The sequence below is a fragment of the Knoellia sinensis KCTC 19936 genome, from assembly GCF_000768705.1.
GTDB lineage: Bacteria > Actinomycetota > Actinomycetes > Actinomycetales > Dermatophilaceae > Knoellia > Knoellia sinensis.
Genome location: NZ_AVPJ01000004.1, coordinates 114,890 through 230,232 on the forward strand (window position 1 = coordinate 114,890; position 115,343 = coordinate 230,232).

Here is a 115,343-nt window from a genome sequence, read left to right on the forward strand (position 1 = left end):
ATCTCATGCCCAAGACCTGGTACGGCATGCCCGCCTACGCCGATGCGAACGGGAAGGTCATCTGCTTCTTCAAGGCCGCCTCCAAGTTCGGTGTCCGCTACGGCGAGCTCGGGTTCAACGAGGACGCTGCTCTCGACGACGGCACGATGTGGCCGACCGCCTACGCCATCACCGAACTCACCCCTGCGCACGAGAATCTCATCGCGACACTCGTGGCGAAGGCGGTCGGCTGAGGCCACTGTCGTGCATGCCAACTAGGCTGGCTGGGCGCCGCGGAACTGTCCGTCGCGGCGTCCTGACCGCACACGACACGGCCTCACCGACAGACGGCCTCATTGAACAGAAGGTGGTGGACTCGTGACCGAGGACGCGACGATTGCCCGACGCACCGGGGTCTCATCTTCTCCGCGCACAGCAGCCATGTGGGCTGCCGTCGACGAGGTCGTCCGAGCGCGCAGCGCCGAGCTCGCGCGGCCGCTGCGCGTCATCGACCTGGGCGGTGGCACAGGTGGCCTCGCCGTCCCCCTCGCCGTCGCGGGACACGACGTCACCGTGGTCGACCCCAGCCCGGACGCACTGGCCTCCTTGCGCCGCCGGGCGGCCGAGGCACAGGCGTCGTCGCGCGTCAGCGCTGTCCAGGGTGACGCCGAGACGCTCGCGTCACTCATCGGCCGCGACCGCCCCGACCTCGTCCTCTGCCACGGCACGCTCGAATACGTCGATGACGCCGAGGCGACCCTGGCGCACATCGCGGGAGTCCTCTCGTCCGGCGGCATTCTCAGCCTCGTCGTCCCGCAGCGGTCGGGGGCAGTGCTCGCACGCGCCCTCGCTGGCCAGTTCGGTCAGGCGCGTGCGGCCCTCGACCGCCCGGACGGGCGTTGGGGTGACGGCGATCCGGTGCCGCGCCGGTTCGACCGTGCCGGCGTCATCGGCCTCGTCGAGACCGCTGGGCTCGAGCTGACGGCGGCGCACGGCATCCGCATCTTCAGTGACCTCGTCCCATCGGCACTCGTCGACTCCGACGCCGATCGCGCCGCCCTCCTCGACCTCGAGAAGGCGGTCACCGAGCATCCGGAGTTCGCTGTGCTCGCCGACCTCGGCACCTCGTTGCACGTCATCGCCACCCGACCCTGAGAGCGGCCATGAGCCGTCGCCAGTTCAGCCTTCCCCACCGCTCGTCGACCGAACCTCCAGACGACACCGGCTGCACGATCCTGCACGTCGACATGGATGCGTTCTATGCCTCGGCGACCCTGCTGTCGCACCCCGAACTTGTCGGCACCCCCGTGATCATCGGTGGCGGCAACCGTGGTGTCGTCCTGTCGGCGACCTATGAGGCGCGTCGGTTCGGCGTGGCCTCGGCCATGCCGATGACTCGTGCCAGACGGTTGTGCCCCCAGGCCACGGTCCTGCCGCCGGACCATCGCCTGTATGCCGCGATCTCGTCCGCGGTGATGGCCACCTTCAGGGCCATCACGCCCGAGATCGAGCCACTGTCGCTGGACGAGGCCTTCCTCGACGTCTCTGGCGCCGTGCGCCGGCTCGGGTCTCCGGCCACCATCGGTGCACAGATCCGAGACACGGTCCACGACGAGCAGGGCATCACCTGCTCGGTGGGAGTCTCGTCGACCAAGTTCGTCGCCAAGATCGCCTCCGGCCTCGCCAAGCCCGACGGCATGGTCGTGGTGCCCCGCGATGAAGTGATCCCCTTCGTGCAACAACTGCCGGTCGGGGCGTTGTGGGGCGTGGGAGACAAGACCGAGGAGCAGTTGTTGCGTCTGGGCCTGCGCACCGTGGCCGACATCGCGCACACTCCGCTGCCGACGCTCATCCGTGGGATGGGGGAGGCAGCCGGGAACCATCTCCATGAACTTGCCTGGGGGAGGGACCCTCGGCCCGTCCACCGCGAGCATCGTGAGAAGAGCATCGGCGCCGACGAGACGTTCGAGTACGACATCGACGACCCGCGCGAGATTCACCGCCACCTGCTCAAGCTCAGTGACCGCACGGCGGCCCGTCTGCGTGCCGCCCGGCTGACCGGCCGGACCGTCTCGATCAAGGTGCGCTTCTCGGACTTCACGACCATCACGCGCGCCCGCACGCTTCGCGAGCCGACGGACACGAGCCGTGACATCTACGAGACCGCGACATCACTCTTCGATGCCCTCGGACTCCAGCGTGCGCGCATCCGGCTCGTCGGGGTGCGGCTCGAGAAGCTCGTTGCCGTCGAGGCCGCCCCGATCCAGGGAAAGCTCGGCGAGCCCGATCACGGCTGGCGGGACGCAGACCGGGCCGTCGACCGCGCCAGCGCCCGCTTTGGGGCAGGTTCGGTGCGCCCGGCGAGCCTCATCGACAGGGGCCGACCTTCCCCCCGTGGCGATCGCGACCTATCCTGAGGTGACCAGCACCGAGGCTGGTGTAGCAACGAAACCGCAGCGCCAGACGTTGTCCTTGGTGGAAGATCATCAGGAGAACCCCATGCGCCGCACACCGGGAGGACGCCGTGCCGCTGTCTGAGCACGAGCAGAGAATGCTCGAGCAGTTGGAGCAGGCTCTCGCCGCCGAAGACCCCAAGTTCGCCTCGAGCATGGAGGGTTCGCGACGTGGGGGTCCCACGCGCCTCCGGTGGATCGTCGGTGTCGTCGGCGTGCTGGTCGGCCTCGGTCTCGTCCTCGTGGGCATCCAGACGACCCTCTGGGTCGGTGTCGGGGGCTTTGCGGTCATGGTCGCTGCGGTCGCCTACGCGCTCACTCCGCCCCGGCGTGGTGGAGGCGGCAAGCTGGCGGTCGTGCGCGATGACGGCACCAAGGGCCCCACGGCATCGGGCCGCAAGCAAAAGAGCGGGCCGGGCTTCATGGGCAAACTCGACGACCGCTGGGACAAGCGCGGGCGCGACGGCTGGAACTGACCCGCTGCCCGGATCGCCCCTCGCGTCGTGCCTGACGCGCTAGCCGCCCCTACGGCTGCGCGCGCGTCCGTCCTGAGTTCTTGTCACTACGCGCTCCCTGCGCGCGGAGTCCTACGCGTCGGACGCGCGTCCCGCACGACGCCACGGGTCGACCCGTGCCGGAGTCCTGCGGCTGTGTCACTTCATCGGCGGGCGCGAGACGTCGGGCTCTCCTAGGTGGCAATGACGCCGATGACCCAGGTCGCCGCGATGAGCAGGCCCGCGCAGAGTTCGATGCCCATGCTCATGGCGATCGCCTTGAGGGCGTGCTTCGTCCGTGCCCAGGCCTGAGCGCGATCGCGGCTGCGGCTCTGCTCGACGAGGAAGATCCCGAGCACGAATCCCACGAAGAAGCCGACGATCGGGATGACGAACATGCCCACGATGCCCAGTAGCACCGCCAGCAGCAGAGTCGAGGTCTTCACGCCCTGTTGGCGCAGACGCTTGCCCGGCACGAGGAACTGGGTGGCGACGCCCACGATGTAGATCGCGAGACAGATCCCGAAAACGGTCCACGCAGTGCTGCCGCCAGTTTCGTAGGCCCAGAGAAGGACGCCCAGAACGGCCACGAGAAGACCCGGGATGACCGGAACGACGATGCCGACGATTCCCACAATGATGAGAATCGCCGGCACCCAGGTCGTGGTGCTCTCCGGCAGGAGGTTCACCTGTGCAGTGTCAGACGTCGATGTCCGCGACGGTGGGCGGCTCCGTCAGACGGTCGCTCTCGTCCACGATCTCCGCGTGGTCGCGGAGCTTCGGAAGGTGCTCGCGCCCGTGGTGAGCGCAGAAGAGCAACTCACCGCCGACGTGGAGCGTGGCGCGGACATAGGCCTGGGCACCGCAACGGTCGCAGCGGTCCGCGGCGGTCAGGGTGGGTGCCAGTGCGGTGGTCACATCGGCCTCCTCGGCTGATCTCGTCAGTTGGCCCACGCGGATGCGTGGGCGTCAAGCGTTGCAACAGTCAAACACGCCAACCTCTTCCCCGGTGGGAGGTGACCGTCGTTGTGACCGATCCGATGCCGACTGTGACAATCATTGCCCACGGCACCGACAGCGCGCCTCGGCGGGGTCGTCGGTGGGCAGGGCTAGCCTGTGGCCGAACGCGCGAGGTGAGTGGACGGCATACGAGTTCCGCCCCGGAACCCCATGGCACAGTCCGCACCGGCGCACCGCCGCACGACCGAAGGAACGCATGAGCCCCACGTCCCCGGCCAAGAAGGCCGCGACGAGCAAGTCCTCGTCCGACTACAGCGCGCATCACCTCCAGGTCCTCGAGGGCCTCGAGGCCGTGCGCAAGCGGCCGGGCATGTACATCGGGTCGACCGACAGTCGCGGTCTCATGCACTGCCTCTGGGAGATCATCGACAACGCCGTCGACGAGGCTCTTGGTGGACACGGTGACCGGATCGACGTGATCCTCCACCAGGACGGATCGGTCGAGGTGCGTGACCAGGCGCGCGGCATCCCGGTGGACATCGAGCCGCGGACCGGGCTCACGGGCGTCGAGGTGGTGTTCACCAAGCTGCACGCCGGAGGCAAGTTCGGAGGTGGCTCCTACACGGCGTCCGGTGGTCTGCACGGCGTCGGTGCGTCCGTCGTCAACGCCCTCTCGGCGCGTCTCGACGTCGAGGTCGACCGGGGAGGCAAGACCTACGCGATGAGCTTCCGGCGCGGGGAGCCCGGATACTTCCCGGATGTCGCGACCCACGACAAGAGCCCCGACCACGAGTTCACGCCCTACGAGCGCAGCAGTGAGCTCGCTGTCGTCGGCAAGGCGAAGCGCGGCGCCACGGGCACCCGGATCCGCTACTGGGCGGACCCGCAGATCTTCCTCAAGGACGCCGCGTTCGACTACGAGCAACTGGTCGCCCGTGCGCGCCAGACCTCGTTCCTCGTCCCCGGGCTCACCCTGGTCATCCGGGACGAGCGGCGGCTCCCCGGCACCGCAGGCGAGGGCGGCCCACATGAAGAGGTTTTCGTCCACGACGGCGGGATCAGCGAGTTCGCCGAGTTCCTCGCGCCCGACCCCTCTGTCACTGACGTGTGGAGGCTTCAGGGCAGCGGCCACTTCACCGAGACCGTCCCGGTGCTCGACTCCAAGGGTCACATGACACCGCAGGATGTCGAGCGTGAGTGTGAGGTCGACATCGCTGTCCGCTGGGGCACGGGCTACGACGCCAAGGTCAGTTCCTTCGTCAACATCATCGCGACGCCGAAGGGCGGCACCCACCTCGCGGGATTCGAGCAGGCGTTGCTCAAGGTCTTCCGCAAGCAGCTCGAGGTGAACTCCCGCCGGCTCAAGGTCGGCAACGACAAGGTGGACAAGGACGACATCCTCGCCGGGCTCACGGCTGTCGTCACCGTCCGCCTGGCCGAGCCGCAGTTCGAGGGGCAGACGAAGGAGGTGCTCGGCACCAATGCCGTGCGCGCCATCGTGGGGCGGGTCGTCGAGAAGGAGCTCACGACCCGGCTGACCTCGACCAAGCGTGGCGAGAAGCAGCAAGCCGCGAGTCTGCTCGAGAAGGTCACCGCCGAGATGAAGTCGCGCATCAGCGCGCGACTGCACAAGGAGACCCAGCGCAAGAAGAACGCGCTCGAGACGTCGTCCCTGCCGGCCAAGCTCGCCGACTGCCGAAGCAATGACATCGAGCGCACCGAACTGTTCATCGTCGAGGGGGACAGCGCGCTCGGCACTGCCAAGTTGGCGCGCGACTCCGACGTGCAGGCGTTGCTCCCGATCCGGGGCAAGATCCTCAACGTTCAGAAGGCGTCGCTGACGGACATGCTCGGCAACGCCGAATGCGCCGCGATCATCCAGGTCATCGGGGCGGGCTCGGGCCGCACCTTCGACGTGGACGCCGCACGCTACGGCAAGGTCATCATCATGACCGACGCCGATGTCGACGGCGCCCACATCCGCACGCTGTTGCTCACGCTCTTCTTCCGCTACATGCGTCCACTCGTCGAGGCGGGCAAGGTCTATGCCGCAGTGCCGCCGCTGCACCGGATCGAGGTCGCTGGGGCCGGGGCTCGCAAGGGCGAGCTCCTCTACACGTACTCCGAGGGCGAGATGCGCAAGACGGTGGCATCGCTCACCAAGCGGGGCCGCACCATCAAGCAGCCGATGCAGCGCTACAAAGGCCTGGGAGAGATGGACGCGGACCAGCTCGCAGAGACGACCATGGATCCCCGCCACCGGACGTTGCGCAAGGTGACGATGGCGGACGCCGAGCAGGCCGAGCGCATCTTCGAGCTGCTCATGGGCAACGAAGTGGCCCCCCGCCGCGACTTCATCGTGCGCGGGTCCGCCCAGCTCGACCGCGAGCGCATCGACGCCTGACCCTCATCGGGTTCGGGTGCGGACCAGCGTCAGCGCGAGCTGAACCCGTGCACTTCGGCGACTGCACGGCATACGGGTGCGTTTGTCGTTGCCCTGACGCGTGATCTGGGCCACAGTGGGCCGGAGAGGCGTCGGCACTCCGGCGCGCCGACCAGGAGGGTTTCCAGATGAGTGGTCACACCGACGATCGCAGCGGGACAGGGGTCATTGACGCACCGGAGGGTGGTCAGCACGAGCTCAAGCGGGTCATGGGCCCGCGGCTGCTGCTCCTGTTCATCGTCGGGGACATCCTCGGCACAGGCGTCTATGCGCTGACGGGAGCCGTCGCCGGCGAAGTGGGCGGGGCGGCCTGGGCGCCGTTCCTCGTGGCCTTCATCGTTGCGACGATCACCGCCTTCTCGTACCTCGAACTCGTCACGAAGTACCCGCAGGCCGCGGGCGCTGCGCTGTATGCCCACAAGGCCTTCGGCATCCACTTCGTCACCTTCCTCGTGGCCTTCGCGGTCATGTGCTCGGGCATCACCTCCGCGTCGACGGCGTCAGTGGCGTTCGCTCGCTTCCTGAGCGACGGGTTGTCGTTGGAATGGGGAGCCGGGAGCGCATCGCTGCTCCTCGTCGCACTCGGCTTCATGACCTTGGTGGCGGCGATCAACTTCCGCGGCGTCGGCGAGAGCGTGAAGGCCAATGTGGTGCTCACCCTGGTCGAACTCTCCGGTCTGCTCATGATCATCTTCATCGGCCTGTATGCCGTGACGCAGGGTCGCGCGGACTTCTCCCGGGTCGTCGTCTTCGACAGTCCGAGTGACAAGAGCACGTTCTTTGCGATCACCGCGGCCACGTCTCTCGCCTTCTTCGCGATGGTCGGCTTCGAGGACTCGGTCAACATGGCCGAGGAGACCAAGGACCCGATCCGCGACTTCCCTCGCGTGATGCTCACCGGCCTCGGGATCACGGGCACCATCTACATCCTCGTCGCGATCACGGCGGTCGCCCTCGTGCCGGTGGGCCAACTCGCCGATCCGGATGCTGAAGCCGCCCTGACCCAGGTGGTCAAGGCGGGCGCGCCGGACTTCCCGTTCGACAAGGTCTTCCCGTTCATCGGCATGTTCGCGGTCGCCAACTCGGCCCTGATCAACATGCTCATGGCAAGCCGACTGCTCTATGGCATGGCCAAGCAGGAGGTCCTTCCGCCCTTCCTCGGCAAGGTGCACCCCACGCGTCGCACGCCGTGGGCGGCCATCATCTTCACGACCGTGATCTCGTTCGGCCTCATCTACTTCGTCGCGACGCAGGCCGAATCCAACATCATCTCGGCCCTCGGCGGAACGACCGCGCTGCTCCTTCTCGGCGTGTTCACGATCGTCAACATCAGCGTGCTCGTGCTGCGCAAGGTCAAGCTGGACCACAAGCACTTCGTCGCTCCCACCGTGCTGCCGATCCTGGGTGCGATCACGTGTGCGTTCTTCGTCGGGCCGTGGACCGGCCGCGACACCATCCAGTACACGATTGCCGGCTGGCTGTTGGGCATCGGAGTCGTCCTCTGGGCGCTCACCTGGCTCGCCAACAGGTTCTTCTTCGCCAAGAAGACCTACATGCGCGACCCCGAGGAGCTCGAGGACCCCGACCACCAGCATCACTGAGCGAGTGGGGTTCGCGCCGTCCGACCTCCCTCAGGAGGCGGGCGGCGCGGTGCTGCTCCGCACGATGAGTTCGGTGGGCACGACGACCTCCGTCGGTCCACCCCCCGAGGGGCCGTAGCCAAGCGCACGCAGCAGGATCTCGGCGGCCTCGCGTCCCTGCGCTGCGACATCCTGCCGCACGGTCGTGAGGCCCAGGACGTTGCTCAGTGCGTGATCGTCGATGCCGATGACGGAGAGATCCTCCGGGATGCGCACGCCCTGGGCGCGAGCCGCCGCCATCGCGCCGATCGCCATCTCGTCGGAGGCGGCAGCGACAGCGGTGGGCCGGTCGGCGCTCGCGAGCAGGGTGCGCATGTCCTCGGCGGCGCTGTCGGCAGTCCATGCCGAGCCCAGGATCCATTGCTTGTGCTCCTCGAGGCCGTGTGAACGCATCACCTCGCGGAAGGCCTCCAGTCGAGCCTGGGGGGTTTGGATGTGCGCGACGTTCGAGGGGATGGCCCCGATGTAGGCGATGCGTTCGTGGCCCAGCGACACGAGGTGCTCCGTGGCCAGGCGCATGGCCAGGGCGTCGTCGATGCGGACATTGGGCCGATCGGCCACGGCGGTGCCGATCGCGACGAGCGGCAGCCCAAGCCGGTCGACGAGCTCGAGCTCCTGGTCGGTCATGGGGAGGTTGAGGGTGATGACCCCGTCGACGCGCTTCCACAGCATGTTCTGGGACAACGGCAGCCGTTGGTTGTCGCTGTCGTCCTCGAGATCGAACAGGAGCACGTGGTGCCCGTGCTGGCGCAGGGTCTTCTCGATGGCACTCACGAGCGTGGCGAAGAACCAGCGCATGAGGAAGGGTGCGACGACCCCCACGACCTGGGTGCGCCCGGAGGCGAGTGAGGTGGCCGTCGGGCTCGCGACGTAGTCCAGGTCCTCTGCGACCTTGAGCACGCGCTCACGGGTGCGTGGGCTGACCCTGTCCAGCCCACGGAGTGCGCGGGAGACCGTGGCCACTGAGACCCCGGCCTCCCGCGCAACATCCGTGATCGTGCTCATCCGCCGACGGCGGTCCGGAGCAGTCATGTCAGCCCTTCAGGCCACCCGCGAGGAGGCCCCGAACGAAGAACCGCTGGAGTGCGAGGAACACTGCGACCGGCACGATCATCGAGATGAACGCACCCGCGGACAGGAGGTACCACGCTGTGCCTCGAGATCCCGACAGCTCGGCAACCCGCACCGTGATGGGTGCGACGTCCGGGGTGCCGCCGAGGAACACGAGGGACACGAGCAGGTCGTTCCACACCCACAGGAACTGGAAGATGCCGAACGCCGCCAGAGCGGGGGTGAGCAGGGGCAGCAGGATCTTGAAGAAGATCGTCACGTGCCCGGCCCCGTCGACCCGCGCCGCCTCCATGAGTTCGCCCGGGAGCTCCCTCATGAAGTTGTGGATGAGGAAGGTCGCCAGCGGGAGCGCGAAGATCGTGTGTGACAGCCACACGCTCCAATAGGACGCGCCGAACCCCAGCTTGTTGACGTAGATGTCGAGAAGCGGGATGAGCGCGATCTGGAGAGGGACGATCTGCAGCGCGAAAACGGCCACGAAGAGTGCATCGCGACCCGGGAAGGGCATCCAGGCGAACGCGTAGGCGGCCAGGGAGGCGAGGAAGAGCGGCAGGAGCACCGCGGGAAGGGTGATGACGATCGTGTTGATGAAGTACTGACCCAGGCTCGCCGACGTGCCCGGCTCGAGGGCCTGCCGGTAGTTGTCGAGCGTGAAGGCGCCAGGGTTGGCGAAGGCGTTCCACCACCCGTCACGGTTGATGTCGCGCTGCGACCGGAAGGAGGTCACGAGCAGGCCGACTGTGGGCGTGGTCCACAGGACGGCGATGATCACGGCGATCAGGGATGCCCAGCGCGACGTCACGGCGCTGGCGGCGTCACCGGTGGCGGACTTCTTGGCCTTCTTGGTGGGGACGGGCGCCTCGTCGGGGTCGATCGACTCGGGCGTGGGTGCCGGTTGGAGGGTGCTCACGGCTCAGGCCTCCTTGCGCATCTGGACGATGTTGTAGGCGACGATCGGGATGACGAGGACGAACAGGAGGACCGCGAGGGCGGCGCCCAGTCCGGCTGCGTCGAAGCGGAAACTCTGGCTGTAGAACTCGTTGGCGACGACCGAGGTGTCGAACTGCCCCGCCGTCATGGTCCGAACGATGTCGAAGACCTTGAGCGTGCCTATGCCGATTGTCGTGAGGACGACGACGAGGGCGGCCCGGATGCTCGGCAAAGTGATGTGCCGGAACATCTTGAAGCCATAGACACCGTCGAGGTGGGCCGCCTCGATGATGTCGTCCGGGATGGCCTTGATCGCCGCGGACAGGATGGTCATCGCGAAGCCGGCTTGGATCCAGACCATGACGATGATGAGCATGAACGTGTTGAGCGGGGCGTCGAGGAGCCATTGCCGAGTCTCGAGACCGAGCATCTTGAAGATCTGGTTGAGCAGCCCGATCTGGTCCCGTTCGGTCTGCTTGTACTGGTAGACGAACTTCCAGATGATGCCGGCGCCGACCATGGAGATGGCCATCGGCAGGAAGATCAGGGCCTTGGCGAAGGCCTCTCCGCGCGCCCGGTCGATGAGGATGGCGTAGAGCAGCCCGATGGCTGTCGCGAGGAACGGCACGAGGATGACCCACAGCGCCGTGTTGCGCAGCACGATGAGGAGTTCGGGCTCGGTGAACATGGCCGTGTAGTTCTCGAACGTGAAGTCACCGTTGCCCTGCCGCCCGCGGAAGGACTGGATGATCGTCAGGATCGCGGGATACATGAGGCCGACTGCGAGGAGCAGGACGGCCGGCGCGGCGAAGAGCATGCCCTGGGCCTTCTCGCCCCCGCGTCCCTTGAACAGGGAAGCCAGGAAGAGGACGAGGCCGAAGACCGCGGCGAAGAAGGCCACCGCGAAGAACATGAGAAGGAATTTGCCCAACGTGCTCTCGGCACGGAGGAAGGGCTCGGGGATTGCGGACGGCGCGATGCTCAGCATGCTCGCGACCATGACTCCACCTCCAGAAATGACGGGTGCTGCAGCAGGGAAAGCCGGGGTGAGGTGGAACCCACCCCACCCCGGCGTGTGACCTGGGAGCTCAGGTCAGGACTTGGGCCAGGAGTTCTCGATGAAGTCGAGAGTGGCCTTGTCGTCCTGCCCGGTGATCCAGTCGGTCATACCCTTCCAGAACGTGCCCGATCCGACGGCACCCGGCATGAGGTCCGAGCCATCGACGCGGGACGTGGACGCCTCGTCGGTCAGCATCTCGACCGACAGCTTGTCGACGGCGTTCTTGACCAGTGCCGGGTCCGCGTTCTTGTTGGCGGTGACACACCCACCCAGACCACAGGTCTTGGCGCGCTCGTCGGCCCATTCGACCGAGGAGAGGTAGGTCTGGAAGGCCTTGACCTCGGGACGGTCGGCGAAGGCGGCAACCCACTCACCACCGGTGAGGACCGGCTTGGTCGTCGCGTCCTTGGCGGGGAGGTAGAAGGCCCAGACGTCGCCGTCCTCGGCGACGTTGGTGCCCTCCGGGAAGTTCGCGGCGTAGAAGGACGCCTGACGGTGCATGTAGCAGCCGCCGTTGTCGAGGAGCGGCAGCCCGGCGTCCTGGAAGGACGTCGAGGCGATCGTCTTGACGTCGCCGTAGCCGCCGTTGACGTACTTCGGGTTCTTGAGGATCTTGCCGACCTCGGCGATGGCGGTGGCCACGGCGGGGTCGTTGAACGGGATCTCGTGGTTGACCCACTTGTCATAGGTCTCGGGGCCGGCAGTGCGGAGCATGACGTCTTCGATCCAGTCCGTGGCCGGCCACCCGGTGGCGTCACCGGACTCGATGCCGGCGCACCACGGCTTGCCGTCAGGGTCATCGGTGGCGATCTTGTCCGTGAGCGTCAGGAGTTCGTCCCACGTGGTGGGGATCTCGTAGCCCTTCTCCTCGAACGCCGCCGGTGAGTACCAGACGAACGACTTGACGTTGGCGCCCAGGGCCGCGGCGTAGAACTTCCCGTCGACCTCGCCGTAGGTCTTCCAGTCGGGCATGTTGGCCTCGACGTTCTTGACGACCTCCGGCGGCGCTTCGACGACCTTGCCGGTCTCGACCATCGTCCTGAGGAGGCCCGGCTGTGGGAGGTAGGCGATGTCTGGGGCGTTGCCACCCTTGACGCGCACGGGGAGCTGGGCCTCGAACTCCTTCGAGCCTTCGTACTCGATCTCGACGCCGGTGCAGGCCTCGAACGGCTTGTAGGAGTTGATGTGCGGCTCGTCCTCGGGGGCCGTGATCGAGGTGTAGACCTTCACCTTCTTGCCGTCGAGCTCACCGAACGCCTCGTAGGGCGCGCAGTCGATCTCGGTGGCAGCTCCGGCGCCGGCGTCTGCGTCGCCGCCGCCGTCATCCGAGGAGCCGCAGGCCGCGAGTCCGAGGGAGACCGCCACGAGGCCCGAGAGGACCATCGCTGAGCGGCGCTGTGATTTGTGGGCCATTGCCCGCCTCCATCTGTTGCAGGGGACGCGCCGGGGCCGTCGCTGACCTCAGCGCTGAGGTGATCCGCTCGCAGTGTAAAAGCGGTTACACAGCGGAGGCCAGCCCCTACCCCCAAATGTGTTGTCACGATCACATAACGCGTTCGTCACAATCCGCACGAGTGCGGCCCACGCCTGGGGTATGCCGTCCGCCCGCCGACCCAAGCTCACCTCGCCCTCGACTTTGTGCCCGTTTGGGACAACTCGCTGGCGCTCGCCGTCCCAAACGGGCACAAAGTCGACCGTGGTCAGGACTGGGGTGAGCCGATGCCGGTGATGACCGCCGAACCCTGGACGCCCGAACCGTCCCGGCGACCGTTGGCCTCGGGGAGTTCGATGGCGACCCCGCCGGCACCGCTGGCCCGAGCGGGCACGGCACCGACCCACGCGAGGACGAGGGTGTCCTCGCCCTTGAGGAAGCGATGCGCACGCACGCCGCCGGTGCCGCGCCCCTTCGTGGGGTACTCGGCATAGGGAGTCGCCTTGATCGCGCCCGGCTGGGTGCCGGGAAGGGCGTCGGTCGACCCGCTGGCCGTGACCACGATGGCGTCCCGTGACGGGTCGACCACCCCGAACCACGCCACGCGCTGGCCTGCGTTGACTCGCACACCTGCGATACCCCCACCCGAACGTCCCTGTGGCCGAACGGAATTCGCGGCGAAGCGCAGGAGCTGGGCGTCGGAGGTGACGAAGACGAGGTCCTCGTCGCCGGTCACGACCTGGCCAGCGCCGACTACGGTGTCGCCCGGCTTGAGCGAGATGACCTCCCAGTCGTGCGACTTGGGTTGGTCAGCGGTGACTCGCTTCACGACGCCCTGCGCCGTGCCGAGGGCAAGGCCCGGGCCGTCGGCGGCGAGCGACACGACCGACACGGGCTCCTCGCCCCGTGGCAGGTCGACATAGGCCGCCAAGGGAGCGCCCCCGGACAGCGAAGGTGCTCCGCCAAGCGGGGGGAGGGTTGGCAGTTCGAGCGCGTTGATCCGAATCATCCGGCCGAGGCTCGTCACGAGACCCACCTCACCGCGCGCGGTGGTCCGGACCGCCGCGACGACGGCGTCGTGCTTCGCCCTCGGGCCCTCGGCGGGGATCGGTTCCGCATTCGACGTGCGTGCAAGCAATCCGGTCGACGACAACAGGACCCAGCACGGGTCGTCGGCCACCTCGAGCGGGGCGGCGGTGCTCACCGGATTGCCTGCCGACTCGAGCAGCACCGTGCGACGAGGGGTGCCGTACTTCTTGGCGACCTCGGCGAGTTCCCCGGACACCGTCCGGTGCAGCAGCTTCTCGTCGCCGAGGATCGCCTCGAGCTCCTCGATCTGCTTCTGAAGCTCGTCGCGTCGCTGCTCGAGCTCGAGTCGCGAGAACTTCGTCAGTCGGCGCAGCTGGAGGTCGAGGATGTGGTTGGCCTGGACCTCGCTGAGGTCGAAGACGTCCATGAGTCGGGCTCGAGCGGTCGCCGTGTCCTCGCTGGACCGGATGAGCTGGATGACCTCGTCGATGTCGAGGATGGCGATGAGCAGACCCTCGACGAGGTGCAGTTGGTCCTGCGCCTTGCGCAGCCGGAACGCCGTGCGGCGTCGCACCACGTCGATCCGGAACTCGACGTAGTGGCGCAGGAGGTCCTTGAGCCCCAGCGTCTGCGGCTGGCCCTCGACGAGAGCGACGTTGTTGATGCCGAAGGAGTCCTCCATCGGGGTGAGCTTGTAGAGCTGCTCGAGGACCGCCTCGGGGTTGAAGCCGTTCTTGACCTCGATGACGAGACGGAGCCCGTGCTTGCGGTCGGTCAGGTCCTTGACGTCGCTGATGCCCTGGAGCTTCTTGCCCTGCACGAGCGTCTTCATCCGCTCGATGACCTTCTCGGGGCCGACGAGATAGGGGAGTTCGGTGACCACGATGCCGGACTTGCGCGGGGTGATCTTCTCGATCCTGGCGGTGGCTCGCGTCCGGAACGTGCCCTTGCCGGTGAGGTACGCGTCGCGGATGCCGTCAAGGCCCACGATCCGGCCACCGAGTGGGAGGTCGGGGCCGGGGACGAACTTCATGAGGTCGTCAAGGCTGCAGTTCGGGTGCGCAATGAGGTGCCGGGCAGCGCCGATGACTTCGACGAGGTTGTGCGGCGGCATGTTCGTCGCGAACCCCACCGCAATGCCGGAGACCCCGTTGACGAGGAGGTTGGGATACGAGGCCGGCAGGACCCCGGGCTGGAGCAGCTGGTCGTCGTAGTTGGGGACGAAGTCGACGGTGTCCTCGTCGAGGCTCGCCGTCATCGCGAGCGCCGCCGGCGCCAGCCGGGCCTCCGTGTAGCGCGACGCGGCAGGGCCATCGTCGAGGGAGCCGAAGTTGCCGTGGCCGTCCACGAGGGGCAGGCGCATCGTGAACGGCTGCGCCATGCGCACCAGGGCGTCGTAGATCGCCGTGTCGCCGTGCGGGTGGTACTTGCCCATGACGTCGCCGACGACGCGCGAGGACTTCACGTGGCCCTTGTCGGGGCGCAGACCCATCTCGCTCGTCGAGTAGAGGATGCGGCGCTGGACCGGCTTGAGCCCGTCACGGACGTCCGGAAGGGCGCGCGAGTGGATGACCGACACGGAGTACTCGAGGAACGCGTTCTGCATCTCGAGCCCGACATCGATGTCGACGATGTTCTCGGCGATCTCTTCGTCGGTCTGGGAGGTCGTGCGCTTGGCCATGGAGGTGACGGCTTGCCTTTGTCGGTGGGATCCCGGGTACGCATCCGGGCGAACACCCCATCTTCACTCACGCCTCCGACGGTGCTGCTCTCGACTCGCCGAACCGCCCATGGTGGAGCACGTCACGCAGGGGCCGCCTCCCGCGCTTCAGCGACGGGCTGGTCACCCGTTCTGCTTCGTGACCCAACGCGATGACGCCGACGATCCGGCGATCGGGCGGGACGGCATACGCCGCCTTGACGGCCTCGTGCCGAGCGGCAGGCACGCCGAAGAACAAGGCCCCGATCCCAGCGTTCTCCGCGCCGAGCAGGATGATCATGGCCGCCATCGCGGTGTCGGTGTCCCAGTACGGGATGGGCCACCGTTCGAGAGATCGGTCCGTCCACCCCTTGTCGGGTTCGGCATAACGATCCAGGTATGCCGTCCGGTCCGAGAGCAGGACCATCAGGACGGGCGCTGCAGAGACGCCGCGCATCCACGCGGAAGTCTCGTCGGTCTCGCGGCTCGCCTCCCAGAAGCGACCCCGGTCGCCCGGGTCGGTCAGAGCGAGGACGTCCCACCCCTGGGTGTGACCCGCGCTCGGGGCTCGCTGGGCCAGGCGGACGAGCTGCTGGACCGAATCGAGTGGCACGTCGCGAGCAGGGTCGAACCGCCGCACCATGCGGCGGCGGGTCACCACGTCGATGAGGTCCATGGTGATCATCGTGCCGTGACACGATGGACCCCATGAGCGAGGACCTCGATCTGCCGCCGGGGTACCCCGTCAGATGGGAGGCCGACGTCGTCCTGCGGGACGGGAGTGTTGCGCACCTGCGACCCATCCTTCCCAGCGACGTGGACCTGATTCACGCGTTCCACTCACGCCAGTCGGACGAGTCGATCTACCTGCGCTTCTTCGCCCCGCTGCGTCAGCTCTCGGACCGTGACGTCCATCGGTTCACCCACGTCGACTACGAGGACCGCGTCGCCCTCGTCATGACTCTGCGTGAGGACATCATTGGCATTGGCCGCTACGACCTCACAGAACCTGCGTCGGCCGAAGTGGCGTTCAACGTCAGTGATGACCACCAGGGCAAGGGCATCGGCTCGGTGCTGCTCGAACACCTTGCCGCCGTCGCGCAGGAGTTCGGGATCACCCGGTTCACCGCCGAGGTGTTGCCCCAGAACCGCAAGATGCTCACCGTCTTCTCCGAGGCCGGCTACGAGGTGAGCCGCAAGGTCGAGGACGGGGTGGTGGCACTCCACTTCGACATCGAGCCGACGGATCGCTCCAAGGCCGTGGCGACCTCGCGCGAACACCGCGCCGAGGCGATCAGCGTCAGCCGCATCCTGCGTCCGCGCTCGGTGGCCGTCATCGGCGCTGGTCGTTCCGCACAGTCGATGGGCCACCACTTCCTCAAGAACCTCCTCGACGCCGGCTTCACCGGTGAGGTGCATCCCGTCAACCGCAAGGCGCGCACGATTCTGGGGCGGCCGGCATACGACTCGATTGGCGACGTCCCGGGACCGGTCGATCTCGCCGTGGTCGCGGTGCCGGCCGACAAGGTGCTCAAGGTGGTCGACGAGTGTGCCGCTGCCGGCGTCGGTGCATTGCTCGTCGTCAGTTCCGGCTTCGGCGAGGGTGGGGGAGAGGGTGACGAACTCCAGGCCGAGCTCGTGCGTCGCGTCAGGGGATCCGGCATGCGCATCGTCGGACCCAACTCGTTCGGACTGATCAACACCGATGACGCGTTCTCGCTCAACGCGTCGCTGTCACCCACCATGCCGCCCTCCGGGCATCTTGGCCTCTTTTCGCAGTCCGGTGCGCTCGGGATTGCCGTGCTGCAGTCCGCCGCTCGACGCAACCTCGGGATCTCGACGTTCGCCTCGGCGGGCAACCGGGTCGACGTGTCCGGCAACGACCTCATGCAGTACTGGATCGACGACGAAGACACCCACGCCGTCGGCCTCTACCTCGAGTCCATGGGCAACCCGCGCAAGTTCTCGCGCATCGCCCGCAACCTCGGCATCATCAAGCCGGTCATCGTCGTGCAGTCGGGTGTCTCCGCCTTCGGCGTGCCGCCGGGGCACCGCGTGCGCAAGACCAAGGCGCGCCCGACGGTCTTCACCGCGATGCTTCGCCAAGCGGGAGCCATCCGGGTGTCCAACGTCCACCAGATGTTCGACGTGGCCCAGCTGCTCGTCCACCAGCCGCTGCCTGCAGGGCGTCGGGTCGCCATCGTGGGCAACTCCTCGGCACTCGGCGCCCTGTCGGCCGGTGCCGTCGCGGGGCGCGGTCTCAACGTGACCCATGGACCGGTCAATCTCCCGACAGAGGCCACGGCAAGGCAGTTCCGCGAGGCCCTCGACAAGGCCTTCGCGGATCCGGACGTCGACTCCGTCCTGGCTTGCTTCATCCCGCCCATCGTCGCCCACGACGAAGAGGTGACCGAAGCGGTTCGCTCAGCAGCGCGGGGCTCCGAGAAGACCTGTGTCGCAACGTTCTTGGGCATGCGCGGAGTGGATTCGTCCACGTCCATGGAAGAAGGTGGCGGGTCCGGTCAGGCGATCCCGATCTATGCAATGCCGGAGGACGCGGCCTACGCCTTGGCGAAGGCGACCAAGTACGCGCAGTGGCGCAACAAGGACCATGGCGTGCCAGTCGCCCCGGCCGGGATCAACAGGCGGGTCGCCGAGGACGTGGTCCACACGGTCCTGTCCGTCAGCCCGGAAGGGCGACGACTCGATCCCGACGAAACTGCGGCTCTGCTCGCGGCCTACGGCATCGAGGTGTGGCCGTCGCGCCGCGTGGCGACGGTCGACGAGGCCGTCGAGGCCGCCGGCGAGATCGGCTACCCGGTCGTCCTGAAATCCACGGCACCGATGCTGCGCCATCAGGGCGGGGTCACCGGCGTCCGGGTCGACCTGGCGAACGACCAGGCCGTGCGCGACGCCTGGGCTTCGCTGCACGAGCGTCTCTCCCCCCTCGCCGCAGGTGAGCTCGAGGTGCAGCGCATGGCCACTCCAGGGGTGGCGTGCGTCGTCACCGCCGACGAGGATCCGCTGTTCGGCCCGGTGGTGAGCTTCGGTGTCTCCGGACTTCCGACCGAGCTCCTCGACGACATCGCGCACCGCATCCCGCCGCTCACGGATGTCGCTGTCTCCGAACTCATCTCATCGGTCAAGGCTGCCCCGGTGCTTCACGGGCACCGCGGGTCGACCCCGGTGCACCGGGCAGCCCTGGCCGATCTCATCGCGCGAGTGTCGGTCATGAGTGACGACATGCCCGAGTTGGTGTCCCTCCGCCTCAATCCGGTCAACGCTCAACCCGGCGGGGTCGAGGTGCTCGGCGCCGAGGTCACCGTGGCACCGGTGGCCCGGCGCACGGACCCCGGACGGCGCTCCCTCACCTGATCGGAGCCTCAGCGGGAGGTGCCGGACCATCCTTCGGGAAGGGAGCCCAGGCGCACCCGCTGGGGGTGGTCGCCGACCGGCACCGTGGCCACTCGCTGACCGGTGCCGAAGTCGATTGCCGTCACCGTGTCGGTGGCGCTTTCGCTGATGATGCAGCGCTTGCCGTCCGGGCTGATGGTCGCCCAGTAGGGCTTGCCTGCAGGGATGAGGGACCCAGCCGTGAGGGTGCGGCGGTCAACGATGGTCGCGTAGTCGTCCATCGTCCCCGCGACACACAGCTTGGAGCCGTCGGCACTCATGGCGAGACCGTGGTGCCGCGAGTCGTTGACCCACGTCGTCCGGTCGGGGTTCACGGCAGGGTTCTTCGGGAGGTCGGCCACACGGGTGATCCGCCCCGCATCGACGTCGTATTCGACGAGGCCGGCGAAGAAGGAGACCTGGAAGTACAGCTTCGACTCGTCGGGACTGAAGGCCATCGGTCGGACCGAATCGCTGAGGTCCTTGCGACCGAAGGCGTCGAGCAACGGTCGCATGTCGATGGTCCTGACCACCTCGAAGCTCTGGGCATCAGCGATGACGAGCTTGCGATCACCCTTGGTGAAGTCCTGCCACCGAGCGTCCTGGCCGGTCTCGACGTTGCCGATCGCCGAGTTGACGATGTAGCGACCACCATCGATGTAGACGTTCTCGTGTGGCTTGTCGCCCGTGGGGAATCGGCCCAACTCGCGGCCGGTCTCGATGTCGAGGACGTGGACGACGTTGCCACTGGACGCGGAGACGGCCACCTGCGTTCCGTCGGGGGAGAGGGCCATGTGGTCGGACCGGAACCCGCTCACCGGGAAGCGCCACTCGACCGCACCCGTCGTCGTGTTGATCGAGACGACGTCGGCATAGCTCGGCCGGGACGCGACGATCGACGATCCGTCCGGCGTCGAGTACATGTCGTCGACGTACTGGTTGTGTCCCTCACCGGCCGTCCTCTGGATGTACAGATAGGCGGCGAGGCGGACGGGATTGAGGTAGATCTCGAGTTCCCGCTGGGTCTTGTCGGGGATCATGTTGATGTCGCCGAGCTTGCCGTAGTCGCCGTCAGGGCGGATCACCGTGACGTTGCCCGACCAGTTGTTCCCGACGAAGAAGACCTGCTGCTGGCTCGGGGCCTCCGACGTCACGGTGACCGAGGGAACGTCGGCGTGTGCGGTCGCGCCGCTGAGACCGAGGGCGACGAGTGCCGCAACCCCCATGCTGCTCACGCGTCGGAGCCGGCGGCTGGAGGGGGCAGGCGTGGGCATCGGTGCTCCTGTCGATCAGCGGTTGACTTACCGACGGTAAGTTACTCGGTGGTAAGGATGGACCGCAAGACCCATCTTCTGTCCCATCGCGACGCGGCTCGTGACCGCGAGGGTGGATCCTTCTTGGCCCCGCTTGATGGCGCTGCATCTCGCTGGGTCCATGACTGGACCCGGACGGCGCTGCCCCACCCGATCGGTGCGGCAGAATGATGGGCATGAAGCGCCCGTTCGACGTCCCCACCCTGCCGGTGGACCTCACCGATGCCATCGAGAGGGCGGGGTACTACCCGGCACTCGTTGGCGACGTCGTCTCGGCCGCACTTGCCGGTGAAGAGGTGCGCTCGCACCTGGTCCACCTTGAGACGACCTTCGACCGCGACGTCATCCGTCGCCACGTCACCGTCCTCGTGCTCACACCCTCGCGACTGGTCATCGCCCACGCCGACGACCACGCCGATGAAGCGGCCGGTGCCAGCGGTGGTGAGCAGGAGGTCGCCACGGCGACGACCGAGAGCATCCCGCTCTCGGCGGTGCGCGGAGTGATGCTCACCCATGTGGTCGCCGACCCCCAGAACTACGTACCCGGATCCTTGGGGCGCGAGCTGACCCTCACGCTCGGGTGGGGCGCCGTGAGCCGTGTCGACCTTCTGCCCGCGACGTGCGGGGAGCCGGGCTGCGATGCCGACCACGGCTACGACGGCACCATCTCGAGCGATGACATCGCGCTCCGTGTGTCGGCCACCGCCGATGGCGATCCCGCACTGCAGCAGGCGATCTCGTTCGCTCACGCACTCTCGGCCTCGCTCGGGCAGTGACCTCCCTCGTGCCGCTCAGGGCACCGGCCTACGCCGAGGGTGGACTCAAGGACGTCCTGCCCTCAGTGGTCTCGGCCCTCGGGGTGCCCGACGTCGGACCGCGCTGGGTCCTCCCGTCCGCGCGCAGTGCCGTCGTCGTCCTCGTGGACGGACTCGGACACGACCTGCTGCGCCGACGCGGCGGCCACGCCCCGTGGCTGCGGTCGCTCTTTGCCGATGGCAAACGCATCGCTGCGGGCTTCCCCTCGACGACGCCTGTCTCCATGGGCTCCTTCGGGACGGGACTCGACCCGGGATCGCACGGGATGGTGGGGTTCGAGGTCCTCATACCGGGAGAGGACCGGCTCCTGAACGAGCTCTCCTGGGAGGACGGCCCCGTTCCCGAACGGTGGCAGCCCAGAGCCACGTGGTTCGAGAAGGCTGCGGCCCGGGGCCTCGATGTGGCGCGTATCGGTCCGGGATTCTTCGACGGATCCGGTCTGACCCGGGCGGCCCTGCGTGGGGGACGGTTCGTGGCGGCGCAGTCCTTGGAGGCTCGCGTGGACGCGACCCTGGCTCATGCCCGTTCGCAGCCCGCCTCGTTGACCTACCTCTACTGGGGTGACCTCGACAAGGTCGGCCACGTTCACGGCTGCGAGTCCTGGCAGTGGGGGGACGAACTCGAGACCATCGATCGCCAGCTGGCACGGTTGGCCGATGGTTTGCCGTCCGACTGCTCCCTCACCATCACGGCCGACCACGGCATGGTCGACGTGCCCATGGCCCACCGCTTCGACCTCGCCCATGATCCCGACCTCGCCGCGGGTGTGCGTCACTCCGGGGGCGAGCCGCGGGCGCCACAGTTGTACTGCGAAGCCGGTGCCACCGACGACGTGCTGGCCACCTGGCGGGCGCGCCTGGGTGACATCGCCTGGATCGTGAGCCGCGACGAGGCCGTTGCCGCGGGTCTCTTCGGTCCGGTCCACGACGAGCACCTCGCGCGGATCGGTGACGTCGTCGTGGCCATGCGTCAGGCCCACGCCGTCGTCGACTCGCGGCACCACCGGCCCGAGCTACTCGCCCTCATCGGGCTGCACGGATCCCTGACCGATGACGAAGTGCCCGTGCCGTTGTTCCACGTTGCCGCTCGCGCGACATAGGGTGTCGCCTCGTGGCTGAGTTGGTGTTCTTCTCCGGGACGATGGACTGCGGCAAGTCCACCCTCGCGCTCCAGATGGATCACAACCACCGGGCGCGTCAGCGCGTCGGTCAGATCTTCACGAAGCTCGACCGCATGGGGGAGTCGGTGCTGTCCTCCCGCCTCGGCCTCTCTACCCAGGCCCACGAGGTCACCGACGAGCTCGACTTCTGGGACGTCGTCGTGGAGCACCTCACTCACGGGCAGCGAGTGGACTACCTCATCTGCGACGAGGCTCAGTTCTATACCGGCGCCCAGATCGAGCAGCTGGCTCGGGTCGTCGACGAGCTCGGCATCGACGTGAACTGCTTCGGCATCACTGCCGACTTCCGCACGGAGCTCTTCCCGGGTGCCAAGCGCCTCTTCGAACTCGCCGACCGGGTGCAGGTGCTCCAGGTTGCCGCGCTCTGCTGGTGTGGTGAGCGTGCCACGCACAATGCGCGCATCATCGACGGAGTCATGGTCGTCGAAGGTGAGCAGGTCGTCGTCGGTGACACGGCCACGGCGACCGAGAGCCTCGTCGAGTACGAGGTGCTGTGCCGCCGCCACTACATGCGTCGGATGAACAGTCACGCAGCGCGCAAGGCTTCGGTCACGCCGGACGTCCTGCCGTTCGACCTCGACGTGTGCCCAGTGCCGCCTCGGGCGTAGTCATATTTCGGCCTCTGGGGTCGCGTACAACTCCCGGGTCGCCACAGATCCATCCGCCGTCCGCGCGCTGGGCGCGCTCCCGGCTCCCGCCAGACCCAGCCAGCGGCGACCCGGCAGTTGTGCGCTCCCAGGGTGTCGTCCCCGGTCCGCGCGAGGGTGGGTCAGGAGCTGCGGCCGCCGCCGAACATGATGTCGTCCCAACTGGGGACAGTCGGTCGGCCCGCCTTGCGCGAACCGGATTTGCGGGCTGGCGCCTGTGCCGGAGGGCCGGGCTTCGCGGTCTCGCGCGCCTCCGCCGCGTTGAGGGTCTCTGTGGAGTCCGAGTCCTCATCGGACGTCACGTCGTCGACATCGTGGGCGCGATCGTCGAGGTGGGCGCTCACGGGGTGCTTGCCGCGGGCGGCCGGAGGCTCGGGCGCCTCGGCCGGGTCCATGGTGAGTTCCTCGAGCGGAAGGGCGTCGTCGCGCGGCGACTCGTCCACGGGCGTGTGGGTCGGCGAGGAGCGGCGGCGTCCGTGACTACGTCGTGAGCGGGTCGACTGCTCCCGCATCGCTGCCATGAGATCGATCGGCTCGGCCGAGGGACCGGACGAGTCGGAGGAGTCGGAGGAGTCCGCGCCCTCAGCAGCAGCCTCTTCCTTCACCCCGCCGGCGGCCTCGACATCGAACACGGCGCTGGCGCGGTTGGCGTTGGTTGCCACGTGGGGCGTCGGGATCGCTGAGTCGCCAGTGCTGTCCTCGCTGAGCCAGCGGGCCTCGTCATTGCCCGAGAGGAGGGACTTCAGCCGCGGGTCGAAGGTCCAGGACGCGATGCGCTCGCGCCCCCCTGCGGGAAAATGCGCTGTGACGGTCCACCGACCGTCGTCGAGCCGCAATGAGTCCCAGCGCACGCGTTCGGCGAGGACACCGCGCTCCTTGAGCCGCTCGTCGGCCCGAGACCCGAGGCTCTGCTCCGCGGTCTGGTTCCCGGCCCGGGATCCCGGACGGGTCTGACCGACGATGACCGCACGAGCGAGGTTCGCGATGTATTCGCGTTCGGCGAGCACCGGCCCCTCGAAGCGCTGGACCTTCTGGATCGTCCAGCCTGCACGGTCGGCGACCTCCTCCGTCGACAGCCCGGAGCGGATCAGGGCCTGGACGTCGCGCGGTCGAAGGCCACCATCGATCTCGATCTGCAGCTGCCCCAGGCGAGGTCGGTCCCGTCGAGCGGCGGCGCGCATCGCCTCGTCGAGGGGCGCCCGGTAGCGCTTCCCCTCTGCATCGGAGAGGAGGACGTGCTCGCCGTCCTCGTGGACGCCGATGAGACGAAGGTCCATCATCACTGAACTCCCGGGCCGTGGTCAGGTCACCCTTGACTGTGCCACCCCATGCGGCTGTCGCAAAGCAGCCCCGCCGTGAAGTGCACCGGGTTCCCGTCGTGTCGGGCCTTCCCAGCCCGACCACGACGCGTACGCCACGGGGCGCTCGTTAGGTTGGGACCATGCCGACAACGTCCGACGACGACGCCCTCGCTCCCTACGACGCCGTCCTGCTGCTGTCCTTCGGCGGGCCCGAGGCGCCCGACGACGTCATGCCCTTCCTGCGCCGGGTCACCGCCGGCCGCGACGTGCCGGAGGACCGCCTCCAGGAGGTCGCGACGCACTACCACCACTTCGGCGGGCGCAGCCCCATCAACGACCAGAACCGGTCGCTCATGGCTGCACTCGAAGCAGAGTTGGCGCGTCGCGGTTCGTCGGTGCCGGTCCTGTGGGGCAACCGCAACAGCACTCCTTTCGTCACCGACACCTTGCGCGCGGCCCGCGCCGAAGGCCTGCTCCGGCTGTGCGTCGTGGTGACGTCGGCCTACTCGTCGTACTCCGGGTGCCGTCAGTATCGCGAGGACCTCGCAGCCGCCACGGAGGAGTTGGGTATCGCTGCCGCGGACCTCGTCATCGACAAGGTGCGGCCCTACGCCCTGCACCCGGGCTTCGTCGCGGCCAACACCGACCACCTTGTCGAGGCCGTCGCAGAACTGGAGCCGGGTGACCGCGACTCCGCCCGGCTGCTCTTCGTGACGCATTCCATCCCGGAGGCGATGGACGACACGTCCGGCCCGGGCGACGGTGACGGCAACCTCTATGTCGAGCAGCACCTGCGAGCCGGTCATGTCATCGCCCAAGGGCTCGCGGCGCGCGCGGGCGTCACGCTCGACCACGAACTGGTCTTCTGCTCCCGATCCGGCAGCCCACGGACCCCGTGGCTGGAGCCCGACGTCAACGACCGGCTCGTGGAGCTGGCCGGCGAAGGAGTCACCACCGTCGTCTTGGCGCCCATCGGCTTCGTCTCCGACCACATGGAGGTGGTCAACGACCTCGACCGTGAGGCGCGAGACACGGCGGAGGGCCTCGGGCTGCGCCTCGTCCGCGTTCCCACGGCGGGGACCCACCCCCTGTTCGTCGAGGCGCTGGTGGACCTGCTCCAGGAGCGAGCCGCGGAAGCCCGCAGCGAGGTGGTCATCCCCGAGCAGGTCGACGGCGGTGACCTGCGTCCGTCGGTCTGTGCCCCCGGCTGCTGCCCCAATCTGCGGGCCGCGTTGCCCGCCCTGTGTGGACAGGACTGACATGGACCTCGCGCTTCCCGACGACGCACTCGCCGCTGCCCTCGAGGCCTTGGCGGGAGACATCGCGCGCTCCGCCGGACGGCTCGTCGTCGACGAGCGTCCCGCAGACGTCACGGTGGCGGCCACGAAGTCCTCGGCGACGGACGTCGTCACCGAGATGGACCAGCGGGCACAGGACCACCTCATCGAACGCCTCCGAGAGGCCCGCCCCGACGACGCCGTCCTCGGTGAGGAGAGCGGCGGCGCCAGCGGCACCTCCGGAATCACCTGGGTCATCGACCCCATCGACGGGACGGTCAACTACCTCTACGGCATACCCGCGTATGCCGTGTCGGTCGCCGCCGTGGTTGGCGACCCGACGATCCCGGGTGGCTGGCGTCCCTTCGCCGGGGCGGTCTACAACCCTGTCACCGACGAGCTGTTCCGCGCCCGCGCCCACGCGGGAGCGCACCTGGTCGTGGGGGAGGACCACCACGACCTCACCTCCAGCCGATGCGACGAGCTCGGGCAGGCTCTGGTGGCGACGGGCTTCGGCTATGCCGCGGATCGCCGCGCGCGTCAGGCCCGCCTCCTCCTCGACCTCCTGCCGCGGATCCGGGACATCCGTCGGATGGGAAGCGCGGCGCTCGACCTGTGCGCAGTGGCTGCCGGTCGCATCGATGCCTACTACGAAACGGGGCTCAACGCCTGGGACCTCGCTGCTGGCTGGCTCATCGCCGAGGAGTCGGGGGCGAAGGTGGGTGGACTCGACGGCGCAGGGGTTCCCGGAACGGCCCTCACGTGGGCCTGTGCAGACGGGCTGGCGTCGGCCTTCGGGGAACTTGTGGAATCGGGCACGAAAGAGCACCACGGCGACTAGTCTCAGCCCCGCTGTGGCGCTCATCTCGACCATGGTGCACAATTCCGGCTCGCACGGGCACAAATGTGACCGTCCGTGCGTTGACAGGGCGAAGCAGGGACGTCAGCATCCGGAAACTTTCCGGAACTGACCACACGACATCGGGAAAGGAGCGCAATGGCGACCGACTACGACGCGCCACGCAAGACCGACGACGAGCTGTCCGAGGACTCCATCGAGGAGTTGAAGACTCGCCGCAACGACAAGCGATCCTCCAGCGTCGACGTTGACGAGACGGAGCAGGCCGAAGGGTTCGAGCTCCCGGGGGCAGACCTGTCGGGCGAGGAGATGTCGGTGCGGGTCATCCCGCGCCAGGCCGACGAGTTCACCTGCTCGCGGTGCTTCCTCGTGCACCACCGCAGCCAGCTGGCGAGTGAGAAGAACGGCCAGATGATCTGCAGTGAGTGCGCAGCCTGAGCAGGACACCGATACCGGTCGGACACGACCGGCGTCCGAGATAGGGTCAGTCCCCGTGACTGGCCCTTCTCGCATCCCGGTCGTGTTCCGGCGGCTGACCTCGGAAGCCCGCATCCCGGCATACGCCACCGATGGTGACGCCGGCGCGGACCTCACTGCAGTCGAGCCCGTGACCCTCCAGCCGGGGGAGCGTGCCCTCGTCCGAACGGGCCTCGCCGTGGCCCTGCCGGCGGGGACCGTCGGTCTGGTGCACCCGCGATCGGGGCTCGCAGCCCGGCACGGAGTCACGATCGTCAACGCGCCAGGCACCATCGATTCGGGCTACCGGGGGGAGATCCTCGTGAACCTCGTCAACCTCGACAGGGACGCCGCGTTCACGGTCGAGGTCGGGGACCGGATCGCCCAGCTCGTCGTCCAGGAGTACGTCCACGCAGACTTCAGGGAGGCCGACTCGCTCCCTGACAGTGTCCGGGGTGACACTGGACATGGATCCACCGGAGGCTTCGGCACGACGCCTTCGGACACCTTCGAGGAAGTGACCACACCGTGAGCATGTTTCGCCGCCGCAAGGCCGACGCAGAGACCGCAGTCGAGGGCGCACCCGACGCCGTGACCGGTGCCGAGGCCGAGGCGGGCATCGAGGACGAGTCGGTCGCCGACCAGTCGGGCGCCGACGACTCGAGTGCCGACGACAAGGCCGGCGCCGATCGTCCGGTCGACCGTTCCTCAGGTCCGTTCGACGCGTCCGAGGTCGGGGACGACGACGGTCGGCTCGACCTTGGCTCCTTGCGCATCAGCGGTTCGACTGGCATGGAACTGCGGCTCGAGATCGACCAGGAGCAGCAGCACGTCGTGGCCGCGACCGCGGTCCTCGGCGAGTCCGCCCTCCAGCTCCAGGCCTTCGCGGCACCGCGCAGCGGGGGACTCTGGGCGCAGATCCGATCCGAGATCGCCGACGCCATCGCGAGTCAGGGCGGGACCGCCGACACCGAGGAGGGTGAGCTCGGCATCGAGCTCCGCACGCGCATGCCCAGCGCCGGGCCCGACGGCCGCACGGTGTTCGCGCCGGCACGGTTCCTTGGCGTCGACGGACCCCGCTGGTTCCTGCGTGGAGTCATCTCGGGCCGCGGGGCCATCGACGAGGAGGCCGCCGCACCCCTGCTGGACATCTTCCGGGAGACCGTTGTCGTCCGCGGCACGGACCCCATGGCACCGCGTGAACTCCTGCCCCTGCGCCTGCCGCAGGAGGAGGCAACTCCGATGCCCCCGGCTCCGACCGGGCAACAGGCACAGGTCTCCACGGACGACCTCAACCCGTTCGAACGCGGCCCCGAGATCACTGAGGTGAGGTGATGGGTCTCAAGGAGCGCCTGCGCGACCTCGCACGGACGGACACGGAGTTCGAGGCCGACGAGATCCGCGAGCGCACCCTGTCCGACCCCGGAAGCGCGGTCGCGTGTGCCGGGGAACTTGTCGAACGCCGCCCTGCCACCGTGGCCGGATCGATCCGCTCCCTCACCCTCCCACCGCGACAGAGCGTTCCGGTGCTCGTGGCCGAACTCTTCGACGGCCAGCGCTCGGTCAACCTCGTCTGGGTGGGCCGCCGTCGCATCGCGGGAATCGAGCCGGGTGTCTTCCTCATCGCCGAGGGTCGAGTCGCGAAGGTCAAGGGTCAGCCCACGATCTTCAACCCGACCTATCAGATCGTTCCGGCGAAGTGACGTCGGTGACGCCCATGCCCACGCCGACGCCCGCCGAGCAGACGGTTGCCCACTCGGTCGAAGAGCTCATCCGACACCGTCTGTCGACGGCTCTCGGAGGGTGGCGCGGCTCCCTTGAGACAGCACTGCCGACGATCGCGTTCATCGGCGTGTGGACCTGGCGCCAAGACCTTTACGCCGAGTCTGGCCCCGCTCTCCGGCAGGCCGTGTGGTCCGCGGTCGCTGTGGCAGTCGTCCTGGCCGTCCTGCGTCTGATTCAGCGGTCGAGCCTGCAACACGTCTTCGGAGCCGTCATCGCCACGGCGCTCGCCGCGTTCTTCGCAATGCGCAGTGGCCGTGCCGAGGACGCGTTCCTGCCGGGCATGCTGCTGTCCGGTGCCTACCTCGTGGGAACCCTCATCTCGATCCTGGCGCGGTGGCCCGTCGTCGGCTTCCTCGTCGGGGCGGGGGATCCTCGGGCTGCCGAGGACCCGTTCGGTTGGCGCCGGGACTCCGGGATGGTCCGGGTCTGCTCGCGGCTCACCTGGGTGCTCGTGGCGCTGTATGCCGTGCGCCTCTCGATCCAGATCCCGCTGTACCTCGCCGGGCAGGTCGCTGCCCTGGGCGTCGCCAAGATCCTCCTCGGCTGGCCCCTGTGGGTCGCCGGTGTGGCGGTCATGGGCTGGATGCTCGTGCGCGGCAACACTCCCCAGGAGATCGACGCGCTCGCCCACAGCCAGGGCCTCGACCACGTCGAGGACGACGACGCCCGCGACGGGCGCGACAGTCAGTCGTCGATCTGACGCTTCTGCCGCTGTGACCCCGGGCTGAGCATCGACTCGAGATCGGACTCGCCCTCACTCGTGGTGATGAAGAGCAACTCGTCCAGTGGCTCGAGGGCATCGTCACGGCTCGGGGCGATCGGGTGACCGCCGCGGATGATGCCCGTGAGGACCGTGTCTGCGGGGAACGCGATGTCGCCGACGCGAGTGCCGGCATACGGACTGCCCTCGGGCAGGGTCATCTCGACCATGGCGGCCCGGCCCTGTTGGAACTCGAAGATCCGGACGAGGTCGCCGACGGACACGGCCTCCTCGATGAGTGCCGTCATGAGGCGCGGTGTGGACACGGCGACGTCGACACCCCAGGCGTCGTCGAACATCCACTCGTTCTTGGGGTTGTTGACCCGGGCGACGGTGCGCGGCACGCCGAACTCCGTCTTGGAGAGCAAGGACACGACGAGGTTGGCCTTGTCGTCTCCCGTCGCTGCCACGACGACGTCACAGTCGGCCACTCCTGCCTCGGTGAGGGCACTGAGCTCGCAGGCGTCAGCCTGGAGCCACGCGGCGTCAGGCACCTTGCTGACCCGTTCGCCGTCGGCCTCCTTGTCGATGAGCAGGAGTTGGTGGCCGTTGCGGATGAGCTCGCGGGCGATGGAGCGACCCACGCTGCCGGCTCCGGCGATGACGACGCGCATGCGAAAGGTCCTAGCTGTCAGTGAGCCGCGGGGGCTGCGTCGAGGATGCGCTCGGCCTCGGCGAGGCGCGCGCGGTCGAGGGAGAAGTGGACGAGGTCGCCGTCCTGGTAGACGGTCTCGGTGGTGGGGATGAGGCCCTCACCCAGCCGGCTCACATAGGCCACCCGGCCGCCGACGGCGTTCTCGAGGTCGAACACCCGGTGCCCGACCCAGCCCTCGTGGATGGGCATCTCGGCAATGACCACCCGGCCACTGGGGTCGGTGAACTCGGGGACGTGCCCCTGGGGGAGGAGGCGACGGAGCACCTGGTCGCTCGTCCACTTGACGGTCGCGACCGTCGGGATGCCGAGACGCTGGTAGATCTCTGCCCGGCCCGGGTCGTAGATGCGCGCCACGACGTTCTCGACGCCGAACTTCTCGCGCGCCACCCGTGCCGCGAGGATGTTGGAGTTGTCGCCGCTCGAGACCGCCGCGAACGCATAGGCCTCGTCGATCCCCGCTTCCCGCAGCGTGTCCCTGTCGAACCCGAGTCCGACGACGCGGCGTCCTTCGAAGGACGCACCGAGGCGTCGGAACGCCGCTTCGTCCTGGTCGATGATCGCGACCTCGTGGCCGGCCCGTTCGAGAGCCCTGGCCAGCGAGGCGCCGACGCGGCCGCAGCCCATGATGACGAAATGCACGCTCCGACGCTACACCGGGGCACGCGGGCGGCGGACCAGTGCGCCGGTGCATAGAGTGGCGCTCGTGAGTTCTTCCGGTCGCGTGGTCAAACGCGTCATCCTCGGGCGTGCGATGCGGTCCGACCGGCTCGGTGAGACGTTGCTCCCGAAGCGTCTGGCCCTACCAGTCTTCGCCAGTGATGCACTCTCGTCCGTCGCCTATGCGCCGGACGAGATCCTCCTGACCCTGGGCCTTGCCGGAGGAGCTCTGGCAGCGACCCACTCGTGGGAGGTCGCCCTGGCCGTTGTCGTGGTCATGGCGGTCGTCGTGCTCAGCTATCGGCAGAACGTGCATGCCTACCCGTCCGGGGGCGGCGACTACGAGGTGGCGAGCGTCAACCTCGGCCCCAAGGCGGGCCTCACCGTCGCGAGTGCCCTGCTCGTGGACTACGTCCTCACCGTTGCCGTGTCCGTCTCGGCCGGGATCCAGAACGCCGCGTCGGCCTTCACCTTCCTGCGCGGACACGAGGTGGCTGCCGCCGTGACGCTCGTCGTCCTCCTCACCGCGATGAACCTGAGGGGCGTCCGGGAGTCCGGCAAGGCGTTCGCGCTCCCGACCTACCTCTTCATGGTCACCGTCCTCGGCATGGCCGCGGTCGGCTTCTTCCGGGAGGCCCGGGGGACGCTTCCCCAGGCCGAGAGCGCGGGCTACGACCTGGTGGCCGAACCGGGCATGGAGGCCCTCGGCACCGCGGCTCTCGCGTTCCTCCTCCTCAGGGCGTTCTCGTCCGGATGCGCGGCACTCACCGGGGTCGAGGCAATCTCCAACGGAGTGCCCGCCTTCCAGAAGCCCAAGAGTCGCAATGCGGCCACGACCCTGCTCCTCATGGGCGCCATGGCGATCACCATGCTCGCCTCGATGGTCGCTCTGGCCAGGTGGACCGGCGTGAAGATCGCGGAGGACCCTGCCACCCAGCTGCTCAGGGACGGCCGACCCGTCGGCGAGGAGCATGTCCAGGACACGGTCATGGGCCAGGTGGCCAAGGCGGTCTTCGAGGGATTCCACCCCGGTGTCGTCCTCGTCTCCGTGGTCACCGGGCTCATCCTGTTCCTCGCGGCCAACACGGCGTTCAACGGGTTCCCCGTGCTCGGGTCGATCCTCGCCCGTGACGGGTTCCTGCCGCGTCAGCTCCACACGCGGGGCGACCGGTTGGCCTTCTCCAACGGCATCCTCATCCTCGCCGGGGCAGCGGCAGCCCTCATCGCCCTCTACGACGCCCAGGTCACCAAGCTGATCCAGCTCTACATCGTCGGGGTCTTCGTCTCCTTCACGCTCAGCCAGACGGGCATGATCCGCCACTGGAACCGCCTGCTCGCCGTCGAGAAGGACGGACGCGCACGCGCACGCATGCACCGCAGCCGGATCATCAACGCGGTCGGTGCGGCGATGTCCGGCCTCGTGCTCCTCGTCGTCCTCGCCACGAAGTTCCTCCACGGTGCCGGCTACGCCGTCGCCGCGATGGCCGTGCTCTTCTTCCTCATGATGCGGATCAAGCGGCACTACGACAGGGTGCGCGACGAGCTGCGGGTCGACCCGGCTGACACGAAGCAGCAGCTCCTGCCCTCGCGGGTCAACGCCATCGTGCTGGTGTCCAAGGTCCACAAGCCGACGCTGCGCGCGCTCGCCTATGCGCGAGCCACGAGGCCCTCGAGCCTCGAGGCGGTCACGGTCGACGTCGACCCCGCCGAGACCAGGGCGCTTCAGGACGAGTGGGACCGCCGAGAGATCCCGGTGCCCCTCAAGGCGCTGGACAGCCCCTACCGCGAGGTCACCCGCCCGGTCGTCGAGTACGTGAAGTCCCTGCGCTCGGGCAATCCGCGCGACATCGTCGTCGTCTACATCCCCGAGTACGTCCTCGGCCACTGGTGGGAACAGGCACTCCACAACCAGAGCGCCCTGAGGCTCAAGGGGCGCCTGCTCTTCACCCCCGGCGTCATGGTGTCGAGCGTCCCCTGGCAGCTGGCTTCGTCCGAGGGGGTCGAGGAGCGCATGGACGGTCCGGTGGTCGGCGACGTCCGACGTGGCGAAGGGTGACAACGGTGAGTGAGCATTCTGGGGCTGCCGACAGTCTCCGCGTCGGCGACGAGGTGGTCATCGAGGCCGGACCCATCGCCCACGGGGGCTTCGTCGTCGCACGACATCAGGGCCGCGTCCTCTTCGTCCGTCACGCCCTGCCCGGGGAGGAGGTGCGGGCCCGCATCACCGAGGGTGGACCGGGCGACCGATTCCTGCGTGCCGATGCCGTTGCCGTCCTGCGCCCCTCACCTGATCGCGTCGAACCACCTTGCCCGTATGCCGGCCCCGGCCTGTGCGGTGGCTGCGACTTCCAGCACGTTGCCGTTCGCGAGCAGCGGAGTCTCAAGGCGGCGGTCGTCGAGGAGCAGCTGCGACGACTGGCCGGTGTCGACCTCGCGGTCACGGTTGAAGCGGTGCCCGGCGACGTCGAGGGTCTGAGGTGGCGCACCCGCACCGAGTTCGCGGTCGACGACTCGGGTCGAGCGGGAATGCGTCGACACCGGAGCCACGACCTGATCGTCATCGACGACTGCCTCATCGCGCGTGAGGATGTCGTGGGCACCGGTGTGCTGCAGGGCCATTGGCCCGACGAGAAGGCCGTCGACGTCGTGGCCCCGAGCGTCGGGCCGGCTGTCGTCGTCCGCGTTCCGTCCGACGAGCCGACGGCCCCGGTCGTCACCGAAAAGGTTGCGGCTCAGGCACTTTCGCGAGAATTCGACGTCAGCGCACGGGGATTCTGGCAGGTGCACCTCGGCGCCTCGGCCACGTTCGTCGATGCCGTCATCTCCGGACTGCAACCACGGCCGGGGGAGCGGGGCCTCGACCTCTACGCGGGTGTCGGGGTCTTCGCCTCGGCGCTCGCCGAAGCCGTCGGACCCGAAGGTCAGGTCGTCGCGGTCGAGTCGGACGCGACGGCGGTGACCCAGGCCCGCCTCAACGTGGAGCGGACCCCCTGGGTCCACTACATCCAGGGCAGGGTCGATCACGTCTTCGGAGTCGAGTCGACGGGTCGGGTCGCCGGCTCACGTCGGGGTCGGCGACGCACGGGACCACGCAGGCCGCACAGCCAATTGCCACCCAGTGCGGACATCGTCGTGCTCGACCCCCCTCGCACGGGAGCGGGCAAGGCGGTCGTGGAGGCTGTCGTGGCGCTCGGCGCCAGGGCGCTCGCCTACGTGGCCTGCGACCCGGCGGCATTCGCCCGCGACACGGCATACCTCATGGAGCGCGGCTACGCGCTCACATCACTGCGCGCGTTCGACGCCTTCCCGATGACCCACCACATCGAGTGCGTCGCGATCTTCAGGCCCCGCGAGCGCGACGTGCGCGACGAGACGTGACCGCCCTTCGCGGGCATCGGATGCGCCGCAACGACGGCAGCAAGATGCACCGACCCGCACTGGTTGGTCCAGCGGACGCCACGAGATTCGGGCTCAGGCCCGTCCCAAGGGGTCGGTCTGGGGCGGGGTTCGCTCGCGGTCCTCATCGCGCCTGATCGCGCGATCGGGGAGCCAGACCACGAACGTGCTGCCGACGCCCGGTTCGCCGAACAGGGCGATGTGTCCCTCGTGGGACTCGACGACCTGGCGGGAGATGGACAGGCCGAGACCGTGACCGTCGTGGTCGCGGGCCACACCGGTCCGTCCGAAACGTTGGAACACGCGCTCGCGATCACCTTCGGCGATGCCGGGCCCCTCGTCGCGGACGGCCACCCAGGCCCAGCCGCGCATCGAGCCGGAGGCGACGGTCACCTCCCCGCCACCGGGGGAGAGTCGGACGGCGTTGGCGAGGATGTTGTCGAGTGCCCGGCTGAGGGACTCGGCGTCCGCGACGACGCGGGGCCCCGGGGCCAGACGACGAACCAGACGCAGGCCGCGGCCCTCGGCGAGCAGGCGCTGTTCCTCGACCACTTCGTCGGCCAGTTCGGAGAGGTCGACTTCGCGGTCGACGAAAGCGCCCGACCTCGTCCTCGCCGTCGCGAGGAGGTCGTCGACGAGGCTGGCCATCCGGTGGGTCGCCCGCGAGACCACGCTCACCGAGTGAGCGCGCTCATCGTGGGTCGTGTCATCGCGTGACAGCACGGCGTCGACGTTGGCCTGCACGACGGCGATGGGATTGCGGAGTTCGTGCGAGACGTCGTCGACCAGGGTTCGCTGGGCGCTGAACGACCTCTCGAGTCGGCCGAGCATGTCATCGATGGTGTCGGCCAGGGTGCGCAGCTCATCGCGAGGGCCTGTGGCGCCGATGCGCCGCGAGAGGTCGGAGGCCGTGATCTCGCGAGCGGTCGTCGTGATGCGCTCGACCGGTCGCAGGGCACGGCCCGCCACCCACCAGCCGATGAGGAGACTCAGGAGGAAGAGCACGGCCAGCGCAATGAACGAGTAGGTGCGCAGGGTCTCGAGAGTGGTGTAGTTGACGTACTCCTGCACGTCTCGGATGTCGGCCGCCTGGAAGTCCTCACCCGGGCGGTAGTTCACGATTCCGCCGCCACCCTTCTCGAACTTCTTGACGGTCACCGGATCGAGTGGCTTGGACTCGATCGACTGTGACAGGGCGAGGTAGATCCCGCCGAGCAGAAGTGTGGCGACGCCGAACAACAGCGCCGAGTAGGTCAGCGCCAGCCGTGCCCGGATGGTGCGCGCCCACGCGGGGACCGTCATGCCAGAGCCTCCTCGCGCAGCCGGTAGCCGCGACCGATGACGGTCTCGAGCACCTGCGGCTCCTCTCCGGTCGTGAGCTTGCGCCGCAGGGTCCCCACCGTCACGCGGACCGTCTGGGTGAACGGGTCGGCGTTCTCGTCCCACACGTGCTCGAGGAGTTCCTCGGACGACACGACGTGGCCGGGGTTGCTCATGAGATAGCGCAGCACCCCGAACTCCTTGAGCGTGAGGGCCAGTTCCCGCTCGCCGCGCTGGGCGAGCTGTCGGCTGGCATCGAGGGTGAGGTCACCGACACGCAGGATCGATGTCGAGCCACGGACGTCGCGTCGCAGCAGGGCCCGCAGCCGTGCGGTGAGTTCTGGAAGGGCGAACGGCTTGACGAGATAGTCGTCGGCGCCGACGTCGAGGCCTCGGACGCGGTCGGGGAGGCTCCCGCGGGCAGTGAGCATGAGGATGCGCACATCCTCTCCCGACGGCGTGGGCAGGCTTCCCGACCGCAGCCCGGCGGCGATGTCGAAGCCGCTCCCGTCGGGAAGGTTGAGGTCGAGCAGGACCACGTCGTATGCCGTGAGCGCGAGTTTGTCGATCGCCTCGCGTCGGGTGGTGGCGGCGTCGACGGCGTACCCCTCACGGACCAGGCCGATGCGCAGCGCGCTGGCCAGGCCCTCCTCGTCCTCGATGATCAGGAGCCGCATGTCCTCACGGTAATCGCGGGTGCGGCCCTCGCCCCAACGACCTTTCGCTCGACTTTCCTCGGACTTGCCGCTCACTTTCGGTCCCAGTTGATGGTCTGGACGTGGCCCTCCACCGCGGAGGACTCGCCGCCGGCGACACAGAGCAGGAGTGAACCCATGACGAACCACGCCGACCACACTCTCGACACCTCCCTCTCCGGCCCCGACGAGAACAGCGCGCGTCGCGCGAAGCGTTGGGCCATGGCGGGGGCAGCGGCACTGCTCCTCGTCGGCGGAGGTGTCGGAGCGGCATACGCCATGGGTGGTGGCGGGGAGACGAGGGAGACCGGCTACGCCACGATCGTCGAATCCGATTCCACTGTGCCTGCCGAGGGCAACAGCGTGCGTATCGGCGGCCGGGAGGACTGCCCGGAGAAGTCGGGCGGCGAGACGCCCGACACGAGCTCGCTGTGAGCGACGCCGAAGCCGGAGAGCGTCCGCTGATCGGCGGCCCGGCCCTCGAGCGCACCCTGTTCGAGGTGAAGAAGGTCGTGGTCGGTCAGGACCACATGGTCGAGCGGATGCTCGTCGGACTCTTGGCGCGCGGCCACGTCCTCCTCGAAGGCGTTCCCGGCGTGGCGAAGACCCTCGCGGTCCGCACCCTCGCCGACGCGATCGGCGGGACGTTCGCCCGGCTCCAGTTCACCCCCGACCTCATGCCGGGCGACATCGTGGGCACTCGGGTCTGGCGTCCGTCGAGCGACGCCTTCGACACCGAACTCGGGCCGATCTTCGCCAACCTCGTCCTCGCCGACGAGATCAACCGTGCGCCCGCGAAGGTGCAGTCGGCGCTCCTCGAGGCGATGGCCGAGCGGCAGGTGACGATCGGCGGGCAGACCTTCGCCCTACCGGCTCCCTTCCTCGTGCTCGCGACGCAGAACCCGATCGAGTCCGAGGGCGTCTACCAACTCCCCGAGGCCCAGCGGGACCGCTTCCTGCTCAAGGTGGACGTCGGGTACCCCACCGACATGGAGGAGCTGACGATCCTCCAACGGATGAGCGTCGACCCTCCTTCGGCGCACCTCACGCTGGAGCTCGACCAGGTGGCGGAGTTGCAACGAGCCACGGACCGGGTCTTCGTCCACCACGCGATCGCCCAGTACGCGGTGGCCCTGGTCATCGCCACGCGGGAGCCACACCGGTTCGGACTCGGCCACCTCGACGGCGTCGTCGACTTCGGGGCGAGTCCCCGCGCGACCCTGGGACTCGTGGCGGCCGGGCGAGCGCTGGCACTGCTCCGCGGCCGCGACTACGTGCTGCCCGGGGACATCACGGACGTGGCTGCGGACGTCCTGTCGCATCGCCTCGTCCTTTCGTTCGAGTCCGTCGCCGACGGGATCGACCCTCGGGTGGTCGTGGATGCCGTCATCGCGGCCGTCCCGTTGCCCGAGGTCGCCCCCGGACAGCACGACACCGTCGCCCCGCTGGCGGACCACGCCCCGACAGGGCCCGGCCCTCATGGCTGAGCCCCTGCGCGACCTCGCCCGCGACGGTGACCGAGCGTTCAAGGCGCTCGATCTCGTCGTGCGGCGAAGGCTCAACGGTCTCCTTCAAGGGGATCGCGCGGGCATGCGACTGGGCGGCGGGTCAGAGCCCGAGGAGGTCGTCCGCTACCGCGCGGGCGAGGACGACGTCCGACGCATGGACTGGAACGTCACCGCTCGCACCGGCGAGCCCCACGTCTGGCGGCCCCTGGCCGAACACGAGTTGGACACGTGGGTCCTCGTCGACGAAACCCCGAGCATGGACTTCGGCACCGCGCGCAGCGAGAAGCGTGACGTCGCTGCCCTCGTGGCCGGCTCCGTGGGGCTGCTCACGGACGGCCCCGGCAACCGCGTCGGCGTCGCTCACCTCACACCCGACGGGCTGGAGTGGGACGCTCCGCTCCCGGGTCGAGTCAGCGCCCGACGGACCTTGCGCACCGTGGCGGGCGCGCCCCGTGCCGAGGTGCGTCGCGACACCACAACGTTGGGCGAGGCGATCACAGCTCTTGAGCGGCGCCACCGCCGGCCGGGGCTGCGGGTGATCGTGAGTGACTTCATCGACCCCGACGGCGCCACCGATCGACCGTTCACCTGGGAGCCCGCCCTGCGACGACTGTGTTCCCGGCACGACGTCATCGTCATGGAGGTGCTCGACCCCCGCGAGATGGAGCTGCCCGACCTCGGACTCGTGGTCCTGCGCGATCCCGAGTCCGGACGCTCGCGCGAGGTCCACACGAGTGCGGCGTTGCGACGACGATATGCCGAACTCGCGGCCCGGCACCGCGCCGACGTCGCCGACGCCGTCCGGTCCACCGGCGCGGGCCACGTCGTCGTCCGCACTGACTCCGACTGGGTGCGTGATCTCGCCCGATACATCCTGTCCAGGCGTCGCGCGCGTCGCCCCGTTCGGAGGGTGCGTTGATGGACCTCCTCGCGCCGATCTGGCTGCTGCTCCTCCTTCCGCTGGGGGCGCTCGCGGTCACCTACGTCGTCCTCCAGCGGCGCAGACGCCGGTATGCCGTCCGCTTCGCTTCGCTGCCGATGCTCGAGAAGGTTGCTCCCCACCAACCGGGATGGCGTCGGCACGCGCCCGCGGCTGCCTTCGTCCTGGCCTTGAGCGCGCTCGCGCTCGCGGCTGCCCGGCCAGTGATCGACGTCCGCGTTCCGCACGAGCGGGCGACGGTGATCGTGGCCCTCGACGTCTCTCGCTCGATGCAGGCGACCGACGTCGAACCGACTCGGATGGACGCTGCCAAGCAAGCGGCCGCCTCGTTCATCGAGAATCTGCCCGACACCTTCAACGTGGGTCTCGTGACCTTCTCCGGATCGACCTCGGTGGTGGCCCCGCCGACCAAGGACCACGAGGCTGTGGCGGCCGCGCTCGATGGCCTGCCAATGGCCAACAGCACTGCCATCGGCGAAGCGGTTTTCACGTCACTGGACCAGGTTGCGTCCATGTCCGGGGGCGACGAGTCCGTCGACGTCCCGGCACGCATTGTGTTGCTGTCCGACGGCACCAATACCTCCGGACGCAGCCCGGACGAGGCCGCGGTCGCGGCCTCGGAGGCAGGCGTTCCGGTCTCGACGATCGCTTACGGCACCCAGGAGGGGACGGTCGAGATCCAGGGTCGCTTGGTGCCGGTGCCCGTCGACGTCGAGGCCCTCGCCGCGCTGGCCGACGGCACCGGGGGAGTGGCCTACACCGCCGAGAGCGGCGATGAGCTCGCCGAGGTCTACGAGGACATCGGGTCATCCATCGGGTGGCGCACCGAAGCGCGAGAGATCACGCCCTACCTCGCAGCCGCCGGGTTCCTCCTCGGACTCGGCGCCGGGGCGATGTCACTGCGCTGGTTCGCGCGGCTTCCGTGAACGACGAAGGAGAGGTGATGGGCCCCATGTCCACCCCACCCACCGATGGCGAGCGCCGCGTGCCCCTGGTCACGTGGCCGGGCCTCGGTGAGCCCGCCGGCCCGGACTTCCTCCGCCGTCCCATGCCTGCCTCCGCCCCCGACGTCCCGACCGCGACCTGGGGCGACCACCCCATCTTCGGCGCCGTGGGTCGCGACGTGGGGCGGCCCACAGACTCGACCGGGACATCTCCTGTGCCACCACCCGGTCGGGAGCGGCGACGCGGCCGCCTCCCAACCCTCCTCCTGGCCGCAGCACTGACCGGAGGACTGGCAGGAGCCGGCGCAGCCGTCGTGCTCGGCCCGGACGCCGTCCCCTCGTCCGGGTCGGGCATCGCCGTCGAACCGCCGTCGGGTCGCGCCCCTGCATCAGCCGCAGGCACGGAGGAGGCGGCGGCGCAGGCCATCCTTCCGAGCGTCGTGCAGGTGCGTGCCGGTCAGGCCACAGGATCGGGGTTCGTCCTCGACGATCGGGGCCACGTCATGACGAACCATCACGTCATCGAAGGAGCTTCCTCGGTGAGCCTGCAGCTCGCCAGTGGGCGCTCCGTGTCGGCCGTGGTCGTCGGGAGTTCTGAGGACGACGACATCGCCGTCCTGAGGGCCGACCCGCAAGCCCTCGAACCCGCGCGGATCGGCACGTCGTCCGCCCTGCGCATCGGCCAGCCCGTCATCGCCGTCGGCTCGCCACTCGGCTTGGACGGTACGGTCACCGCGGGCATCGTCAGTGCGGTCGAGCGGCGGGCGAGCCTGGGCGGGGGAGTGCGTCAGCAGGTCATCCAGACCGATGCCTCGATCAATCCGGGAAACTCGGGCGGGCCACTCGTCAATCTCGACGGCCAGGTCGTCGGGGTGAACACCGCCATCGCCACGCTCTCTGGTCGTGCCTCCGGCTCGATCGGCATCGGGTTCGCCGTACCCATCGATCGGGCCGTCGACGTGGCCGAGGACATCATCCGAGGGTGAGCACACGGCAAACGGACTCGTCGTGCTGAATCAGAACGTCCACGCCCCGGCACCCCCTGCCCCTCGACATGGGTGGCGTGGGAAGGTGGACAGGACGAGGCGTCCGCTAGTATCTTGACGTCAAGATAATTCGGTGGACCGACACACACGCGATGACGCGCGGAAGGGAGCAGGCTCGTGACGAGCACTGACAGCTTCAAGGCACACGGTGAACTCCAGGTGGGCGACAAGGCCTACGACATCTACCGGCTGGCCGCGGTCGAGGGCAGCGAGACCCTCCCGTACAGCCTCAAGGTGCTCCTCGAGAACCTCCTGCGGACCGAGGACGGCGCCAACATCACCGCCGACCACATCCGCGCCGTCGGTGGCTGGGACGAGAACGCCGAGCCCGACACCGAGATCCAGTTCACGCCCGCTCGCGTGATCATGCAGGACTTCACCGGTGTGCCCTGCGTCGTCGACCTCGCCACCATGCGTGAGGCCGTCGCCGACCTCGGTGGCAACCCCGAGAAGATCAACCCGCTCGCGCCGGCCGAGCTCGTCATCGACCACTCGGTGATCATCGACGTCTTCGGCCGCCAGGACGCGTTCGAGCGCAATGTCGAGATCGAGTACGAGCGCAACAACGAGCGCTACAAGTTCCTCCGCTGGGGCCAGACGGCGTTCGACGACTTCAAGGTCGTCCCCCCGGGCACCGGCATCGTCCACCAGGTCAACATCGAGCACCTCGCCCGGACCGTCATGACCCGTGAGCTCGACGGCAAGACCGTTGCGTACCCCGACACCTGCGTCGGCACCGACTCGCACACGACGATGGTCAACGGCCTCGGCGTCCTCGGCTGGGGCGTCGGCGGCATCGAGGCCGAGGCCGCCATGCTGGGCCAGCCCGTCTCGATGCTCATCCCGCGCGTCGTCGGCTTCAAGCTCTCCGGTCAGATCCCCGAGGGCGCGACGGCCACCGACGTCGTCCTCACGATCACCGAGATGCTGCGCGACCACGGCGTCGTCGGCAAGTTCGTCGAGTTCTACGGCGAGGGCGTCTCGGCCGTGCCGCTCGCGAACCGGGCGACGATCGGCAACATGAGCCCCGAGTTCGGCTCGACGTGCGCGATCTTCCCGATCGATGACGTCACGCTGGACTACCTCCGGCTCACCGGCCGCTCCGAGGAGTCGGTCGCGCTCGTCGAGGCGTACGCCAAGGAACAGGGGATGTGGCTGCACGCCGGGCCCGACCAGCCCGAGGCCCGCTACTCCGAGCGCCTCGAGCTCGACCTGTCGACGGTCGTTCCGTCGATCGCGGGCCCGAAGCGTCCCCAGGACCGGATCGCGCTGTCCGGCGCCAAGGAGCAGTTCCGCGCCGACCTCAAGAACTACGTCGTCGACGGCAACGGGATCGAGAAGAGCGCGGTCGACGAGGAGCTCATGGGCACCTTCCCGGCCTCGGACGCTCCCTCCCACGACGTGCACGAGGTCTCGCAGGAGGCGGGACGCCCGACCCACTCCGCACTTCTCAACGGCGACAGCGCCAGCAACCCGGTCTCGATCTCGATCGACGGGCAGGCGTGCGAGGTCGACCACGGCATCGTCGCGATCGCCTCGATCACGTCGTGCACCAACACGTCGAACCCGTCGGTGATGATGGCCGCCGCCATGCTCGCCAAGAACGCGGTCGAGAAGGGCCTCACGGTCGCCCCGTGGGTCAAGACGTCGATGGCGCCCGGCTCCAAGGTCGTCACGGGCTACTACGACAAGGCCGGCATGTGGCCCTACCTCGAGAAGCTCGGCTTCCACCTCGTCGGCTACGGCTGCACGACGTGCATCGGCAACTCGGGTCCGATCATCGACGAGGTGAGCAAGGCGGTCAACGACAACGACCTCGCCGTCGTCTCTGTCCTCTCGGGCAACCGCAACTTCGAGGGTCGCATCAACCCCGACGTCAAGATGAACTACCTCGCGTCGCCGCCCCTGGTCATCGCCTACGCGCTGGCCGGAACGATGAACTTCGACTTCGCATCAGACGCCCTTGGTCAGGACACGGAGGGCAACGACGTCTTCCTGAAGGACATCTGGCCGAGCCCGGCAGACGTCGAGGCGACCATCGCAGGTGCCATCAGCCAGGAACTGTTCACCAAGGACTATGCCGACGTCTTCGCCGGTGACGAGCGCTGGCAGAGCCTGCCCACCCCCGAGGGCAACACCTTCGAGTGGGACGCCGACTCCACCTACGTCCGCAAGCCTCCGTACTTCGACGGCATGCAGATGGAGACGACGCCGGTCACGGACATCGAGGGCGCCCGCGTACTGGCGAAGCTCGGCGACTCGGTCACGACCGACCACATCAGCCCGGCCGGTGCGATCAAGACCGACAGCCCCGCGGGCAAGTACCTCGCCGAGCACGGCGTCGAGCGCAAGGACTACAACTCCTACGGTTCGCGTCGCGGCAACCACGAGGTCATGATCCGCGGCACGTTCGCCAACATCCGCCTCAAGAACCTCCTGCTCGACGGTGTCGAGGGCGGGTTCACCCGCGACTTCACCAACGGCGGCGAGCAGAGCACGATCTTCGACGCGTCGGCGAACTACCAGGCTGCGGGCACCCCGCTCGTCATCCTCGGTGGCAAGGAGTACGGCTCCGGTTCGTCGCGTGACTGGGCGGCCAAGGGCACGGCACTCCTCGGCGTCCGCGCCGTCATCACCGAGAGCTACGAGCGCATCCACCGCTCCAACCTCATCGGCATGGGCGTCCTCCCGCTCCAGTTCCCGGAGGGCCAGAACGCCGACTCGCTCGGGCTCGACGGCACCGAGACCTTCTCGGTCACCGGTGTCACCGAGCTCAACGAGGGTCGCACCCCCAAGACGGTCAAGGTCGTCGCGACCAAGGAGGGTGGCGAGGACGTGAGCTTCGATGCGGTCCTGCGCATCGATACCCCCGGCGAGGCCGACTACTACCGCAACGGCGGCATCCTCCAGTACGTCCTCCGCTCGCTCGTGAAGTAGGCGAGACCACACCGGAACGACAGACGCCGGTATGCCGTGAGAACACGGCATACCGGCGTCTTGCCTTTGCGTGTGTCCCGTCTCGGCCGTCAGGCTGGAATCGAGATGGCTCCCAGCGAGCCCGTTGTCGTGGCGGGGGCAGCATCGACGGCCGTCGCCTCGGTGAGGGGTGACGAGAGTTGCATCCCTGCCGCGGTCCAGACCAGCCGCTCCTCGGCGAGCCATCGACGGAGCAGGCCGATGACCCGTTCGGCCAATGCGTTCGTGTTTGCGCTCACCGACTGAACGAGGGTGGGCGACGGCTCAGCCTGCAGCACCACCCTGATGAGTCGCTCCAGGTCGACGTCGGACAGTTGGCCGACCTCGACCACCTCCATCGAAGCGGACTCGTGCGGGTGGGGTGTGGGACGGGCCGCCGCGCCAATGTGGTCGAGAGTCTCCACCGGAATGACGACCATCGCGTGTCGACGCCGCGCCAAGTCGACGATGTCACGGATCTCGGCCGGTGTCGTGGTCACGCGTGCGTGCAGGAGAAGGACCTGACCTTGGAGCGCCGACCCCTCCGCCGGCGTCTGCTCGGGGTCGGAATCCAGCCGATGGGCCAACTGCAACGACAGGCTCAGGCCGCGACAGGCGGTCGCCACGGCGGCTCGGCGCCCACTGCCGGGTTCGCCTCGCAGCCAGAGGACGCCGGTCCCACCCGCCTCCTGCAACCGCTGGAGTGCATCGGAGACCGACTCGACAGCAGAGGTCGGTGACTGCACCGCAGTCTGTAGGTTCGTCATCTCGAGGCACTCGGACAAGAGCGCCTGCGTCTGGGGTGACGGGTCGACGCCGTACTGCTCGTTCAGCAATGTCTTGAAGGCGCTGTAGGACCTCAGGGCCTTCGTGGTCTCCCCGAGGCCGGAGTGCGCCCGCATGGTGGCCCGGACCGCACGTTCGGACGAGGGATCGAGTCGGTGTGCCTTGCGTGCGAAGGCCAGGCTGTCGCGCATCCACGCCAGGGACGCCGCCGAGTCCGCGCCATCGAGCAGGATCTGGAAGAAGACGTCTCGCCAGTCGTGGACGGTCTCGAACCAGTCCCCGTCCGACTCCGCGACATCGAGGTCACCGGGGTAGAGGGTCTCGGCCTCGCGCGCCATCTGGACGACCATGCGGTGGTCACCAACTCGTCGTGCTCGCTCGGCCGCCTCGGCCGCCTCGCCAAAGGCCTGCGTGTCCACCCAGGCGTTGTCGAGCATGAGGGAGTGGTCGAGCCGCCCGATGTGCTCCGGGCCGAGAACTCGCCGCAAGCGGCACGCTGCCGTGCGCAGACTCGCACCGGCGTGCTGCTCGTCCGCGTCGGGCCACAGCCGACTGACGAGCTTGTCCCTCGACACCGGGGTCCCGGCCTCGAGAGCCAGAAGCCGCAGCAGATCCTTCGTCTTGCTGGTCGACCACTCGCTGTTGCGGACGAGCGATCCGTCGGCCCGACGAACGTGAAGCCGACCGAACAACCGAACTTCGATGCCTTGCACTCGCGACCTCCAACGTGTGTGCTCTGGCCTCAGAGCCCCCCTCATGCCGGCTCGTTGGACCAACCACTTGCGACGCTAGCAGCGGGGTGAGGGGGCTGTTCGGGCTTCCGGAGAAATGGTCACGAGGGGATCACGGGGGTGGTCACAAGGGTCTATGCCGTTGCGATTTCACGTCCTTGTCACGGGGGCCGGATCACCCTGTGCCTGTGCACTGCTCGGTGCCTTGCGCGTCATGCCGTTGGCGTGCTTTCAAGCAGAAGGAGGCTGGCCACGATGCCGGTACCTGAAGAAGCCTCAGCCAGTCGAACGCGACCAGGAGCGCGTCATCGCAAAGCGCCGCCGCAACGACGACGACGGGGGATCGTCACGTCGGTTGCGGCAGCGTCATTGGTCGCATCCTTGGGTTTGGCGGTGACGGTCACCCAGTCCCAAGCCGCGCCGATTGGCGCCGGCTTCCAGCTGGACCGTGGAGACCTCAACTTCATCCTCAAGCAGATCCAGATCTCAGAGGCTCACGTCGCGAGTCGTACTGTGGCACAGCCCTGCTCGACTCTGTTGGGCACTGGGCCCAACCAGATTCCCAACCAGGGCACGAACGGCGAACTCCTGCCGTGGGGCCTGCGCACCGTCGACGGTTCGTGCAACAACCTGATCGCAGGGCAGGAGAAGTTCGGCGCGTCCGATCAGCTCTTCCCCAGGCGGGTGCCGGGCTCCTTCAAGGCTGCCGAGCCCGTCGATACTCCGTTTGACCCGGACGGACCTGGCCCGAAGACTCAGGGGAGCCCGACCTCATACGCCGAGGTGGGGACATCGAGCACTCCATCCTTCGTTCAGGACTCCCAGCCGCGCGTGATCAGCAACCTCATCGTCGACCAGACCAAGAGCAACGCCGCCGCGGCTGCCGCGTCTGGTCTCACCGATGCTGAGCTGGCGACCTTCCCGGCTGGAGCGACACTGCCGATTGGCAACGTGGCTCCCGACGCCGGACTCTCTGCTCCGTTCAACGCGATGTTCACGCTGTTCGGTCAGTTCTTCGACCACGGACTCGACCTGGTCGACAAGAGCGGCGGCACCATCTACATGCCCCTCAAGGCAGACGACCCGCTTCGCGCCCGGGCTGGGAACACCCCGTTCATGCTCCTCACGCGAGCGAAGACGAACGCCCAGCACGAGGCGACGAACAAGGCGACCCCGTTCGTCGACCAGAACCAGACGTACACCTCGCACCCGTCGCACCAGGTCTTCCTGAGGTCCTACACGCGCGATGCGAGCACCGCCAACCGGCCTGTGCCCAACGGCAAGCTCATCGAGACCGTCATCAACGGCGAAGGGGGCATGGCCACCTGGGCGACCCTCAAGGCCGAGGCGCGGACGAAGTTGGGGATCCAGCTCACGGATACGGACGTCCTCAACATCCCGCTGCTCGCCACCGACCCGTACGGGCACTTCGAGCCCGGCACGAACGGCTTCCCGCAATTCCTGCTCCCCGATGGCACGAAGGTCGAGGGAAACCCGGCTGCGAACAACAACCTGGGTGTGTTGGTTCCGGCCAACGCCATCCGCACGGGCCAGGCCTTCCTTGACGACATCGCCCACCACGCGGTGCCGATGGGTGACCCGGACGGAGTCGGTGGGACGGTGAGTCCGCGACCGGCGGACACGGACACCGTTCTCACGTTGTCCGGCCAGCCGCATGCGCGCGACACCTACGACGACGAGATGCTCAACGCGCACTTCGTCGCCGGCGACGGACGGGTGAACGAGAACATCGGACTCACGGCCGTCCACCACGTCTTCCACTCGGAGCACAACCGTCTGGCCGACAACATCCACGCCCTGATCAACCTGCAGGACACGGCCTTCCAGAACCAGTGGCGGGCGGTCAACACCGCCAGTGGCTGGCAGTACGGCGAGCGCCTGTTCCAGGCGGCCCGCTTCGTCACCGAGATGGAGTACCAGCACCTCGTCTTCGAGGAGTTCGGTCGCAAGGTCCAGCCGCTGATCAACGCCTTCGGTGAGGGCGGCACGGGCTACGAGACGACGACGAACCCGGCCATCAAGGCCGAGTTTGCCCACGCCGTCTACCGGTTCGGTCACTCGATGCTCACGGACGACATCAAGCGGACGACGGCCACTGGTGGCGACACGAGCCTTGATCTGATCACGGCATTCCTCAACCCGACGCACTTCACCAGCAACGGGGCCACTGCGCTGACGCCGAAACAGGGTGCAGGGCAGATCTTCCGAGGGATGACGAGGGAACCGGGACAGGAGATCGACGAGTTCGTCACGGAGACGCTGCGCAACAACCTGCTCGGCCTTCCGCTCGACCTCCCGACGATCAACATCGCCCGGGCCCGGGACACCGGAATCCCGACGCTCAACGAGGCGCGTCGAGCGTTCTACGCGGAGTCGCAGAACTCGCAGGTCAGGCCGTACGACAACTGGTCTGACGTGGGCTTCAACCTCAAGCACAGCGAGTCGCTGGTCAACTTCGTCGCCGCTTACGGACGCCACCCGAGCGTCCTGAACGCGACCACGCTGGCGGCCAAGCGTGCGGCTGCCGGTCGGATCGTCGGCGGCACACCGATTCCCGTCCCGGACGACCCGACCACCGTGTGCACGGCACCGAACGTGCCTGTCGGCTGCGATGAGAGCAACCCTGGTCTCCCGCCGGCGGACTGGGAAGAGTTCATGTTCGGAATGGGCGCTTGGGCCAACACTGAGACCGGTGTCAACAACATCGACCTCTGGGTCGGTGGCCTCGCGGAGAAGCAGATGGTGGGCGGTGGCCTTCTCGGGTCGACGTTCAACTACGTCTTCGAGCACCAGATGGAGGACCTGCAGTTCGCTGACCGGTTCTACTACCTGGCCCGCGTCCAGGGTCTCAACCTGCTCGTCCAGCTCGAGGGCAACTCCTTCGGTGAGCTGGTGTCGCGCAACGCGGACGTCTCGGGGATGCCTTCGGACATCTTCAGCCGCCCGGACCTCATGTTCAACCTGCCCAACATGGGCCCGGTCGGTGGACCGATCGTCGATGACGCCACGACCCCGGACAACAACGAGGCGGCCCAGCCCAACCTCGCCTGGCAGCCCGGCGGCACGATCCGGTTCAGTGGAACCGAGCACGTCGTGTTCAACGGTCGTGACGACGTGGGCGACCGGATCTGGTCGAGTGAAGGTGACGACACGGTCCGCGGCAACGGCGGCAACGACTGGATCGAGGGCGGTGACGGCGCCGACAACATCATCGGTGGTATGGGCGACGACATCCTCAACGACCTCAACGGCGATGACACGATCAAGGGTGGCCCCGGCCACGACGCGATCAGCAACGGTCAGGGCTTCGGTGGCGACCTCAACCAAGGTGGCGAAGGCCAGGACCTGATCAACATGGGCAATGACATTGCCGAGACCTTCGCTGGCCCGGACAACGACTTCGTCCTGGGCGGAGATGACATCGACACCGTCTTCGGTGACACCGGCGACGACTGGATCGAGGGTGGCGCAGGCCCGTTCAACCTCCTGCAGGGAGACATGGGTCAGGCCTTCCAGAACGATCCGGATGGTGGCCACGACGTCATCGACGGTGATGGTGGCGAGCAGGACATGGACGCCGAAGGTGGCGACGACATCATGCACCTGGGCCCGGGGATCCAGCGCGCCGAAGGCATGCTGGGCTTCGACTGGACCACCCACAAGGGTGATCCGAAGGCCGCCAACTCGGACATGAACATCACCGTCGCACTGCCGCCGACGATCAACGACCTCCGTGACCGGTTCGACCTCGTCGAAGCCCTGTCAGGGTGGAACTTGAACGACACCCTGCGCGGTGACAGCCGCGAAGCGGCCGACTTCAACGGAGTCGACCACTCGCTCAACGCCGCGGGCATCGCCCGGGTCGCGGGCGCCGACGCCCTGCTGCCGGCAGGTGCCACCGGGTTCACCGGCGGCAACATCCTGCTCGGTGGCAACGGCAACGACATCATCGAGGGTCGCGGCGGCAACGACGTGATCGATGGCGACCGGTGGCTCAACGTGAAGATCCAGGCGCCGAACCCGGCAACCCCGGCACCGGCCGACACGAAGCTCGTGGACAGCATCCGCGAAATTCAGGCCGATGTCTTCGCGGGTCGAATCAACCCCGGTGACCTTCGGATCGTCCGGTTCATCGAGAACGGCACGCCGGCTGCGAACACAGTCGACACCGCCGTGTTCACTGGCCCGCAGAGTGAGTACGTCATCACGACGCAGCCCAACGGCTCGGTCACCGTCGTCCACAACGACGGCGGCGTCGACGGCACGGACACGCTGTGGCGGATTGAGCGTCTTCAGTTCGCCGACGGCACCGTGAACACCAACAACCGTGCCCCCTCGGGTGCGGCGGTGGCCTCACTCAACGCAGCCGGGACGACGTTGTCGGTCGCCACCAACACGATCGCCGACGCTGACGGCCTCGGGACGTTCTCGTTCCAGTGGCAGCGCAGTGTTGCCGGTGGAGCCTTCACGGACATCGGCGGTGCGACCAGCTCCACGCTGGCCGTGACGGACGCCATCCGGGGCAGCAATGTTCGAGTGCTCGTTCGCTACACCGACGGTGCTGGCACTGCGGAGACGGTCACGTCCAACGCGGTGACTCTGGCCCCGGCGGCCGCGGTGGTCCCGAATGCCCCGACGGGTGTCACGGCCACAGCCGGCGTTCGCTCGGCAACCGTGAGGTGGACCCCACCGGCGGTCACGGGCGGAAGCCCCATCACCGGCTTCCAGATCCGGATCGTGGATGCGACCCGGGACCGGGCCGTCGCGGCGAACTTCATCGTGACGAACCCCGCCGCAACCAGTGCGGTTGTCACTGGGCTGAGGGACCGCAGGAACGTCAGGTTCCAGGTCAGGGCTGTCAACGCCAATGGTGTGGGCGCCTGGTCGGCCTTCTCGCCGGTCGTGAGACCGACGAGGTGATGACAACGCACTGACCCGCCAGGTCCTCGTGACCTGAACGGTCAACACAAGACCGGTGCCGGCCACCCTCAGGTGGTCGGCACCGGCCTTTGTGTGTGGTGGTGGGTCAGGAGTGGGCGAGGCGCACGACGTCGCCGACGACGACGACTGCTGGTGACACGACTCCGCGCTCGACGGCGAGCACGGCGATGTCCGCCAGTGTTCCGACCGTGACCCGCTGGTCGAGGGAGTAGCCGCGCTCGATGATCGCGACGGGGCAGGTCGCCGGACGGCCCTGTGTGACAAGCGTTGTCGCCGTGTCGGCGAGATGGGAGACACCCATGAGGAGCACGAGGGTGTGGTCCGTCCCGGACGGCAGTGTCGGGATCTGCTCGTGGCCGGTCACGACCGTGAACGACTTCGCGAGACCGCGGTGGGTCACCGGGATGCCGGCGGCCGCCGGAACCGAGATCGCGCTCGTGACGCCGGGAACAACTTCAACGGGTATGCCGTGTGCCTCGCACGCGAGACGTTCCTCGCCTCCGCGACCGAGCACGTAGGGATCGCCACCCTTGAGCCGGACGACTCCGTGGCCGCGCTCCGCCTCCTCGATGAGGATCTCATTGATACGTTCCTGGGGGACCGGGTGGTTGCCGGGCGTCTTGCCGACGTCGATGACGCGCACCGACTCGGGAAGGCGCGACACGATGCCGCGCGGGGCAAGTCGGTCCACCACGACGACATCCGCCGATGCCAGGAGTTCGTGGCCGCGGGCGGTGAGGAGTTCATCGGCGCCAGGGCCGCCACCCACGAGCGCGACCCACCCGGTGCCGCGGGGACGGTGGCGTCGCAGGTCGATCAGCCCCGTCCGCAGAGCCAGGTCGATTCCGTCGCGGGCCGTGGCGGCAAGCTGAGGGTCGCCACCACCGTGGACGGCGATCTGCACGGTGCCGTCGGGTGTCGTGACCTGCGTGCGGGCAAGGACGCTGGCGCGCGTCGCACGAGCGTCAGTGGCGTCGATGCACCACACGCGCAGTGTGGTCGAGTCGGCACTGATGCGGCTGTCGACATCGGGGTCACCCGTGGCCGTGTGGGCGAGCCACGCGCCGTCGAGGTCGGACGGGCCCGCGTAGTCGCGCTGCAGCCACGTCACGCGTTCCGGGTGGCTGATGACGAGGTCATGCACGTCCTCGCAGATCCACGGGGAGACGAGGCGCACGACAGCACCCTCGCCGAGGAACGCCCGGAGGCGTCGCCCGGTGACCGGCCCGCCGCCGAACACGGCGACAAGTCGGTCGGTGAGGTCGAGGGCGACCGGCAGAGCCGACTTCAGATGTCCCATTCCTCGTCACCCTCGGGCTGGGTCGGGGCATCGGCAGACGTCGGGAGGGTCGCGCCCACCATGCCCGCGGCGACAGTACGACCGTCGTGGGCATCGATGAGGAGGAATGATCCTCCACGACGCGAGGTCGAGTAGTTCTCCACGGGAACCGGGCTCGCGAGGCGCAGGGTCACGAGGCCAATGTCGTTGAGGGACAGGGCTTCTGACGGAACGGCCTGCAGATCGTCGAGGTCGAGTGCGCCGTCGATCGCGCGCACCGCGGTCTGCACGGTCCGAGAGCCGTGCTTGAGCAGGAGACGCTGCCCCGGACGAAGCGGCGCGTCGCCGAGCCAGCAGACCACGCCCCTGATGTCCTGCGTGGGCTCGGGAGCATCGGCCACGGACGCGATGACGTCGCCGCGCGAGATGTCGATCTCGTCGGCGAGCCGCAGAGTCACCGACTGCGGTGCGAACGCCTCGTCCAGTGACCGCTTGCCGAGGTCGATTCCGGTGACCGTCGAGCGCTTGCCCGAGGGCAGGGCCACGACCTCGTCACCGACGCGCACGACGCCGGAGGCGACATGACCGGCATACCCGCGGTAGTCGCGGTGGGCCTCGTCACGAGCGGCACCCTGCGGACGGATGACGAGCTGCACCGGCAGGCGGAAGGCCTCGCGCGTGGGGTCGTCCGACGGGGGCAGGGACTCGAGCAGCTCGAGAAGGGTCGGTCCGGCATACCACGGTGTGCGGGTGGAACGGTCGGCGATGTTGTCGCCATCGAGGGCGCTCACGGGGATGGCGATGGCGTCCTCGACGCCGAGTTCACGGGCCACGGCCTGCACTTCGGCGTTGACCCGTTCGAAGACCTCCGCCGAGAAGTCGACGAGGTCGATCTTGTTGACGGCGACGACGACGTGCGGCACGCGCAGCAACGCGGTGACGGCGAGGTGGCGTCGGGTCTGCTCGAGGACGCCCTTGCGGGCATCCACGAGCAGGACGACGACATCGGCTGTCGAGCTGCCGGTGACCGTGTTCCGCGTGTACTGCACGTGTCCGGGGCAGTCGGCCAGGACGAAGGAACGCCGTGCCGTTGCGAAGTAGCGGTACGCGACGTCGATGGTGATGCCCTGCTCGCGCTCGGCGCGCAGTCCGTCGGTGAGCAGGGCGAGGTCGGCGGCGGTGAGGCCCCGGTCGCGGGACACCCGCTCGACGGCGGCGAGCTGGTCGGACAGGACCGACTTCGTGTCGTGGAGCAGTCGGCCGACGAGGGTGGACTTCCCGTCGTCGACGGAGCCGGCGGTCGCGAGGCGGAGCAGCGTGCCAGTGGTGGGAACTGTGGTCGTGGTCATGTCGGGGTCCTCACGACGTAGCGGAGCGAAGGATGAGCGCAGAACTTCGTGGGGTGACATCAGAAGTAGCCCTCCTTCTTGCGGTCCTCCATGGCGGCCTCCGAGATCCGGTCGTCGGCACGGGTGGCGCCGCGCTCGGTCAGGGTCGACGCTGCGACCTCGACGACGATCTCGGCGTTGGTGCGGGCGGGCGACTCGACGGCACCCGTGCACGACATGTCGCCGACGGTGCGATAGCGGACCAGGCGCGTCTCCACGGTTTCGCCCTCGCGCGGCTGGCTGTAGGGGCCGACCGCGAGCCACATGCCGTCGCGCTGGAAGACCTCGCGCTCGTGGGCGTAGTAGAGCGGGGCGAGCGGGATGTTCTCCCGCTCGATGTAACTCCAGACGTCGACCTCGGTCCAGTTGCTGATCGGGAAGACCCGCACGTGTTCACCGGGCCGGTGGCGCGGGTTGAAGAGGTTCCAGAGCTCGGGGCGCTGGTTCTTGGGATCCCACTGGCCGAACTCGTCACGCAGGGAGACGATGCGCTCCTTGGCGCGCGCCTTCTCCTCGTCGCGTCGCCCACCGCCAAAGACGCCGTCGAAGCGGTGCTCGTTGATGGCGTCGAGCAGCGGCTGGGTCTGCAGGGCGTTGCGCAGGCCGTCCGCACGCTCGCGCAGGCGACCGTCATCGATGTAGTCCTGCACCGAGGCCACCTCGAGCCGCAGCCCGAGTCGCTCGACCGTCTCGTCGCGGTACTCGAGCACCTCGGGGAAGTTGTGGCCGGTGTCGACGTGCAGCACCGGGAACGGGATGGGCGCCGGCCAGAACGCCTTCACCGCGAGGTGCAGCATCACGACGGAGTCCTTGCCGCCGCTGAACAGGAGAGCCGGGCGCTCGAGTTCGCCGACCATCTCGCGGATGACGAGGATGGCCTCGGCCTCGAGGGCGTCGAGCTGGCTGAGGACGCGCCCGCCGTGGTCCGTGGTCGGCGAGTCGGCAGCGGCGGCCGTCGTCTCGAGTTCGTCGATCGTGGATGCGCTCATGTGTGGATCCCGCATTCGGTCTTGGCCAGGCCGGCCCAGCGGCCGGATCGGGGGTCGTCTCCCGGGGCGACGCGCTTCGTGCACGGTTCGCAGCCGATGGAGGGGTAGCCGTCGTACATCAGGAGGTTGACGGGCACGGAGTGCTCATTCGCGTATGCCGTGACGTCGTCGAGCGACCACGTCACCAACGGGTTGATCTTGACGAGGCCGTGCTTCTCGTCGAATGTCACGAGGGGGGTCTCGGTGCGGGTGGGCGCCTCATCGCGGCGCACGCCGGTCACCCAGGCCTCGTAGCCGGCGAGGGTGCGTGCCAACGGCTCCATCTTGCGCATCGCGCAGCAGAGCGCAGGGTCGCGCTCGTAGAGGCGAGGGCCGTGCTTCAGGTCCTGCTCGGCGACGGTGAGCTCGGGGAGGACGTCGACGACCGTGACGTCCAACTCATCAGCGACACGGGCGCGGGTCCCGATGGTGTCCGCGAAGTGATAGCCGGTCTCGAGGAAGAGAACGTCCACACCGGGCGAGTCCTGCGAAATCAGGTGCGGGAGAACACCCTCGGCCATGCTGCACGCCACGGCGAGGGTCCCCGGGAAGTGCTCCGCAGCCCAGCGAGCGACGCCACGCGCATCCGTGTCGTCGAGCTGAGCACCCTCGGACGCAAGGGCGCGGAGCTCCTCCTCGCCGCGCTTGGTTCCGGCTCGGGTCTGGATGCTCATGTCAGCTCCTCGTCGGCGACTCGGTGGGCCCACGTCGCGAAGGACTCGCCGGCGACGCGCTGCTCGGTGAACCGGCGCACGATGCGCTCGACGTAGTCGGCCAGGTCGGCCGCGGGGACCTTGAGCCCACGGACCGTGCGGCCCAGCCCGGCCTCGTCGCGCTCCGGCGAGGCGAGGCCACCGCCGAGGTGGACCTGGAAGCCGGGGACGCTATCGCCCGCGTCGTTGGTCGTGATGAGCCCCTTGAGGCCGATGTCTGCCGTCTGGATGCGGGCGCACGAGTTGGGGCAGCCGTTGACGTTGAGAGCGATCGGGGTGTCCAGGTCGATGTCGGCCAGGCGCCGCTCGAGCTCGGCGATGACTGCCGTCGCGGTGTCCTTGGTGTCGACGAGGGCGAGCTTGCAGTACTCGATGCCGGTGCAGGCCATCGTCGTGCGACGGAACGGGCTGGGAGTCGTCGTGAGGCCGAGCTCTTCAAGCCCGGCGACGAGCTCGTCGACTCCGTCACCCGGCACACCGAGGACGACGAGCTTCTGGTGTGCGGTGAGTCGCACCCCGTCCGCGCCGACTCGCTCGACGAGGTCCGCAAGGGTCGTGAGCTTCGTGCCGCTGACGCGGCCCACCGTCGGAGCGGCGCCGACGTAGAAGCGTCCGTCCTTCTGCTCGTGCACGCCGACGTGGTCTCCGGGGCCGGTCGCGGGCGCCGGGGCGGGGCCGTCGGGGAGTGCCCGGCCCAGGTACTCGGTCTCGAGGACCTCGCGGAACTTCTCCGGCCCCCACTCGGCCATGACGAACTTGAGGCGCGCCTTGGTGCGCATCCGGCGGTAGCCGTAGTCACGGAAGATCTGGATCACGCCGTGCCACACGTCCGGGGCGTCGGCCTCGGAGACGAAGACCCCGATGCGCTCGGCCAGGCGCGGTGCGGTGGAGAGCCCGCCGCCGACCCACAGGTCGAAGCCGGGGCCGAGCTCGGGGTGGACGACACCGACGAGCGAGATGTCGTTGATCTCGTGGACGACGTCGAGGCTCGGGTGGCCGGTGATGGCGGTCTTGAACTTGCGGGGCAGGTTGGACAGTTCGGGGTCGCCGACCCACCGGGACGTGATCTCGTGGATCACGGGCGTCGGGTCGATGATCTCGTCGGCGGCGACACCGGCGACGGGGGAGCCGAGGAAGCCGCGGGGCGTGTCACCGCAGGCCTCGGTCGTCTGAAGACCGACCGCCTCGAGCCGGCGCCAGATCTCGGGCACGCTCTCGATCGCGATCCAGTGGTACTGGATGTTCTGCCGGTCGCTGATGTCCGCGCTCTCGCGGGCGAAGTCGGTGGAGATGCCGCCGAGGACGCGCAACTGGGTGGGGGAGAGGAGCTGCCCGTCGGTGCGCACCCGGAGCATGAAGAACTTGTCCTCGAGCTCGTGGGGCTCCAGAGAGGCGGTGCGCCCGCCGTCGATGCCGGGCTTGCGCTGGGTATAGAGGCCCCACCAGCGGAAGCGACCGTGCAGGTCCTCGCCGGGGATGGCGTCGAACCCGTCACGGGCATAGATCGTCTCGATCCGCTCCCGGACGTTGAGGCCGTTGTCCGCGGCCTTGAACGTCTCGTTGGGATTGAGCGGCTCCCGGCCGTCGACGGCCCACTGGCCGTTGGACCGCCCGGTGCGCGGCGGCCGCAGGGTGCGGCTGCCTGAGACGACGCTCGTCATGGGTTCCTCGATCCTCAATGGGGTGGCAAGACTGATGGAAAGCATAAGTGTCCGTTATGTCCAAGGACGTGGCGTCCACGATGTGACCAAGCGCAAATCGGGCACCGGAAATGTCCGCGCGCCTGCGCGCCGCGGCACGGTGGCGGGATGATCGAGCCATGGATGGACAGCCCGTCCTGTTCGGACGGGAGTCTGAGCGCGCGGTCCTGCAATCGTTCGTGGATCGCGCCTTCGGTGGCGACCCCGGCCTGCTCCTCGTCCATGGGGAGGCAGGCATCGGGAAGACCAGCCTGGTTCGTGACGTGGCCGAGGCAAGCCGATCAGAGGCCAGCCATGTGCTGCACGGACTATGCCTTCGGTTCGGCGCGGACGTGACGAGCTACTTTCCCTTCACCCGGGCGCTGACGCACTGGTTGGGTAGCACCACGAGTGGCCTCGCATCGACGTTGTGCCCTTCCGGTCGCTTCGACGACCTCATTCCTGCTCTGGGCGATGAACCCCGGGGTGTGGCTCTCCTCCAGTTCGGTGCCGCCCTCGAAGCCCTCCAGGCCGACCGGCCCACGGTGCTCGCCATCGATGACCTGCAGTGGGCCGACCCCAGTTCGTTGGACGTGCTGTCCTATCTGGTGGCCGGGTTTGCCCCGGGGCAACGACTGGCCGTCTTCGCCACCTACCGGGACACGGATCTGCCCGTCGGCCACCGGTTGCACGGCTGGCTTGCCGATGCCGCCCGGATGTCGTCGGTGAGCAGCCTGCGGCTTGGCCCACTGGATGTGTGGTCGATCGAGGAGATGATCCTGTCTCGCGATGGAGCCGCTGCGGACGCCGGTCGCGCCCACGAGGTGTTCCGGCGCTCCGACGGGAACCCGTACCTCGCGCACCTTCTCCTGGCCGAGGGCAGTGACGGAGCCGGCGGCGTGGCGTCTGAAGTGAGTCTGGCCGACGCGCTGTTGGCCTCCTGGCACAGGCTGTCGGAGCAGGGCAGGGCGGTGTCCCAGATCGTGGCCGTCGGCGGGGCTCCGGTTGCGTTCGAGGTCTTGCGTGACCTGTCCGCTCGGCATGGCGTCGACGCTGTCGACACGGCAAGGGCTGTGCAGGAGGCTGCAGCTCAGGGGATCGCGGTCGAGACCGAGTCGGGCTCCATCTGGTTTCGCCATCCACTGCTCGCCGAGGCGATCGCCGGCAGCCTGAGCGTATGGGAGAGGAGGCAACTCCACACCGAAATCGCCGATGGCTGGGCATCCGCCTCGTCCGTGGACGCGCGGGACCGAGCCAATGCTCTGGCCTTGCACCATGTCGCGGCTGGGCATCATGACGAGGCGTTCCAATGGTCGCTCCGCGCCGCCGACGAAGCGGAACTTGTTCGCGCCTGGGAGGAGGTGGCCAAGCACCTGTCCACAGCGGTGTCGCTGTTGACCGAGGTGTCCGGGAGCGTTGCCGCCGAGGTCGAGCGAGGTGAGCTGCTGCTCCGAGCGGCCCGGGCCGCCGAGGCCTGGGGCGACGACCGTGGGGCGGTCCGTCACTACGAGCATGCCCTCGTGAGAGTGGATCGGTCGGAGGATCCACGGTTGGCCGCACGGATCCTGCTCGACCTTCATCTCCTTCGTGCCATGGCCGGACTCGGCCCGCGGCAACTCTCCCTCGTCGAACCCCAGGAGGCCCTGGAACTGACCGATGGAATGGTGGACGCGCCCGAGCGGTCCTTGGCCTTTGCTCACCTGGCCTTCGCGGAGGTCTTCAACGGGCTGCCCGGGGCAGGCCCACACGCCGACACCGCAATGCAGCTCGCTGAGGCGGTGGGCAGCCCCGTGGCGATGATCTGGGCACTGGGCGCTCGCTCACAGGCGAGGTTCGGGACGCCGGAGGGTGTTGACGATGCCGAGCGAGCGATGGCCCTGGCCAAACAGGCCGACGATCCACGCTTGATGCGTTTGGCCGCCACCTTCGTTCACAACACCTACGAGTCGATGGGGTTGCTCGTCGAGTTGGCGGAGGTCAGCGACGGTGTCTATCGAGACCTGCTCGCACGCGGTCTGTTCGACTACGCCGGAGTGGTGGGAGCGAACGCGGCTTCGGGCGCCTTCGACCTGGGGCGTTGGGCGGAGGCCCGGGTCATGGTGCGCGAACTACTGACCCTCGCGCGGAGCCACAATGCTGCCGGGACCACACGGTGCGTTGCGGCCATGCTGACGGCGCATCAGGGCAACCGCCAAGCCGCTGCCCTGCACCTGCGACGGGCCGAAGAGCTCCTGCCCACGGCCGCACCCGTTGGTGATCTCCTGCTCACCGCCCAGATCCAGGTGAGCATTGCTCTCGGGCTGCCGGAGGACGCGCTCATCCTCATTGACCGGTTCATGGCCGAGGTCGTCGCCCTTGATCCCCGCGCCGCCGACTACTTGCTCGTTCTCGCCTCCAGAGCGGCCGCGCTCATGGCGACAACCGAGTCCCGTCTTGATGCGCGCCGACGCGCCGTGGCGTATCTCGAGAGGATCGAGGCTGCTCGCGGGACCGAGCCGATGTCCTTTGCGGCGGCCGGACCCCGGGACGCTGCTCACCCGGCCATGGGCGCAGTGCATGCGGCCCAACGCGCCCAATGCCTGAACGAGCTCGATGGCCTCGCCGACCTGTGGGAGGAGGCCTGCAGGGCAACCGAACGCGCTGACCTGCGCTATGAGCATGCCCGTTCGCTGTATTGGCTCGGCCGGCACCTCCTCACCCGCCGGGCCGACCGGCGCCGAGCCGCTGACGTCCTGGGGAGGTCCCGTCGCCTCGCCGAGCAACTCGGGGCGGCGCCGCTCACCGAGGACATCGACAGCCTGGCTGGGCAGGCCCACCTCACCCTGGGGAGCTCGGATCCCCGTGGGGCGGCTGCGGGCTGGGTGACGCCGATCGTGCCGGCCACGCCAGCATTGACGCCGCGCGAGGAGGAGGTCCTCGAGGGCCTGGTGTCGGGGGAGACCTACGGACAGATCGCGGCTCGCCTCTTCATCAGCGAGAAGACGGTGAGTAGTCACGTCTCCGCGGTGCTGAGGAAGACGGGACGGCAAACCGGATCGAACTCGCGGATCTGGCACATCGACGTGGTCGTGGCGCTGAGCGGGGGAGCCGTGGATCTCAGGGGGTCGAGCCCCCGAACTGAGGGGCAGGTCCGGATGCGGACCAGGTGTGTGCGACGGGACGGTGAAGGAGTCGGAACAACGCCTCCAACCGAAGGGCCCTCCCATGGACGCCAGCCTGATGCGCACAAGGCGGGTCTCAGCCGTGGCGGTCACAGGGCTCCTCCTGTTGGGAACGACCACACTGTCGGCAGCTGCCAGACCCATGGTCGGTGCGGTGGTCCGAACCACGGGCGAGAGTTCCGCGGGCGTTTGCTTCCCCGAGCGTGTTGGCACCCCAACAGCCAGTCGGGGGCGGGTGCGGACGGCTCTCCCGGTGTTGTCCGCTCGGGAGTTCTGGGGGACGCCGGGGAAGGTGCAGACCGGACAGCGCCTTCCGACGCGTTGGGGGTCAACAGTGCGTGCGCGGCCGGATCCGCGCGAGACGCGCGCCTTCCCTGCGGTGACCTTCTCGAAGCACTGTCATCGCGACGCGGGGATCCACGGGGTTTCCTCGGTGCCCTAGAATCGAACGTATGTTCGATGGTGTGACGCCGCCTCCTCTGCGGCGTTCGGCGAGCCCCGGTGCACCGGGTGGTGCCCGCCGTCCGGGTCCGCCCGGATGGCCGGATCGCGTGCCTCCACCGGAGGCCGCCGGGTGGCAGGTGCCGGCCGTCGGGTGGCTGCTCGACCACTGCCCGTCGGAATATCGCATGTATGCCGTGTGGCGCCGTCACCCGATCGCCCTCGCCTGGGTGACCACGCACCACCTGGACGCGCAACTGGGAGCGATGCGGACGGCATACAGGGGCCTTCGGGTCGATCTCGCCGACGACGTCGAACCGGAAGGGATCGCGGCCTCGCTCGCCGCTCTCGAAGCGGAAGGCGCTCGCCTGCTTGCGGCCCGCCGGGCCGCAGGGCTGCTCCTCGAAGCCATGCAGGGGCACACGTTCGTGCCGCGCCTGTAGGGGCGAGGGCACGCTTCTTGACCGAGGTATACGTTGAGTAAGGACTTGGCCAAGTCCCTTCCGCATCGATGTCGAGCGCGGCTTTGATGAGGCGGTCGCGCCACCGCGTGACGCTCCACGACATGAGACAAGGAAGTCCACATGCGTCGATCCCTCTCCGCCCTCGCCTGCCTTGCCGCCGGCTCGGCAGCCATCGCCTCGGCCATCCCCGCCGCCTCCGCCGCGCCGGCCGACCCCATCGGGCCGCTCCGCCAGCTCGACGTCGCCGCCGTGGGCGCCTCCGCGGAACAGGCCCTGCGGTCGGCGCCCGGTCTCGTCCGGCTCGCTGCAGGTGAGGATCTCGTGGCGACCACCGCCCTCGGCGAGTCCTCCGGTGAGCGCCACGTGCGGATGGACCGGACCTACCGTGGGCTGCCCGTCCTCGGTGGAGACCTCGTCGCCCACCTCGGTGCCGATGGCGCCGTCGATTCGGTGAGTCAGACCCTCACGGCACCCATCACGGTCTCGACCACGCCCAGGATCAGCTCCGCGAAGGCGCGCACCGCGACCCGCCCGACGCTCCCGTCGGGTGTCAGGCTCGACAAGTCCTCGCCGACCCTCGCGGTCGACGCCACCCAGGGCACACCACGCCTCGTCTGGGACGTCCGCAGCAGCGGCGTCCGCGCGAACGGCACCCCGAGCCGACTCCACACCTGGGTGGACGCGTCCACAGGGGCCGTCGTCGGTTCGGCGGACGAGATCCACGAGGCCGACGGCAGTGGTGCCTCGCTCTACAGCGGCACGGTGACGATCCAGACGACGCAGTCCGGGTCGAGCTTCCAGCTCAAGGACGCCACTCGCGGCAACTCGCAGGTGGGCGACATGAACAACCGGACCGACAGCTTCTTCTGCACGATCTTCGGTGCCGGCTGCTCCGCCGGCACGCTCTTCACCGACGCCGACAACGCCTGGGGGAATGGCACGAACGTCAACCGTCAGAGCGCTGCAGTCGACGCGGCATACGGTCAGGCGCGCACGTGGGACTACTTCAAGAACGTCCACGGGCGCAACGGCATCTGGAACACCGGCAAGGGGTCGCCGAGCCGCGTCCACTACGGGTCGAACTACGTCAACGCGTTCTGGGACGGGAAGCAGATGACCTACGGCGACGGCGACGGGTCGTCCTTCGGACCTCTCGTCTCGCTCGACGTGGCCGGGCACGAGATGACCCACGGCGTCACCCAGAACTCGTCGAACCTCACCTACTCAGGCGAGTCCGGTGGCCTCAACGAGTCGACGAGCGACATCTTCGGGTCCATGGTCGAGTTCAGCGCCAACAACCAGAACGACCCCGGCGACTACCTCGTCGGCGAGGAGTTCGACCTCGCCGACGGTCTCGGCTTCCGCCGCATGGACAACCCCAGCTCCGACGGCAGCTCGGTGAACTGCTGGTCGTCGTCGGTGGGCAACCTCGACGTGCACCACTCGTCCGGTGTGGGCAACCACTTCTTCTACCTGCTGGCCGAGGGATCGGGCAGCAAGACCTTCGGGGGCAAGGCGCACAACTCCACGACGTGCGACGGCTCCACCGTCACGGGCATCGGCCGGGATGCGTCCTCGAGGATCTGGTATCGCGCCCTCACCGTCTACATGACGTCCTCGACGAACTACGCCGGGGCCCGTGTGGCGACGATCAGGGCAGCCGGTGACCTCTACGGCGCCACGTCGGCCCAGGCCACGGCTGTGGCGAAGGCCTGGGACGCCGTCTCGGTGAAGTAGGCCAGCGGGGCGATCCCGGGCTCCACGTCACTCTCTGCCGCCGAGGGAGGGTGTGGAGCCCGTGAACGTTTCGTGTGGACGTGCTCGTGAGGGGCCGTGGGCGCGCAGAGGTACCCACGGAAGCACCTAGACTCTTGCGGATGGACATCGTCACCGAGAGGGAGATCGCGTGAGCGTGCTGGAGCGCATCCAGGGACCTGACGACCTCAAGGCCCTGACCCGCCCCGAGCTGGAGACCCTGGCTCAGGAGATCCGGACCTTCCTCGTCGAGGAGGTGTCCCGGACTGGCGGCCACCTCGGGCCGAATCTCGGAGTCGTCGAACTCACGCTCGCGATCCACCGAGTGTTCGACAGCCCGCGGGACGCCGTGGTCTTCGACACCGGCCACCAGTCCTACGTCCACAAGCTCCTCACCGGACGCCACGACTTCTCCGGACTCCGCAAGCAGGGCGGGCTCTCGGGCTACCCCAGCCGCGCCGAGTCCGAGCACGATGTCGTCGAGAGTTCGCACGCTTCGAGCTCGCTGTCGTGGGCCCACGGGATCGCGGCCGGAAGGGTCGTGACGGGCGCCCGCGATCGGCACACGGTGGCCGTCATCGGTGACGGTGCACTCACCGGGGGTATGGCGTGGGAGGCGATCAACAACATCGCCGCCGAGTCCGACTTGCCGTTGGTCATCGTCGTCAACGACAACGAACGCTCCTACGCGCCGACGCGCGGCGGACTCGCTGACCACCTCTCGACCCTGCGCACGACTCGGGGATACGAACGCTTCCTCGACTGGGGGAAGAACACGCTTCATCGCACGCCGGTCGTCGGGGGCGCGATGTACGAAACGCTCCACGGGGTCAAGAAGGGCATCAAGGACATCGTCGCGCCGCAAGGCCTCTTCGAGGACCTCGGCCTCAAGTACATCGGTCCGGTCGACGGCCACGACGAAGCGGCACTCGAGCAGGCCCTGCGTCGCGCTCGCGCCTACGGCGGGCCGGTGCTCGTCCACGCCATCACGCAGAAGGGCAAGGGCTACGACCCGGCGCTCAACGACGAGAGCGACCAGTTCCACGCGGTCGGCGTCATCAACCCGGAGACCGGTCTGCCGCTGGAGATCTCGGGGCGCAGCTGGACCGATGAGTTCAGCGAAGCACTCGTCGAGCTCGGTGAGGAGCGCGAGGACATTGTCGCCATCACCGCCGCGATGATGATCCCTGTCGGCCTGGACGCGTTCGCGAAGCGTTTCCCCGAACGCACCTTCGACGTCGGCATCGCCGAGCAGCACGCGACGACGATGGCTGCCGGATTGTCGTATTCCGGGCTGCACCCGGTCGTCGCCATCTATGCGACCTTCCTCAACCGCGCGTTCGACCAACTGCTCATGGACTGTGCGCTCCACGAGGCCGGGGTCACGTTCGTCCTCGACCGCTCCGGGATCACCGGGCCTGACGGCGCCTCGCACCACGGGATGTGGGACATGTCGATCGTCGGCATCGTGCCCGGGTTGCACCTGGCGGCACCCCGCGACGGCCAGCAGATCCCGATCGCCCTGCGTGCTGCGGTCGACATCGATGACGCGCCGTCGGTCATCCGTTTCCCGAAGGGTTCGGTGGCGGACGCGATCGAGGCGGTGCGGACCATCGACGGTGTCGATGTCCTCGCCGAGCCCGACGAGGCCGAGGTCGACCTGCTCCTGGTCGGAGTGGGATCGATGGTGGCGACAACGCTGACGGTCGCCGACAAGCTGGCGGCAGAGGGCCTGCGGGTGCGTGTCGTGGATCCCGTGTGGGCTCTGCCCGTGAATCCCGCGGTGGGCGACCTCGCCCGCTCGGCCCGGCGGGTCGCCGTCGTCGAGGACAACTCGGTGTCCGGTGGCGTGGGTTCGCACATCGCGCAGGCATTGCGGGACAGCGGGATCGACGCAGCCGTTGACCTGTTCGGCCTGCCGCGCGAGTTCCTCGACCACGGCTCGCGTGGCCAGGTCCTGGACCTCGTCGGCCTGACGCCGGACGCGATCGCGACGAAGCTCCTCGGCACCCTGCGCTGAGGTCGGTCCGGCCCACACAGAACCGCCCGTTCTGTGGGTCCGGAGCCCATGCGCCACGGTGAGTGGGCGGCATACCGTGAATGCCCTGGGGTGGCATCCGGCGACCCGCTTCGGGAGGTGATCAGTGAACGTCGTTCCGGCCTTCACCGTGCAAGTGGCCGACGGCACGCTGGCCGTCCACGACCTCATTCCGGGGGCGGCGCGAACTGACGTCCCCACGGTTCTGGCCCTGCACGGGATCACCGCCAACGGCCTCGCCTGGCAGGCACTCGCCGACGAACTGGTCCGGCGGCACGGGGTGGGTTCCGTGCGGCTCCTCGCACCCGACCTGCGAGGGCGAGCAGCGAGTCGCGACGTGCCGGGACCGTTCGGCATCTCGGCCCACGCGCAGGACGCGCTGGCCATTGCCTCTGCCTTCGGTGGGCACCCCATCCTCGTCGGCCACTCGATGGGCGCGTTCGTGGCTGCGGTGGCGGCGGCTGAGGAACCCGACCGCTACGCCTCCCTTGTCCTGGTCGACGGTGGGTTGGGGTTCCCGGCACCTCCTGCGACCGCCATCGACGACGCGCTCACCGCCGTGATCGGACCGGCCATGGCCCGGCTCTCCATGGTCTTCGACTCACCCCAGGACCACTTGGCGTTCTGGCGTCGGCACCCGGCTGTCGGCCCCCTGCTCGCCGGCCCCGAGGGGCTGTGGCTGCGCCGCTACCTGGAACACGACCTGGTCGAGACCGCCAACGGTTGGCGATCGAGCTGTGTCCTCGACGCCGTGCGGACCGACGGTCGGGGGGTGTTGGCCGACCCGGTGGTGCTCGGGGCTGCCCGCCGCGCGGTCGAAGCGGGGCTCGATGTCGACCTGCTGTGGGCGGAGCGGGGTCTGCTCGACGAACCGCAAGGGCTCTACGACGAACAACGTCTCGCGTCGCTGGACCTTCCAGACGCACTCCACACGACGGTCGTCCCGGGCACCAACCACTACTCGATCATCCTCGAGGCGAAGGCGGTGTCAGCCCTCGCCGACGTCGTCGACCGTCAGCTGGCGACGAGGTGACGGAGCCGCAGCGCGAGCTGGAGTTCGAGCGCCCGCTCCGGTGACTGCCAGCCGTCGCCGACGAGGCGCGTGATCCGCTCAAGTCGCTGTGCCACGGTATTGGCGTGGACGTGGAGCCGGGTCGCCGCGTGACGCGGACTCGCTCCGGCGAGGAAGTAGGCCTCCAGGGTGCCGACCAGGTCCGTTCCGCGGGCCTCGTCGTAGTCGAGAAGTGGTCCGAGGAACGAGCCCACGTATGCCGTGACCTCCGGTCGGGTGCCCACGATGAGTCCCGCGAATCCCAGGTCCGCTGCGGATGCGCCGTCGCCGTGGCGGCCCAGCGCGACGAGCGCCTCTGCGGTGCGAAGGGCTTCGGTGTGGGCGGCGGACAGGTTGGCGACGTAGCCGCTCTCGCTCTCGCGCACAGGTCCGGCTGCACCCACGGTCACCGACTGTGTGCGCGCCAAACGTTGTGCCAGATCCGTTGCGGCGGAACCGGGGTCCGAGGAGGGGACCAGGGCGGCCACGTGGCCGTCCACCACGCCGACGAGACTGCGCCCGCCGAGTGCGGCGTTGACCGCGAGAACGAGTGAGCGCAGGGATTGGCCATCGCCCGCGCGGGCGACCAGGAGGCAGGATGGCTCACGCAGATCGACGCCGAGCGACCGTGCAGCCGGGCCGAGGGCGCTGAGGTCCGCATGCCCGCTGACGAGTCCAGCGATGAGGTCGGTGCGCTGCTGCTGTCGGGCCTCGGCGCGGTTGCGCTCGCCGAGGAGGACGAGCGCGGTGACGACGGCTGCTCGCTCCACCGTGCGTTCGTCGGATTCGTCCATGGTGGACACGTCTCCGACGGCAAGGAAACCCAATGGGTCTGCCGTCGCGGCGATGCCGATCGTCCACACGTCGTCCAACCTGGTGACGTGCCCGCCCCTTGTCCTCTCGACGACCCGGGCGCAGAGCGCGTGGAGCGCGTCGCCAGAGGGTGGCGTTGCTCCGGCAATGCTGCGGGGCGAGCCACTCTCGTCGAGAAGGATGGCCCACCCGCCGAGAAGGTGCGTGAGTGATTCGGTGAGGTCGTCCACGCCACCTCCCTCGAGGACGATCTCGGCGAACCGGTCGTGGGCCGCCGCCGCACGCTCGATCCCGGCTGCGTAGCGCTGTACCCGTTCCGTCGCCTCCGAGAGCGCCGCAAGGGTGCGGGAGGACTCCTCGACAGCGCGCACCTGCACGATCGTCACTGCCGCCAGAGTCGCGAGGGACCCGAGGAGGGCGACCTCGTCGTGGGTGAACGGGCGCGGTGTGCGATTCGACGCGAAGAGGACGCCGACGAACTCGTCCTTGACGATGAGGGGAGTGCCGCAGATGGCGACCAGCCCCTCGTCCCCGACGGCCCCGTCGATGGAGTGCGTGTGCCGGAACCGCGCGTCCGCGAAGTAGTCCGCCGTCCAGTACGGCTTGCGAGCCTCGGCCACGAGACCGCCCAGTCCCGCGCCGAAGGCCAGCCGGACGACCTGGAACTGAGCAGAGACCGATCCAGCGGTGGCACGCATGTAGGTGTCGCCGTTCGCGTGGTCATACAGCGTCAGGTACGCGACGTCCGTGCCCATGAGTGCGCGGGCGCGACGGACGATGGCGTCGAGGACAACAGACGGGTCGTTCATCGCGGCGAGCTCGCCAGCAGTGTCGACGAGCGCGGCGAGCTGTTGCTCGCGACGACGCTGGACATCGAAGGCGCCACTGATGCGCATGGCGAGGTCGCGGGCATGGGGGTCGACGTCGAGCGCCGCCAACTCGGCTGCTGGGGACCCGGAGGCGAGCATCTCGAGCAGGCGAGTGCCCGCGTCCACGTCACTGTGCATTTCACGATCCTAAGGGGTGGAGTCGACGCTCGCATGGGGCTTGGCGCCATGAGACGAGACAGACCATGGTGTCCGAAACCATGTGTGGCCCCGGCTGCCCGGCCTACTGTGATGCCACACCCGCCTGCAGACATCCTGCTGCGCGGAGCACGAGGAGGTGCTGGTGAGCGCGAGCCCCACGACGACGGAACCGTTGTCGCAGCCGCCGGAGTCCGGAACGGGCACGGCGATCCTGAGGACCGTCGACCTGACGAAGGACTTCCGGGGCTTCACCGCCGTGAACTCGGTGAACCTCGAGGTCGCGGACAACACGATCCACGCCCTGGTCGGCCCCAACGGCGCCGGCAAGACGACCTTGTTCAACCTGCTCACGGGATTCCTCCAGCCGACGTCGGGCCAGATCCTCCTGCGCGGTGACGACATCGCAGGGAAGCAGCCTGAGCAGATCGCCCACATGGGCGTCGCCCGGTCGTTCCAGATCACGAGCCTCTTCGACGAGATGACCCTGGTTGAGCACCTCGAGTTGGCGCTCGCCTCACCCACGGGGCTCGGCTACAAGTTCTGGAGTTCGCGCAAGCGTCTCGGCGCCTTCCGCGAGCGCTCGATGGAACTGCTCTCCGAGGTCGGCCTCGCCGATCGGAGCGGACAGCGGGCCGGCTCTCTCGCCTACGGCCAGAAGCGGGCACTCGAGATCGCTCTGGCCCTGGCCAACAACCCCTCGCTGCTGCTCCTCGACGAGCCCACCGCGGGGATGGGGATCGAGGACGTCGATCGAACCATCGAGCTCGTCAAGAAGGTGTCGCCCGGTCGTGCCGTCGTGTTCGTCGACCACAACATGCACGTCGTGGGCTCGCTCGCTGACAGCGTCACCGTCCTCCAGTCGGGTGAAGTCCTCGCGGAGGGCACCTACGACCAGGTGAGGAACGACGAGCGAGTCATCACGGCATACCTCGGAGAGACCGGAGACACCCATGAGTGACGCGCTGCTCAAGGTCGAGGACCTCTCGGCCTTCTACGGAGAGGCGCAGGCGCTGCGCAACGTCTCGCTGGACGTGGCCGCGGGTGAGGTCGTCACCCTCGTCGGTCGCAACGGCGCCGGCAAGACCACCCTGCTGCGCTCGATCATGGGCCTGCACAAGGGCACTCGCGGATCGGTCACCCTCGACGGAGTCAGCCTCGACGGCAAGTCCGCGGACAAGCGGGCTCGCCTCGGACTCGGGTGGGTTCCGGACGACCGCGGGATCTACGCGACGCTGTCCGTCGCCGAGAACCTCAGCCTCCCGCCCGTCGTCGACAAGGCTGCGGCCTGGAGCCTCGACAAGATCTACGAACAGTTCCCGGTGCTGCACGAGCGCCGCGACTTCCCCGGCACCAAGCTCTCTGGTGGTGAGCAGCAGATGCTGGCGATGGCGCGTCCCCTGCGCGCCGGCTCGCGACTTCTGCTCCTCGACGAGCCGAGCGAGGGTCTGGCCCCTGTCATCGTGAACCAGATCGGCCAGATCATCCGCGACATCAAGGCCCAAGGTGTCGCCGTTCTGCTCGTCGAGCAGAACGTGAAGTTCGCCTCCACGGTCGCCGACCGCCACAACCTCCTCGCCCAGGGCGAGGTCGTCGAGAGCCTCGACAACGCCGAGTTCCAGTCCCGCACAGCGGAACTGCTCGAACACCTCGGCATGTGACCACATCCCTGGCCACTCCCTGCAGCACCCATCCCTGAATAGCAGCACCGAAGTACCGCACCGAAGCATCACCACGAAATACCCAGCACCACCAGAACTGCACTCCCAACGCAGACCGCCGGGCACGGCATACACACCCCAGGAGGGGAACATGCGACACACCAGAATGATCAGCCTCGCGGCCATGGTCGCCAGCTCCGGCCTCGTCCTCACGGCCTGCGGCAGCGCCGGCGGTGGCCCCGCGTCCGGTGGCGACAGCAAGCTCAGTGACGACAAGGTCGTCCTCGGTCTGCTCAACGACCAGTCCGGCGTCTACAAGGACCTGTCGGGCCCGAACTCGAAGGTCGCCATCGAGATGGCGATCGCCGACTACAAGGCGAAGTACGGCGACGACGCGGTCGCGAAGAACATCGAGATCGTCATGGCCGACCACCAGAACAAGCCTGACATCGCCAACACCAAGGCGCAGGAGATGTACGACCGCGACAAGGCCGACATCATCCTCGACGTGCCGACCTCGTCGGCCGCTCTCGCCGTGGCCACGCAGGCCAAGGCGAAGAAGAAGCTCCACATCAACGTGGGTGCTGCGACGACGGCCCTGACCGGCAAGTCCTGCAACAAGTACACCTTCCACTGGGCGTACGACACCTACATGCTCGCCAACGGCACCGGCACCGTCCTTGTCGGCGAGGGCGGCAAGAACTGGTCGATCGTCTACCCCGACTACGCCTTCGGTCAGGACATGACCAAGTCGTTCACCGCGGCGGTCGAGAAGGGTGGCGGCACGGTCCAGCAGTCGATCGCGACGCCGTTCCCGAACGACAACTTCGCCACCTTCATCACCAAGGCCGAGTCGAGCAAGCCCGACGTCATCGGCATCATGGCCGCCGGTGGTGACCTGGTGAACTTCGTCAAGCAGTACAACCAGGCCGGACTCCAGGGCAAGACCACCCTCGCGGTCGGCCTCATGTTCATCACCGACATCCACACGCTCGGTGTCGAGCAGTTCGCAGGCACGACGTTCACCGACGCGTGGTACTGGAACATGGACGCCGAGAGCAAGGCCTGGGCCGACAAGTTCAAGGAGAAGACGAACACCCGTCCGTCCTTCGCCCACGCCGGCAACTACTCCGCGGCCCTGCAGTACCTCGAGGCCATCCAGGAGGCCGGCACTGACGGCTCCGACGACGTCGTCGCCAAGCTCGAGGGCAAGAAGGTCAACGACGTCTTCCTCCGCAACGGCGAGATCCGCGCCGGGGACCACCGCGTGCTCCACGACGCCTACCTCGTCAAGGTGAAGGACAAGGCCAACGTCAAGGAGGAGTGGGACTACGAGGAGATCATCAAGACGATCCCCGCAGCCGAGGCCTTCAACCCGACCGTTTCGGCCGACTGCAAGATGTGACACCCCGCGCCGACGGTTCGTCGTCGGCGCGAACTCGCCCTGGCCAGCGTGCCGCCCGTTCAATCGGGCGGGCGGCACGCGGCCGGTGGCGAGGCCCAAACCTGCGCGGACGGCATACGTCCGGACCGCGCTGTGAACGAACCACTACCGAACGAGAGAGGGAACACCGGTGACCGAGTTCCTGCAATACACCCTGCAAGGCCTTGCGGCCGGGGGGTTCTATGCGCTCGCAGCGCTCGGGCTGGCGGTGATCTTCGGCGTGCTCGGCGTGGTCAACTTCAGCCACGGTGCGTGCTACATGCTCGGCGCAATGGTCGCGGCACTCCTGTTGCAGCACTTCGACCTGGGCTTCTGGCCGGCGCTTGTGATCGTCCCCGTGATCATGTTCTTCTTCGGGGTCCTCGTCGAGCGGCTGCTCGTCCAGTGGCTGCTCAGACTTGATCCGCTCTACAACTTCCTGCTGACCTTCGGTCTCACGCTCCTGACGGTGGACGTCATGAAGCGCCAGTTCGGCGTCTCGTCCCTGAAGTACCAGGTGCCGGCTGGCCTTGAGGGTCGCTTCACGATCGGCTCTGTCGATCTTTCGGTCTACCAGCTGTTCGCGGCGGCCTTCGCGGTTGTCATCTGCCTAGCCGTGTGGATGATCCTCACCAAGACCCGGGTCGGCATGATCGTTCGCGCCGCGACCGAGGATGCAGAGCGCTCTCGTGCCCTGGGGATCAACGTCGCTCGCTGGGTGACGCCTGTCTTCGGCTTCGGCATCGCCCTCGCCGGACTGGCCGGGGTGCTCGCAGCTCCCTACCGTGCGATCAACGCCGACATGGGCAGCAACTTCATCATCATCCTGTTCGCGATCGTGGTCATCGGAGGACTCGGGTCCATCCTCGGCGCCGTCGTCGCCGGGTTCCTCGTGGGTCTTGTCGAGGCCTATGGGCAGGGCTACTACGGGCAGCTGTCCCAGGTCCTCATCTTCGTCCTCATGGCCGCGGTCGTCCTCATCCGTCCGGCCGGACTCTTCGGAAGGGAGGAGGTCGCATGAGCGCCCAACTCACCGACACGGTTCGCGTCGAGACCGCAGCCTCGGCTGCTCCCGAGCGTCGTCTGAACCCGTTCGTCCGCGCAGCGCTCCTTGTCGTCGCGCTGCTCGTCGTCCTCGCGCTGCCGTGGTACATCTACCCGCCGGTGGCCATGGACATCCTCGCCTGGGGCCTGTTCGCCATCTCGGTCGACCTGCTCCTCGGCTTCACCGGTCTGCTCAGCTTCGGCCACGCTGCCTTCTGGGGTATGTCGGCCTACACCACGGGATACATCGCAACCCAGGTCGGGGTGCCGTTCCCGGTGGCCATCCTCGGTGGCACCCTCGCCGCGATGCTCATCGCCATCCCGACGGGCTACCTCGCGGTGCGCCGCACGGGGATCTACTTCGCGATGGTGACCCTTGCCTTCGCGCAGATGCTGTACTTCATCGCCAACCAGGCCAGCGACATCACCGGTGGCGAGAACGGGCTCCAGGGCATCCCGAAGACGTTCTTCGGTATCGAGCTCGTCGAGACGGACTCGTTCTACTTCTACTACGCGGCCCTGCCGATCATCCTGCTCGGTGCCTTCATCGCCTGGCGCACGGTGTCCTCCCCGTTCGGCCGAGTCCTGCTCGCCATCCGCGACAACCCGGCTCGGGCCCGTGCTCTGGGCTACGACGTCGAGCGCTACAAGATCATGGTGTTCGTCATCTCGGCAGGCATCGCAGGCCTCGCCGGCGGCGTCTTCTCCGTGAGCCACGGGTTCGCCTCACTCCAGGAACTCGTCTGGACGACGTCCGGCAAGGTCGTGCTCATGACCGTCCTCGGCGGCATCGGCACCCTCTGGGGTGGCCCGCTCGGCGCCGCAGTCGTCGTGCTCCTCGAGGACCAGCTTGCGTCCTCCGGCTTCAACGGCATCGGCATCATCACCGGCGCGATCTTCATCATCATCGTCCTGCTGTTCCGCAAGGGCATCTGGGGAACGGCCGCCGACTTCATCGAGCGGATCCGGAGTGGCATGGCATCGAGGGGGCGCGGCGATGCTTGACGGGCGGACCGCGCTCGTCACCGGTGCGGGCAGCGGGATCGGTGCGGCGGTGGTCGAACGTCTGGCCGCCGAGGGAGCGCACGTGCACGCAGTCGACATCGACAAGGGCGCGCTCGACGAGCTGGTCTCACGGGTCGGGGGCGAGAAGGTCACGCCCTGGGTCGTCGACCTCTCGGACCTCAATGCGCACGACGCGCTGCCCACGGACGTGGACGTCCTCGTGAACAACGCGGGCATCCAGCACGTCGCTCCGGTCCACGAGTTCCCGGTCGAGGAGTTCGAACGGATCCACCGGATCATGCTGCTCTCGCCGTTCCGGCTCGTGCGTGCGTGCCTTCCCCACATGTATGCCGGTGGGTGGGGTCGCGTGGTCAACATCTCGTCGGTGCACGGACTGCGAGCCAGCGGGTTCAAGTCGGCCTATGTGGCTGCCAAGCATGGACTCGAGGGGCTGAGCAAGGTGGTCGCCCTCGAGGCCGGAGACAAGGGCGTCACGAGCAACTGCGTCAACCCGGCCTACGTCCGGACTCCCTTGGTGGAGAAGCAGGTGGCCGACCAGGCGAGGACGCACGGCATCGCCGAGTCGGAGGTCCTCGAGAAGGTCATGCTGACGCCGGTGGCCGTCAAGCGGCTCATCGAGCCTCCCGAGGTCGCGGACCTGGTGGCGTTCCTCTGCGGTCCGTCGTCGAACTCGATCTCCGGATCGTCGTTCACCATGGACGGCGGCTGGACCGCCCACTGAAAGGCAGTCGAGAGTAGAAGAAGTCCCGCCTCAGCCATGCTGAGGCGGGACTTCTTCTACTCTCGACTGCTTGTGTCAGGTGCGTTTGCGGGAGGACGTCACGGTGAACTTGCTCGTGCGCTCGACCTGCCTGGTGGAGCCGATGACCCTGTCGAGAATGGGCCGGTAGTTCAGGGGCGAGTTCCAGACGGCCCAGAGTTCGCCCCCGGGTTCGAGGACGCGGCCGGCGTCGGCGAAGAGTCGCTCGGCCAGGCCGGTGTGGACGGCGGCACCAACGTGGAAGGGTGGATTGAGGATGATGAGTTGGGCCGACGAGTCCAGCTCCGACTCCAGCCCATCAGCGCGGGACACGGTGACGCGATCGCTGAAACCGTTGGCATCAGCCGTTGCTCGCGCCGAAGCGACGGCAGCGGCCGACTGATCGGTCGCGAGGACCTGCACCTCCGGGCGTGCGAGCGCCAGGGCGCTTGCGACGACCCCGTTGCCGCAGGCGAGGTCAATGGCTCGCTCTGCCGTCCTCATCGAGGACAGGTGGTCGAGGAGGAGCCGGGTCCCGATGTCGACCGTGGTCCCGGCGAAGACCCCGCCGTGTGCGACCAGCGTGAGGCCGACATCGTCGTGATGCTGCCGTCGCGGCCAGGTCACGGTCACACCCGCACGTGGCCGCCCGGCGTGAAGCACGCGGGACTTCTGACGGGCGAGGCTGGCACTCACGGTCTGGAACGACTGCAGGAGAACGTCATTCATCGACCGGGACATGTGCTTGACCCGGCCGCCAGCCACAACGCGCACGTCTGGGTGGCCATGAGCCGCGACGAGCTGGGCGATCTCGTCCAACTCATCGAGGGAGCGGGGGAGTTGCACGAGGACAAGACGCGCGCCATCGACGAGTGACGCGTCGAGCGGAAGGTGCGTGAACGGCATACCGGATTCGCCGCGACCCAACCCACGGCGAGCGGCGTTGGCGAGGAGCGCACGCTCACCGAGGATCCCGTCCTGATGGACGCGCACCCGGCTCGCACCGGCCTCGAGGGCCCCGAGCGTGAGAGCCCCGTGGCGATCGCCGATGACGACGACGTCCCCGACCTCCCGGACCAACGCTCCGGCCTCGTCGAGGATCAGCCGATCGCTGGCGTCCCACGCCAGCAGGTTGGCCGCCTCGACGTCCGGCCAGCGGCGCAGGTCGCCCCAGTCAGAACTCAAGGTCAAATGTCGCGGAAGATCTCGATGGTCGCGCCGAGAGCGTTGAGACGCTCAGCGAGGTCCTCATAGCCACGGTTGATGACATAGACGTTGCGCAGCACCGACGTGCCATTGGCGGCGAGCATCGCGAGGAGCACGACCACGCCCGGACGCAATGCTGGCGGGCACATGACCTCGGCCGGGCGCCACTTCGCTGTGCGCCCCGTGATCATCACGCGGTGGGGGTCGAGCAGCTGCACCTGGGCGCCAACCTTGGTCAGCTCGGTGAGATAGATGGCGCGGTTCTCGTAGACCCAGTCGTGGATCATCGTCGTGCCCTCGGCGCAGGCTGCGATGAGCGCGAAGAAGGGCAGGTTGTCGATGTTGAGCCCGGGGAAGGGCATCGGTGCGATCTTGTCGATCGGGGCCGTGAGCTTGCTCGGCAGGATCGTGATGTCGGCCAGGCGGGTGTGGCCGTTCTTGGCGAGGTACTCGTCCGAGATCTCGTACTGCAGGCCCATCCCGTCCAGCGTGGCGAGCTCGATCTCGAGGAACTCGATCGGAGCACGCTCGATCGTGATCGAGGACTCCGTGACGACGGCGGCGGCGATGAGGCTCATGGCCTCGATCGGGTCCTCACTGGGGGAGTAGTCGACGTCGACGTCGATCGACTCCAGGCCGGTGACCGTGAGCGTGGTCGTGCCGATGCCCTCGATCTTGACGCCGAGGCGCTCGAGGAAGAAGCACACGTCCTGGACCATGTAGTTCGAGGAGGCGTTGCGGATGACTGTCGTGCCCGGGTTCAGGGCGGCCGCGAAGAGGACGTTCTCGGTGACCGTGTCGCCACGCTCGGTGAGGACGATGGGCTTGTCGGGGGTCTTGCTCTTGTCGACCTTGGCCTCGTAGAAGCCGTGCGTCGCTGCCACGTCAAGGCCGAACGACTGCAACGTCATCAGGTGCGGCTCAACGGTGCGCGTGCCGAGGTCACAGCCACCGGCGTAGGGCAGGGAGAACGTGTCGAACTGGTGGAGCAGCGGACCGAGGAACATGATGACGGTGCGGGTGCGACGGGCCGCGGCCACGTCGATGGCGCCGAGGTCGAGCGTCGCCGGCGGGATGATCTCGAGGTCGCTCGTGCCGTCGAGCCAGCGCACCTTGACTCCCATCGAGGTGAGGACCTCGATGATCCGGTTGACCTCCTCGATGCGCGCGAGGTTGCGCAGGGTCGTGCGCCCCTTGTTGAGCAGCGCGGCGCAGAGGAGGCCGACAGCCGCGTTCTTGGACGTCTTGACGGGGATGGAGCCGGACAGCTTGGCGCCGCCGACGATCCGCAGGTGCTGGGGGCCGCTGTGGCCGAGGGAGACGAACTCACTGCCGAGCGTCTCGCCGACGCGGGCGAGCATCTCGAGGCTGAGGTTCTGGCGGCCCTGTTCGATGCGGGCGACGGCACTCTGGCTCGTGCCGAGCTTGTCGGCGAGCTCATTCTGGGTCAGGCCCTGGTGGCGTCGCGCGTCCCTGATCAGGGTGCCGATCCGGGTGAGGTAGCTGGACTCAGTCATGCGTTCCAGAGTATGTCAGATATGAGATAACGCAAGCCGAGCGCGCCCGGAAAGGCCAGCGGCCGGCATACCCATTCCTCGGTATGCCGGCCGCTCGCCGTTGCGTGATCAGGCAGGAACGCTGGCCGCGCCTGCCGGAAGGAACCGCTGTCCGACGACCTTCTCGGAGATGCCCTCACGGTCGAGCAAGGGGGTGAGACCACCGTTCCAGAACTGGAAGCCGGCACCCGTGATGAGCGCGAGGTCGATGTCCATCGGCGCCTGTGCGACGCCCTCCTTGAGCATGAGGCCGACCTCCTCGGCGAGGACGGACAGGATCCGCTCGCGAACCTGGGCAACGTCGAGTTCGACCGGGTTCGCGGGGGCGATGAAGGCTGCCTCGACCTCGGGGTCGACGACCGGCTTGCCGTCGACGATCTGGTAGTAGCCCGGCTTCTTGAGCTCGACCATCTTCTGGAGGTTGGGCGAGACGTGGAAGCGGTCGCCGAAGGCCCGGTGCAGGGTCTCGCTGTTGTGCAGCGCGATCGCCGGGCCCACGAGGCCGAGGAGGACGAACGGCGGCATCGGTGCGAGACCGGCGACGGCCTTCTCCGCGACCTGCACCGGCGTGCCCTCGTCGACGATCTTGCTGAACTCGCCCATGAAGCGGCCCAGCAGACGGTTGACGATGAAGGAGGCCGAGTCCTTGACGAGGATCGTCGTCTTCTTCAGACCCTTGCCCGTGGCGAACGCCGTCGCGAGCGCGGCGTCGTCGGTCTTGTCACCGGGGATGATCTCGAGCAGAGGCATGACGGCCACCGGGTTGAAGAAGTGCAGACCCACGACCCGCTCGGGGTGCTGGAGCTCCTCAGCCATCTCGGTGATCGAGAGCGAGCTCGTGTTCGAGGCCAGGATGCACTCGGGGGAGACGACAGCCTCGACCTCGGCCCAGACCTGCTTCTTGACCGACATCTCCTCGAAGACGGCCTCGATGACGAGGTCGGCGTCGGCGAAGCCGTCCTTGGTCGTCGATCCGGTGACGAGGCTGGTGAGGTGGTTGGCGCGGTCGCGCCCGATCTTGCCGGCCTCGAGGGACTTGGCGATCTCGGCGTGCACATAGGCAACACCCTTGGCCACTCGCTCCTCGTCCAGGTCGGTCATGACGACCGGAACACGCAGGTTGCGGGCGAAGAGGAGCGCCAGCTGGCTGGCCATGAGGCCGGCGCCGACGACACCGACCTTGGTGACCTTGCGGGCCAGGGCCTTGTCGGGCGCACCGGCCGGGCGCTTGGCCCGACGCTGCACGAGGTCGAAGGAATACAGACCGGCGCGAAGCTCGTCGGCCATGAGGAGGTCGGCCAGGGCCTGGTCCTCAGCGGCGAACGCCTCGTCGCGCGTGGCGGTGCGGGCGGCCTCGACGAGTTCGAGCGCGCGCAGCGGACCGGGGGAGCGGCCGGCGGTCTTGGCGAGCACGAGGCCCTTGGCGGTCTTGAGGGCGGCGCCCCACTCGGCCTCGTCGCGCGAGACCTCGGGACGCTCGACCTTCACCTCACCGGTGACGACCTTGCCCGCCCACGCGATTGACTCCTCGAGGAAGTCGGCCGGCTCGAGCAGGAGGTCGGCGATGCCGAGCTTGAAGGCTGCCGGACCGCTGAGCATCTTGTTCATGTTCATCGGGTTCTCGATGATGACCTTGAGCGCGTTGGCCGGACCGACGAGGTTGGGCAGGAGGTAGCAGCCGCCCCAGCCGGGGACGAGCCCGAGGAAGGTCTCGGGCAGCGCAAGGGCCGGGACCGCTCCACTGATGGTGCGGTAGTCGGCGGCGAGCGCGACCTCGACACCGCCACCCATGGCGGCGCCGTTGATGAACGCGAACGTCGGGACCGGCAGGTCCATGATGGCGCCGAAGGCCTTGTGTCCGGACTGGGCGATCGCGAGGGCCTGTTCGCGGCTGGCGACGCCAGGGACTCCGGTGAGGTCGGCGCCGACGGCGAAGATGAACGGCTTGCCGGTGAGGCCGACCGCCTGGATCTCGCCGGCCTCGGCGCGCGTGCGCAGGCTGTCGACGACGCCCTGGAGCTCCGCGATGCCCTCGGGTCCGAACGTGTTGGGCTTGGTGTGGTCGAAGCCGTTGTCGAGCGTGATGAGTGCCAGCGTGCCGGCGTCCCCGGCGAGGGCGACGTCCTGGACGAGTGCGTGGGTCACGACCTCGCCGCGAGCTTCACGGGCCTCGGAAGCCTGGGGTGTCTTGGTGATGGTGGTGTCGGCCATCTCAGGCGTCCTTCCCGTAGTCGGCGTGGTGCGGGTTCTCCCAGATGACGGAGCCACCCATGCCGATGCCGATGCACATGGCAGTGAGGCCGTAGCGGACCTCGGGGTGCTCCTTGAACTGCGCGGCGAGCTGGGTCATGAGGCGGACGCCGGAGGAGGCGAGCGGGTGACCCGTGGCGATGGCGCCGCCGTACTCGTTGACGCGGGGGTCGTCGTCGGCGATGCCGAAGTGGTCGAGGAACGCGAGCACCTGCACGGCGAAGGCCTCGTTGAGCTCGAACAGACCGATGTCCTCGATGGTGAGGCCGGCCTTGGCCAGGGCCTTCTCGGTCGCGGGAACCGGGCCGATGCCCATGACCTCTGGCTCGACGCCGACGAAGCCGAACGACACGAGGCGCATCTTGACCGGGAGACCAAGCTCCTCGGCCGTGGCCTCGGACGCGAGGATGCATGCGGTGGCACCGTCGTTGAGACCAGCCGCATTGCCCGCGGTGACGGCGCCGTGGGGGCGGAACGGCGTCTTGAGCTTGGCCAGTTCGTCCATCGTCGTGCCGGGGCGCGGCGGCTCGTCCTGGGTGGCGAGACCGGCGCCGCGCTCGGAGTGGCGCGTGGCCATCGGCACGAGGTCGGGCTGGATCTTGCCAGCCTCGTAGGCCTTCGCCAGCTTGGTCTGACTGCCGACGGCGAACGCGTCGGAGCGCTCCTTGGTGAGCTGCGGGAAGCGGTCGTGCAGGTTCTCGGCCGTGTTGCCCATGGAGAGGGCGGACTGGTCCACGAGCTTCTCGCCAATGAGCCGCGGGTTGGGGTCGATGCCCTCACCCATGGGGTGGCGCCCCATGTGCTCGACGCCGCCGGCGATGGCGATGTCATAGGCGCCGTAGCCGATCGAGGACGCCACGTTGGTCACGGCAGTCATCGCGCCCGCGCACATGCGGTCGACGGAGTAGCCGGGGGTCGTGTTCGGCAGCCCTGAGAGGAGTGCGGCCAGGCGGCCGAGCGTCAGGCCCTGGTCGCCGATCTGGGTCGTCGCGGCGATGGCGACCTCCTCGACGCGGTCCTTGGGGAGCTGCGGGTTGCGCTTGAGGAGTTCGCGGATGCAGCGGACGACGAGGTCATCGGCGCGGGTCTGGGCATACATGCCCTTCTCGCCGGCCTTGCCGAACGGTGTGCGCACGCCGTCGACGAAGACGACCTCATTCAGGGTGCGGGGCACGGTGGGCCTCTCTGGTCGGAGATGGATGGTGCTCCGCACAGGCTACTAAGCGCCCGCTTAGTCAGGTATGCCGTGTGGCCGTGAGAGCCGTCACCTCACCTCCCGCCGTGGCTGCGTCCGCGGACCCCACCCACAACGTCAGCGTGGATGGTTGCTAGAGGCGCCGTTGACGCTGACGTTGCGAGGAGGGGCGCAGGTCAGGTGGGGTCGGGGTGGTTCACGAAGGCGCGAGCCAGCATCGGCGCCACGATCTCGGCCTGCCACGGGCGCACACCGTGGCTGAGCAAGGCGTCCTCGAAGGACACCTCGTCGGGCGTCGCCGGGGGGCGCCACACCACACGACGCAGAGGGTCGGGTGAGCAGACGTTCTCGACGGGAATCTCGTGTTGCTCGGCAAACGTGGTGAGTTCGGCGCGCGCCTCAGCCAGCCGCGCCGCAGCCACGGGGTCCTTGTCGGCCCACGACCGTGCCGGAGGCGGCCCATCGGACCGGATGGTGCGAGGCGGGAGGTCGGCCTCGTCGAGGGCATTGGCACGTTTGACCGCGGCGACCCACTGGCGCCCGTAGCGCGCGATCGCGCGGTGGCCGGACGGCAGGTCCGACGGTGACGTCGGTGCCTCGGCCGCGATGGACACGAGGGCCGCGTCAGGGAGGATTCGGCCCGGCGAAGTGTCGCGATCCTGCGCGATGTCGTCACGGGCGTACCAGAGTTCGCGGACGACGGCGATCCCGCGGCGGCTGCGAATGGCGTTCATACCGCTCGTGCGACGCCACGGGTCCACACGCTCGGTCGGCTCCCAGGAGAGCAGCGCGTCGAACTCCTGCCGCGCCCACTCCGACTTGTCCTGGCGTGCGAGGTCGACGCCCATGAGGTTGCGCAGTTCAGTCAGGACCTCGACGTCGAGGGCTGCATAGCGCAGCCAGGGTTCGGGCAGTGGGCGGGTGGACCAGTCGACGGCTGAGTGCTCCTTGGCCAGAGCGAGTCCGAGGTAGTGCTCGACGACGGCCGCCAGGCCCACGCGGGGAAGCCCGAGCAAGCGGGCGCCGAGCTCGGTGTCGAACAGCTGACGTGGTCGAAGGCCAACCTCGGCCAGGCAGGCGAGATCCTGCGTTGCGGCGTGCAGGATCCACTCGGCTCGACCGATGGCGTCGTTGAGCGGGGTGAGGTCCGGGCACGCGATGGGGTCGATGAGCCAGGTGCCGGATCCCTCGCGGCGCACCTGCACGAGGTAGGCACGTTGGCCGTAGCGGTAGCCCGAGGCGCGTTCTGCGTCGACTGCGACGGGTCCCTCCCCGGCGGCGATGGCGGCGGCAGCCTGAGTCAGGCCGCGCTCGGTCTCCACGACCTGCGGAATGCCGTCTGCTGGCTCGTCGAGTGGGATGGAGGGCGGAGGGGGTGGCTCGGCGGGTGTGACGTCGGGGGTGCCGGCGTCGTCACTCGGGTCTGTGGGCGCGCTCGATGTCGGGGTGTCGTCGGCCATGTCAGCGACGCGGTCCGGGCAGGGCCACGACACCCTCGGGGAGCGGGGGGAGGCCGGCGATCGTGCACAGGAGATCGGACCAGGCGAGCAGGTGGGCACCGGCGTCGGGGCCGATCGGGGTCCACGACGCCCGGACCTCCATCTCGACGCTCGCCGGACGGTCGGCGAGGCCCGCGAAGCTCTGGCTCACCACCCGCGTCACCGTGCCGGCCTCGGCCGTCGCGTTGACGCCTCGCTGTGCGAGCGCGTCGACGAGCCAGGACCACCCGACCTCACCGAGCAGTGGGTCTGCGGCCAGCTCCGGCTCGAGTTCGGCGCGGGCGAAGGTCACCGCCCTCCACTCGCCCTCCCAGGGCTCGGGCGCAGACGGGTCGTGGAGAAGGACGAAGCGGCCCGAGGCCAATTCTTCGTCGTCGCCCGCGGAGCCGAGGACATCGGCGGTGAGGGCCACGGCATACGGAGCGATGCGCTGGGGGGCCGGCACTTCGGTGATCCGAACCTCTGGCCGAAGCCGGACGTGCCGAAGCGCTTCGAGTGCCTCGGTGAACTCCGGGGACTCGCGGCCGGGGAGGGAGCGCGTTGCCACCCGAAGAGACTATGCTGCCGCGCTGGGTTCGTGCGCGAGGGCACGCCGTGATCGCCTCCCGGGGTGGGAATCGTCGCTGGTGCGCAACAGCCGTGCTCGGGGAGCGGCTGCGTCCGATCCAGCAGGTCGGTGTGGTGCTTGCCCTCGCCGGGGCGGCCATCATCTCCCTCTGAGAGCGCCCCGCTTCGTTGCGCCCGCGGAGCGCGTCGCCACAACCACCGAATCCTCAGACGCAAGCGAGTGGTGAGAGGATCACGCGGTGATCTCCGACAGCCCGCTCGTCCTCGCCGCGACTCGTCAGCCGGTCCCGCACACCCCCGTCTGGTTCATGCGCCAGGCAGGCCGGTCGCTCCCGGAGTATCGCGAACTGCGCGAGGGCACGGCCATGCTCGAGGCGTGCCGCACCCCTGACCTCGTCACCGAGATCACCCTTCAGCCGGTGCGTCGCCACAAGGTCGACGCGGCCATCTTCTTCTCCGACATCGTCGTCCCGCTCGCTGCCGTCGGCGTGGACCTCGACATCGTGCCCGGCACGGGCCCTGTCGTGCCGGAGCCGTTCCGGACCCGCGCGGACCTGGACCGGTTGCCCGACCTCACGCCCGACGCGATTCCGGACATCACGGAGTCGGTCCGGCGACTGGTCGCCGAACTCGGGTCCACCGCTCTCATCGGCTTCGCCGGCGCGCCCTTCACGCTCGCGTCCTACCTCGTCGAGGGTGGTCCGTCGCGCACACATGAGAAGACCAAGGCGCTCATGCACGGCGACCCAGAGTTGTGGAGCGGTCTGTGCGAGCGCCTTGCCCAGATCTCGGGGGCCTTCCTCCGCGTCCAGATCGAGGCCGGGGCCAGCGCCATCCAACTCTTCGACTCCTGGGTGGGCGCGCTGTCGCGAGCGGACTACACGGCATACGTGCAGAAGCACTCGGCTGCTGCGCTCTCCGCGGTGGCAGACCTCGGTGTGCCGCGCATCCATTTCGGTGTCGGCACGGGCGAACTCCTCGACCTCATGGGCGCCGCGGGCGCCGACGTCGTGGGGGTCGACTACCGCGTGTCACTCACCGACGCCGTGGCGCGACTGGGCGATTCGTATGCCGTGCAGGGCAATCTCGATCCCGCTCTGCTGGGTGCCCCTTGGGATGTGCTCGAGGCACGCGTGCGGGCGATCGTCGAAGAGGGCCGCGCCGCCCCGGGCCACATCTTCAACCTCGGACACGGGGTCCCGCCGCACGCCGACCCCGAGGTCCTCACGAGGATCGTCGAGGTCGTGCACGAGCACTCAGCCCGCTGACGGCGGCGGCACCGGCCCGCTTGGCCCGGCCGGCTGGGTGACCGGCGCGCCGAATGCGGGACGAGCGCTTCGTCGGCGACGCATCCACCAGACGAGCGGGGCGGCGACGAGACCCGTCGCCACAGCGAACGGGAGCACCGCACCGATCACCGTCACGAGCACGCTCATGGACGTCATGAACGCGGACCACCCGGACTTCAGGCCCGACAGGAAGCCGCCCGCGCTGACCGGTTCGAAGTCATCGGTCGACAACGAGATCGAGATCGGTGACATCGACACCGAGTCCTTGAGGTTGGCCAGCTGCGCGGTGAGGGCGTCGAGCTCGGCCTGACGCTGAGAGAGCTCGTTCTCCAGGGCCACGAGGTCGTTGACCGTGGACGCCTTCGAGAGGAGATCGCGGATCCGCGCGACGCTCGCCGTCATCGACTTCACCCGTGCCTCTGTGTCGACGTAGGTCCCGGTCACGTCCTCACTCGAGCTGGTGCGGAACTGGACGTCGCCCACCTTCTCGATGAGTGCGATGGTGGCGTCGAGTGAGCCGGCAGGCACGCTGATGGTGATGGACCCCGAGGTGTCACGCCCTGCCTCACCCGAATAGAGCTCCTCCGTCAGCACGGCGCCACTCTGCTGCGCGGCGATCGCTCGGATCCGCTGCGCCGACTCCGTGAGCGAGTCGACCTTGAGCTGGAGGTTGGCGCGGCGAACGAGCTTCTGTCCGACGCTGGCACGAGCCTGCTCCGAAGAGACGGCGCCGACTGCGCGGTCGGCGTCACCGCCGGTCTTGGCAGCCGAGCCGTCCTCCACCGCGGTGCCGGCGCTCGAATCCGCCGAGTCGTTGGCGCTGCCAGCGCAGGCGGTCAGGGCCAGGCAGAGGAAGCCGGCGAGAGCCGCGCCGATGAGTCGACGACGCAGCATCCCCGTGGGCCGGGTGGTCAAGGTGCTCATGGTGCTCTCCACTTCTCCCGGGGCGGCCCGGGGACGTCAGCAGATATGTCTGTGCGGTCTGTCGCGGAACTGAAAGTCAGACTGCTCTGGGTGGGTCACGGGTTCCCTCGTTTCCGGTCACAACTTGGGAGACACCCGGTCACGAGTCGGTGACGGCCAGTGAGAGAGTGGCGGCGTGAGTCACGAAGGGCCGATGCATCAGGACGCCAGGGTGGTCGTGGTGATCGGTGGGGGGCTCGCCGGACTCACCGCAGCACGCGACGTCCTGATTGCTGCCCCGGCAACCGAAGTCATCGTGCTCGATGCCTCCGATCGGGTGGGCGGCAAACTGCGCCGAGAGCGGATCGGCGGTCACCTCGTCGACGTGGGCGCTGAGGCGATGCTCGCCACGAGGCTCGAGGCGGTGGACCTGGTCGCCGAGTTGACCGACGTCTCGGAGGTGGTCACGCCGGCGACGACATCGGCCCGGGTGTGGTCGCGCGGGGGGCTGTATCCGTTGCCGCGCACTCGAATTGGCGTGCCCTTGGCTGACTCCGACGTCACGGGCCTACTCACTGATGAGGAGGCCCTGCGGATGCGATCCGAGGCACCTGCTCCAGAACTGGGTGATGACGTGTCGGTCGGTGAGTACGTTGGCGCGCGGCTGGGGAAGGCTGTCGTCGATCGGCTCGTCGAGCCGCTTCTCGGTGGGGTCTATGCCGGTCACGCCCGCTCGCTGTCGCTCCGGGCGACGATGCCCGCGCTCTGGGAAACGGCCCGGATGGGCGGGTCACTGCTGACCCTGCCAGCAGTGGACCCGCAGGCCGGGAAGCCTCGGCCGCCGTTCATCGGACTGATCGGCGGAGTCGGCCGCCTTCCCGAGCTGCTCAAGGCCGATGTCGTGCGCCGCGGGGGAGTGATCGAGTCCAGCACCATCGTTCGCGAACTGGCCCGCACGGCGACGGGCTGGTCGGTGACGAGTGGCCCGACGACCGCGCCACGACAGCTCACCGCGGACGCGGTCATCGTGGCCGTGCCGCCGGCGGCTGCTTCACGCCTTCTCGCGGCCGTGGCGCCCGGTGCCAGCAGCGCGCTCGGCGAGATCGAGACAGCCTCGGTCGCGGTCATCACGTTGGCGGTACCCATGAGCGAGGTCGCCGCTTGGGAGGGGTCGGGATTCCTCGTGCCGCCAGTCGACGGGAGGGGCATCAAGGCCAGCACCTTCAGCTCCGCGAAGTGGGGGTGGCTCGCAGCGGATGGTGGCAGCACGGCATACGTGCGGGCTTCCGTGGGGCGCGCGGGCGAGACGGCGACGCTGCAGCGCGACGACGCCGAGCTCGTCGCCCTCGGCGCGCGCGAGATCGCAGAGGCCGTGGGAGCGCCACCGCTGACGATCGTCGACAGCCACGTGCAGCGATGGGGAGGCGCCCTTCCGCAATACGCCGTGGGTCACATCGACCGGGTGGCGCGGGTGCGAGCCGCTCTGGCGGGGTGTGCTGGGATCTCCGTGGCCGGGGCCACCTACGACGGAGTCGGCATCCCGGCGGTCATCGGAACGGCTCGGACGGCAGCCCGTGAGACCGTGACCCACCTGAAGTCACTGAGCGGCCGCGCGGAACAATGACGGCATGAGCACCCCCACCGGTCGTCCGGCGCCGAGCAAGCCCAGCCCCGCCAAGATGCGTGAGATCAACGAGTCGATCCGCTACACCATGTGGTCGGTGTTCGAGGTGACAGAACCTCTCGGCAAGGGCGACCGTGCCGAGATGATCGCCGAGGTCGAGGCGCTCGTCGCCGAGCTCGAGTCGGGTGACGTCGATGTGCGCGGGTTCTACGACGTGGCGGGGCTGCGTGGGGACGCCGACCTCATGGTGTGGTGGCACGCCGAGCGCATCGAGGATCTCCAGGACGCCTACCACCGGCTGCTGCGCACGACGTTCGGCGGGCACCTCTCGTCGGTGTGGTCCAACGCGGCGATCCATCGTCCGGCGGAGTTCAACAAGAGCCACATCCCGGCGTTCCTCGCGGGTGAAGAGCCGCGCGACTACGTGTGCGTCTACCCGTTCGTGCGCTCCTACGAGTGGTACCTCCTCGAGGAGTCCGAGCGACGCGACATGTTGCGCGAGCACGGGCAGATGGCGCGTGACTACCCGGACGTGCGGGCCAACACGATCTCGTCGTTCGCACTCGGCGACTACGAGTGGATCCTCGCCTTCGAGGCGGACGAGCTGCACCGGATCGTCGACCTCATGCGCGACCTTCGACCGTCCCGGGCGCGGCTCCACGTCCGCGAAGAGGTGCCGTTCTTCACGGGACCCCGGGTGCCCGTCGCCGACCTGATCGCTCGTCAGCGCTGAGCCGTCAGTCGGGAGAGCCGGACGCCGGGCGCAGGGTCATGGCGATGCTGTTCATGCAGAACCGCTGGTCCGTCGGGGTGTCGTAGCCCTCGCCCTCGAAGACGTGCCCGAGGTGACTGCCGCAGCTCGCGCACCGCACCTCGACGCGAGGGCGTCCGGGGAGCGAGGCGTCTTCGAGGTACTCCACGGAGTCGCCTGCGAGCGGGCTGTAGAAGGACGGCCACCCGCAGTGGCTGTCGAACTTCGTCTCCGAGGTGAAGAGCTCAGCGCCACACGCACGGCAGGCATAGACGCCCTCAGTCTTGGTGTCGGTGTACTCGCCGACGAAGGGCCGCTCCGTCCCTGCTTGGCGCAGCACGGCGTACTCGTCCGATGAAAGCTCGGCACGCCATTCCTCGTCGGACTTCGTGACGGCATAGGTGCGGTTCGTGGGCTCCATGTCATGAGGAAACCACGAGGCCCCCGGGAACGTTCCCCAGGGGCCTCGTCGTCACGATCCGTCAGCGCGGAATCAGCGCGGTCCGCGTCCGTTGACCTTGAGCCCGATCACGAGCGGGTCGTGGTCGGAGGAAGCGAAGGCCTCGGTGGTGTAGAAGTCGGTCACGTTGTAGTTCCGGCGGGAGTACTGCATGGCCACCGACTCATCGGCATTGATGTCCCAGATGCCCGCACCCGTGACCATCTTGAGGGCCTTGGCGTTGGCGAAGCCGTGGTCAAGCGAGCCGAGGCGACCGCTGAACTGGTAGCTCGCCGACGTCGGCTCGAACCGCTTGGCGAGATTGGTGAAGCCCGCGGCCTCGATCTCGCGAATCGGGTCCTCCATGGAGTAGGCGTTGAAGTCACCGACCAGGAAGACGGCTTCGTCCACGAAGACCGTGTTGGCCCATGCTGAGAGGGCCTTGGCCTGCGCGATGCGGGATGGGTTCGCGTTGCCCTGACCGGTGCCGTCGTCCTCACCCGAGCCCTTGGACTTGAAGTGGTTCGCGACGACCACGAACGGCGAGCCTGAGTTCGTGGCCTTGAACTTCTGTGCCAGCGGGTAGCGGGCGTTGGCGAAGGCGTCATCGAGCAGGATCTGCGAGGAGCCGAGGGTCTGGACCCGGCCCTTGCGGTAGATGAACGCCGTGCGGATGACGTCCTCGTTGCTCGGGGTGACCGTCGGCGACTGTGCGTAGGCCCACGTGCCACCAGCGGCATTGAGCGCCTCGACGAGTGTGGCGAGAGCCTTGTCGCGCGGCTGGCCCGGCAGGTACGAGATCGCGGACGAGGTCTCGATCTCCTCGAGTGACACGACGTCGGCAGTGAGGCTGTTGATCGCCGTGACGATCTTCGCTTCCTGATCGTTGAACGCAGCCTCGGTCCACGCGCCACGAACTTCGCAGAAGTCGGTCGCGACCGGGGTCCCGGCGCGGTCGGCGAAGAAGTCGCAGTTCTTGAAGGTGTCCTCGGTCTCACCGAGGTCGGTGAAGTAGTTGAGGACGTTGAAGGTGGCAAGGCGGATGTCGCCACCGACAGCGGGAGCCGTCGTCTCGCGATCGTTCTCGCTCTTGACCGGGTCGTCCGCGTCCTCCGGCCCGACGATCTGACCAACCGGCTGGTAGTTCCACTGGAAGCGGTAGTCGAGGATGACCGGCTTCGTGAACGTCACCTGCGAGCCGGTTCGCATCGGCTCGTTCTGCGAGAGGTAGGGCAGCGGGGAGTTCTTCGCCGTCCTGTTGGTCATGTAGTTCACGCTCGATCCGTCGTCGAGGGTGATGTACTTCTTGAGGTTCTCCGCCTCGTAGGCCTGGGCTTCGGCGCCCGGGCGGACCACGTCGGTCGCCTGGTAGAGCGGCTCGTCGCCGACCGCCAGACCGAGCTGGCCGAACTGGTTCAGCTGGAAGTTGTTCGTGATGGTGTAGGTGCCCTCGGGCTTGACGAGCATGCCCTCGTACCCCTCCTTGTCCGCGTCCGTCACCGGCACCGTCGACAGCGGGGTCGGGACGATGGGGGCGCAGTCGGTGGCCGGCGTCAGAGTCGCGTCGGTGAGCTCGGTCAGCTCGCGGAACTCCTCCACGTGGGCGGCCACGGTGTAGCACTCGCCGATCGCGACGTCCGTCTGCCGGAAGACGAAGATTCCGTCGGATGCTCCGGGGGTCGTGTCGGACGACCCTCCCGTGCCCGGCGTTTGCAGGTAGAAGCCGTTGAACCCACCCGTCGGGTAGACGGCGGTGACGACACCCTTGGTGACGACCTCCTTGCCGACCATCGGAGACGCGTTGCCCGTTCCCTGAATCTCCGCGATCGTCACCTCAGTGGGTGTCTCGGGCTCCGGGTCAGTGCCACCCCCGCCGCCGGATGCGGTGGGCGTTGGCGTGCCGACGGTGAAGTCCGCGGCGTTGATGTCGGTGTCGGCGAAGGCCGCATTCCGCGCGGCCGAGGTCGAGTTGGAGAGGGAAGGGGTCGCTTGGCCCTCGAACAGGTTGGCAGTCCCGAAGCCGACCCGGTCGACGAGTGCGCCGCTCGCGTCGAACAGGTCCACCCGGCCATTCGTGGCGCTCATGCTGAGGCCGCCGGTGGCGTCTGGCTCGGGCAGGGGCTCTCCAGCGCCGCCAGTCCCCGCACCTTGCTTGATGAGGAACGTCTTGCCTGCAGGGATGGAGCCGGTGAGTGGCGTCGAACCACCGCTGCCGCCGGAGGCGGAGAAGTACTGGACCCTCCATCCGGTCAGATCGATTGCCGCGGACGAGCGGTTCCCGAGTTCGATGAAGTCATTCAGGAACGGCGCGCCAGCGTTGGCGCCACCACCGAAGATCTCGGAGATGACGACGGTGGTGGAGGCGGCGGCAGCCGGAGCGGCCGTGAGCAGAGCGGTGGCGCCGGCCAGCGGGATGGCAACGATCGGGGCCGCGATGGCAGCGCACGTTCGGCGGGAGAATGCGGACATGTGGGAGTCCTTCAGGGGGTGGGCAGGGACTAACCCCCAGACCGTATGCCGTGTCGGCGCCCTTCGCGGGTGAAAACGGTAAGCATTCGGCAAAGTCTGTGTGACCAGGAGCGCCCGCAGAGAGGACTCTCTAGGCTTCGGTTCATGGCGACCCCCATGACGATGGAGATCGACGGACCCGACGGCACCCGTGAGGTCCGGCTCTCCAGTCCGGATCGGTTGATGTGGCCGGGTGAGGGGATCACCAAAGGCGACCTCGCGGCATACATGATCGCGGTCGGTGAACCGCTGGTGCGCGCCATCGGTGACCGGCCGGTCACCCTGCAACGGTTCCCCGAGGGGATCGAGGGCGAGGAGTTCTGGTCCAAGAACCCGCCCAAGGGGATGCCCGGCTGGATTCAGACGGTGTCGTGCCGCTACCCCTCGGGGAGGCGCCATGCCCAACTCGTCGTCGACGAAGCGGCAGCCGCGGTGTGGGCCGTGCAGATGAACACGGTGACCTTCCACCCGTGGCCCGTGCGCACCGCCGACAACGACAATCCCGATGAGCTGCGCATCGACCTCGATCCCCAGCCAGGGCGCACGTTCAGCGACGCGGTGGAGGCCGCGGTGGCCCTGCGAGAAGTCCTAGCCGAAGTCGGCCTGACCGGCTGGGCCAAGACGTCGGGCAATCGCGGAGTTCACGTGTTCGCACGGATCCGCCCGACCCACGAGTTCCTCGACGTGCGGCACGGGGTCATCGGCATCGCCCGTGAACTCGAGCGGCGCCTCCCTGATCTGGTGACGACGTCCTGGTGGAAGGAGGAGCGGGGCGAGCGGGTCTTCGTCGACTTCAACCAGGCGTGCCGCGACAGGACCATCGCGTCGGCCTACAGCCCACGACCCATCGCAGGTGCGCCGGTATCGATGCCCGTGACGTGGCAGGAACTCACGACGGTGACGCCGACCGACTTCACGGTCCTCACCGTGCCCGAGATCGTCGCCGACCGAGGCGATGCCTGGGAGGCCATGAACGAGAGCGTCGGCGACATCGCGCCCGCTCTGGCGCTCTGGGACGCCGACATCGAACGGGGTCTGGGCGAGCTGAACTTCCCGCCCGACTACCCGAAGATGCCGGGTGAGCCTCCCCGCGTACAGCCCAGCAAACGGCGCGCCGACCGCGCCGACGAGGACTACATGAAGCCCAAGGCCGAGCGCGACGCAGACCTCCGTAGTCAGTGGGGCATGCCAGTCGTCCCGCCGATCCCGCCGATGCTCGCCAAGCCCTCGAAGAAGCTCGTCGAGGGCGACGTCAGCTATGAACCCAAATGGGACGGCTTCCGGTCGATCATCTATCGCTCCGGTGACCAGGTCGAGATCGGCAGCCGCAACGAGAAGCCCATGACGCGCTACTTCCCGGACGTCGTCGAGGCGGTGCTCGAGAACTTCCCCGACAAGTGCGTCGTCGACGGCGAGATCATCCTCGTGAGGCCGGGGGAGGACCGACTGGACTTCGACCTCCTGCAGCAGCGGATCCACCCTGCGGCGTCGCGGGTCAAGAAGCTGGCCGCGGAGACACCGGCGAGCTTCGTCGCGTTCGACCTGCTGGCCGTGGGGGAGCGCGACCTCATGGGAGAGCCGTTCGAGGTGCGACGTGCGGAGCTGGAGAAGGCCTTCGCCGAGGTGTCGGCACCGATCCACCTCACGCCCGCAACGCGGGACGTGGAGCAGGCTCGCGCGTGGTTCGAGCAGTTCGAGGGCGCTGGGTTGGACGGCGTCATGGCCAAGCCTCTCGCCGGGTTCTACGAGCCGGACAAGCGCACGATGCACAAGTTCAAGCACGAACGGACCGCCGACTGCGTCGTCGCCGGCTACCGCACCCACAAGAGCGGCGACGACCTCATCGGTTCGCTGCTCCTCGGGCTCTACGACGAGGAGGGCACCCTGGCGAGTGTCGGCGTCATCGGAGCCTTCCCGATGGCGCGGCGCAAGGAGTTGTTCGAGGAGTTGCAGCCCCTCGTCACCGATTTCGACGACCACCCCTGGGCGTGGGCCAAGCAGGAGGAGGGCACACGGACCCCGCAGAATGCCGCTGGCTCGCGCTGGGCTGCGGGCAAGGACCTCTCGTTCACCCCGCTGCGTCCTGAGCGCGTGGTGGAGGTCCGCTATGACCACATGGAAGGTGTCCGCTTCCGGCACACGGCTCAGTTCGTCCGCTGGCGTCCCGATCGGGCCCCTGAGACGTGCACCTACGCCCAGCTCGATGAGCCGGTGTCCTACGACCTCGCCGACGTGCTCGATGCCTGAGCGCACGGGGGTGCGCCGGGCCGCGACCGCGGCAGCCGCAGTGGGCGCGACCACGACGATCGCCAGTGCTGCAGGCTCGCTCGCGGCGGCGGCCTACTTCGCTCGTCGTGTCCTCACACCGGAACGCAACCGGCCGGACGACACCGAGATCCTGGAGGTCCGTGACGGCACGGTCCTGCTCTCGGCGACACCGGAGACCGTCGTCCCGGGTCGCTATGGGCTGTGGCTCAACGGTGGCCGGGGACATGTGCGGCTGGGTGGCCTCACCGGTTCGGACGTGGCCGAGGGAACCGTGGAGCGGGAGGTCATCGGCGTCGATCGTGGGGTGTTGCGGCCGGGCGGCGCGCGCTTCAACGGGTACTACTACGCGGGGACCCCAGAGTCCGCGGTCGGACTCACGACGCAGCACGTCGACTTCCAGGGGGAACTCGGTCGGATGCCGGCCTGGCTCGTCCCGTCGCCGTCCGGTCGCGGGTCGAGGTGGGCCGTTCTGGTGCACGGCCGTGGTGCACGCCGCGAGGAAACGCTGCGTGCCCTGCCCGCACTCCACCTCGCCGGATGGACCTCGCTGGTCCCGACCTATCGCAACGACGAGGACGTCCCTGCGGGTCCTGATGGCCGCTACAACCTCGGCCTGTCCGAGTGGCGGGACCTCGAGGCAGCGGTCCAACACGCTGTCGACATGGGCGCCGAGGAGGTGCTCCTGCTCGGGTGGTCCATGGGCGGTGCGATCGTCCTGCAGTTCCTGGACCGATCCCCGCTGGCAGAGGTCGTCAGCCGCGTGATCCTCGACGGACCGGTCATCAACTGGGGAGACGTCCTCGATCATCATGCGCGGCTCCACCGACTGCCCAGGACCGTGGGAGCGCTCTCGCGGCTCATGATGGGTCGCAGGTGGGGCAAGCGGTTCGTCGGCGTCCACGAGGCGGTGGACGTCGCTCAGACCGACTGGGTGGCCAGGGCCGAGGAGCTGCGCCACCCGATCCTCCTGATCCACTCGGCGGACGATGAGTTCGTCCCGGTGGGCCCCTCCCGGCAGCTGGCGCAACACCGACCGGACTTGGTGACCTTCGAGGAGTGGCGGGTCGCTCGGCACTGCAAGGAGTGGAACACCGATCCGCAGCGCTGGGACCGGCTCGTGGGCGAGTTTGCCGCCCATGAGAACCTCGGCGGGTGACCTCGACCGGAATGCGGCTGTCTCTGCTCCACCTCGCCACCGTGGGTCGCGACCAGCCCGTGGGTGAAGCGCTCGAGGCGAGCGTGACCCTGGCTCAGAAGGCCGACTCCCTTGGCGCGTTCGAGCGACTGTGGTTCGCCGAGCACCACAACATGTCATCCATCGCGTCGGCGGCGACCGCGGTGCTGCTGGCGCACGTCGCCGCCCGGACCGAGCGCATTCGGGTTGGTTCGGGTGGCGTCATGCTGCCCAACCATTCGCCGCTGGTCATCGCCGAGCAGTTCGGGACGTTGGCGGAGTTGCACCCGGATCGCATCGACCTCGGTCTCGGCCGGGCTCCGGGCACCGACCAGGTGACGATGAGGGCCCTCCGGGTCGACCCGCGTGCCTCGGACCGGTTCCCCGAAGACGTTCTCGAGCTGCGCGGCTACCTGTCCGACGAAACCCTCGTGCCGACGATCCACGCCATCCCCGGGCGCGGCACGCGAGTGCCTCTCTACATCCTCGGCAGCTCGCTGTTCGGCGCCCAGCTCGCCGCGCGACTCGGTCTGCCCTATGCGTTCGCGAGCCACTTCGCTCCCGACGCACTGCAACAGGCGGTGGAGGCCTATCGGCGAGAGTTCCGAGCCTCCGAGCAGCTGGCCGAGCCGTATGTCATCGCTGCCCTCAACGTGGTCGTCGCCGACGAGCAGGAGCGCGCGGAGGCGTTGGCCGCGTCCGTGCTCAGGTCACGTGTCCGGTCGCTCGCCTCGCGTGTTCCGGCGTATGCCGGCCGGCTGGACGACGCGACCGTCGAGGCGCTCATGGACTCACCCGTGGCGGCTCAGGCGCGGCACATGATGACCTACACGGCAGTGGGGGACGTCGCCGCGGTGAAGGACTACCTCGAGCGCTTCGGCCAGCACGCTCAGGCAGACGAGCTCATGGTGACCAATGCAGCCCCGGGTCTCGCCAACCGGCTGCGAGCCCTCGAACTCCTCGCGTCCTGACCCGGCGTCCCGAGCTCACCGAATTCCTCTGTTGGGGACGGTGAACGTTCAACGTCCCCAACAGAGGAATTCGGTGAGCTAGGGACGGGGGAGGTGCCAGAGGCCGAGGAGGGAACCGTCCTCCTCGAGCAGGTGGATGATCTCGGCGTCGAGTCCTGCCTCACCGCCCAGTGGATCGCCGGCGACCACGCGGAGGTGGTCGCCTCCGACGACACGTGGGGCCAAAGTGAGTGCGAACTCGTCGACGACCCCGGCGCCGAGGAGGTCGTGGAAGAGGTGTGGACCGCCCTCGGCGAGGATGCGCGGCATACCGGCTCCACGAAGGCGAGCGACCACGCCCGGGAGGTCGACCGAGTCTTCCCCCACGATCCACACGTCATCGCTCTCCTCGCGACCGGATGCAGCGCAGGTCACGAGGACCGCCTCACCATCGCCGGAGGCCAGGGAATCCGGTAGGTGGCCACGGGCACTCACGACGATGATGGGCTTCCCTCCGCGTCGGTAGCCCTCCGCGCGAACGGTTCCGGCCCCGACGAGGACGCAGTCGGCGAGGTTTCGCTGGAGCTGGAAGACCCGTCCGTCGGCCTTCGTGTTGATCGACCCACTGAGCCCGTCACCACCGACGGCGGAGCCGTCCAACGTGCTGACGAAGTTGGCGCGGAGGCCCCCGTCAGTGGGCCAGTCATAGAGCCGTGACAGGTCCTCCTCGCTGAGCAGCCCCGGCGAGAAGGTGCGTGATCGGTTGTCGAGAAGGAGGCGCACAAACGCGAGTGTGGCACCCACCGGACCACGTTCGGCCTGACAGGATGCCGGAATGGCGAAGAAGACTGGCAAGGACAAGAAGGACACCAAGGTCAAGAAGGCCAAGAAGGCGGTGACTCCAGCGTCATTCACCGAGGCCCTGCGCGCCGGTGAGGGCTTCGAGCTCACGACGCTCGACCCTCGGTCGACTCCGGCCTTCGACGGCGACAAGGTTGCCGGCGAGGAGGCTTTGGCCGGGCTGGGCGACGAGCTCGCCGAACTGCAGGAGCGGCTGTATGCCGAGTCCAAGGCCGATGGCACGCGCTCGGTGCTGTTGATCATCCAGGGCATGGACACCTCGGGCAAGGGCGGCATCATGCGCCACGTCGTTGGGGCGTTCGATCCGCAAGGGGTCGAGATCACGTCCTTCAAGGCACCGACCGCCGAGGAGAAGAAGCACCCGTTCCTGTGGCGTATCCGCAAGGCCCTCCCGAGTCCCGGTGACATCGGTGTCTTCGACCGCTCGCACTACGAGGACGTCCTCATCGTGCGGGTCCACGACCTCGTCCCACGCAGCCAGTGGTCCCGGCGCTATGCCCAGATCAACGCCTTCGAGAAGGAGGTCGCAGAGGCTGGCACGACGATCATCAAGGTGATGCTCCACATCTCCAGCGACGAGCAGAAGGCGCGCCTTGCCGAAAGGCTGGAACGGCCTGACAAGCACTGGAAGTTCAACCCCGGCGACATCGACGAGAGGGCGCACTGGCCGGCATACCAGGAGGCTTATCAGGCGGCCATCGACAAGTGCTCGACCGAGGTTGCACCGTGGTTCGTCGTACCGGCAGATCGCAAGTGGTACGCGCGACTGGCCGTCACGGAACTGGTGCTCGAGCACCTGCGTGCCCTGGACCCGCAGTGGCCCAAGGCCGACTTCGACGTCGAGGCAGAAAAGAAGCGGCTCGCCCAACTTCCCTGAGTGGAACTCCCTGATCGGCCGGTGCGCTCAGGCCCAGGCGCGGTCGAGGATCTCCGTGACCTCGGCCGCGCCGATGTCGTTCAGGGTTCCAAACGTCGCCCCATGGCCACCGGAGTCCAGTCGTCCCGCGATGAACGCGCCCGAGACGGCGGTGGGGGAGTGCTGGGTGAGGAGTGCCGCCTGCAGAGTGACCGCGAGGTGCTCGACGACGCGTCGTGCCTGCCACTGCCCGACGTTGGTTCCCGCTGTGGCAACGAGCCCCGGCACCAGGTCGATCGCGTGGTCGAGACGCCGGTCGTGGCCCCGGGCCTGCGAGAGTTCCTTGTCCAGGGCCGCGACCGAGGCCGGCTCACGCGTCATGGCACGCAGGACGTCGAGGGCGCCGACGTTTCCTGAGCCCTCCCAGATCGAGTTGAGTGGGGCCTCACGGTAGAGGCGGGCCAGACCGTTCTCCTCGACATAGCCGGCCCCGCCGAGACACTCCAACGACTCGGCGACCATGGGCGCGGCCCGCTTGCAGACCCAGAACTTCCCGAGTGCCACAGCCAACCGGGCGAACTCCACTTCGCCGGCATCGACGGCATGGGCCAACCGCAGGCCGAGGACCTCCGCGGCCTCGGCCTCGAGGGCGAGGTCGGCGAGAACATTGCGCATGAGCGGTTGCTCGATCAGGTTGGCCCCGAAGGCGGATCGGTGGCGGGCGTGATGCATCGCGCGGGAGAGGGCCTCGCGCATCGTCGCCGACGAGCCGAGCACGCAGTCGAGCCGTGTCGACGACACCATCTCGATGATCGTCCGGATCCCGCGGCCCTCCTCGCCGACCCGAACAGCCCAGGCGCCCTCGAACTCGACTTCTGACGACGCGTTGGAGCGATTGCCCAGCTTGTCCTTGAGCCGTTGAAGCCGCAGGGCGTTGCGGGTGCCGTCGTCGAGCATCCGCGGGACGAGGAAGCACGTCACACCAGAGTCAGTTGTCGCCAGCACGAGGAAGACGTCGCTCATCGGGGCCGAGAAGAACCACTTGTGCCCGGTGAGCTGATAGGTGTCGCCACCCGCGATGGGGCCGCCGGCGATGGCGGTGGCTCTCGTGACGTTGGCCCGGACGTCGGAGCCGCCCTGCTTCTCGGTCATGCCCATGCCGGCGATCGCCGAACCCTTCGCCGAGAATGGCGCCAGCACGGGGTCGTAGTCCCGCGACGCGAGCCTGGGAAGCCAGCGGGCGGCCAGGTCGGGGGAGGACGACAGAGCTGGCGCCGCGGCATACGTCATCGACACCGGACACAGGTGACCTGCCTCCGCACGCGACCACGTCATGAACCCGAGGGCTCGGCGGAGGTGGGCGCCGCTCCCAGCGGGACGTGTCCACGGCTCGGCCGTCAGGCCGTGACCCACGGCAACGCGCATGAGGTCGTGATAGCTCCGGTCGTACTCGACCTCGTCGACGCGCGCGCCGGTGCGGTCGTGGGTGCGCAGCCGTGGAGTGTCGCGGTGTGCGTCGTCGGCCCATGCCTGGGTCTCCACGCTGCCGGCGAGGGCTCCGAGGGCGGTGAGATCGGAGGCATCTGCGGGGTCGCCCCAGCGCTCCAGAGCTTCGGTCGCAGCCGCGTTGCTGGTGTAGAGGTTGTGGCCGACGAAGTCGGGCACCTGATTCACGACGTCGTGGGTGTGCACGCGCGGAGAGTAGCCCGTCGGGGGACGTCGCGGGCGATTCGTGACCCGCTTGTTGCCCCTCGCACCCCGTGTCACGCACGTCACACCCGGAACGGGGCGGATAGCGTGATGGGGTGACCGATGCGAAGCGACGCCTGCGTCGTTGGCTGGCGCGATTCCCTGCCCTCGAGGCGCTGGCGCGACTCACGGTGGAGACGATCCGCATCTGCCTGCGCTACCGGGTGACCGGGCTGGCCTCCGAGGCAGGCTTCTTCGCGTTGTTGTCGTTGCCCCCGCTCGTGCTCGGGCTCTTCGGCGGCGTCGGCTACGTCGGGCGCTGGCTGGGCGAGGACACCGTCGAGACGGTGCGTCTGGCGATCAACGACTTCGCGGCGCGCTTCCTCACCGCCGACGTCATCGACTCGACGCTGGCGCCGACGGTGGACGACGTGTTCACTGCTGGGCGTTTTGACCTCATCTCGGTCGGGTTCGTCCTGTCGCTGTGGTCCGGCTCGCGAGCCCTCAACGTCCTCGTCGACACGGTCTCGATCATGTACGGCCAGTCCGGCGTGCGGGGGATCGTGCAGACCCGGGCATTGAGCTTCTCGCTCTATGTCGTGGCGCTGCTCGTCGGCGTCATCACCATTCCGCTGGTCCTCATCGGCCCGACGCTCCTGGGACAGTTCCTCCCGGATCGGCTGGACTTCCTGACCTACTTGTACTGGCCGGTCGTGTCCCTGCTGGTCATCGCGGCCTTCACGAGCCTCTACCACGTGTCGACGCCCGTGCGGAGCCCGTGGACGCGGGACGTGCCCGGTGCCATCCTCACGCTCCTCATCTGGGTCGTGGCGTCCTTTGCCGTGCGTGGGTCCATCGCTGCGTCGCTGGACGGCGCGTCGATCTATGGGCCGCTCAGCGCCCCGATCGTCCTGTTGATCTGGCTCTACATGCTCGCGATCGCCGTGCTCATCGGGGCTGCGCTCAACGGCGCCATTCGCACGCTCTGGCCCTCGTCCGACGAACGTGGACTGCGGACGCGACTGATGGGCTGGGTGCGATCCGCACCGACCACGGTGGCCGCGGACGACGATGGAGCGGAAGATGAGGCCGACGATGACGACGACGTGGACGACCTGGACCTGCGCGGAATCCGCGAGGCGGCGCGGCGACCGCTCACGCCGATCACCGACGACGAAACCGTGGTCATCCCGCGGATCAGGGTCGGATCCGGCCGATGACAGGGGTCGGTTTTGAGTTCACGTCCGAGATCAGTTAAGTTTCTCTCCGCACCACGAAGGAAACTTCGCGAGTGAGTGCGGATGTAGCTCAGTTGGTAGAGCGCAACCTTGCCAAGGTTGAGGTCGCCGGTTCGAACCCGGTCATCCGCTCGGAGGGTTTAGCCGCCCCTAAATGGTGGAGTGGCCGAGAGGCGAGGCAGCGGCCTGCAAAGCCGTTTACACGGGTTCAAATCCCGTCTCCACCTCGAGTAGTACCCCTCACGGGCGATTGGCGCAGTGGTAGCGCGCTTCCTTGACACGGAAGAGGTCACTGGTTCAAACCCAGTATCGCCCACGGACAGAACCGCTGGTCAGAGACATGGTCTCTGACCAGCGGTTTTCTCATGCGCCTGCCAGCTCATTCGTGCTCGGCTCCAGGCGGCACTGTTCGCGTACGTCACCGAACCGTCCTAGCCGCCGTTCACGGGCACAGTCACTGAACCGCCCACATCCAGCACGAGCGCCCTGCAGCGCGGAGCTTCGCGACTGAGCGCCTCCTCGAAGTGCGGCCCTGCGGAGTCCATCCACCCCCGTGGGAACGATTTCCCCCCGGGCACGTGCAGGGTCTTCCAGTGCACCGGGATGCCCCACCCGGCACCGCTGAGTCGGCACGCGGAGGCCGCTTCGCCGGGACCCATGTGTCCCGGCGAGAGCCGTGGCCCCCACCCTCCGACGGGCACGACGGCAACGTCGATCGGCGCTCCGGCCATCACTGGCAGGTTCGCCATCTCCGGGTAGACGTCGGTGTCGCCGGCCAGCCACACGACACCCGACGGTCCCCGCACGAGGTGACCGTTGGCTGCGTTGGGTCGGTGCGGCATCGGCCGCGAGCGATGCACCGCATCGACCAACCGGACCGACACTCCAGCGCTGTCCCCGACAGGCATCCACTCGCCGTCAAGGAGTCCACGACCGTCCAGCCCCTTCTTCCGGACCCACCCCGCATTCTCCACGGCGGTCAGCACGGGCACGTCACCGAGCATTCTGAGCGAAGCCGGCTCGGCGTGATCGTGGTGGAGGTGGGAGAGGAGCACGGCGTCCGCGCCTGACCATGACTCACGTTGCGGCCGGGCGCCACGCCGCCGAAGGATCCCGTTGTGCTGCTTCAGGAGCGGGTCCGCGACCAAGCGGACGCCATCGATGTCCAGCACGACGGTGGCGTGGCCGAGCCAGGTGAGGGCGATGGTCACGCGGGGCTCGCCGACTCAATGGCCATGGATCGTTCAGCCCTCCAGGCCCAGAATCTTCGTGGACTCCTCGCGCATCTCGACCTTGCGCACCTTGCCCGTCACCGTCATCGGGAACTCATCGACGACCATGACGTAGCGGGGAATCTTGTAGTGCGCCAGCTTGCCCGTCGCATACGCCCGCACCGCTTCGGCATCGAGTGGCGTTGCATCCGGCCGCATCCGAACCCACGCGCACAACTCCTCTCCGTACTTCTCGTCCGGCACACCGATGACCTGGACGTCCTCGATGTCGGGGTGACCGTAGAGGAAGTCCTCCACCTCGCGCGGATAGACGTTCTCGCCACCTCGGATGACCATGTCCTTGATCCGGCCTACGATGACGCAGTAGCCGTCCTCGCGCATCACGGCGAGGTCACCCGTGTGCATCCATCCCTCGTCATCGATCGCTTCCGCCGTCTTCTCCGGGTCATTCCAATAGCCGACCATCACCGAGTAGCCGCGGGTCTGGAACTCGCCGGTCTCGCCGCGCTCCACAGGTTCGTTGGTGACCGGGTCCACGACGCGGATCTCCACGTGCGGGTGGACGCGACCGATGGTCGCAGTACGCCGATCGAGGTCGTCGTCCGTCCGCGTCTGGCACGAGACCGGAGAGGTCTCCGTCATCCCGTAGGCGATCGAGACCTCCTCCATGTGCATGTCGGTGACGCACCGCTTCATGACCTCGACAGGGCAGATCGAGCCGGCCATGATGCCGCTACGGAGGGAGGCGAGATCCCGGTCGGCGAAGCCGGGGGAGTTCTGCATCGCGATGAACATCGTGGGAACGCCGTAGAGGACCGTGCAGCGCTCCGTTTCGACCGCCTCGAGCGTCAAGGACGCGTCGAACGCCGGTCCCGGAATCACGATCGTCGCGCCATGCGTCGTGCAGCCGAGGTTGGCCATCACCATGCCGAAGCAGTGATAGAAGGGCACCGGGACGCACAGACGGTCCTCTGCCGTGAGTGCGATGGTCTCGGTGACGAAGTAGCCGTTGTTGAGGATGTTGTGGTGGCTCAGGGTCGCGCCCTTGGGTCGGCCCGTCGTGCCTGAGGTGTACTGGATGTTGATCGGGTCGAAGGCATCCAGACGATTCATGCGCTCCGCAACCGCCCCGTCGGGCAGACCCTCACCCAGGGTCACGAGGTCCGACCAGTCGTCGGTGTCGATGAAGACGGTCCGCTCGAGTCCGGGGCACTCGGGCGCCACCTCGGCGACCATCGATCGGTAGTCGCTCGTCTTGAACCCACTCGCACTGAGCAGCATCCGCAGGCCGCTCTGGTTGACGACATAGGCCAGCTCATGCGTGCGGTATGCCGGGTTGACGTTGACGAGCACCACGCCGGCTTTCGCTGTGGCGTACTGGGCGAGCACCCACTCCGCGCAGTTGGGCGCCCAGATACCCACGCGATCACCGACTTCGAGCCCCGAGGCCATGAGGCCGCGGGCCACAGCGTTGACGTCACGGTCGAACTCGGCCCATGTCCAGCGCCGTCCGGTCGCGACCTCGACGAGTGCCTCGGCGTCGGGTCTCGCGGCGACCGTGCGCTCGAGGTTGGCTCCGATCGTCTCGGTGAGGAGCGGCTGGTCCGTCTCTCCTGAGGCGTACGACTTCACGGTGACCTCCAACGTTTCGGCGCGTCAATGAACCTGCCGCGAGAGTAGTCATCGGTGCTGTCGCAGGGGGCGGACCAGCCACACCCTGGATGACGTCCGCGGCTGTGAACGCGGCACGCCATACGATCGCGTCGTGACTGATGACGCGTCGCACGCCCGACAGCCGGCAGCCGCCAAGGCGCCGGAGAGCCGTGCGCCCTGGCCCCTCTCGGGTCTCGAGCTGGACGACCTCATCGAGGAGCTGCGAGGTCGGGCGAGCAGCGCCCGCGCCTCTCAGGAGCGCCTCGGCTCGCTCCTGAGCGCGGTGCTCGCGGTGAGCTCGGACCTTGAACTCGGTGAGGTTCTTCACCGGATCGTCGTGGCCGCCTGCGACCTCGTTGATGCCACCTACGGCGCCCTGGGCGTCATCGGCACCAGCGGTGAGGAGCTGGTCGAGTTCGTGACCCACGGCGTGACGCCCGAGGAGCGAGCGGCGATCGGACCGCTGCCCCACGGGCATGGGCTCCTGGGTCTGATCATCCGCAGCCCTCATCCGCAACGAGTGAGCAGCATCGGAGAACACGCGGAGAGCTATGGGTTCCCTCCGAACCACCCGCCCATGACGAGCTTCCTCGGGACGCCGGTGCGGATCCGGAACCAGGTCTTCGGCAACCTCTACCTCACGGACAAGCGCTCGGCGCCGGCCTTCACCGAGGACGACGAGGCAATCCTCACGGCGCTGGCCGCGGCCGCCGGCGTGGCGATCGAGAACGCACGCCTGTACGAGCGAGCGCGCACCGAGCACGCGTGGGGAGAGGTGCTCAGTGACGCGACCCAAGGTCTGCTCGCGGGGAGGGAGCCTGAGGACGTGCTCTCCGACGTGTCCGCCAGAATCCGCGACCTCACGAATGCGGTTGCCTGCGTGATCGCACTGCGTCACGCGGCCGATCTTGAGGTCGCCGCCGTCGCGTCTGCGGATACGGGGGGCGCTGCGAGCCCTCGCGCCGGCGAGATCATTCGCGAGCCCCAGGTCCTGGCGGCCATGCTCGCCCCTGCCACCGTGGTGCCCAGTGGCTCTCAGGGGTCGCGCGCCCTCGTCCCCTTGCCGTTGGGTGACAGTCCCCTCGGGGTGCTCGTCGTGGACTGGTCCGTCGGGGACCAGTCCGAGCACGTGCAACACCTCGAGGCCTTCGGTCGGAGCCTCGCGGTCTCCCTCGGCGCAGCGAGGGCGCGCGTCGACCGAGCACGGTCCGAGTTGCTCGAGGACCGCGACCGGATCGCGCGGGACATGCATGACAACGTCATCCAGCGTCTGTTCGCGACGGGTATGTCGTTGCAGTCGGCGGGGCCCATGAGTTCTCCGGAGGTCCGCGACAAGCTCGACGGTGCGGTGGACGAACTCGATGCGGCGATCAAGGACATCCGTCACACGATCTTCGCCCTCCATCGCGTTCCCGGAGGGCGACCGCTGACCGCGGAGATCGCGACTGTGTGTGGAGACGCTGCGGTGACACTGGGCTTCTCGCCTCACCTGCGACTGTCCGGCCCTGTCGCCGAAATCCCCGAGGCACTCGGCGCGGAGTTGCTGTCCGTCGTCCGCGAGGCTCTGAGCAACGCGGCGCGACATGCGAGTGCAACAGAGGTCACGGTCACGGTCGACGTGGGCGACGCCGTCACCGTCGTCGTGGAGGACGACGGGCGCGGCATCCGCGAGGATGTGGTCAGATCTGGTCTGGCGAACCTGGCACGACGCGCGGAGGGACGTGGCGGCAGCCTGACCCTCGGCAGTCGTCGTCCCACGGGCACGCGTCTGGAGTGGAGGGTCCCCGTGGCCCCTGGTGAATCCGGGACCTAGTGCCCTGTCGTAGGTCGTCCCTCAGACAGACGATCGAGTCATGACGGACCTCATCGAGCGCGAGACGCGGGCTAGGGCTTCGGAGAAGCCGTCCGGACGCGGAATCGTCGCGGGCTACGACGAGACCCCCGAGTCAGAACTGGCGCTGCGTTGGGCTGCCGAACGCGCCCTTGCGCTCGGGCGGCGACTCACGGTCGTCTATGCCGTGGATCCGCTCGTTCCACTGCGCGCCCGGTCGGATCGCTCGGCGGCCAGTCCGCAGGCCGTCCACCGGGCAGTCCGTGAGGTCGCCGGACGCGGTGCTGAGCTCGTGCGGCACGCCCACCCCACGATCGACGTGCGAAGCATCGGGGTGGTGGGGCCACCCTCCGCCGAGCTGGTGGCGATGTCCGAGGACGCGGAACTCGTGGTCGTCGGCCGTCGGCGAAGTGCTCGTTCCGGGGCCAACCTCGGATCCATCTCGTTCGCGCTCGGTGCGCACTCCCGATGCCCGGTGGTCGTGGTCCAAGGGGACGGTCACGCGACGATCGGTCCGGAGCACCCGGTTGTGGTCGGCGTGGACACGTCCCGCTCGGCCAGGCGGGCGGTGTCCTTCGCTGCGGGCGTGGCCGCGGCGTCGGATGCGGATCTCGTGATCGTCTCGACGTGGACCCCGGCCGAGATGGAGCCGTGGATGTCCCGGTTGTGGCCGCTGGGCCAGGCCGACGCGACAGGAGGGGTGGCCGACCGCGGGCGGGCCGAGGACTGCGTGGCGGAAGCCCTGGCGCAGGTGCGAAGAACCCATCCTCACGTGCGCGCCAGCACTCGGACGCTCCGAGCAGAGGCTGACCAGGGCTTGCTCACGACTGCTGCGGGAGCCGGCCTGCTCGTCGTGGGATCGCGTGGGCGAGGCGGATTCGTCGGCCTGCTGCTGGGATCGGTGAGCCGCGCGGTGCTGCGGCTGGCCGACCTTCCCGTCGCGGTGGTGCGCAACGGGTCACTGTGACCGCCTTGCCTAGAATCGGAAGAGATACGAGGAGGACGGATGATCCGCGTCTATCTGCTCGATGACCACGAGGTGGTGCGTCGGGGTGTGCGCGAACTGCTCGATGTCGAGGACGACATCGAGGTCGTGGGGGAGGCGTCGACGGCGGCAGAGGCAACGCGTCGCATTCCAGCCCTCCGTCCGCACGTCATGGTCCTCGACGCCCGTCTCCCGGACGGTTCCGGGATCGATGTATGCCGTGACGTCCGTTCCGTCGATCCGTCCATCGCCGGGCTGATCCTGACCTCGTTCGATGACGACGGGGCCTTGCGCGCGGCAGTGCTGGCTGGCGCAGCGGGCTATCTGCTCAAGGACATCCGCGGAACCCAGCTGGTGAACACGATCCGCCGGGTCGCGCGGGGCGAATCACTCCTCGATGGCCACGTTGTCGCCCGATTGCGGGAGCAATGGGGCCACGACGTCGATGACCCGCGCCTGGCTGCCCTCTCACCACAGGAACGCCGCATCCTGCAGCACATCGCCGAGGGCCTGACGAACCGACAGATCGGCGAGTCGATGTCTCTCGCCGAGAAGACGGTCAAGAACTACGTGACGTCAGTGCTCGCCAAGATGGGTCTGGAGCGCCGGACCCAGGCGGCGATCTATGTGGCCAGGCACGGTCTGGCCGACTCCAGCGCGAGCTGATCCGGCTCGTCAGGTGGGGCCCGAGGGCGGGACCAACGGCCCTACGAATCGGTCCGAGCCGGCGCGATCCTGAAGGGGCAAGCATCCCCGCACCCGCCCCAGGAGGACCCGTGAACACCCAGTCATCCCGACCCGTCGTCGTGGGATACGACGGAAGCGCAGCCGGAGACTCCGCACTCTCGTGGGCTGCCCGCGAAGCCGCCCGTCGCAACGCGACCCTCCATGTCGTCGTCGCGACGGGTGTGCCCTTCGCGACCGCCCCAGGCTTCGGCGCAGCCTGGCCGTGGCCGGACGACCTGGACGATGCCCTGCTCACCCAGGCGAAGGAAAGGCTCGGCGACTCCACCGAGGGCATCCCGGTCGTCACGGAATCGACCATCGGAACCCCGGCGAGCGTTCTCGTGGAGGCCTCGAAGTGGGCCGAGATCGTCGTGGTCGGGCGCCGGCGACACACCGTGATCGGTGAGTTCGTGGGTGGCTCGACTTCGGCCCAGGTGGCAGCGCACGCCGCGTGCCCGGTGGTCGTTGTCGAGGACGGGAAGCCGGGAGCCCCGGACGGACAGATCATCGTGGGCGTCGACGGGTCCGAGCCCAATGAGTCCGCGATCGCGTTGGCGTTCGACTGGGCTTCGTCCGTCGGGGCCCCGGTGGTCCTCGTCCATGCCTGGGCTCTCGACGTCCCCGTGAGCTTCGAGGCCGCGCAACTCAGTCAGGCCATCGTCGAGGAGGTGGAGGAGCGTCAACGCGTCTTCCTGGACGAGACTGTCCTTGCCTGGTCCGCGAAGTACCCCGAGGTCGACGTTCGCTCGGTCCTCAGCCGCGACCGCACGGTCCCTGCGATGCTCGCAGAGGCGAAGGGTGCCCAGCTTCTCGTCGTGGGGAGCCGCGGGCACGGTGGCTTCGTCGGCCTCCTCCTCGGCTCCGTGAGCCAGGGCCTCATCCACCACGAGCGCCCGTGCCCGTTGGTCGTGGTGCACGCCGAACAGGTGGGGTCACGATGAGCCTCGACGCGCCGACCGATCACACAGGGCTCCGGGTCATGGGTGCCGAGGAGTGCCTGGAGCGCCTCGCGTCGGTCCCCGTCGGACGAATCGCCTTCACGGGGAATGGCAAGGTGGCCATCCTTCCGGTTCATCACGTCGTCAAGGGGGTCGACGTGTGCTTTCGCACGAGCGGCGGCTCCAAGATCGAGGCCGCGGCGGATCATGCCTCCGTGGGCTTCGAGGTGGACTCCTACGACCCGTCCACCCGCTCCGGGTGGAGCGTCACGGTGTCCGGCATCGCGACGGTCGTCGACGACGACGGCCTCGTCGTCGAACTCGAGGCCTCCGACCCGACGCCCTGGACCATGGGCGACAGGTCGCGGGAAGTGTGGATCCGGATCAGGACGGACGAGCTGTCCGGGCGCGAGCTGACGCGGACCTGATCGGCGGACGCGGCGAAACGCGAGGTATGCCGGGAACACGAGTTCCCGGCATACCTTGTGCTTGAAGGTGAATCGCTCAGGTGAGGTGCACGCTGCGTACGCCGGGCACGGTCGCGACCACCGCGCGGGCCGCGTCATCCAGACCGTCGTTCGATGCCGCGAGCAGCACGTGTCCCGACTCGACCTGGACGGTTCGAGAAGCGAGCCCCGCACGGTCAAGTGCGAGGGCGATGGCGTCGGCCACGACCGCGCTCGGCGCGGACAGGACGCGCACGATGTCGCTCCTGCTGACCACACCCAGGAGGTGACCTCGGTCGTCCACGACGGGCAGGCTCTTGAACCCGAACTCGGCGAACGTCGCGGCCACGTCGGCGCAGTCCGCGTATGTGGGCACGGTCGTCGGGTCCGAGGTCATAACCTCGCTGACCAGCCGCGTCGCCGGTTCGTCCTGAACCGAGGGTCGCAGGTGCGCTCGGGGATCAGCGGGGAGCCTCTCGCGCAGCACGTCGGCCTCCGACACGATGCCCACGACCAGGCCGTGCTCGTCCACGATCGGGACAGCGCTGATCCGGGCTCGGCCCAGAAGCTCGGCCGCAGCGTCGACCGACGCTTCCAGTGGCAAGGACCGGGCCGGACTCGTCATGACCTCAGACACGAGCATGGGGCTGCCTTCCCTCGATTCGTGCGGATGCTGAGTTGGCTCCCGCGATGAGGCCCAGGGCCTCGGCCTCTTCCCACAGGTCGTCGCGGACGCTGGGGTGGGCGACCTCGATGAGGTGCCGCGCCTGCGCCTCTGCGTCCCACCCGAGCATCTCTGCCGTGCCCTGCTCGGTGATGACGGCCGTGTGCTGGAAGGACGTGACGGGTCCCTCCAGCAGAGCCACGATCGACGAGACATCTGCGCGTGGGTGCCAGGAACGCAGGGCCATGATGGCCTGCCCACCTGCCGAGTCCATCGCGCCGGAGACGAAGTCACACTGGCCGCCGAAACCCGAGTGAAGGCGCGAACCCACGTGCGTGGCGTTGGCCTGGTCGTACAGGTCGACGGCGAGTGCCGTGTTGATGCTCGTCATGGCGGGATGGGCGGCGATCCGGCCAGGGTCGTTCACCACCTCGGTCCGGCGCATCTGGACGCGGGGATTGTCGTTGAGCCAGGCATTGAGCCGCGGGCTGCCCACCGCGAAGGAGGCTGTGATCGGGCGCTCCGGGTCGAGTGCGCCGGCGTCGTCGAGATGCAGCACGCCGTCCGAGACCATCTCGCTCCAGACGCCGAGCCGCCGCTTGCCGGTCAGCCGAGGGACGACGGCATCAGGAATGAGGCCAATCCCCAGTTGCAGCGTCGCACCCGACGCGATCCGTGCTGCGACGTGCGATCCGATGAGCGCCACCTCTGCTGACGAGGGCGAGGCGCTGTGAGTGGCCGCCGGGCGCGCCAGCGACTCGATGACCAGGTCGATGGTCTCGCGGTCGACCTCGGCGTCCCCGTGGGTGTAGGGGATGTCGGTGCGCGACTCCGCGAGGACCAGACCTCCAGTCGCGCGGCAGGACTCCATCGCGGCGGGAAGGATGTTGACCTCCGCACCCAGGGAGACGGGCTGACCCGAACGCAGAGGGGCCACGGCCACCAGCACGACGTCAGGGACGAAGCGACCGGCCAGCAGCGCGGGCACATGGGACAGCCGCGAGGGGATGTAGGACAGCTCGGGAAGGCCCCTGACGCCGGCACCGACGAACGGAGACACGTGCGTGATCCCGGGACGGATGGGAACCCCGCGGGGTGCGTTGAGCATGAACAGTTCACAGTCCTCGACGGTGCCCTCGAGGATTCTCAGGAGGTCCCACGGGACTCCGGCATTGCCACCGGCCACGACCCGAAGCGGGCGCTCGAGCCGACGCGCGTGTTCGCGTAGTGCCGCGGCGACACGGTGCGGGCTGGACGGCGGAGTCACAGCTCGCGGACCCCGCCCACGACGTGGATGCGCCGACCGCTGACGGTGTCGGGCAGGAGGCGCAACAGGTGAGGCTTGGACCCGCCGGCCCATGGGTGGAGGGGGAGCCGCATCACGGCGATCGTCTCGTCCAGATCGGTGACCTCGCGGGCCGTGCCCCGGATGACGACACTCCACGCCTCAGCTCTCTCGAGGTCGTAGCCGTCGACCTCGAAGGCCACCGCCTGGTTGCGGGCCGCGTCGAGCTTCGTGCCCGCAGCGGTCCGCAGGACAACCGTGCCGTGGGCTGCGGCGTAGTTCACCGGGAAGATGTCGGGCGCACCGTCGTGGATGACAGCGAGGCGACCGATGATGCCCTGCCTCAGCAGGTCCCACGACTCTGTCGGGCTCAACTCACGGGTTCCGCCGGCGCCGGCACCGGCGCCGGCTCCGGCGGCGGCCGGGGTGGTCTCGTTCGGGTCCATGTCGCCAGAATGCCGATGTGTGCCTCGTCGGGCACAGGGCCGAAGGTCCCGCAGAATCACGATCCGTTCGAGGACATGACAGAGCCCGGCGGGTCTGCTCACCCGCCGGGCTCCGGCCTTCCTGCTACTTGAGGATGGGGAAGCGCTGGACGATCGAGAGGCTCTCCCACCAGCGGCCGAGGCCGAGGAAGCGGCCGGCTGACACTGCGGCCAACATCCCGAGCACGAGCGCGTAGATGATGTGGTCGTCCATGAAGGGGTTGTTGTCGGGAGGGAGGACCGCGGTCCACATCAGGACGAGCATGAGGGCACCGGACACACTGGAGATGCGGGTGGCCACCCCGAGCATGAGGGACACACCGATCCCGGCGAGCCCGATCATGAAGAGCCAGTTGGCCCAGGAGGCGCCGGCGAAGCTCTGGTAGAACTCGGCGAAGGGGCCCTTGGTGCCGAACGTGAGGAAGCCCTCCGTCGGCGAACCGTCGTTGATCCATGCAGCCGGCCCGAACCGGTCGACGACGCCCGTTTCGGGGTTGCGGCCCGTGGAGAAGCCGAGGGCGAGGAGTTTGTCGAGGAAGGCCCAGAGGAAGATCCACCCGATGGAGATGCGGGTGAGGCCGGCGAACCAGCGGAAGGCCGACGAGCCCGACTCGTCCGCCGACGTTGGCGCGGACGCGTGGGGGCCCTTCACGGTGTCACGAATGCGGACGGGGGAGCTCATTGCTGTTGCCTCCTTGAGGTCTGTCAGCGCCTTGCTGACACCTCAACTCTCGCGACGTTCGCGCACTGGGCACAGGGACCAAGGGCCCGACATCAGGGGAAGCCTCCCGGGGTGCCCGCTCACCCTGACCGGGTGAGCCGGGCGCGCACGACGAGCGGCAGCGCGACCCAGTTGACGGCGAACAGGAGGAGCGCGAGGGCCGCTGCGCCGAGCGCCGCTCCGCGCCCCACGACGACATCGAAGATGAGGAAGACCGCCGCGGTCATGGAGACGGCGAGAGCCACGAGGCCACTCATCGCCGCGCGGTCGGCGAAGGTGACGAGTTCTCGCTTGGCGTGCCGCCTGAAGAGGAGCCGATGGGCGCTCACCGGTGCGACGAGGAGCGCCGTCGCGACGACCGCTGCTGCCAGCGCGACGAGGAACGCATTGCGCTGGATGTCGTCGAGCGTGGTGAACCGCTGCTGGAAGGGGATGGTCAGGAGGAAGCCCGCGAGGATCTGCACACCGGTCTGGGTCACCCGGAGTTCCTGCAGCAACTCGTCGAAGTTGCGATCGAGCCGTTCGGTGTCGGTCTCGTCGCGTTCCGGGTCGGGCTGCACGGGGTCCATCCCGTGACGCTACCGACACTGGGCCGGCGTCGGTGGCCTTCCGCCGGGCGAGTCGACGACGAGCTCAGTCGACTCGCTCGACGAGAAGGGCGACGCCCTGTCCGCCGCCGACGGCGATGGTGGCGAGTCCGAGACGAGGACCATCAGGGCGCATCATCTGGCTGAACAACCGCACGCCCAGGACGGCACCCGATGCGCCCCACGGATGACCCAGGGCAATCGCGCCGCCCTCAACGCAGACGCGCTCCTCGTCGAGACCCAGTTCGTCGCAGCAGGCCAGGACCTGGGCAGCGAACGCCTCGTTGACCTCGATCACGTCGATGTCATTCAGGGTCACACCGTTGCGGGACAACAGGTTCCGGACGGCTGGCACTGGTCCGACGCCGGGCAGGTTGGGATCGCTTCCGACGGTTTCCCAGTCACGGCAGGCCAGGCCGGGTATGCCGTCCGCCCGCCTTCTCGCCTCACTCACGATCGCCACGGCGGCCGATCCATCGTTGATACCGCAGGCGTTGCCCGCCGTGACCGTGCCATCGGTCGAGAACGCGGCTGGGAGGCGGGCCAAGGTCTCGGCGCGCAGGTTGGCACGTATGCGCTCATCACGGGCCAGTTGGGGCAGGACGACGAGTTCGTCGTCGAACCGGCCGTCATCGCGAGCCGCAGCGGCGCGCGCGTGGGAGCGGACGGCATACGCATCCTGACGGGCCCGGGTGATCCCCCAACGGCGGGCGACGTCGTCGGCAGCCGGACCCATCTCAGGATCACCGATCTCCGCGGGCGAGAACGGTGCTCGGGTGTAGCGCTCCGCATCGCGGCCATCAGTGGCGGGCCAGAACCGCCATGGGGCAGTGCTCGCGCTCTCCACGCCGCCCGCGATGACCGACTCCGCCGTGCCCGAGCGCACGAGGGCGCACGCCGTCGTGATGGCCGCCAGCCCGCTCCCGCACTGGAGATCGACCGTCATGGCGGGCGTGGTGATCTCGAACCCGGCGCCGAGCGAGGCGACCCGGGCGACGTTTCCGCCAGGCCCCATGCAGTTGCCGAGGACCACGTGCTCCGGCTGAGAGAGGCCTGCATCCCCGGCGGTTGCCCGAAGGACTGGGGCGGCGAGGCCCGCGACGTCAACGTCGCGCAGCGCGAGGCCTGCGGTCCCGATGGGGGTGCGTCGTGCGGAGATGATGACCGGAGTCGACGGCGAGATCACGGGGAGTCCCCTGTCCGTCGGTCGGCGCTCAGGCGGGCGCGGATGGCGGCACGGTCGACCTTGCCTGCGGTCGTGAGCGGGAGCTCGGGCCACTCGTGCCAGCGCCGGGGGAGGTGGGTGCGGGCGACGAGTCCGGCCGTGTCCGCGCGCACGGCGTCGAGGTCGTGGTCCACGGCTCGGTCGACGTCGGGTCCGTGCGATCGGACCAGCACCGCTTCCACCACTTCGCCGAGCTGTGTGTGCGGCATGCCCACGACGGCTGCGTCGGACACTGATGGAAGGGACCGCAGGACCGCCTCGATGTCGGCGCACAGGACGGTGGCGCCACCGGTTGTGATGGTGTCGCTGCCTCGACCGAGCACGACGAGACCGAGGTCGTCGTCCATCCGACCGTGATCGCCGACCGAGGCGAATCCGTCCGCGTCCCAGAGCAATGGCCCGCTCTGCCCGGGGGAGTACCCGTCGGCCAGCCACGGGCTCCTCGCCCAGACGGCCCCATCCCGGAGATCGATCTCCACCTCGGGGAAGGGTTCCATGCGTCCCGAGGAGCGCATCGCCACGAAGCTCAGTTCGGCCGCGCCGTAGTAGTCGACCACTTGGATCCCCGCTGCCGCAGCGCCCTCACGGACGGCATCGGGGAGCACTGCGCCCGCGCACACGGCTGTGCGCAGCGAGCCCGGGTCGCGTTCGAGCATGCCGGCCAGCATGCCCGGGGTGAAGTGGGCGACGGTGCACGTCCGCAGGGCCCGCTCGGCATTGCGCAGGCTCCAGTGGTTCAGGGCGACGACGCCCGCGCCGACGTGGGCGGCATGCGCGTGGGCGAAGGCGAACATGGAGCTGCTCGGCGGTGAGGGGACGAGCACCCGGTCGCCCGGGCCCGTTCCCGTCAGCCGACTCACATGGTCGAAGCTGTCCACCCAGGAGGCGACGGTGCGGCGCACCGTCCGCGGAGCGGCAGTGGTGCCCGACGTCGTGAGCTCGAGCCATGACCGGCCCTCCGCCTCTCTCAGAACGCCCATGTCCCGCAGGACCCTGAGCGCTGCAGTCTCACGCACGGCGCCACGCTCTCACACCTGCCGCCACGGCGTGGGTCGACCGGCGGTTCACGGAAGCCGTGTGGTGAGCCCTAGCATCGAGGCCGTGGCGTGGGCGAGGTTCAGTTCCCTGGACGGAGACGTGATCGAGGCGAGCGGCGTGGATGCCGTGACGCACGACATCGACGATCTCACGTCGGGATTCTGGGCAGTCGTCGTCACCTTCGCGGGGGACCTGACGGCGGTCCGCATGTCCTCCGTGACCCGCCACCCTCTAGGTACGCCCGTCGCGGCCGACACGACCGCGAACTGGCCCGGTGCGGACGGCGCGTGGAACGCCAGCCTGGACGACACGGCATACGTCGCAGGGGTTGAGGAGATTCGGGAACGGATCGCGCGTGGAACGGTCTACCAAGTGAACCTCTGTCGCGTCCTCGGCAGCGAACTTGGGCACGACGCACCCGTTCGCGCACTGGGCGCGGTTCTGGCACGGGGAAACCCGGCTCCCTATGCCGCGACGATCGACATCCCCGAGGCGGGTCTCGAGATCGCCTGCGCCTCCCCGGAGGTCTATCTCTCGCGCAGAGGCGAAGTCGTCACGTCCAGCCCCATCAAGGGCACGGCGCGAACGGCCGGAGAGATGCTGCCCAAGGACTACGCGGAGAACGTGATGATCGTGGACCTCGTCCGCAACGACCTCCAGCACGTATGCCGTCCGGGCACCGTCCGCGTCGATCACCTGTGCCGCGTCGAACACCATCCGGGGCTGGTCCATCTCGTGTCGGACGTCTCGGGCGAGCTCCGCGAGGGGGCGACCTGGCGGGAGGTCCTCGACGCCTCGTTCCCACCTGGATCCGTGTCGGGAGCTCCCAAACACACGGCCCTGCAAGCCATCGCGGACCTGGAGCCGGCGGCCCGAGGTCCCTATTGCGGCGCCATCGGCTGGATCGATGCCGACCGCGACGAAGCGTTGCTGGCGGTGGGCATCCGCACGTTCTGGATCGACCGCGACACGCAAGGCCGGCGGATCGTCCGCTTCGGGACGGGCGCCGGCATCACGTGGGGGTCGGATGCCGAGGGGGAGTTGCGTGAGACCGAACTCAAAGCCGCGAGGCTCATGGCCCTGGCGCGCGGCGAGGTTCGCGGCTGACCCACGGCAGGTCCGCAGGGGACTCTCGGCGGGATCTGGGAGGCTGGTCCCATGAACGAGATCCGGGTGTGGGTGAACGGGCAGGTCGTCGACGCGGACGTGCCATCGGTGCGGGCGCTGGACCATGGCGTCACGGTGGGTGACGGAGCCTTCGAGACGTGCAAGATCGTGAACGGTGAGGCGTTCGCGCTCACCCGTCACTTCCGTCGCCTCGGACGGACCCTCTCCGGACTCGGCCTCCCGGCGGTGGACGACGCCGTGATCAGGGAAGGCATCCAGGAGGTCCTGGCCATCGGCGACCCCATTGCCTTCGGACGCGTGCGGATCACCGTGACCGGCGGGGCAGGCCCGCTCGGCTCCGACCGCAACGACTCACCGGCCACGGTCATCGTCGCGGCCACCTCCTCAGCGCCGCACGAGCCGTCGGCCGCCGTCGTCACCGTGCCGTGGGTCCGCAACGAGAGGGGCGCGACGGCCGGCCTCAAGACGACCTCGTATGCCGAGAACGTCATCGCCGTCACCCATGCCCGCTCCAGAGGAGCCGAGGAGGCCCTCATGGCGAACACGCGCGGCGAACTCTGCGAGGGGACAGCGTCCAACGTGTTCGTCGTGACCGACGGTGTCCTTCGCACCCCGCCCCTGGAGAGTGGATGCCTGGCCGGGATCACTCGTGAGCTGGCCATCGAGTGGTGCCGGGCCGCCGGCCTCGAGGTCGTCGAGGAGGCCCTGCCGTTCGACGTGCTGGACAGCGCCGACGAGGTGATGATCAGCAACTCGTCGCGCGACGTCCAGGGGGTCCACGCCGTCGACGACCGCCGACTCGCGGCGCCCGGCCCCGTGACGACGAAGGTCATCGATGTGTGGCGCGCGGCCGAGTCGTCGCTGGGGATCGATCCGTGACCGAGCGTTCCACGTCTGCGGAGGGCTCGGTGGTGGGTCCGCAGCCCGTCGACAGGGCTGGGGTCGATCACCACGTCCTCGTGGACGCGGCGGAGGACGACTGGGCCTGGCGTCGACGGATCCGCGCCAACCCGACATCTGCCAAGGCCTACCGGGTGGCGGTCTTCCTCCTTGGCCTCATCGTCGTCACTGGCGGTCTGCTGCTCATTCCCTTCCCCGGCCCCGGGTGGTTGATCGTCATCGCCGGACTCGCGATCTGGGCAACGGAGTTCGAGAAGGCCCAGCGCGCCCTCGAGTTCGTCAGGAAGAACCTGCGGATCTGGGAGGAGTGGATCAGGCGACAGAACCTCCTCGTCAAGACGCTTGTCGGGGTGGCCGGCCTCGCGTTCGTGGCAGCGGTTCTCTGGGCCACCTTCCACTTCTCGGGCATCCCGGCGTTCTTCCCGGACGTCCTCGAGCACTGGATGCGCACGACGGCTCGCGTGTGACGGAACCTGCCGACATCGGGCAATGGACACCCGGATTTCGCCGAGGGGAGAGGCGGCAGGTATCCTCATCCAGCCTGCTCACCGGCAGGCGTCGGACGTATAGCTCAGCTGGTTAGAGCGCTCGCTTCACACGCGAGAGGTCAGGGGTTCGAGTCCCTTTACGTCCACCCCACGAACGGCCCCTGAACCGCGACTGCGCGGAGCGGGGGCCGTTCTTCATGCCATGGAGCGTCTGTGGTGAGCTGCAGGGCGTCACGTGGAGCCGCGGGCCGCAGCGTGAGTAGCGCCGGAATTGGACACGCGAATGTCACGCGCCGGGCGTAACGTGAATGGCATGGAGCGAACCCTCCGGACCGCTGCGCGCACGGAAGGAGAGCGGCGGCTGCTCGAGAGTTTCACCGCGATCCCTCCAGACCAGCCCGTGCGCCTGGCGAAACGCACGTCGAACCTGTTCCGAGAGCGGACGCGATCGAGGACTCCAGGGCTCGACACCACCGGGCTCTCTGGGGTTCGGGCTGTCGATGTCGGCACACGGATGGCGGACGTGGACGGGATGTGCACCTACGAAGACCTCGTCGCCGCAACGCTTCCCCATGGACTCGCGCCGCTCGTCGTGCCGCAACTCCGCACGATCACGCTCGGCGGAGCCGTGACCGGGCTCGGCATCGAGTCCACGTCCTTCCGCAACGGACTGCCCCACGAGTCCGTCATCGAGATGGACATCCTCACCGGCACGGGCGAGATCGTCACGGCTCGCCCCGACAACGAGCACGCCGACCTCTTCCGGGGCTTTCCCAACTCGTACGGCTCGCTGGGCTACGCGACGCGCCTGCGGATCGAGCTCGAGCCGGTCAGGGCGCATGTCGCCGTGCGCCATGTTCGGTTCCATGACCTCGACGCGCTATGTGCCGCCATCGAGTCCGTGATGGAGAGCAGCGCACACGGTGGGGAGTCGGTCGACTACCTCGACGGCGTCGTGTTCAGCGCCGATGAGTCCTACCTGACCCTGGGACGCCAGACCGACGACGGGCGCCATCCGAGCGACTACACCGGGCAGGAGATCTACTACCGCTCGTTGCAGCACGACGGTCCGGAGCCGAAGCGGGACCTGCTCACGACCCACGACTACCTGTGGCGGTGGGACACGGACTGGTTCTGGTGCTCCCGGGCATTCGGTGCCCAGAACCCCAGAGTGCGGCGGCTGTGGCCGAAGCGCTATCGACGATCCGGGGTCTATTGGAAACTGGTCGCCCTCGACCAGCGGCTTCATTTCTCAGACCGTGTGGAGGCGCGCAAGGGCAACCCGCCCCGTGAGCGGGTGGTTCAGGACGTCGAGGTTCCCCTCGACCACACGGCCGAGTTCCTGCGGTGGTTCCTCGACGAGGTCCCGATCGAGCCGATCTGGCTGTGTCCGTTGCGCCTACGCGGTGAGCGGACCTGGGATCTCTACCCCCTGAGCCCGGGCAGGACCTACGTCAACGTCGGCTTCTGGTCGACCGTGCCAGGGGCAGGACCGGGCGGGGAGTCCGGCGCCACGAACCGCGCCATCGAGCGACGCGTCGGCGAGCTCGGGGGCCACAAGTCGCTCTACTCCGACTCGTTCTACGCCCGCGAGACGTTCGACGCCCTCTACGGCGGCGAATCGTATGCCGCGCTCAAGGACGCGTACGACCCTGACGGCCGATTCCCCCACCTCTATGACAAGGCGGTTCGACACGCATGAGCACATCCCGTGACATCAGGACCATCGCCGACCTCGTGGACGCGGTGGTGGACGGCCCACTTCCACTGCGCATCACGGCCTACGACGGATCGAAGACCGGTCCGGACAGTGCACCCCGCAGCGTGCACATCGCCAACCAGCGGGCGGTCGCCTATCTTGCGACGGCGCCGGGCGACCTGGGGATGG

The 115,343-nt window shown here is 68.4% G+C and carries 97 protein-coding genes and 4 tRNA genes (2 of these 101 running past the window's edge); 60 read left to right on the forward strand and 41 right to left on the reverse strand.

The features are described from left to right. The 4 genes from N802_RS06985 to N802_RS07000 form a co-directional block, all read left to right on the forward strand. A protein-coding gene (locus tag N802_RS06985; RefSeq protein WP_035914039.1) for an iron chaperone crosses the window boundary here: on the forward strand, positions 1-233 show its 3' portion. It extends 268 nt beyond the left edge of the window; the window shows 233 of its 501 coding nt (coding positions 269-501); its start codon lies off the left edge, out of view; its stop codon occupies positions 231-233. A gap of 124 nt (positions 234-357) precedes the next feature. Then, positions 358-1,134 (forward strand): methyltransferase domain-containing protein, encoded by a 777-nt coding sequence (locus tag N802_RS06990; protein ID WP_035914041.1) that lies wholly within the window; start codon positions 358-360, stop codon positions 1,132-1,134. Positions 1,135-1,142: 8 nt separating this feature from the next. After that, positions 1,143-2,396 (forward strand): DNA polymerase IV, encoded by a 1,254-nt coding sequence (gene dinB / locus N802_RS06995; protein WP_035914042.1) that lies wholly within the window; start codon positions 1,143-1,145, stop codon positions 2,394-2,396. A gap of 107 nt (positions 2,397-2,503) precedes the next feature. Then, on the forward strand, positions 2,504-2,908 hold the full coding sequence (locus N802_RS07000) for a DUF3040 domain-containing protein (RefSeq protein ID WP_035914044.1): 405 nt from the start codon (positions 2,504-2,506) through the stop codon (positions 2,906-2,908). A 212-nt stretch (positions 2,909-3,120) separates the two neighbouring features. Here N802_RS07000 and N802_RS07005 read toward each other — a convergent pair whose 3' ends face one another. Next, the gene (locus N802_RS07005; RefSeq protein WP_052109552.1) at positions 3,121-3,615 is read right to left on the reverse strand and encodes a DUF456 domain-containing protein; all 495 of its coding nucleotides are present in this window, start codon (positions 3,613-3,615) and stop codon (positions 3,121-3,123) included. A 10-nt stretch (positions 3,616-3,625) separates the two neighbouring features. Next, entirely contained in the window at positions 3,626-3,844 is a 219-nt protein-coding gene (locus N802_RS07010) for a DUF7455 domain-containing protein (RefSeq protein WP_035914046.1), read from the reverse strand. Between the two features lie 298 nt (positions 3,845-4,142). Between N802_RS07010 and N802_RS07015 the strand changes: the two genes are divergently transcribed. Both N802_RS07015 and N802_RS07020 read left to right on the forward strand, forming a co-directional pair. Next, a complete protein-coding gene (locus N802_RS07015; RefSeq protein WP_035914047.1) occupies positions 4,143-6,290 on the forward strand; it encodes a DNA gyrase/topoisomerase IV subunit B in 2,148 nt (715 codons plus the stop codon). A gap of 167 nt (positions 6,291-6,457) precedes the next feature. After that, positions 6,458-7,930, forward strand: coding sequence for an APC family permease (locus tag N802_RS07020; protein WP_052109554.1), 1,473 nt, complete (start codon positions 6,458-6,460; stop codon positions 7,928-7,930). Positions 7,931-7,960: 30 nt separating this feature from the next. Here the strand turns inward: N802_RS07020 and N802_RS07025 are convergent, their stop codons facing one another. From N802_RS07025 to N802_RS07050, 6 genes are all read right to left on the reverse strand, one after another. Continuing rightward, on the reverse strand, positions 7,961-9,001 hold the full coding sequence (locus tag N802_RS07025) for a LacI family DNA-binding transcriptional regulator (protein ID WP_245613849.1): 1,041 nt from the start codon (positions 8,999-9,001) through the stop codon (positions 7,961-7,963). A 1-nt stretch (position 9,002) separates the two neighbouring features. After that, positions 9,003-9,950 (reverse strand): carbohydrate ABC transporter permease, encoded by a 948-nt coding sequence (locus N802_RS07030; protein WP_035914050.1) that lies wholly within the window; start codon positions 9,948-9,950, stop codon positions 9,003-9,005. Positions 9,951-9,953: 3 nt separating this feature from the next. Continuing rightward, positions 9,954-10,970 (reverse strand): carbohydrate ABC transporter permease, encoded by a 1,017-nt coding sequence (locus N802_RS07035; protein WP_084071952.1) that lies wholly within the window; start codon positions 10,968-10,970, stop codon positions 9,954-9,956. A gap of 93 nt (positions 10,971-11,063) precedes the next feature. Continuing rightward, entirely contained in the window at positions 11,064-12,443 is a 1,380-nt protein-coding gene (locus tag N802_RS07040) for an ABC transporter substrate-binding protein (RefSeq protein ID WP_035914051.1), read from the reverse strand. Between the two features lie 287 nt (positions 12,444-12,730). After that, positions 12,731-15,172 carry a DNA gyrase/topoisomerase IV subunit A gene (locus N802_RS07045; RefSeq protein WP_035914054.1) on the reverse strand — a complete coding sequence of 814 codons (2,442 nt, stop codon included), beginning with the start codon at positions 15,170-15,172 and terminating at the stop codon, positions 12,731-12,733. Positions 15,173-15,239: 67 nt separating this feature from the next. Continuing rightward, positions 15,240-15,866, reverse strand: coding sequence for a nitroreductase family protein (locus N802_RS07050; protein WP_035914438.1), 627 nt, complete (start codon positions 15,864-15,866; stop codon positions 15,240-15,242). 23 nt (positions 15,867-15,889) lie between these two features. Here N802_RS07050 and N802_RS07055 point away from each other — a divergent pair, with 23 nt between their 5' ends. After that, entirely contained in the window at positions 15,890-18,565 is a 2,676-nt protein-coding gene (locus N802_RS07055; RefSeq protein WP_035914056.1) for a bifunctional acetate--CoA ligase family protein/GNAT family N-acetyltransferase, read from the forward strand. 8 nt (positions 18,566-18,573) lie between these two features. On the opposite strand, the gene N802_RS07060 is transcribed toward N802_RS07055, so the two are convergent. After that, positions 18,574-19,857, reverse strand: a complete 1,284-nt coding sequence (locus N802_RS07060) for a YncE family protein (protein WP_156971316.1) — start codon at positions 19,855-19,857, stop codon at positions 18,574-18,576. A gap of 206 nt (positions 19,858-20,063) precedes the next feature. Here N802_RS07060 and N802_RS07065 point away from each other — a divergent pair, with 206 nt between their 5' ends. The 3 genes from N802_RS07065 to N802_RS07075 are packed head-to-tail and all read left to right on the forward strand — an operon-like array spanning position 20,064 to position 22,500. Continuing rightward, positions 20,064-20,672 (forward strand): DUF5998 family protein, encoded by a 609-nt coding sequence (locus tag N802_RS07065; protein WP_035914060.1) that lies wholly within the window; start codon positions 20,064-20,066, stop codon positions 20,670-20,672. Further along, positions 20,669-21,811: an alkaline phosphatase family protein gene (locus N802_RS07070; RefSeq protein WP_035914062.1), complete on the forward strand. Its 1,143-nt coding sequence runs from the start codon at positions 20,669-20,671 to the stop codon at positions 21,809-21,811. The genes N802_RS07065 and N802_RS07070 overlap by 4 nt, the downstream gene beginning before the upstream one ends. Positions 21,812-21,822: 11 nt before the next feature. Next, complete coding sequence (locus N802_RS07075) at positions 21,823-22,500, forward strand: thymidine kinase (protein WP_035914063.1); 678 nt, start codon at positions 21,823-21,825, stop codon at positions 22,498-22,500. A 161-nt stretch (positions 22,501-22,661) separates the two neighbouring features. Here N802_RS07075 and sepH read toward each other — a convergent pair whose 3' ends face one another. Next, positions 22,662-23,819, reverse strand: a complete 1,158-nt coding sequence (sepH, locus tag N802_RS19370; protein WP_052109555.1) for a septation protein SepH — start codon at positions 23,817-23,819, stop codon at positions 22,662-22,664. A gap of 161 nt (positions 23,820-23,980) precedes the next feature. On the opposite strand from sepH, the gene N802_RS07085 reads away from it, so the two are divergent. From N802_RS07085 to N802_RS07115, 7 genes are all read left to right on the forward strand, one after another. Beyond that, entirely contained in the window at positions 23,981-25,099 is a 1,119-nt protein-coding gene (locus N802_RS07085) for a ferrochelatase (RefSeq protein ID WP_035914064.1), read from the forward strand. A 1-nt stretch (position 25,100) separates the two neighbouring features. Further along, positions 25,101-25,958, forward strand: coding sequence for an inositol monophosphatase family protein (locus tag N802_RS07090; RefSeq protein ID WP_035914066.1), 858 nt, complete (start codon positions 25,101-25,103; stop codon positions 25,956-25,958). A 156-nt stretch (positions 25,959-26,114) separates the two neighbouring features. Continuing rightward, complete coding sequence (locus N802_RS07095) at positions 26,115-26,414, forward strand: DUF4193 domain-containing protein (protein ID WP_035914068.1); 300 nt, start codon at positions 26,115-26,117, stop codon at positions 26,412-26,414. Between the two features lie 55 nt (positions 26,415-26,469). Next, positions 26,470-26,964, forward strand: a complete 495-nt coding sequence (gene dut / locus N802_RS07100) for a dUTP diphosphatase (protein ID WP_035914070.1) — start codon at positions 26,470-26,472, stop codon at positions 26,962-26,964. Positions 26,965-26,966: 2 nt separating this feature from the next. Next, positions 26,967-27,767, forward strand: coding sequence for a DUF3710 domain-containing protein (locus N802_RS07105; protein ID WP_245613867.1), 801 nt, complete (start codon positions 26,967-26,969; stop codon positions 27,765-27,767). Next, the gene (locus tag N802_RS07110) at positions 27,767-28,135 is read left to right on the forward strand and encodes an OB-fold nucleic acid binding domain-containing protein (RefSeq protein WP_035914072.1); all 369 of its coding nucleotides are present in this window, start codon (positions 27,767-27,769) and stop codon (positions 28,133-28,135) included. Before N802_RS07105 ends, N802_RS07110 begins: the two co-directional genes overlap by 1 nt. A 14-nt stretch (positions 28,136-28,149) precedes the next feature. After that, positions 28,150-28,917, forward strand: a complete 768-nt coding sequence (locus N802_RS07115) for a DUF3159 domain-containing protein (protein WP_084071996.1) — start codon at positions 28,150-28,152, stop codon at positions 28,915-28,917. Here N802_RS07115 and N802_RS07120 read toward each other — a convergent pair. After that, positions 28,902-29,591, reverse strand: coding sequence for a potassium channel family protein (locus N802_RS07120; RefSeq protein WP_035914074.1), 690 nt, complete (start codon positions 29,589-29,591; stop codon positions 28,902-28,904). The genes N802_RS07115 and N802_RS07120 overlap by 16 nt on opposite strands. A gap of 17 nt (positions 29,592-29,608) precedes the next feature. Further along, entirely contained in the window at positions 29,609-30,271 is a 663-nt protein-coding gene (locus N802_RS07125) for a potassium channel family protein (RefSeq protein ID WP_035914076.1), read from the reverse strand. Between the two features lie 64 nt (positions 30,272-30,335). Between N802_RS07125 and N802_RS07130 the strand changes: the two genes are divergently transcribed. Next, complete coding sequence (locus N802_RS07130) at positions 30,336-32,345, forward strand: APC family permease (protein WP_035914442.1); 2,010 nt, start codon at positions 30,336-30,338, stop codon at positions 32,343-32,345. A gap of 5 nt (positions 32,346-32,350) precedes the next feature. Next, the gene (locus N802_RS07135) at positions 32,351-33,667 is read left to right on the forward strand and encodes a class I SAM-dependent RNA methyltransferase (protein WP_035914443.1); all 1,317 of its coding nucleotides are present in this window, start codon (positions 32,351-32,353) and stop codon (positions 33,665-33,667) included. A 93-nt stretch (positions 33,668-33,760) separates the two neighbouring features. Here N802_RS07135 and N802_RS07140 read toward each other — a convergent pair whose 3' ends face one another. Then, entirely contained in the window at positions 33,761-34,987 is a 1,227-nt protein-coding gene (locus N802_RS07140; RefSeq protein ID WP_035914078.1) for a sensor histidine kinase, read from the reverse strand. Then, positions 34,984-35,682 carry a response regulator transcription factor gene (locus tag N802_RS07145; RefSeq protein ID WP_035914079.1) on the reverse strand — a complete coding sequence of 233 codons (699 nt, stop codon included), beginning with the start codon at positions 35,680-35,682 and terminating at the stop codon, positions 34,984-34,986. Before N802_RS07145 ends, N802_RS07140 begins: the two co-directional genes overlap by 4 nt. Positions 35,683-35,838: 156 nt before the next feature. On the opposite strand from N802_RS07145, the gene N802_RS07150 reads away from it, so the two are divergent. The 6 genes from N802_RS07150 to N802_RS07175 all read left to right on the forward strand — a co-directional run bounded on the left by N802_RS07150 (position 35,839) and on the right by N802_RS07175 (position 43,075). Next, positions 35,839-36,135: a hypothetical protein gene (locus tag N802_RS07150; protein WP_035914080.1), complete on the forward strand. Its 297-nt coding sequence runs from the start codon at positions 35,839-35,841 to the stop codon at positions 36,133-36,135. Beyond that, the gene (locus N802_RS07155) at positions 36,132-37,187 is read left to right on the forward strand and encodes an AAA family ATPase (protein ID WP_245613850.1); all 1,056 of its coding nucleotides are present in this window, start codon (positions 36,132-36,134) and stop codon (positions 37,185-37,187) included. Before N802_RS07150 ends, N802_RS07155 begins: the two co-directional genes overlap by 4 nt. Beyond that, a complete protein-coding gene (locus tag N802_RS07160; protein ID WP_035914081.1) occupies positions 37,180-38,127 on the forward strand; it encodes a DUF58 domain-containing protein in 948 nt (315 codons plus the stop codon). Before N802_RS07155 ends, N802_RS07160 begins: the two co-directional genes overlap by 8 nt. Further along, positions 38,127-39,074 (forward strand): VWA domain-containing protein, encoded by a 948-nt coding sequence (locus tag N802_RS07165; protein WP_211254354.1) that lies wholly within the window; start codon positions 38,127-38,129, stop codon positions 39,072-39,074. The genes N802_RS07160 and N802_RS07165 overlap by 1 nt, the downstream gene beginning before the upstream one ends. A gap of 26 nt (positions 39,075-39,100) precedes the next feature. Further along, positions 39,101-40,078: a S1C family serine protease gene (locus tag N802_RS07170; RefSeq protein ID WP_211254355.1), complete on the forward strand. Its 978-nt coding sequence runs from the start codon at positions 39,101-39,103 to the stop codon at positions 40,076-40,078. Positions 40,079-40,297: 219 nt separating this feature from the next. Next, positions 40,298-43,075 (forward strand): aconitate hydratase, encoded by a 2,778-nt coding sequence (locus N802_RS07175; protein WP_425402465.1) that lies wholly within the window; start codon positions 40,298-40,300, stop codon positions 43,073-43,075. A gap of 89 nt (positions 43,076-43,164) precedes the next feature. Here the strand turns inward: N802_RS07175 and N802_RS07180 are convergent, their stop codons facing one another. Beyond that, positions 43,165-44,592, reverse strand: a complete 1,428-nt coding sequence (locus tag N802_RS07180) for an AfsR/SARP family transcriptional regulator (protein WP_035914086.1) — start codon at positions 44,590-44,592, stop codon at positions 43,165-43,167. Between the two features lie 411 nt (positions 44,593-45,003). Here N802_RS07180 and N802_RS07185 point away from each other — a divergent pair, with 411 nt between their 5' ends. After that, positions 45,004-49,551: a peroxidase family protein gene (locus tag N802_RS07185; protein ID WP_052109557.1), complete on the forward strand. Its 4,548-nt coding sequence runs from the start codon at positions 45,004-45,006 to the stop codon at positions 49,549-49,551. Positions 49,552-49,657: 106 nt separating this feature from the next. Here the strand turns inward: N802_RS07185 and cobA are convergent, their stop codons facing one another. From cobA to N802_RS07210, 5 genes are read right to left on the reverse strand one after another with little or no spacing between them, the layout of a single operon-like run. Next, positions 49,658-50,872 carry a uroporphyrinogen-III C-methyltransferase gene (cobA, locus tag N802_RS07190; RefSeq protein ID WP_035914089.1) on the reverse strand — a complete coding sequence of 405 codons (1,215 nt, stop codon included), beginning with the start codon at positions 50,870-50,872 and terminating at the stop codon, positions 49,658-49,660. After that, positions 50,860-52,200: a sulfate adenylyltransferase subunit 1 gene (locus tag N802_RS07195; RefSeq protein WP_035914453.1), complete on the reverse strand. Its 1,341-nt coding sequence runs from the start codon at positions 52,198-52,200 to the stop codon at positions 50,860-50,862. Before N802_RS07195 ends, cobA begins: the two co-directional genes overlap by 13 nt. A 59-nt stretch (positions 52,201-52,259) precedes the next feature. Then, the gene (gene cysD / locus N802_RS07200; RefSeq protein ID WP_035914091.1) at positions 52,260-53,228 is read right to left on the reverse strand and encodes a sulfate adenylyltransferase subunit CysD; all 969 of its coding nucleotides are present in this window, start codon (positions 53,226-53,228) and stop codon (positions 52,260-52,262) included. After that, positions 53,225-53,941, reverse strand: coding sequence for a phosphoadenylyl-sulfate reductase (locus N802_RS07205; protein ID WP_035914095.1), 717 nt, complete (start codon positions 53,939-53,941; stop codon positions 53,225-53,227). Before N802_RS07205 ends, cysD begins: the two co-directional genes overlap by 4 nt. Next, positions 53,938-55,641 (reverse strand): nitrite/sulfite reductase, encoded by a 1,704-nt coding sequence (locus N802_RS07210; protein ID WP_035914099.1) that lies wholly within the window; start codon positions 55,639-55,641, stop codon positions 53,938-53,940. Before N802_RS07210 ends, N802_RS07205 begins: the two co-directional genes overlap by 4 nt. A gap of 158 nt (positions 55,642-55,799) precedes the next feature. On the opposite strand from N802_RS07210, the gene N802_RS07215 reads away from it, so the two are divergent. From N802_RS07215 to N802_RS07235, 5 genes are all read left to right on the forward strand, one after another. Beyond that, the gene (locus N802_RS07215) at positions 55,800-59,288 is read left to right on the forward strand and encodes a helix-turn-helix transcriptional regulator (protein ID WP_035914102.1); all 3,489 of its coding nucleotides are present in this window, start codon (positions 55,800-55,802) and stop codon (positions 59,286-59,288) included. Then, a complete protein-coding gene (locus tag N802_RS07220; RefSeq protein WP_245613851.1) occupies positions 59,273-59,704 on the forward strand; it encodes a hypothetical protein in 432 nt (143 codons plus the stop codon). Before N802_RS07215 ends, N802_RS07220 begins: the two co-directional genes overlap by 16 nt. Positions 59,705-59,845: 141 nt before the next feature. Next, complete coding sequence (locus tag N802_RS07225) at positions 59,846-61,462, forward strand: M4 family metallopeptidase (protein WP_035914108.1); 1,617 nt, start codon at positions 59,846-59,848, stop codon at positions 61,460-61,462. Between the two features lie 169 nt (positions 61,463-61,631). After that, a complete protein-coding gene (gene dxs / locus N802_RS07230) occupies positions 61,632-63,500 on the forward strand; it encodes a 1-deoxy-D-xylulose-5-phosphate synthase (RefSeq protein WP_035914112.1) in 1,869 nt (622 codons plus the stop codon). Positions 63,501-63,624: 124 nt separating this feature from the next. Then, positions 63,625-64,551, forward strand: coding sequence for an alpha/beta hydrolase (locus N802_RS07235; RefSeq protein ID WP_035914115.1), 927 nt, complete (start codon positions 63,625-63,627; stop codon positions 64,549-64,551). Here the strand turns inward: N802_RS07235 and N802_RS07240 are convergent. Further along, a complete protein-coding gene (locus N802_RS07240; RefSeq protein ID WP_035914118.1) occupies positions 64,533-66,389 on the reverse strand; it encodes a helix-turn-helix domain-containing protein in 1,857 nt (618 codons plus the stop codon). The genes N802_RS07235 and N802_RS07240 overlap by 19 nt on opposite strands. Before the next feature lie 163 nt (positions 66,390-66,552). On the opposite strand from N802_RS07240, the gene N802_RS07245 reads away from it, so the two are divergent. The 6 genes from N802_RS07245 to N802_RS07270 all read left to right on the forward strand — a co-directional run bounded on the left by N802_RS07245 (position 66,553) and on the right by N802_RS07270 (position 72,282). After that, positions 66,553-67,368: an ABC transporter ATP-binding protein gene (locus N802_RS07245; RefSeq protein ID WP_084071961.1), complete on the forward strand. Its 816-nt coding sequence runs from the start codon at positions 66,553-66,555 to the stop codon at positions 67,366-67,368. Next, complete coding sequence (locus N802_RS07250) at positions 67,361-68,068, forward strand: ABC transporter ATP-binding protein (protein WP_035914123.1); 708 nt, start codon at positions 67,361-67,363, stop codon at positions 68,066-68,068. The genes N802_RS07245 and N802_RS07250 overlap by 8 nt, the downstream gene beginning before the upstream one ends. 151 nt (positions 68,069-68,219) lie before the next feature. Then, positions 68,220-69,473 carry an ABC transporter substrate-binding protein gene (locus tag N802_RS07255; RefSeq protein ID WP_035914127.1) on the forward strand — a complete coding sequence of 418 codons (1,254 nt, stop codon included), beginning with the start codon at positions 68,220-68,222 and terminating at the stop codon, positions 69,471-69,473. Between the two features lie 169 nt (positions 69,474-69,642). Continuing rightward, entirely contained in the window at positions 69,643-70,512 is an 870-nt protein-coding gene (locus N802_RS07260; RefSeq protein WP_035914129.1) for a branched-chain amino acid ABC transporter permease, read from the forward strand. After that, complete coding sequence (locus N802_RS07265) at positions 70,509-71,540, forward strand: branched-chain amino acid ABC transporter permease (protein ID WP_035914131.1); 1,032 nt, start codon at positions 70,509-70,511, stop codon at positions 71,538-71,540. The genes N802_RS07260 and N802_RS07265 overlap by 4 nt, the downstream gene beginning before the upstream one ends. Then, positions 71,533-72,282, forward strand: coding sequence for a 3-hydroxybutyrate dehydrogenase (locus N802_RS07270; RefSeq protein ID WP_035914132.1), 750 nt, complete (start codon positions 71,533-71,535; stop codon positions 72,280-72,282). Before N802_RS07265 ends, N802_RS07270 begins: the two co-directional genes overlap by 8 nt. A gap of 75 nt (positions 72,283-72,357) precedes the next feature. Here the strand turns inward: N802_RS07270 and N802_RS07275 are convergent, their stop codons facing one another. From N802_RS07275 to N802_RS07300, 6 genes are all read right to left on the reverse strand, one after another. Continuing rightward, a complete protein-coding gene (locus N802_RS07275) occupies positions 72,358-73,485 on the reverse strand; it encodes a class I SAM-dependent methyltransferase (RefSeq protein WP_084071963.1) in 1,128 nt (375 codons plus the stop codon). A gap of 2 nt (positions 73,486-73,487) precedes the next feature. Beyond that, positions 73,488-75,023 carry a helix-turn-helix domain-containing protein gene (locus tag N802_RS07280; protein WP_035914138.1) on the reverse strand — a complete coding sequence of 512 codons (1,536 nt, stop codon included), beginning with the start codon at positions 75,021-75,023 and terminating at the stop codon, positions 73,488-73,490. 108 nt (positions 75,024-75,131) lie between these two features. After that, positions 75,132-77,273: a 3-hydroxyacyl-CoA dehydrogenase NAD-binding domain-containing protein gene (locus tag N802_RS07285; protein ID WP_035914141.1), complete on the reverse strand. Its 2,142-nt coding sequence runs from the start codon at positions 77,271-77,273 to the stop codon at positions 75,132-75,134. Between the two features lies 1 nt (position 77,274). Further along, complete coding sequence (locus N802_RS07290) at positions 77,275-78,486, reverse strand: thiolase family protein (protein WP_035914144.1); 1,212 nt, start codon at positions 78,484-78,486, stop codon at positions 77,275-77,277. 197 nt (positions 78,487-78,683) lie between these two features. Continuing rightward, positions 78,684-79,967 (reverse strand): HRDC domain-containing protein, encoded by a 1,284-nt coding sequence (locus N802_RS07295; RefSeq protein WP_035914458.1) that lies wholly within the window; start codon positions 79,965-79,967, stop codon positions 78,684-78,686. A gap of 1 nt (position 79,968) precedes the next feature. Then, on the reverse strand, positions 79,969-80,553 hold the full coding sequence (locus tag N802_RS07300; RefSeq protein WP_035914147.1) for a DUF3000 domain-containing protein: 585 nt from the start codon (positions 80,551-80,553) through the stop codon (positions 79,969-79,971). Positions 80,554-80,600: 47 nt separating this feature from the next. Between N802_RS07300 and N802_RS21005 the strand changes: the two genes are divergently transcribed. Together N802_RS21005 and hemE are read left to right on the forward strand one after the other, a co-directional pair. Then, a complete protein-coding gene (locus tag N802_RS21005; protein ID WP_281175137.1) occupies positions 80,601-80,726 on the forward strand; it encodes a hypothetical protein in 126 nt (41 codons plus the stop codon). 86 nt (positions 80,727-80,812) lie between these two features. After that, positions 80,813-81,841, forward strand: coding sequence for a uroporphyrinogen decarboxylase (hemE, locus tag N802_RS07305; RefSeq protein ID WP_035914149.1), 1,029 nt, complete (start codon positions 80,813-80,815; stop codon positions 81,839-81,841). Here the strand turns inward: hemE and N802_RS07310 are convergent. Next, on the reverse strand, positions 81,830-82,786 hold the full coding sequence (locus tag N802_RS07310) for a DUF4349 domain-containing protein (RefSeq protein ID WP_035914151.1): 957 nt from the start codon (positions 82,784-82,786) through the stop codon (positions 81,830-81,832). The two genes, hemE and N802_RS07310, sit on opposite strands and share 12 nt — an antisense overlap. 175 nt (positions 82,787-82,961) lie before the next feature. On the opposite strand from N802_RS07310, the gene hemG reads away from it, so the two are divergent. Together hemG and hemQ are read left to right on the forward strand one after the other, a co-directional pair. Beyond that, positions 82,962-84,389 carry a protoporphyrinogen oxidase gene (gene hemG / locus N802_RS07315; RefSeq protein WP_245613852.1) on the forward strand — a complete coding sequence of 476 codons (1,428 nt, stop codon included), beginning with the start codon at positions 82,962-82,964 and terminating at the stop codon, positions 84,387-84,389. 4 nt (positions 84,390-84,393) lie between these two features. Continuing rightward, on the forward strand, positions 84,394-85,122 hold the full coding sequence (hemQ, locus tag N802_RS07320; protein ID WP_035914155.1) for a hydrogen peroxide-dependent heme synthase: 729 nt from the start codon (positions 84,394-84,396) through the stop codon (positions 85,120-85,122). A 4-nt stretch (positions 85,123-85,126) separates the two neighbouring features. On the opposite strand, the gene msrB is transcribed toward hemQ, so the two are convergent. Both msrB and N802_RS07330 read right to left on the reverse strand, forming a co-directional pair. After that, complete coding sequence (gene msrB, locus N802_RS07325; RefSeq protein WP_035914156.1) at positions 85,127-85,561, reverse strand: peptide-methionine (R)-S-oxide reductase MsrB; 435 nt, start codon at positions 85,559-85,561, stop codon at positions 85,127-85,129. A 72-nt stretch (positions 85,562-85,633) separates the two neighbouring features. Then, positions 85,634-88,048, reverse strand: coding sequence for an ExeM/NucH family extracellular endonuclease (locus N802_RS07330; protein ID WP_035914159.1), 2,415 nt, complete (start codon positions 88,046-88,048; stop codon positions 85,634-85,636). A 144-nt stretch (positions 88,049-88,192) separates the two neighbouring features. Between N802_RS07330 and N802_RS19875 the strand changes: the two genes are divergently transcribed. From N802_RS19875 to N802_RS07345, 3 genes are read left to right on the forward strand one after another with little or no spacing between them, the layout of a single operon-like run. Further along, complete coding sequence (locus N802_RS19875; RefSeq protein WP_084071965.1) at positions 88,193-90,334, forward strand: ATP-dependent DNA ligase; 2,142 nt, start codon at positions 88,193-88,195, stop codon at positions 90,332-90,334. Then, positions 90,327-91,511: an alpha/beta hydrolase family protein gene (locus tag N802_RS07340; RefSeq protein ID WP_035914164.1), complete on the forward strand. Its 1,185-nt coding sequence runs from the start codon at positions 90,327-90,329 to the stop codon at positions 91,509-91,511. Before N802_RS19875 ends, N802_RS07340 begins: the two co-directional genes overlap by 8 nt. After that, a complete protein-coding gene (locus N802_RS07345; RefSeq protein WP_245613853.1) occupies positions 91,508-92,500 on the forward strand; it encodes an LLM class flavin-dependent oxidoreductase in 993 nt (330 codons plus the stop codon). Before N802_RS07340 ends, N802_RS07345 begins: the two co-directional genes overlap by 4 nt. Positions 92,501-92,578: 78 nt before the next feature. Here the strand turns inward: N802_RS07345 and N802_RS07350 are convergent, their stop codons facing one another. Continuing rightward, positions 92,579-93,262, reverse strand: a complete 684-nt coding sequence (locus N802_RS07350) for a dihydrofolate reductase family protein (RefSeq protein WP_035914466.1) — start codon at positions 93,260-93,262, stop codon at positions 92,579-92,581. Between the two features lie 52 nt (positions 93,263-93,314). Between N802_RS07350 and N802_RS07355 the strand changes: the two genes are divergently transcribed. Further along, positions 93,315-94,217 (forward strand): polyphosphate kinase 2 family protein, encoded by a 903-nt coding sequence (locus tag N802_RS07355; RefSeq protein WP_035914167.1) that lies wholly within the window; start codon positions 93,315-93,317, stop codon positions 94,215-94,217. Positions 94,218-94,244: 27 nt separating this feature from the next. On the opposite strand, the gene N802_RS07360 is transcribed toward N802_RS07355, so the two are convergent. Beyond that, positions 94,245-95,888: an acyl-CoA dehydrogenase family protein gene (locus N802_RS07360; protein WP_035914170.1), complete on the reverse strand. Its 1,644-nt coding sequence runs from the start codon at positions 95,886-95,888 to the stop codon at positions 94,245-94,247. A gap of 113 nt (positions 95,889-96,001) precedes the next feature. On the opposite strand from N802_RS07360, the gene N802_RS07365 reads away from it, so the two are divergent. The 4 genes from N802_RS07365 (at position 96,002) to N802_RS07380 (ending at position 97,439) form a co-directional block, all read left to right on the forward strand. After that, entirely contained in the window at positions 96,002-97,105 is a 1,104-nt protein-coding gene (locus N802_RS07365) for a YihY/virulence factor BrkB family protein (RefSeq protein ID WP_035914172.1), read from the forward strand. Positions 97,106-97,182: 77 nt separating this feature from the next. Then, positions 97,183-97,255 (forward strand) — tRNA-Gly (locus N802_RS07370). A gap of 24 nt (positions 97,256-97,279) precedes the next feature. Next, a tRNA-Cys gene (locus N802_RS07375) sits at positions 97,280-97,350 on the forward strand. Between the two features lie 17 nt (positions 97,351-97,367). Further along, positions 97,368-97,439 (forward strand) — tRNA-Val (locus N802_RS07380). Between the two features lie 115 nt (positions 97,440-97,554). Here N802_RS07380 and N802_RS07385 read toward each other — a convergent pair. Beyond that, a complete protein-coding gene (locus N802_RS07385) occupies positions 97,555-98,334 on the reverse strand; it encodes an MBL fold metallo-hydrolase (protein ID WP_035914176.1) in 780 nt (259 codons plus the stop codon). A 33-nt stretch (positions 98,335-98,367) separates the two neighbouring features. Continuing rightward, complete coding sequence (locus N802_RS07390) at positions 98,368-99,987, reverse strand: AMP-binding protein (RefSeq protein ID WP_035914178.1); 1,620 nt, start codon at positions 99,985-99,987, stop codon at positions 98,368-98,370. 133 nt (positions 99,988-100,120) lie between these two features. Here N802_RS07390 and N802_RS07395 point away from each other — a divergent pair, with 133 nt between their 5' ends. The 5 genes from N802_RS07395 to N802_RS07415 all read left to right on the forward strand — a co-directional run bounded on the left by N802_RS07395 (position 100,121) and on the right by N802_RS07415 (position 104,916). Then, on the forward strand, positions 100,121-101,821 hold the full coding sequence (locus tag N802_RS07395; protein ID WP_052109559.1) for a GAF domain-containing sensor histidine kinase: 1,701 nt from the start codon (positions 100,121-100,123) through the stop codon (positions 101,819-101,821). A gap of 40 nt (positions 101,822-101,861) precedes the next feature. Further along, complete coding sequence (locus N802_RS07400) at positions 101,862-102,806, forward strand: universal stress protein (protein WP_052109561.1); 945 nt, start codon at positions 101,862-101,864, stop codon at positions 102,804-102,806. Positions 102,807-102,845: 39 nt separating this feature from the next. After that, positions 102,846-103,490, forward strand: coding sequence for a response regulator (locus N802_RS07405; RefSeq protein WP_035914180.1), 645 nt, complete (start codon positions 102,846-102,848; stop codon positions 103,488-103,490). A gap of 110 nt (positions 103,491-103,600) precedes the next feature. Continuing rightward, positions 103,601-104,491, forward strand: a complete 891-nt coding sequence (locus N802_RS07410) for a universal stress protein (RefSeq protein ID WP_035914182.1) — start codon at positions 103,601-103,603, stop codon at positions 104,489-104,491. Then, positions 104,488-104,916 carry a pyridoxamine 5'-phosphate oxidase family protein gene (locus N802_RS07415; RefSeq protein ID WP_035914184.1) on the forward strand — a complete coding sequence of 143 codons (429 nt, stop codon included), beginning with the start codon at positions 104,488-104,490 and terminating at the stop codon, positions 104,914-104,916. Before N802_RS07410 ends, N802_RS07415 begins: the two co-directional genes overlap by 4 nt. A 76-nt stretch (positions 104,917-104,992) precedes the next feature. Here the strand turns inward: N802_RS07415 and N802_RS07420 are convergent, their stop codons facing one another. From N802_RS07420 to N802_RS07450, 7 genes are all read right to left on the reverse strand, one after another. Continuing rightward, positions 104,993-105,577, reverse strand: coding sequence for a CBS domain-containing protein (locus tag N802_RS07420; protein WP_035914186.1), 585 nt, complete (start codon positions 105,575-105,577; stop codon positions 104,993-104,995). Continuing rightward, positions 105,564-106,865: an acetyl-CoA hydrolase/transferase family protein gene (locus N802_RS07425; protein WP_052109565.1), complete on the reverse strand. Its 1,302-nt coding sequence runs from the start codon at positions 106,863-106,865 to the stop codon at positions 105,564-105,566. Before N802_RS07425 ends, N802_RS07420 begins: the two co-directional genes overlap by 14 nt. Then, a complete protein-coding gene (locus N802_RS07430; protein WP_084071969.1) occupies positions 106,862-107,329 on the reverse strand; it encodes a pyridoxamine 5'-phosphate oxidase family protein in 468 nt (155 codons plus the stop codon). The genes N802_RS07425 and N802_RS07430 overlap by 4 nt, the downstream gene beginning before the upstream one ends. Positions 107,330-107,453: 124 nt before the next feature. Continuing rightward, a complete protein-coding gene (locus N802_RS07435; protein WP_035914189.1) occupies positions 107,454-108,050 on the reverse strand; it encodes a DoxX family membrane protein in 597 nt (198 codons plus the stop codon). A gap of 119 nt (positions 108,051-108,169) precedes the next feature. Further along, complete coding sequence (locus N802_RS07440) at positions 108,170-108,658, reverse strand: DUF6328 family protein (protein WP_035914191.1); 489 nt, start codon at positions 108,656-108,658, stop codon at positions 108,170-108,172. 64 nt (positions 108,659-108,722) lie between these two features. Then, positions 108,723-109,862, reverse strand: a complete 1,140-nt coding sequence (locus N802_RS07445; protein ID WP_211254356.1) for a thiolase family protein — start codon at positions 109,860-109,862, stop codon at positions 108,723-108,725. Then, positions 109,859-110,917, reverse strand: coding sequence for a class I adenylate-forming enzyme family protein (locus N802_RS07450; protein WP_052109566.1), 1,059 nt, complete (start codon positions 110,915-110,917; stop codon positions 109,859-109,861). The genes N802_RS07445 and N802_RS07450 overlap by 4 nt, the downstream gene beginning before the upstream one ends. Positions 110,918-111,002: 85 nt before the next feature. Between N802_RS07450 and N802_RS07455 the strand changes: the two genes are divergently transcribed. From N802_RS07455 to N802_RS07480, 6 genes are all read left to right on the forward strand, one after another. Next, on the forward strand, positions 111,003-112,046 hold the full coding sequence (locus N802_RS07455; protein WP_211254357.1) for a chorismate-binding protein: 1,044 nt from the start codon (positions 111,003-111,005) through the stop codon (positions 112,044-112,046). 51 nt (positions 112,047-112,097) lie between these two features. Further along, positions 112,098-112,946, forward strand: coding sequence for an aminotransferase class IV (locus N802_RS07460; protein WP_211254358.1), 849 nt, complete (start codon positions 112,098-112,100; stop codon positions 112,944-112,946). After that, entirely contained in the window at positions 112,943-113,434 is a 492-nt protein-coding gene (locus N802_RS07465) for a TIGR02611 family protein (RefSeq protein ID WP_245613854.1), read from the forward strand. The genes N802_RS07460 and N802_RS07465 overlap by 4 nt, the downstream gene beginning before the upstream one ends. 93 nt (positions 113,435-113,527) lie before the next feature. After that, positions 113,528-113,601: transfer RNA gene (locus tag N802_RS07470), tRNA-Val, on the forward strand. Between the two features lie 167 nt (positions 113,602-113,768). Further along, positions 113,769-115,157, forward strand: a complete 1,389-nt coding sequence (locus N802_RS07475; protein ID WP_035914193.1) for an FAD-binding oxidoreductase — start codon at positions 113,769-113,771, stop codon at positions 115,155-115,157. Further along, positions 115,154-115,343 carry the beginning of a class I SAM-dependent methyltransferase gene (locus tag N802_RS07480; RefSeq protein ID WP_035914196.1) on the forward strand. The gene runs 1,091 nt beyond the window's last position, so the window shows 190 of its 1,281 coding nt (coding positions 1-190); the start codon lies at positions 115,154-115,156; its stop codon lies off the right edge, out of view. Before N802_RS07475 ends, N802_RS07480 begins: the two co-directional genes overlap by 4 nt.

What these genes read in the sequence shown, in the direction of transcription:
- dinB (WP_035914042.1), top strand. Translation starts at nt 1,143, where the DNA reads ATGAGCCGTCGCCAGTTCAGCCTTCCCCACCGCTCGTCGACCGAACCT.
- N802_RS07160 (WP_035914081.1), top strand. Translation starts at nt 37,180, where the DNA reads ATGGCTGAGCCCCTGCGCGACCTCGCCCGCGACGGTGACCGAGCGTTC.
- hemQ (WP_035914155.1), top strand. Translation starts at nt 84,394, where the DNA reads ATGAGCACCCCCACCGGTCGTCCGGCGCCGAGCAAGCCCAGCCCCGCC.
- N802_RS07055 (WP_035914056.1), top strand. Translation starts at nt 15,890, where the DNA reads ATGGACCCCATGAGCGAGGACCTCGATCTGCCGCCGGGGTACCCCGTC.
- N802_RS07225 (WP_035914108.1), top strand. Translation starts at nt 59,846, where the DNA reads ATGCGTCGATCCCTCTCCGCCCTCGCCTGCCTTGCCGCCGGCTCGGCA.
- cobA (WP_035914089.1), bottom strand. Translation starts at nt 50,872, where the DNA reads ATGGGACATCTGAAGTCGGCTCTGCCGGTCGCCCTCGACCTCACCGAC.
- N802_RS07420 (WP_035914186.1), bottom strand. Translation starts at nt 105,577, where the DNA reads ATGCTCGTGTCTGAGGTCATGACGAGTCCGGCCCGGTCCTTGCCACTG.
- N802_RS07220 (WP_245613851.1), top strand. Translation starts at nt 59,273, where the DNA reads ATGTTCGATGGTGTGACGCCGCCTCCTCTGCGGCGTTCGGCGAGCCCC.
- N802_RS07475 (WP_035914193.1), top strand. Translation starts at nt 113,769, where the DNA reads ATGGAGCGAACCCTCCGGACCGCTGCGCGCACGGAAGGAGAGCGGCGG.
- N802_RS07165 (WP_211254354.1), top strand. Translation starts at nt 38,127, where the DNA reads ATGGACCTCCTCGCGCCGATCTGGCTGCTGCTCCTCCTTCCGCTGGGG.
- N802_RS07310 (WP_035914151.1), bottom strand. Translation starts at nt 82,786, where the DNA reads ATGAGCACCTTGACCACCCGGCCCACGGGGATGCTGCGTCGTCGACTC.
- N802_RS07145 (WP_035914079.1), bottom strand. Translation starts at nt 35,682, where the DNA reads ATGCGGCTCCTGATCATCGAGGACGAGGAGGGCCTGGCCAGCGCGCTG.
- sepH (WP_052109555.1), bottom strand. Translation starts at nt 23,819, where the DNA reads ATGATGGACCTTCGTCTCATCGGCGTCCACGAGGACGGCGAGCACGTC.
- N802_RS07265 (WP_035914131.1), top strand. Translation starts at nt 70,509, where the DNA reads ATGAGCGCCCAACTCACCGACACGGTTCGCGTCGAGACCGCAGCCTCG.
- N802_RS07210 (WP_035914099.1), bottom strand. Translation starts at nt 55,641, where the DNA reads ATGACGAGCGTCGTCTCAGGCAGCCGCACCCTGCGGCCGCCGCGCACC.
- N802_RS07215 (WP_035914102.1), top strand. Translation starts at nt 55,800, where the DNA reads ATGGATGGACAGCCCGTCCTGTTCGGACGGGAGTCTGAGCGCGCGGTC.
- N802_RS07095 (WP_035914068.1), top strand. Translation starts at nt 26,115, where the DNA reads ATGGCGACCGACTACGACGCGCCACGCAAGACCGACGACGAGCTGTCC.
- N802_RS07085 (WP_035914064.1), top strand. Translation starts at nt 23,981, where the DNA reads ATGCCGACAACGTCCGACGACGACGCCCTCGCTCCCTACGACGCCGTC.
- N802_RS07270 (WP_035914132.1), top strand. Translation starts at nt 71,533, where the DNA reads ATGCTTGACGGGCGGACCGCGCTCGTCACCGGTGCGGGCAGCGGGATC.
- N802_RS07340 (WP_035914164.1), top strand. Translation starts at nt 90,327, where the DNA reads ATGCCTGAGCGCACGGGGGTGCGCCGGGCCGCGACCGCGGCAGCCGCA.
- N802_RS07020 (WP_052109554.1), top strand. Translation starts at nt 6,458, where the DNA reads ATGAGTGGTCACACCGACGATCGCAGCGGGACAGGGGTCATTGACGCA.
- N802_RS07415 (WP_035914184.1), top strand. Translation starts at nt 104,488, where the DNA reads ATGAGCCTCGACGCGCCGACCGATCACACAGGGCTCCGGGTCATGGGT.
- N802_RS07195 (WP_035914453.1), bottom strand. Translation starts at nt 52,200, where the DNA reads ATGACCACGACCACAGTTCCCACCACTGGCACGCTGCTCCGCCTCGCG.
- N802_RS07050 (WP_035914438.1), bottom strand. Translation starts at nt 15,866, where the DNA reads ATGGACCTCATCGACGTGGTGACCCGCCGCCGCATGGTGCGGCGGTTC.
- N802_RS07240 (WP_035914118.1), bottom strand. Translation starts at nt 66,389, where the DNA reads ATGCACAGTGACGTGGACGCGGGCACTCGCCTGCTCGAGATGCTCGCC.
- N802_RS07460 (WP_211254358.1), top strand. Translation starts at nt 112,098, where the DNA reads ATGAACGAGATCCGGGTGTGGGTGAACGGGCAGGTCGTCGACGCGGAC.
- N802_RS07035 (WP_084071952.1), bottom strand. Translation starts at nt 10,970, where the DNA reads ATGGTCGCGAGCATGCTGAGCATCGCGCCGTCCGCAATCCCCGAGCCC.
- msrB (WP_035914156.1), bottom strand. Translation starts at nt 85,561, where the DNA reads ATGGAGCCCACGAACCGCACCTATGCCGTCACGAAGTCCGACGAGGAA.
- N802_RS07040 (WP_035914051.1), bottom strand. Translation starts at nt 12,443, where the DNA reads ATGGCCCACAAATCACAGCGCCGCTCAGCGATGGTCCTCTCGGGCCTC.
- N802_RS07090 (WP_035914066.1), top strand. Translation starts at nt 25,101, where the DNA reads ATGGACCTCGCGCTTCCCGACGACGCACTCGCCGCTGCCCTCGAGGCC.
- N802_RS07205 (WP_035914095.1), bottom strand. Translation starts at nt 53,941, where the DNA reads ATGAGCATCCAGACCCGAGCCGGAACCAAGCGCGGCGAGGAGGAGCTC.
- N802_RS07115 (WP_084071996.1), top strand. Translation starts at nt 28,150, where the DNA reads ATGCCCACGCCGACGCCCGCCGAGCAGACGGTTGCCCACTCGGTCGAA.
- N802_RS07170 (WP_211254355.1), top strand. Translation starts at nt 39,101, where the DNA reads ATGTCCACCCCACCCACCGATGGCGAGCGCCGCGTGCCCCTGGTCACG.
- N802_RS07285 (WP_035914141.1), bottom strand. Translation starts at nt 77,273, where the DNA reads ATGGCCGACACCACCATCACCAAGACACCCCAGGCTTCCGAGGCCCGT.
- N802_RS07280 (WP_035914138.1), bottom strand. Translation starts at nt 75,023, where the DNA reads ATGACTGAGTCCAGCTACCTCACCCGGATCGGCACCCTGATCAGGGAC.
- N802_RS07435 (WP_035914189.1), bottom strand. Translation starts at nt 108,050, where the DNA reads ATGAGCTCCCCCGTCCGCATTCGTGACACCGTGAAGGGCCCCCACGCG.
- N802_RS07150 (WP_035914080.1), top strand. Translation starts at nt 35,839, where the DNA reads ATGACGAACCACGCCGACCACACTCTCGACACCTCCCTCTCCGGCCCC.
- N802_RS19875 (WP_084071965.1), top strand. Translation starts at nt 88,193, where the DNA reads ATGGCGACCCCCATGACGATGGAGATCGACGGACCCGACGGCACCCGT.
- N802_RS07440 (WP_035914191.1), bottom strand. Translation starts at nt 108,658, where the DNA reads ATGGACCCCGTGCAGCCCGACCCGGAACGCGACGAGACCGACACCGAA.
- N802_RS07015 (WP_035914047.1), top strand. Translation starts at nt 4,143, where the DNA reads ATGAGCCCCACGTCCCCGGCCAAGAAGGCCGCGACGAGCAAGTCCTCG.
- N802_RS07045 (WP_035914054.1), bottom strand. Translation starts at nt 15,172, where the DNA reads ATGGCCAAGCGCACGACCTCCCAGACCGACGAAGAGATCGCCGAGAAC.
- N802_RS07140 (WP_035914078.1), bottom strand. Translation starts at nt 34,987, where the DNA reads ATGACGGTCCCCGCGTGGGCGCGCACCATCCGGGCACGGCTGGCGCTG.
- N802_RS07060 (WP_156971316.1), bottom strand. Translation starts at nt 19,857, where the DNA reads ATGCCCACGCCTGCCCCCTCCAGCCGCCGGCTCCGACGCGTGAGCAGC.
- N802_RS07355 (WP_035914167.1), top strand. Translation starts at nt 93,315, where the DNA reads ATGGCGAAGAAGACTGGCAAGGACAAGAAGGACACCAAGGTCAAGAAG.
- N802_RS07065 (WP_035914060.1), top strand. Translation starts at nt 20,064, where the DNA reads ATGATGGGCATGAAGCGCCCGTTCGACGTCCCCACCCTGCCGGTGGAC.
- cysD (WP_035914091.1), bottom strand. Translation starts at nt 53,228, where the DNA reads ATGAGCGCATCCACGATCGACGAACTCGAGACGACGGCCGCCGCTGCC.
- N802_RS07250 (WP_035914123.1), top strand. Translation starts at nt 67,361, where the DNA reads ATGAGTGACGCGCTGCTCAAGGTCGAGGACCTCTCGGCCTTCTACGGA.
- N802_RS07295 (WP_035914458.1), bottom strand. Translation starts at nt 79,967, where the DNA reads ATGGCCGACGACACCCCGACATCGAGCGCGCCCACAGACCCGAGTGAC.
- N802_RS07120 (WP_035914074.1), bottom strand. Translation starts at nt 29,591, where the DNA reads ATGCGCGTCGTCATCGCCGGAGCCGGCAGCGTGGGTCGCTCCATCGCC.
- N802_RS07405 (WP_035914180.1), top strand. Translation starts at nt 102,846, where the DNA reads ATGATCCGCGTCTATCTGCTCGATGACCACGAGGTGGTGCGTCGGGGT.
- N802_RS07025 (WP_245613849.1), bottom strand. Translation starts at nt 9,001, where the DNA reads ATGACTGCTCCGGACCGCCGTCGGCGGATGAGCACGATCACGGATGTT.
- N802_RS07430 (WP_084071969.1), bottom strand. Translation starts at nt 107,329, where the DNA reads ATGGACCCGAACGAGACCACCCCGGCCGCCGCCGGAGCCGGCGCCGGT.
- N802_RS07330 (WP_035914159.1), bottom strand. Translation starts at nt 88,048, where the DNA reads ATGTCCGCATTCTCCCGCCGAACGTGCGCTGCCATCGCGGCCCCGATC.
- N802_RS07110 (WP_035914072.1), top strand. Translation starts at nt 27,767, where the DNA reads ATGGGTCTCAAGGAGCGCCTGCGCGACCTCGCACGGACGGACACGGAG.
- N802_RS07400 (WP_052109561.1), top strand. Translation starts at nt 101,862, where the DNA reads ATGACGGACCTCATCGAGCGCGAGACGCGGGCTAGGGCTTCGGAGAAG.
- N802_RS07255 (WP_035914127.1), top strand. Translation starts at nt 68,220, where the DNA reads ATGCGACACACCAGAATGATCAGCCTCGCGGCCATGGTCGCCAGCTCC.
- N802_RS07105 (WP_245613867.1), top strand. Translation starts at nt 26,967, where the DNA reads ATGTTTCGCCGCCGCAAGGCCGACGCAGAGACCGCAGTCGAGGGCGCA.